The 113,636-nt window shown below is 45.0% G+C and carries 125 protein-coding genes and 3 pseudogenes (2 of these 128 running past the window's edge); 36 read left to right on the top strand and 92 right to left on the bottom strand.

The annotated features are described in order from the left end of the window. The 18 genes and pseudogenes from PUN35_RS12195 to acpS all read right to left on the bottom strand — a co-directional run. Positions 1–1,595, bottom strand: partial view of a Tex family protein gene (locus tag PUN35_RS12195; RefSeq protein ID WP_014478904.1) — the 5' portion only. The gene continues 565 nt to the left of window position 1, outside the view; the window shows 1,595 of its 2,160 coding nt (coding positions 1–1,595); its start codon is at positions 1,593–1,595; the stop codon falls past the left edge of the window. Positions 1,596–1,688: 93 nt separating this feature from the next. Further along, positions 1,689–2,132, bottom strand: a complete 444-nt coding sequence (locus PUN35_RS12200; RefSeq protein WP_014475883.1) for a MarR family winged helix-turn-helix transcriptional regulator — start codon at positions 2,130–2,132, stop codon at positions 1,689–1,691. Then, positions 2,116–2,556, bottom strand: a complete 441-nt coding sequence (locus tag PUN35_RS12205) for an EVE domain-containing protein (protein WP_014478903.1) — start codon at positions 2,554–2,556, stop codon at positions 2,116–2,118. Before PUN35_RS12205 ends, PUN35_RS12200 begins: the two co-directional genes overlap by 17 nt. After that, positions 2,553–2,788, bottom strand: a pseudogene (locus PUN35_RS12210) (hypothetical protein). Before PUN35_RS12210 ends, PUN35_RS12205 begins: the two are co-directional and overlap by 4 nt. Positions 2,789–2,795: 7 nt before the next feature. Continuing rightward, positions 2,796–2,978, bottom strand: coding sequence for an SRPBCC family protein (locus PUN35_RS12215; RefSeq protein ID WP_014478901.1), 183 nt, complete (start codon positions 2,976–2,978; stop codon positions 2,796–2,798). A gap of 109 nt (positions 2,979–3,087) precedes the next feature. Then, a complete protein-coding gene (rsbX, locus tag PUN35_RS12220) occupies positions 3,088–3,687 on the bottom strand; it encodes a phosphoserine phosphatase RsbX (RefSeq protein WP_003246608.1) in 600 nt (199 codons plus the stop codon). Next, a complete protein-coding gene (sigB, locus tag PUN35_RS12225) occupies positions 3,687–4,475 on the bottom strand; it encodes an RNA polymerase sigma factor SigB (RefSeq protein ID WP_003246715.1) in 789 nt (262 codons plus the stop codon). Before sigB ends, rsbX begins: the two co-directional genes overlap by 1 nt. Beyond that, positions 4,441–4,923, bottom strand: a complete 483-nt coding sequence (gene rsbW / locus PUN35_RS12230; RefSeq protein WP_003234299.1) for an anti-sigma B factor RsbW — start codon at positions 4,921–4,923, stop codon at positions 4,441–4,443. Before rsbW ends, sigB begins: the two co-directional genes overlap by 35 nt. Next, positions 4,920–5,249 carry an anti-sigma factor antagonist RsbV gene (gene rsbV / locus PUN35_RS12235; protein ID WP_003234298.1) on the bottom strand — a complete coding sequence of 110 codons (330 nt, stop codon included), beginning with the start codon at positions 5,247–5,249 and terminating at the stop codon, positions 4,920–4,922. Before rsbV ends, rsbW begins: the two co-directional genes overlap by 4 nt. A 68-nt stretch (positions 5,250–5,317) precedes the next feature. Further along, positions 5,318–6,325, bottom strand: coding sequence for a phosphoserine phosphatase RsbU (rsbU, locus tag PUN35_RS12240; protein ID WP_014478900.1), 1,008 nt, complete (start codon positions 6,323–6,325; stop codon positions 5,318–5,320). A gap of 11 nt (positions 6,326–6,336) precedes the next feature. Then, the gene (gene rsbT, locus PUN35_RS12245) at positions 6,337–6,738 is read right to left on the bottom strand and encodes a serine/threonine-protein kinase RsbT (protein WP_014478899.1); all 402 of its coding nucleotides are present in this window, start codon (positions 6,736–6,738) and stop codon (positions 6,337–6,339) included. A gap of 3 nt (positions 6,739–6,741) precedes the next feature. Beyond that, on the bottom strand, positions 6,742–7,107 hold the full coding sequence (rsbS, locus tag PUN35_RS12250) for an RsbT antagonist protein RsbS (protein ID WP_003225190.1): 366 nt from the start codon (positions 7,105–7,107) through the stop codon (positions 6,742–6,744). Between the two features lie 4 nt (positions 7,108–7,111). Beyond that, positions 7,112–7,936, bottom strand: coding sequence for an RsbT co-antagonist protein RsbRA (gene rsbRA / locus PUN35_RS12255; RefSeq protein WP_009966610.1), 825 nt, complete (start codon positions 7,934–7,936; stop codon positions 7,112–7,114). Positions 7,937–8,051: 115 nt separating this feature from the next. Continuing rightward, positions 8,052–8,402, bottom strand: a complete 351-nt coding sequence (gene ndoA, locus PUN35_RS12260) for a type II toxin-antitoxin system endoribonuclease NdoA (RefSeq protein ID WP_003156187.1) — start codon at positions 8,400–8,402, stop codon at positions 8,052–8,054. 4 nt (positions 8,403–8,406) lie between these two features. Continuing rightward, positions 8,407–8,688, bottom strand: a complete 282-nt coding sequence (endB, locus tag PUN35_RS12265) for a type II toxin-antitoxin system antitoxin EndoAI (RefSeq protein WP_003225183.1) — start codon at positions 8,686–8,688, stop codon at positions 8,407–8,409. 115 nt (positions 8,689–8,803) lie between these two features. Continuing rightward, positions 8,804–9,973, bottom strand: coding sequence for an alanine racemase (gene alr / locus PUN35_RS12270; RefSeq protein ID WP_014478898.1), 1,170 nt, complete (start codon positions 9,971–9,973; stop codon positions 8,804–8,806). Between the two features lie 114 nt (positions 9,974–10,087). Then, positions 10,088–11,104 (bottom strand): LolA family protein, encoded by a 1,017-nt coding sequence (locus PUN35_RS12275; RefSeq protein WP_003234282.1) that lies wholly within the window; start codon positions 11,102–11,104, stop codon positions 10,088–10,090. A gap of 165 nt (positions 11,105–11,269) precedes the next feature. Further along, on the bottom strand, positions 11,270–11,635 hold the full coding sequence (gene acpS, locus PUN35_RS12280; protein ID WP_014478897.1) for a holo-ACP synthase: 366 nt from the start codon (positions 11,633–11,635) through the stop codon (positions 11,270–11,272). A 94-nt stretch (positions 11,636–11,729) separates the two neighbouring features. On the opposite strand from acpS, the gene PUN35_RS12285 reads away from it, so the two are divergent. Next, positions 11,730–12,329 carry a rhomboid family intramembrane serine protease gene (locus PUN35_RS12285; RefSeq protein ID WP_014478896.1) on the top strand — a complete coding sequence of 200 codons (600 nt, stop codon included), beginning with the start codon at positions 11,730–11,732 and terminating at the stop codon, positions 12,327–12,329. Positions 12,330–12,510: 181 nt separating this feature from the next. Here PUN35_RS12285 and PUN35_RS12290 read toward each other — a convergent pair whose 3' ends face one another. The 5 genes from PUN35_RS12290 to PUN35_RS12310 all read right to left on the bottom strand — a co-directional run bounded on the left by PUN35_RS12290 (position 12,511) and on the right by PUN35_RS12310 (position 19,048). Beyond that, positions 12,511–13,992, bottom strand: coding sequence for a PH domain-containing protein (locus PUN35_RS12290; protein ID WP_033882204.1), 1,482 nt, complete (start codon positions 13,990–13,992; stop codon positions 12,511–12,513). Beyond that, a complete protein-coding gene (locus PUN35_RS12295; protein ID WP_003234318.1) occupies positions 13,982–14,461 on the bottom strand; it encodes a PH domain-containing protein in 480 nt (159 codons plus the stop codon). The genes PUN35_RS12290 and PUN35_RS12295 overlap by 11 nt, the downstream gene beginning before the upstream one ends. Before the next feature lie 172 nt (positions 14,462–14,633). Further along, complete coding sequence (gene cshA, locus PUN35_RS12300) at positions 14,634–16,118, bottom strand: degradosome RNA helicase CshA (protein WP_003246685.1); 1,485 nt, start codon at positions 16,116–16,118, stop codon at positions 14,634–14,636. Between the two features lie 399 nt (positions 16,119–16,517). Beyond that, positions 16,518–17,891, bottom strand: coding sequence for a UDP-N-acetylmuramoyl-tripeptide--D-alanyl-D-alanine ligase (locus PUN35_RS12305; RefSeq protein WP_033882214.1), 1,374 nt, complete (start codon positions 17,889–17,891; stop codon positions 16,518–16,520). Positions 17,892–17,962: 71 nt separating this feature from the next. Beyond that, a complete protein-coding gene (locus tag PUN35_RS12310; protein ID WP_014475870.1) occupies positions 17,963–19,048 on the bottom strand; it encodes a D-alanine--D-alanine ligase in 1,086 nt (361 codons plus the stop codon). A gap of 153 nt (positions 19,049–19,201) precedes the next feature. Between PUN35_RS12310 and PUN35_RS12315 the strand changes: the two genes are divergently transcribed. Continuing rightward, positions 19,202–19,522 carry a thioredoxin family protein gene (locus tag PUN35_RS12315; RefSeq protein WP_003234326.1) on the top strand — a complete coding sequence of 107 codons (321 nt, stop codon included), beginning with the start codon at positions 19,202–19,204 and terminating at the stop codon, positions 19,520–19,522. 14 nt (positions 19,523–19,536) lie between these two features. On the opposite strand, the gene PUN35_RS12320 is transcribed toward PUN35_RS12315, so the two are convergent. After that, positions 19,537–20,409, bottom strand: coding sequence for a cation diffusion facilitator family transporter (locus PUN35_RS12320; protein ID WP_014475869.1), 873 nt, complete (start codon positions 20,407–20,409; stop codon positions 19,537–19,539). Between the two features lie 247 nt (positions 20,410–20,656). On the opposite strand from PUN35_RS12320, the gene PUN35_RS12325 reads away from it, so the two are divergent. Together PUN35_RS12325 and fbpB are read left to right on the top strand one after the other, a co-directional pair. Beyond that, on the top strand, positions 20,657–20,821 hold the full coding sequence (locus PUN35_RS12325; RefSeq protein ID WP_014478893.1) for a Fur-regulated basic protein FbpA: 165 nt from the start codon (positions 20,657–20,659) through the stop codon (positions 20,819–20,821). Next, positions 20,775–20,954: a Fur-regulated basic protein FbpB gene (gene fbpB / locus PUN35_RS12330; RefSeq protein WP_072592579.1), complete on the top strand. Its 180-nt coding sequence runs from the start codon at positions 20,775–20,777 to the stop codon at positions 20,952–20,954. Before PUN35_RS12325 ends, fbpB begins: the two co-directional genes overlap by 47 nt. A gap of 23 nt (positions 20,955–20,977) precedes the next feature. Here the strand turns inward: fbpB and PUN35_RS12335 are convergent, their stop codons facing one another. From PUN35_RS12335 to dctS, 9 genes are all read right to left on the bottom strand, one after another. Continuing rightward, the gene (locus PUN35_RS12335; protein WP_014478892.1) at positions 20,978–22,123 is read right to left on the bottom strand and encodes an acyl-CoA dehydrogenase family protein; all 1,146 of its coding nucleotides are present in this window, start codon (positions 22,121–22,123) and stop codon (positions 20,978–20,980) included. Between the two features lie 127 nt (positions 22,124–22,250). Continuing rightward, positions 22,251–22,586 (bottom strand): hypothetical protein, encoded by a 336-nt coding sequence (locus tag PUN35_RS12340; RefSeq protein WP_003225151.1) that lies wholly within the window; start codon positions 22,584–22,586, stop codon positions 22,251–22,253. Positions 22,587–22,680: 94 nt separating this feature from the next. Continuing rightward, entirely contained in the window at positions 22,681–23,421 is a 741-nt protein-coding gene (locus PUN35_RS12345) for an ABC transporter permease (protein ID WP_031600177.1), read from the bottom strand. A 19-nt stretch (positions 23,422–23,440) separates the two neighbouring features. Continuing rightward, positions 23,441–24,367: an ABC transporter ATP-binding protein gene (locus PUN35_RS12350; protein WP_014478890.1), complete on the bottom strand. Its 927-nt coding sequence runs from the start codon at positions 24,365–24,367 to the stop codon at positions 23,441–23,443. Beyond that, the gene (locus tag PUN35_RS12355) at positions 24,360–24,524 is read right to left on the bottom strand and encodes a hypothetical protein (protein ID WP_014475863.1); all 165 of its coding nucleotides are present in this window, start codon (positions 24,522–24,524) and stop codon (positions 24,360–24,362) included. The genes PUN35_RS12350 and PUN35_RS12355 overlap by 8 nt, the downstream gene beginning before the upstream one ends. 122 nt (positions 24,525–24,646) lie before the next feature. Continuing rightward, on the bottom strand, positions 24,647–25,699 hold the full coding sequence (locus PUN35_RS12360; RefSeq protein WP_014478889.1) for an AI-2E family transporter: 1,053 nt from the start codon (positions 25,697–25,699) through the stop codon (positions 24,647–24,649). Positions 25,700–25,845: 146 nt separating this feature from the next. Continuing rightward, complete coding sequence (dctP, locus tag PUN35_RS12365; RefSeq protein WP_014475862.1) at positions 25,846–27,111, bottom strand: C4-dicarboxylate transporter DctP; 1,266 nt, start codon at positions 27,109–27,111, stop codon at positions 25,846–25,848. A gap of 120 nt (positions 27,112–27,231) precedes the next feature. Then, positions 27,232–27,912, bottom strand: a complete 681-nt coding sequence (dctR, locus tag PUN35_RS12370) for a two-component system response regulator DctR (protein ID WP_014478888.1) — start codon at positions 27,910–27,912, stop codon at positions 27,232–27,234. Further along, the gene (gene dctS / locus PUN35_RS12375) at positions 27,902–29,509 is read right to left on the bottom strand and encodes a two-component system sensor histidine kinase DctS (protein WP_014478887.1); all 1,608 of its coding nucleotides are present in this window, start codon (positions 29,507–29,509) and stop codon (positions 27,902–27,904) included. The genes dctR and dctS overlap by 11 nt, the downstream gene beginning before the upstream one ends. Before the next feature lie 69 nt (positions 29,510–29,578). Here dctS and dctB point away from each other — a divergent pair, with 69 nt between their 5' ends. After that, positions 29,579–30,631 carry a C4-dicarboxylate TRAP transporter substrate-binding protein DctB gene (gene dctB, locus PUN35_RS12380; RefSeq protein WP_014478886.1) on the top strand — a complete coding sequence of 351 codons (1,053 nt, stop codon included), beginning with the start codon at positions 29,579–29,581 and terminating at the stop codon, positions 30,629–30,631. 85 nt (positions 30,632–30,716) lie between these two features. Further along, positions 30,717–31,538, top strand: coding sequence for a manganese catalase (locus PUN35_RS12385; protein ID WP_014478885.1), 822 nt, complete (start codon positions 30,717–30,719; stop codon positions 31,536–31,538). 36 nt (positions 31,539–31,574) lie between these two features. Here the strand turns inward: PUN35_RS12385 and PUN35_RS12390 are convergent, their stop codons facing one another. From PUN35_RS12390 to PUN35_RS12405, 4 genes are all read right to left on the bottom strand, one after another. Next, positions 31,575–31,934, bottom strand: coding sequence for a YdbC family protein (locus PUN35_RS12390; protein WP_014478884.1), 360 nt, complete (start codon positions 31,932–31,934; stop codon positions 31,575–31,577). After that, positions 31,928–32,269, bottom strand: coding sequence for a cupin domain-containing protein (locus tag PUN35_RS12395; RefSeq protein WP_014478883.1), 342 nt, complete (start codon positions 32,267–32,269; stop codon positions 31,928–31,930). Before PUN35_RS12395 ends, PUN35_RS12390 begins: the two co-directional genes overlap by 7 nt. Before the next feature lie 130 nt (positions 32,270–32,399). Beyond that, entirely contained in the window at positions 32,400–32,771 is a 372-nt protein-coding gene (gene gsiB, locus PUN35_RS12400; RefSeq protein ID WP_003246542.1) for a glucose starvation-inducible protein GsiB, read from the bottom strand. Between the two features lie 128 nt (positions 32,772–32,899). Then, positions 32,900–33,718 carry an EcsC family protein gene (locus tag PUN35_RS12405; RefSeq protein WP_014478880.1) on the bottom strand — a complete coding sequence of 273 codons (819 nt, stop codon included), beginning with the start codon at positions 33,716–33,718 and terminating at the stop codon, positions 32,900–32,902. Between the two features lie 117 nt (positions 33,719–33,835). Between PUN35_RS12405 and PUN35_RS12410 the strand changes: the two genes are divergently transcribed. The 4 genes from PUN35_RS12410 (at position 33,836) to PUN35_RS12425 (ending at position 36,499) form a co-directional block, all read left to right on the top strand. After that, entirely contained in the window at positions 33,836–34,288 is a 453-nt protein-coding gene (locus tag PUN35_RS12410; protein ID WP_033882208.1) for a DUF2188 domain-containing protein, read from the top strand. 77 nt (positions 34,289–34,365) lie between these two features. Next, positions 34,366–34,623 carry a GlsB/YeaQ/YmgE family stress response membrane protein gene (locus PUN35_RS12415; RefSeq protein WP_003246519.1) on the top strand — a complete coding sequence of 86 codons (258 nt, stop codon included), beginning with the start codon at positions 34,366–34,368 and terminating at the stop codon, positions 34,621–34,623. Positions 34,624–34,852: 229 nt separating this feature from the next. Next, positions 34,853–36,130: an Nramp family divalent metal transporter gene (locus PUN35_RS12420; RefSeq protein ID WP_031600174.1), complete on the top strand. Its 1,278-nt coding sequence runs from the start codon at positions 34,853–34,855 to the stop codon at positions 36,128–36,130. A 102-nt stretch (positions 36,131–36,232) separates the two neighbouring features. Then, positions 36,233–36,499, top strand: coding sequence for a hypothetical protein (locus PUN35_RS12425; protein WP_021481716.1), 267 nt, complete (start codon positions 36,233–36,235; stop codon positions 36,497–36,499). Positions 36,500–36,914: 415 nt separating this feature from the next. On the opposite strand, the gene PUN35_RS12430 is transcribed toward PUN35_RS12425, so the two are convergent. The 7 genes from PUN35_RS12430 to lrpC all read right to left on the bottom strand — a co-directional run bounded on the left by PUN35_RS12430 (position 36,915) and on the right by lrpC (position 44,159). After that, entirely contained in the window at positions 36,915–37,877 is a 963-nt protein-coding gene (locus tag PUN35_RS12430) for a hypothetical protein (protein WP_014478875.1), read from the bottom strand. 8 nt (positions 37,878–37,885) lie between these two features. Then, the gene (locus PUN35_RS12435; RefSeq protein ID WP_014478874.1) at positions 37,886–38,479 is read right to left on the bottom strand and encodes a DUF5819 family protein; all 594 of its coding nucleotides are present in this window, start codon (positions 38,477–38,479) and stop codon (positions 37,886–37,888) included. 44 nt (positions 38,480–38,523) lie between these two features. After that, a complete protein-coding gene (locus PUN35_RS12440; protein WP_014478873.1) occupies positions 38,524–38,889 on the bottom strand; it encodes a hypothetical protein in 366 nt (121 codons plus the stop codon). A 234-nt stretch (positions 38,890–39,123) separates the two neighbouring features. Further along, a complete protein-coding gene (locus PUN35_RS12445; RefSeq protein ID WP_014478872.1) occupies positions 39,124–40,848 on the bottom strand; it encodes a pyruvate oxidase in 1,725 nt (574 codons plus the stop codon). 66 nt (positions 40,849–40,914) lie between these two features. Next, positions 40,915–41,364 carry an NUDIX hydrolase gene (mutT, locus tag PUN35_RS12450; protein ID WP_014478871.1) on the bottom strand — a complete coding sequence of 150 codons (450 nt, stop codon included), beginning with the start codon at positions 41,362–41,364 and terminating at the stop codon, positions 40,915–40,917. Between the two features lie 112 nt (positions 41,365–41,476). Then, a complete protein-coding gene (locus PUN35_RS12455) occupies positions 41,477–43,660 on the bottom strand; it encodes a DNA topoisomerase III (RefSeq protein WP_014478870.1) in 2,184 nt (727 codons plus the stop codon). 64 nt (positions 43,661–43,724) lie between these two features. After that, positions 43,725–44,159 (bottom strand): transcriptional regulator LrpC, encoded by a 435-nt coding sequence (gene lrpC / locus PUN35_RS12460; RefSeq protein WP_003246585.1) that lies wholly within the window; start codon positions 44,157–44,159, stop codon positions 43,725–43,727. Positions 44,160–44,343: 184 nt separating this feature from the next. Here lrpC and PUN35_RS12465 point away from each other — a divergent pair, with 184 nt between their 5' ends. Continuing rightward, positions 44,344–44,634: a DUF3817 domain-containing protein gene (locus PUN35_RS12465; protein WP_014478869.1), complete on the top strand. Its 291-nt coding sequence runs from the start codon at positions 44,344–44,346 to the stop codon at positions 44,632–44,634. Between the two features lie 44 nt (positions 44,635–44,678). Here PUN35_RS12465 and amj read toward each other — a convergent pair whose 3' ends face one another. The 5 genes from amj to PUN35_RS12490 form a co-directional block, all read right to left on the bottom strand. Beyond that, entirely contained in the window at positions 44,679–45,488 is an 810-nt protein-coding gene (gene amj / locus PUN35_RS12470) for a lipid II flippase Amj (RefSeq protein WP_014478868.1), read from the bottom strand. A 505-nt stretch (positions 45,489–45,993) separates the two neighbouring features. Beyond that, positions 45,994–46,416, bottom strand: coding sequence for a pyridoxamine 5'-phosphate oxidase family protein (locus tag PUN35_RS12475; RefSeq protein ID WP_014478867.1), 423 nt, complete (start codon positions 46,414–46,416; stop codon positions 45,994–45,996). Positions 46,417–46,493: 77 nt separating this feature from the next. Beyond that, the gene (locus PUN35_RS12480; RefSeq protein ID WP_014478866.1) at positions 46,494–47,045 is read right to left on the bottom strand and encodes a GNAT family N-acetyltransferase; all 552 of its coding nucleotides are present in this window, start codon (positions 47,043–47,045) and stop codon (positions 46,494–46,496) included. Positions 47,046–47,132: 87 nt separating this feature from the next. Beyond that, on the bottom strand, positions 47,133–47,636 hold the full coding sequence (gene lyxE / locus PUN35_RS12485; protein ID WP_003234400.1) for a D-lyxose ketol-isomerase: 504 nt from the start codon (positions 47,634–47,636) through the stop codon (positions 47,133–47,135). A 15-nt stretch (positions 47,637–47,651) separates the two neighbouring features. After that, positions 47,652–48,512, bottom strand: a complete 861-nt coding sequence (locus PUN35_RS12490; protein ID WP_014478865.1) for an SDR family oxidoreductase — start codon at positions 48,510–48,512, stop codon at positions 47,652–47,654. 154 nt (positions 48,513–48,666) lie between these two features. Between PUN35_RS12490 and PUN35_RS12495 the strand changes: the two genes are divergently transcribed. Beyond that, the gene (locus PUN35_RS12495; RefSeq protein ID WP_014478864.1) at positions 48,667–49,263 is read left to right on the top strand and encodes a class I SAM-dependent methyltransferase; all 597 of its coding nucleotides are present in this window, start codon (positions 48,667–48,669) and stop codon (positions 49,261–49,263) included. Positions 49,264–49,282: 19 nt separating this feature from the next. On the opposite strand, the gene PUN35_RS12500 is transcribed toward PUN35_RS12495, so the two are convergent. The 4 genes from PUN35_RS12500 to pbpC form a co-directional block, all read right to left on the bottom strand. Continuing rightward, positions 49,283–50,794, bottom strand: coding sequence for a class I adenylate-forming enzyme family protein (locus PUN35_RS12500; protein ID WP_014478863.1), 1,512 nt, complete (start codon positions 50,792–50,794; stop codon positions 49,283–49,285). Positions 50,795–51,005: 211 nt separating this feature from the next. Next, positions 51,006–53,090: a mannitol operon transcriptional activator MtlR gene (gene mtlR, locus PUN35_RS12505; protein WP_014478862.1), complete on the bottom strand. Its 2,085-nt coding sequence runs from the start codon at positions 53,088–53,090 to the stop codon at positions 51,006–51,008. 185 nt (positions 53,091–53,275) lie between these two features. Beyond that, positions 53,276–54,178, bottom strand: a complete 903-nt coding sequence (locus PUN35_RS12510) for an aldo/keto reductase (protein ID WP_014478861.1) — start codon at positions 54,176–54,178, stop codon at positions 53,276–53,278. A gap of 100 nt (positions 54,179–54,278) precedes the next feature. Continuing rightward, positions 54,279–56,285: a penicillin-binding protein 3 gene (gene pbpC / locus PUN35_RS12515; protein WP_014478860.1), complete on the bottom strand. Its 2,007-nt coding sequence runs from the start codon at positions 56,283–56,285 to the stop codon at positions 54,279–54,281. A gap of 150 nt (positions 56,286–56,435) precedes the next feature. On the opposite strand from pbpC, the gene PUN35_RS12520 reads away from it, so the two are divergent. After that, the gene (locus tag PUN35_RS12520) at positions 56,436–56,723 is read left to right on the top strand and encodes an antibiotic biosynthesis monooxygenase family protein (RefSeq protein ID WP_014478859.1); all 288 of its coding nucleotides are present in this window, start codon (positions 56,436–56,438) and stop codon (positions 56,721–56,723) included. A 5-nt stretch (positions 56,724–56,728) separates the two neighbouring features. Here the strand turns inward: PUN35_RS12520 and PUN35_RS12525 are convergent, their stop codons facing one another. The 9 genes from PUN35_RS12525 to PUN35_RS12565 all read right to left on the bottom strand — a co-directional run bounded on the left by PUN35_RS12525 (position 56,729) and on the right by PUN35_RS12565 (position 64,150). Continuing rightward, complete coding sequence (locus tag PUN35_RS12525) at positions 56,729–56,974, bottom strand: YczI family protein (protein ID WP_003240256.1); 246 nt, start codon at positions 56,972–56,974, stop codon at positions 56,729–56,731. A gap of 171 nt (positions 56,975–57,145) precedes the next feature. Beyond that, on the bottom strand, positions 57,146–57,787 hold the full coding sequence (gene lipC, locus PUN35_RS12530) for a spore germination lipase LipC (RefSeq protein ID WP_014478858.1): 642 nt from the start codon (positions 57,785–57,787) through the stop codon (positions 57,146–57,148). 63 nt (positions 57,788–57,850) lie between these two features. Then, a complete protein-coding gene (locus PUN35_RS12535; RefSeq protein ID WP_014478857.1) occupies positions 57,851–58,603 on the bottom strand; it encodes an IclR family transcriptional regulator in 753 nt (250 codons plus the stop codon). A gap of 15 nt (positions 58,604–58,618) precedes the next feature. Beyond that, complete coding sequence (gene pxpC, locus PUN35_RS12540; protein ID WP_031600167.1) at positions 58,619–59,626, bottom strand: 5-oxoprolinase subunit PxpC; 1,008 nt, start codon at positions 59,624–59,626, stop codon at positions 58,619–58,621. Between the two features lie 2 nt (positions 59,627–59,628). After that, positions 59,629–60,351, bottom strand: coding sequence for a 5-oxoprolinase subunit PxpB (gene pxpB, locus PUN35_RS12545; RefSeq protein WP_014478855.1), 723 nt, complete (start codon positions 60,349–60,351; stop codon positions 59,629–59,631). A 44-nt stretch (positions 60,352–60,395) separates the two neighbouring features. Beyond that, positions 60,396–61,169, bottom strand: coding sequence for a putative hydro-lyase (locus PUN35_RS12550; RefSeq protein WP_010886407.1), 774 nt, complete (start codon positions 61,167–61,169; stop codon positions 60,396–60,398). A 23-nt stretch (positions 61,170–61,192) separates the two neighbouring features. Then, positions 61,193–62,407: an NRAMP family divalent metal transporter gene (locus tag PUN35_RS12555; protein WP_014478854.1), complete on the bottom strand. Its 1,215-nt coding sequence runs from the start codon at positions 62,405–62,407 to the stop codon at positions 61,193–61,195. A gap of 14 nt (positions 62,408–62,421) precedes the next feature. Then, entirely contained in the window at positions 62,422–63,195 is a 774-nt protein-coding gene (pxpA, locus tag PUN35_RS12560; protein WP_014478853.1) for a 5-oxoprolinase subunit PpxA, read from the bottom strand. A 205-nt stretch (positions 63,196–63,400) separates the two neighbouring features. After that, positions 63,401–64,150: a phosphoglycolate phosphatase gene (locus PUN35_RS12565; protein WP_014478852.1), complete on the bottom strand. Its 750-nt coding sequence runs from the start codon at positions 64,148–64,150 to the stop codon at positions 63,401–63,403. Positions 64,151–64,282: 132 nt separating this feature from the next. On the opposite strand from PUN35_RS12565, the gene PUN35_RS12570 reads away from it, so the two are divergent. Next, a complete protein-coding gene (locus PUN35_RS12570; RefSeq protein WP_014478851.1) occupies positions 64,283–64,447 on the top strand; it encodes a hypothetical protein in 165 nt (54 codons plus the stop codon). Between the two features lie 32 nt (positions 64,448–64,479). Here PUN35_RS12570 and PUN35_RS12575 read toward each other — a convergent pair whose 3' ends face one another. After that, positions 64,480–64,872, bottom strand: a complete 393-nt coding sequence (locus tag PUN35_RS12575; RefSeq protein WP_014478850.1) for a 3-hydroxyacyl-ACP dehydratase FabZ family protein — start codon at positions 64,870–64,872, stop codon at positions 64,480–64,482. A gap of 84 nt (positions 64,873–64,956) precedes the next feature. On the opposite strand from PUN35_RS12575, the pseudogene PUN35_RS12580 reads away from it, so the two are divergent. Beyond that, positions 64,957–65,565: pseudogene (locus PUN35_RS12580) on the top strand (dienelactone hydrolase family protein). A gap of 68 nt (positions 65,566–65,633) precedes the next feature. Here PUN35_RS12580 and sipU read toward each other — a convergent pair. From sipU to PUN35_RS12610, 6 genes are all read right to left on the bottom strand, one after another. Continuing rightward, on the bottom strand, positions 65,634–66,197 hold the full coding sequence (gene sipU, locus PUN35_RS12585) for a signal peptidase I sipU (RefSeq protein WP_021481743.1): 564 nt from the start codon (positions 66,195–66,197) through the stop codon (positions 65,634–65,636). A 133-nt stretch (positions 66,198–66,330) separates the two neighbouring features. Next, on the bottom strand, positions 66,331–67,395 hold the full coding sequence (locus PUN35_RS12590) for a tartrate dehydrogenase (RefSeq protein ID WP_031600163.1): 1,065 nt from the start codon (positions 67,393–67,395) through the stop codon (positions 66,331–66,333). Between the two features lie 90 nt (positions 67,396–67,485). Continuing rightward, positions 67,486–68,607 (bottom strand): mannitol-1-phosphate 5-dehydrogenase, encoded by a 1,122-nt coding sequence (locus PUN35_RS12595; RefSeq protein ID WP_014478846.1) that lies wholly within the window; start codon positions 68,605–68,607, stop codon positions 67,486–67,488. 1 nt (position 68,608) lies between these two features. Further along, positions 68,609–69,040, bottom strand: a complete 432-nt coding sequence (locus tag PUN35_RS12600; RefSeq protein ID WP_003246714.1) for a PTS mannitol transporter subunit IIA — start codon at positions 69,038–69,040, stop codon at positions 68,609–68,611. Positions 69,041–69,064: 24 nt separating this feature from the next. Continuing rightward, entirely contained in the window at positions 69,065–70,501 is a 1,437-nt protein-coding gene (locus tag PUN35_RS12605; RefSeq protein ID WP_010886406.1) for a PTS mannitol transporter subunit IIBC, read from the bottom strand. A 172-nt stretch (positions 70,502–70,673) separates the two neighbouring features. Continuing rightward, a complete protein-coding gene (locus tag PUN35_RS12610; RefSeq protein ID WP_003246726.1) occupies positions 70,674–71,027 on the bottom strand; it encodes a hypothetical protein in 354 nt (117 codons plus the stop codon). Between the two features lie 164 nt (positions 71,028–71,191). On the opposite strand from PUN35_RS12610, the gene ycnK reads away from it, so the two are divergent. From ycnK to PUN35_RS12625, 3 genes are read left to right on the top strand one after another with little or no spacing between them, the layout of a single operon-like run. Then, positions 71,192–71,764 carry a copper uptake transcriptional regulator CutR gene (gene ycnK, locus PUN35_RS12615; protein ID WP_014478845.1) on the top strand — a complete coding sequence of 191 codons (573 nt, stop codon included), beginning with the start codon at positions 71,192–71,194 and terminating at the stop codon, positions 71,762–71,764. A gap of 34 nt (positions 71,765–71,798) precedes the next feature. Further along, positions 71,799–73,424, top strand: a complete 1,626-nt coding sequence (gene ycnJ, locus PUN35_RS12620) for a copper transporter YcnJ (RefSeq protein WP_014478844.1) — start codon at positions 71,799–71,801, stop codon at positions 73,422–73,424. Positions 73,425–73,436: 12 nt separating this feature from the next. Then, positions 73,437–74,051 carry a YcnI family copper-binding membrane protein gene (locus PUN35_RS12625; RefSeq protein ID WP_014478843.1) on the top strand — a complete coding sequence of 205 codons (615 nt, stop codon included), beginning with the start codon at positions 73,437–73,439 and terminating at the stop codon, positions 74,049–74,051. Positions 74,052–74,094: 43 nt separating this feature from the next. Here the strand turns inward: PUN35_RS12625 and gdh are convergent, their stop codons facing one another. From gdh to gabT, 4 genes are all read right to left on the bottom strand, one after another. Beyond that, positions 74,095–74,880: a glucose 1-dehydrogenase gene (gene gdh / locus PUN35_RS12630; RefSeq protein ID WP_014478842.1), complete on the bottom strand. Its 786-nt coding sequence runs from the start codon at positions 74,878–74,880 to the stop codon at positions 74,095–74,097. Positions 74,881–74,899: 19 nt separating this feature from the next. Then, positions 74,900–75,763, bottom strand: a complete 864-nt coding sequence (gene glcU, locus PUN35_RS12635) for a glucose uptake protein GlcU (protein WP_003234455.1) — start codon at positions 75,761–75,763, stop codon at positions 74,900–74,902. A 122-nt stretch (positions 75,764–75,885) separates the two neighbouring features. Further along, a complete protein-coding gene (gene gabD / locus PUN35_RS12640) occupies positions 75,886–77,274 on the bottom strand; it encodes a succinate-semialdehyde dehydrogenase (protein WP_014478841.1) in 1,389 nt (462 codons plus the stop codon). Positions 77,275–77,342: 68 nt separating this feature from the next. Then, the gene (gabT, locus tag PUN35_RS12645) at positions 77,343–78,653 is read right to left on the bottom strand and encodes a 4-aminobutyrate--2-oxoglutarate transaminase (RefSeq protein WP_014478840.1); all 1,311 of its coding nucleotides are present in this window, start codon (positions 78,651–78,653) and stop codon (positions 77,343–77,345) included. 106 nt (positions 78,654–78,759) lie between these two features. Between gabT and gabR the strand changes: the two genes are divergently transcribed. Further along, the gene (gabR, locus tag PUN35_RS12650; protein ID WP_014478839.1) at positions 78,760–80,199 is read left to right on the top strand and encodes a MocR-like transcriptional regulator GabR; all 1,440 of its coding nucleotides are present in this window, start codon (positions 78,760–78,762) and stop codon (positions 80,197–80,199) included. 1 nt (position 80,200) lies between these two features. Here gabR and PUN35_RS12655 read toward each other — a convergent pair whose 3' ends face one another. Then, positions 80,201–80,515, bottom strand: a complete 315-nt coding sequence (locus PUN35_RS12655) for an ArsR/SmtB family transcription factor (protein ID WP_003234476.1) — start codon at positions 80,513–80,515, stop codon at positions 80,201–80,203. Between the two features lie 139 nt (positions 80,516–80,654). Here PUN35_RS12655 and PUN35_RS12660 point away from each other — a divergent pair, with 139 nt between their 5' ends. From PUN35_RS12660 to PUN35_RS12675, 4 genes are all read left to right on the top strand, one after another. Further along, positions 80,655–80,942 carry a putative quinol monooxygenase gene (locus PUN35_RS12660; protein WP_003234477.1) on the top strand — a complete coding sequence of 96 codons (288 nt, stop codon included), beginning with the start codon at positions 80,655–80,657 and terminating at the stop codon, positions 80,940–80,942. 16 nt (positions 80,943–80,958) lie between these two features. After that, a complete protein-coding gene (locus PUN35_RS12665) occupies positions 80,959–81,708 on the top strand; it encodes an NADPH-dependent oxidoreductase (RefSeq protein ID WP_014478838.1) in 750 nt (249 codons plus the stop codon). Positions 81,709–81,871: 163 nt separating this feature from the next. Continuing rightward, the gene (locus PUN35_RS12670; protein ID WP_014478837.1) at positions 81,872–82,750 is read left to right on the top strand and encodes a TetR/AcrR family transcriptional regulator; all 879 of its coding nucleotides are present in this window, start codon (positions 81,872–81,874) and stop codon (positions 82,748–82,750) included. Positions 82,751–82,769: 19 nt separating this feature from the next. Further along, entirely contained in the window at positions 82,770–84,188 is a 1,419-nt protein-coding gene (locus PUN35_RS12675) for an MDR family MFS transporter (RefSeq protein WP_014478836.1), read from the top strand. A gap of 46 nt (positions 84,189–84,234) precedes the next feature. Here the strand turns inward: PUN35_RS12675 and PUN35_RS12680 are convergent, their stop codons facing one another. The 5 genes from PUN35_RS12680 to yclN all read right to left on the bottom strand — a co-directional run bounded on the left by PUN35_RS12680 (position 84,235) and on the right by yclN (position 89,014). Next, on the bottom strand, positions 84,235–85,167 hold the full coding sequence (locus PUN35_RS12680) for a restriction endonuclease (RefSeq protein WP_014478835.1): 933 nt from the start codon (positions 85,165–85,167) through the stop codon (positions 84,235–84,237). Between the two features lie 229 nt (positions 85,168–85,396). Next, a complete protein-coding gene (yclQ, locus tag PUN35_RS12685; protein ID WP_014478834.1) occupies positions 85,397–86,350 on the bottom strand; it encodes a petrobactin ABC transporter substrate-binding protein YclQ in 954 nt (317 codons plus the stop codon). 21 nt (positions 86,351–86,371) lie between these two features. Next, positions 86,372–87,130 carry a petrobactin ABC transporter ATP-binding protein YclP gene (gene yclP / locus PUN35_RS12690; RefSeq protein ID WP_014475806.1) on the bottom strand — a complete coding sequence of 253 codons (759 nt, stop codon included), beginning with the start codon at positions 87,128–87,130 and terminating at the stop codon, positions 86,372–86,374. After that, positions 87,124–88,071, bottom strand: a complete 948-nt coding sequence (gene yclO, locus PUN35_RS12695; protein WP_014475805.1) for a petrobactin ABC transporter permease YclO — start codon at positions 88,069–88,071, stop codon at positions 87,124–87,126. The genes yclP and yclO overlap by 7 nt, the downstream gene beginning before the upstream one ends. After that, positions 88,064–89,014, bottom strand: a complete 951-nt coding sequence (yclN, locus tag PUN35_RS12700; RefSeq protein ID WP_014475804.1) for a petrobactin ABC transporter permease YclN — start codon at positions 89,012–89,014, stop codon at positions 88,064–88,066. The genes yclO and yclN overlap by 8 nt, the downstream gene beginning before the upstream one ends. A 390-nt stretch (positions 89,015–89,404) precedes the next feature. Between yclN and PUN35_RS12705 the strand changes: the two genes are divergently transcribed. The 3 genes from PUN35_RS12705 (at position 89,405) to PUN35_RS12715 (ending at position 91,206) form a co-directional block, all read left to right on the top strand. Continuing rightward, positions 89,405–90,769, top strand: coding sequence for an aspartate kinase (locus PUN35_RS12705; protein ID WP_014478832.1), 1,365 nt, complete (start codon positions 89,405–89,407; stop codon positions 90,767–90,769). 152 nt (positions 90,770–90,921) lie between these two features. Further along, positions 90,922–91,035, top strand: coding sequence for a YjcZ family sporulation protein (locus PUN35_RS12710; RefSeq protein ID WP_014478831.1), 114 nt, complete (start codon positions 90,922–90,924; stop codon positions 91,033–91,035). 81 nt (positions 91,036–91,116) lie between these two features. Beyond that, entirely contained in the window at positions 91,117–91,206 is a 90-nt protein-coding gene (locus PUN35_RS12715; protein WP_015482794.1) for a YjcZ family sporulation protein, read from the top strand. A gap of 98 nt (positions 91,207–91,304) precedes the next feature. On the opposite strand, the gene phrC is transcribed toward PUN35_RS12715, so the two are convergent. The 4 genes from phrC to yclJ form a co-directional block, all read right to left on the bottom strand. Further along, positions 91,305–91,427 carry a phosphatase RapC inhibitor PhrC gene (gene phrC / locus PUN35_RS12720; protein WP_003224994.1) on the bottom strand — a complete coding sequence of 41 codons (123 nt, stop codon included), beginning with the start codon at positions 91,425–91,427 and terminating at the stop codon, positions 91,305–91,307. Beyond that, the gene (rapC, locus tag PUN35_RS12725) at positions 91,411–92,559 is read right to left on the bottom strand and encodes a response regulator aspartate phosphatase RapC (RefSeq protein WP_014475800.1); all 1,149 of its coding nucleotides are present in this window, start codon (positions 92,557–92,559) and stop codon (positions 91,411–91,413) included. The genes phrC and rapC overlap by 17 nt, the downstream gene beginning before the upstream one ends. A gap of 162 nt (positions 92,560–92,721) precedes the next feature. Then, a complete protein-coding gene (gene yclK / locus PUN35_RS12730) occupies positions 92,722–94,143 on the bottom strand; it encodes a two-component system sensor histidine kinase YclK (protein WP_072173981.1) in 1,422 nt (473 codons plus the stop codon). After that, the gene (yclJ, locus tag PUN35_RS12735; RefSeq protein WP_003246532.1) at positions 94,130–94,813 is read right to left on the bottom strand and encodes a two-component system response regulator YclJ; all 684 of its coding nucleotides are present in this window, start codon (positions 94,811–94,813) and stop codon (positions 94,130–94,132) included. Before yclJ ends, yclK begins: the two co-directional genes overlap by 14 nt. 212 nt (positions 94,814–95,025) lie before the next feature. Between yclJ and PUN35_RS12740 the strand changes: the two genes are divergently transcribed. Next, the gene (locus PUN35_RS12740) at positions 95,026–96,486 is read left to right on the top strand and encodes an ABC transporter permease (RefSeq protein ID WP_014478827.1); all 1,461 of its coding nucleotides are present in this window, start codon (positions 95,026–95,028) and stop codon (positions 96,484–96,486) included. Positions 96,487–96,501: 15 nt separating this feature from the next. Next, positions 96,502–97,182: an ABC transporter ATP-binding protein gene (locus tag PUN35_RS12745; protein ID WP_014478826.1), complete on the top strand. Its 681-nt coding sequence runs from the start codon at positions 96,502–96,504 to the stop codon at positions 97,180–97,182. A gap of 104 nt (positions 97,183–97,286) precedes the next feature. On the opposite strand, the gene gerKB is transcribed toward PUN35_RS12745, so the two are convergent. From gerKB to gerKA, 3 genes are read right to left on the bottom strand one after another with little or no spacing between them, the layout of a single operon-like run. Continuing rightward, positions 97,287–98,408 (bottom strand): endospore germination permease GerKB, encoded by a 1,122-nt coding sequence (gene gerKB, locus PUN35_RS12750; RefSeq protein ID WP_014478825.1) that lies wholly within the window; start codon positions 98,406–98,408, stop codon positions 97,287–97,289. Positions 98,409–98,432: 24 nt separating this feature from the next. After that, the gene (gerKC, locus tag PUN35_RS12755; RefSeq protein WP_014478824.1) at positions 98,433–99,656 is read right to left on the bottom strand and encodes a spore germination protein GerKC; all 1,224 of its coding nucleotides are present in this window, start codon (positions 99,654–99,656) and stop codon (positions 98,433–98,435) included. Beyond that, entirely contained in the window at positions 99,646–101,280 is a 1,635-nt protein-coding gene (gene gerKA, locus PUN35_RS12760) for a spore germination protein GerKA (RefSeq protein WP_014478823.1), read from the bottom strand. Before gerKA ends, gerKC begins: the two co-directional genes overlap by 11 nt. 125 nt (positions 101,281–101,405) lie before the next feature. On the opposite strand from gerKA, the gene PUN35_RS12765 reads away from it, so the two are divergent. Continuing rightward, the gene (locus PUN35_RS12765; RefSeq protein ID WP_014478822.1) at positions 101,406–101,627 is read left to right on the top strand and encodes a YczF family membrane protein; all 222 of its coding nucleotides are present in this window, start codon (positions 101,406–101,408) and stop codon (positions 101,625–101,627) included. A 14-nt stretch (positions 101,628–101,641) separates the two neighbouring features. Here PUN35_RS12765 and PUN35_RS12770 read toward each other — a convergent pair whose 3' ends face one another. After that, a complete protein-coding gene (locus PUN35_RS12770; protein ID WP_014478821.1) occupies positions 101,642–103,396 on the bottom strand; it encodes a right-handed parallel beta-helix repeat-containing protein in 1,755 nt (584 codons plus the stop codon). A gap of 269 nt (positions 103,397–103,665) precedes the next feature. Here PUN35_RS12770 and PUN35_RS12775 point away from each other — a divergent pair, with 269 nt between their 5' ends. Next, complete coding sequence (locus PUN35_RS12775; protein WP_014478820.1) at positions 103,666–105,144, top strand: peptide MFS transporter; 1,479 nt, start codon at positions 103,666–103,668, stop codon at positions 105,142–105,144. Positions 105,145–105,184: 40 nt separating this feature from the next. On the opposite strand, the gene PUN35_RS12780 is transcribed toward PUN35_RS12775, so the two are convergent. From PUN35_RS12780 to PUN35_RS12800, 5 genes and pseudogenes are all read right to left on the bottom strand, one after another. Further along, complete coding sequence (locus PUN35_RS12780; RefSeq protein WP_014478819.1) at positions 105,185–106,030, bottom strand: alpha/beta fold hydrolase; 846 nt, start codon at positions 106,028–106,030, stop codon at positions 105,185–105,187. Positions 106,031–106,095: 65 nt separating this feature from the next. Then, positions 106,096–106,559, bottom strand: a pseudogene (locus PUN35_RS12785) (pyridoxamine 5'-phosphate oxidase family protein). Beyond that, positions 106,556–106,783, bottom strand: a complete 228-nt coding sequence (bsdD, locus tag PUN35_RS12790) for a phenolic acid decarboxylase subunit BsdD (protein WP_024571634.1) — start codon at positions 106,781–106,783, stop codon at positions 106,556–106,558. Before bsdD ends, PUN35_RS12785 begins: the two are co-directional and overlap by 4 nt. A gap of 16 nt (positions 106,784–106,799) precedes the next feature. Then, positions 106,800–108,221 (bottom strand): phenolic acid decarboxylase BsdC, encoded by a 1,422-nt coding sequence (gene bsdC / locus PUN35_RS12795; protein ID WP_003240157.1) that lies wholly within the window; start codon positions 108,219–108,221, stop codon positions 106,800–106,802. A 2-nt stretch (positions 108,222–108,223) separates the two neighbouring features. Continuing rightward, entirely contained in the window at positions 108,224–108,838 is a 615-nt protein-coding gene (locus PUN35_RS12800; RefSeq protein WP_014478815.1) for a non-oxidative hydroxyarylic acid decarboxylases subunit B, read from the bottom strand. A gap of 89 nt (positions 108,839–108,927) precedes the next feature. On the opposite strand from PUN35_RS12800, the gene bsdA reads away from it, so the two are divergent. From bsdA to PUN35_RS12830, 6 genes are all read left to right on the top strand, one after another. Then, a complete protein-coding gene (gene bsdA, locus PUN35_RS12805; protein WP_014478814.1) occupies positions 108,928–109,800 on the top strand; it encodes a transcriptional regulator BsdA in 873 nt (290 codons plus the stop codon). Between the two features lie 115 nt (positions 109,801–109,915). Further along, positions 109,916–110,722, top strand: coding sequence for a cystine ABC transporter substrate-binding lipoprotein TcyA (gene tcyA / locus PUN35_RS12810; protein WP_014478813.1), 807 nt, complete (start codon positions 109,916–109,918; stop codon positions 110,720–110,722). Further along, a complete protein-coding gene (gene tcyB, locus PUN35_RS12815; protein ID WP_003234541.1) occupies positions 110,709–111,413 on the top strand; it encodes a cystine ABC transporter permease TcyB in 705 nt (234 codons plus the stop codon). Before tcyA ends, tcyB begins: the two co-directional genes overlap by 14 nt. 13 nt (positions 111,414–111,426) lie before the next feature. Further along, positions 111,427–112,170 carry a cystine ABC transporter ATP-binding protein TcyC gene (gene tcyC / locus PUN35_RS12820; protein ID WP_003246629.1) on the top strand — a complete coding sequence of 248 codons (744 nt, stop codon included), beginning with the start codon at positions 111,427–111,429 and terminating at the stop codon, positions 112,168–112,170. 320 nt (positions 112,171–112,490) lie between these two features. Continuing rightward, positions 112,491–113,138 carry a YczE/YyaS/YitT family protein gene (locus PUN35_RS12825; RefSeq protein WP_003234545.1) on the top strand — a complete coding sequence of 216 codons (648 nt, stop codon included), beginning with the start codon at positions 112,491–112,493 and terminating at the stop codon, positions 113,136–113,138. Positions 113,139–113,242: 104 nt separating this feature from the next. Next, positions 113,243–113,636 carry the 5' portion of a 4'-phosphopantetheinyl transferase gene (locus PUN35_RS12830; protein WP_014478811.1) on the top strand. The gene runs 281 nt beyond the window's last position, so the window shows 394 of its 675 coding nt (coding positions 1–394); its start codon is at positions 113,243–113,245; its stop codon lies beyond the right edge, outside the window.

A 113,636-nucleotide genomic window follows, 5' to 3' on the forward strand; every position in this document is an offset into this window, starting at 1 on the left:
TTCAGTTCTTTTCGATTTGAAAACTTTCCGATTTCCTCACGTTTTTTGACAACGTTGCCTGCTACAGACTTCGATAATCCCGCTACATACTGAAGCAGCGCGGCGGAGGCTGTGTTGACGTTTACTCCCACCTGGTTTACGACCGTTTCGACGACAAACCGCAGAGATTCATTTAAGCGTTTTTGGCTGACGTCATGCTGATACTGTCCGACACCAACAGACTTCGGATCGATTTTAACGAGCTCCGCAAGCGGGTCTTGAAGTCTTCGCGCAATAGACACGGCACTGCGCTCTTCAACCTTAAGGTCAGGGAATTCTTCTCGGGCCAGCTCTGAAGCCGAATAGACGCTTGCACCCGCTTCATTGACGATCACATAATAAATTTTGCGCGGCATGTCTTTCAGTACATTGACGATGAATTGTTCTGTTTCTCTGGATGCTGTGCCGTTTCCGATCGCCACCATCTCGACTTGATACTGCTCAAGAATCTTTTTCACTTTTTCATGGGCTTCTTTTGTTTTGTTGACTGGCGCATGCGGATAGATCACATCAATTTTCAAGACTTTTCCAGTCTCATCTGACACAGCGAGCTTACAGCCGGTTCGAAAGGCTGGGTCAACACCGAGAACGGTTTTGCCTTTCATCGGCGGCTGCAAAAGAAGCTTTCTCAAGTTCTCTGAGAAAATATGAATCGCCTGTTCATCAGCTTTTTCTGAGAGCTCTTTCCTGATTTCACGCTCGATTGCCGGCTGGATCAGCCTTTTATAGCTGTCTTCAATTGTCTCCTGCAAAATCTCTCTTACGGATGTTGAGCGATTTTTGATGATTTGTTTTTCTAAATACGCCTTAATGTGATCCGCAGGCGGTTCGATCGCTACCTTTAAAATATCTTCTTTTTCGCCGCGGTTCATTGCCAGCACCCTATGCGGAACAACTTTTGCAATTGGCTCTTCATACTCGTAATACATTTCATACACATTTTTCTCATCGGTGTCTGCCGACTTTCCGGCTGCGGACTTAATGGTTCCTCTTTTGAAGGTTTCCTGGCGAATCCACTTTCTGAAGGTCGGCTCGTCTGAGATTTGTTCCGCAATAATGTGCTTGGCGCCTTCAATCGCTTCTTCTCGTGTGAACACTTCTTTTTCTTCGCTGATGTATTGGTCTGCAGTTGCTGCCAGACGATCATCTTGGGGAAGTGTCAGGATATAGTCGGCAAGCGGCTCAAGGCCTTTGCTTTTGGCGACTGTCGCCTTTGTTTTGCGTTTTTGTTTATAAGGGCGGTAAAGGTCTTCCACTTCCTGAAGCTTCACCGATTGCTCGATTTTACCTTTTAGATCATCTGTCAGTTTATCCTGCTCTGCAATCAGCCTGATGACTTCTTCTTTTCGCTGGTTCAGGTTTTGTATGTATTGCCAGCGTTCAGAAATCGTCTGAATCTGAACCTCATCCATTGAACCCGTCTGCTCTTTTCGATACCGGGCAATAAACGGTACTGTATTGCCGTCTTCTAGCAGGCGGATGACACTTTCAACGTGTTTTTGTGATAAACCTATTTCTTTCGCAATTTGCTGTTTTAAAAGGGCTGACGTTTCCATGTAACCAAAGCCTCCAATTTTGTCGTTCTGTCTCTAGTGTATCAAAAACCGAAAAAAACACATAAAAAAAGACAGCTGACGCTGCCCGTCTCTTTACTCATGTTTCAATAGTTCCTGTAATCCGCTCAGAAAATTCTCTTTTTTCATCGCAGCTGCAAAGAAGGCTTGATCAATCTTCTCAACAATTGGCAAAGCCGCTGTTACTTTTTCTCCTCCTGTTTCTGTAAGAGACAGGAGAACCTCTCTTTTATCTTGGGGATTTTTGCTTCTTTCGATAAATCCTTTTTTCTCAAGCGTCCGCACAACCTCCGAAACCATCATGATATTGGTCTGGCTGAAGCTTGCAAGTTTTTTTTGCGTGACGGTTTCTCCGTGAGCAATCATATACTTGCACGAGGTCAGCAGAACAAATTGAACGTGGGTCAGGTCAAACTCAGCCAATGCTTTTCCCACTTTCCGCTGCCAGCTTTGCGTGGCCTGCCATAATAAAAAGCCCGGGCTTGTGTTCGGACCGCTAAATTTAGAGTGCCATTCCACTTATGTTAACTCCCATCGCTTGTGCTATTGTCAAAAAATCTTTTTTGCTTACTTCAAAGTGTCCACTGCGAAATAAAAAGCCAAGATGCTTGGTTTCCTGAACAAATTCAAGCTTTGATTTAATGTCGTAAAAACCGATTTTATGGCATGGATAATAGTCTATATCTAATCGGTATGGAATAAAATTCGGAGCCATTTGATACGGATAGATGTTTCCGCTTTTTACTTTGCCGATCGCAGTAAAGCTTCGCAGCAGTTTGCCGTCTGGATATGCGTCTCTCGGAGAATAATAAATCAGCCAATCTCCCTCTTTCATTTTGGCGAGCGGGGCTTTTTTTCCATGGCACAGCTGTGCAAAACCGCCGGCAGCGCCTTTTAATACATGCTGCTCTGACACAACGCCGATCCAGTAATTTGTGTTCATTTTATCACTCCTCCGTAAAGATGGACAAGCCTGCTGACAGCCGTCGGCATGTCTTTAGACAGTTCAGTCCCAATGATTTCTCCCCACTTTTTTGCTTCAGCGCCTTCTAATACAATTCCATATGTGATACGCAAATCTTCTTTTTGCTTTTGAAGCACGTGAGAAAACTCCATTTTTACATTGTTATGCGGCATGTTGGCCATGACAGAAAATGACCGATGTTTCTCCACATGCTCAAGTCAAAAAGGAACTGTATGTCCTTGCAGAAGCAATGTTCCTTCCGTTCCCTTTTGAAACGGTCCCTTCAAAGATGCTGATGCAATACCCGCATCCCATTGATCCCATGTTTCTGTTTCCTGATAACGGCTCCAGATTTTTTCTATATTCGCATCAGCTACCGCAGTGTATTCATAATTCCACATCCCATAAGCCCCCTAAATGATAAGTTCACTTATTAATTATAATAAGTGAACTTACTAATAGTCAACCGCAAAAAAAGAAGCCGGATGTCCAGCTTCTTTTTCAGGTTTCCTAGGACAGCTGTCCGAGAATATAGGTCAGGTCATCTTTTCTCGATGTCGTATACATCTTCAGCGAATTCGATATTTCTTCTACCGATTGGCCTTTTTTTAAATGGGAGCGGATATCAGGTACGTTGAGTCCATCTGTATGTATAATGAACTTTGAACCCTTTTCATAGGTGGCGGTGTGCGTTTTGTATTTTTGCGGCTTGCCTGATAAATAGCCCGAAATCGGCAGAGGATAAAAGCTTTCACCAGACGGGGAATGCAGAATAAACCGTACATTTCCGACAGAGCAGTACGTAAACTGCCTTTGCTCAAAATTGATTTTCAGGATAGATGCTGTAGCGCCTCTTTTGTTTTTCATCGCCTGATTACAGCGTTCGATAATGCTTTCTACGTCTTCACTCGCATAGTTTTCCACTAAGTCTTTGATGGCTGCAGAGGATTCGTTAGCAAGTGATCCACTTCCCAGTCCGTCAGCAACCGCGCAAATTAACTCCTTATCATCAGCTTTCATAAAAAAGCTGTCACCGCAAATCGATTTCCCTTCTTTATTCAGTTGATATACTAGAGTTTGAATATGCTCGTTTTCTTCAACCTGGATCATTACATTAACTCCATCGAGGGATCTTCAATCAAGGCCTCTCTGAGCTTCTTCACAGCTTTGCGTTGCAAGCGCGAGACGTGCATTTGAGATATACCGAGAATGTCCCCAGTTTCTTTTTGGCTTTTGTTTTGTATATACGTAAGGTCTATGATTTGTTTTTCACGGTCTGAAAGGACATGAAGCACGCTTTGCAGCATCAATTGCTGGTTAACCCGCTCATATCCGTCCTCCTGTGATCCGACGATATCAAGAATCGTGACGGTGCTTCCGTCCGAATCCGCTTCAATGCTGTGGTCAACGGATAAGGCTTGATAGCTTTTGCCCATTTCCATCGTTTCAAGAACCTCTTCTTCAGAAACATCGAGGAATTCGGCAATCTCTTCGACTTTCGGCGATCTTTGTGTTTCAGTGGTCAGCTGATCAACCGCCATTTTGATTCTTGGACCCAGTTCTTTAATTCGTCTCGGCACATGAACGCTCCATGTTTTATCTCTGAGGAAACGTTTAATTTCACCGATGATTGTCGGGATTGCAAAAGCTTCAAACGATTTGCCGACAACAGGATCGTATCGCTTAATCGCGCCTAGCAGCCCGATCATGCCGACCTGGCGGAGATCCTCGTGGAAGCTTTTGCCTTTTGAGTATTTTTTCGCAAGCATGTCAACCAGATTTGTGTACACCCGCACAAGCGTTTCCTGCGCTTGTTCATCTTGCTTTGTTTGGTAATCGCTTATGAGCCGATCGACTTCATCTTTAGTTAGTTTCGTAGTTTTTGATGGTTGTGTCATGATCAACTCGCTCCCCATTTAAATACTTTGTCATCGCTACGGTGACGCCGGAGTGGTTTTGCACTCTGACTTCATCCATGAGCGTTTCCATTAAATATAGACCGAGCCCTCCTTCTGATAATTGATCAACTGTGTGCGAAGGTGTGTACGGCCCTAGATCCTGCTGCTTTTGATCAAAGTCAAAGCTGTCTCCTTCATCCGCCACAATAACCTCTAAACGGTCTTCAAACACACCGAATCGTATTGACACTTCCCCATTTTTATCTTCTTTGTAAGCGTGCTGAACCGCATTTGTGCACGCCTCACTGACTGCGATTTTCAAGTCTTCAATTTCATCGTACGTATAGCCCATTCTGCTTGCGACCCCTGACAGCGTCAGTCTTATAATTCCCACATATTCAGGTTGGGCCGGCACTTTCATTTCGATGTAATCAGCATTATTCTTCATTGCACTCCACCTTCTGACTTTGCAGAAATATCAATGATGTCCTTCAAGCCTGTAATGTCAAACAGTCGGATCAGCCGTTCAGAAAGATTTTCAAGTTTCAGCGAACCACCTTGTTTTTTCACCATTTTAAAGGTCCCTACAAAAACGCCCAATCCGGTACTGTCCATGTAGCTGACATCTTTCAGGCAAATTCTTAAGTCAGCTCCTTGTTCTGCCAGAGGAACGAGCTTCTCTCTAAGCACCGGGGCTGAGTATACATCAATTTCTCCTGCAATGTTTACTTGTATATCATTCTCGTTTTGCTTCACATCAACATTTATATTCATTCGTATCACCTCAAATTTTCCTTCAAATCACTAATCACTAGTTGCTTTATACCCTCGTCTGGCAGACGTTAAACCTTTCTCCGCAAAACAATTAACGTAAAATCATCGTGAAGCTGAAAATCCTGCAATTTGAGGAGGCTGTCATAAATGTTTTTGACCATTTCCTGCGCGGAGGAACACATATGTTCCTCAATGAGCTTCTGCAGATCAGGACGCTCCAAGAAACCGTTTTCCGTTCTGCATTCTGTGACGCCATCAGAAAATAAAACAATCATATCGCCCTTTTCCAGATGCTGATCGAATTGTTTGTAGTCATAGTCCTGCGAGATGCCGAGAACGAGTCCTTTGGCCTCTAAATCGTAAAACGTGTTGTCCTTTTGAGAATAATAGAATCCCGGTTCATGTCCCGCTGAAGCATATGTAAATTGATGATTGTCCATATTGTAATTCGCATAAAACATCGTAATAAACATACTGGCATCAACGTTTTGTTCAACAACACGATTCAAATTTTTCAGCACTTGAGAAGGGTGTATGCCCGTTTCTGGCAAAGAGTCCATCGCGTATTTAATCATGGACATGCATAAAGCCGCTGGAATGCCTTTTCCGATCACGTCCGCGATTGCAATATTGATGGATTCCTTGTCTTTGACAAAGTGGTAGTAATCACCGCTCATCTGTTTAGCGGGAACACTGATGGCGCCGATATCCAGCGCTTCCTCCTGAGGAACTTTAGTTCCGAGCAGCGTCTGCTGGACATTTGCCGCGATTTCAATTTCTGATTTGATTTCCTGCTGTATCCCTCTAAGGGTTTGATGCTCCTGATAAGCCATTCCATAACCAATCATGACTTCTATTAAAAAATCCAGCGAATGAAACACATCTTCCGGGAGACTTGGATACAGCTCCTTCAGCACTTTTCTGTGAATGCTGATGATTTCTTCCGGAGGAATTTGGTGCTCGATTGTTTTTCGGCTGAATTTTTGGGCTTGATATAAAGATGTTTCTGTTAATTCGGCTATATATCGGCTAAGCAGCTGATGATACCGCTGCTCAATAACCTCCCTAAAATCCACGTTCTTACCTCCTACCGAAGCCATTTGATGGCTTGTATCTCTGTTCCTTCCCCCGTTACGGAATTTAAGCTGAATTCATCCATCAGCCTTTTGACCCCGGGAAGTCCCGCACCAAGTCCTCCAGACGTTGAAAACCCGTCTTCCATGACTTTTCGGATATCAGGAATTCCCGGCCCTTGGTCTTCCGCTATGATTTTCAGGCCTTTTTTTCCTCTGTCTGCGACCTGTTCAATTCCAATCTGCCCTTTGCCGGCATATAAATAAATATTCCTGGCTAATTCTGAAATAGCCGTTGTAATTCTAGCCTGGTCTACCGTGCCGAAACCCAGTTCTTTCGCAACGTTTCGTCCCAGCTGTCTGGCGGCCACAATATCCCATTCTGTCATGATTTTTACACAGGATTGGTCGTTCATTCGCTATTCCCCCAATTCCCGCTTCAATGTCTCAAGCCCCTGCTCTAAGTCGAGCGCAGTTTCGATTTCCTCAAGCGCGATTCCAAGTTCAATCAGCGTCACTGCCACAGCGGGCTGAATGCCGGTCAAGACGACTTTAGCCCCCATTAACTTAGACATTGTAATGACGTCGCCCAGCACTTTCGCGATAAATGAATCAATCATATCCACAGATGTCAGGTCAATGACGACTCCGTTAGCACCTGTTTCGTATATTTTATTTAATAAGTCTTCTTGAAAAGTTAATGCTGTCTGGTCATCAAGTTCCCATTGAATGGATACTAATAAGCAATTATACAGTTTCAAGATCGGGATTTTCGGATGTCTCAAAATGTTATTCCCCCAATGAAACGATTTTTCGATCCGTCATTTCCAATGCTGTTTGAATTCCTTTTTGCAGGGTATTCTTAGTTATAACTTGGGATAAATCAATCCCCAGGTTGACGATTGTTTGAGCAATTTCCGGACGGATTCCGGCCAGCAGGCATTTTGCTCCGACAAGCCTTACAGCTTCTGATGCCTGAATAATATGATGGGCAACCATCGTATCGACGACAGGGACACCTGTAATGTCAATCAGCACGACTTGGGAACGGTGTTTGACGACGCCATTAAGAAGGTTTTCCATAATTCGTTTCGCGCGTTCGGTATCAATTGTTCCGACAAGAGGCATCACAGTGATATTTTCAAACACCGGGATAAGCGGGGCAGACAGCTCTTGCAGTGCGATTTTTTGCAGAGATACTGTTTTTTCCCATGAGATTGAGTATTGATTAAAAATTTCTGTGTTAATCGGGCTGAAAAAGCGGTCAATCTGCCAGATTAATTCCGTGCTCTCTTGATCTGGCAATCTCTTATCATTCATTTTCGTGTAGAGACGCTTCCAGAATTCAGCAAGCGCAGTAGCCAAAAACTTCATAGACAGTCCGATTTGGACTGCTCGAAGCGCCAGTTCGCTGATTTGGCTTTCAGCAGCGTTTTCGTCCTTAACAGACAGCAGCAGAATGTCGATATATTCTTTAGATATATTTTCATACACTTGGTCAGTCAGCTGATAGGATTCTTGCTCGCTTAATTCTTTTAGTGTGTCAGTCCACAATTGGAGCAGTTCATTTTGATTTTCGGCAATGAACTGGTATACAGTCTGATTCGACATCAAATTCGCTTACCTCCCAATAAAAAACAACATATTTTTTTCGTTATTTCACTATTATATCGTTTATGTTTTTTGAAAACAAAAAAAGTTGCTCTATTTGAGCAACCTGCAAATATGTCTAAAAATCAATGAGTGCCAAACTGATTTGTAAGGCTTCATCAACCTTATCCATCATTTCATCATCCAGATGAGTAATCTTATCCGTTAACCTTTGCTTGTCAATCGTCCGAATTTGCTCCAGCAAAATAACGGAATCTCTTTCAAAACCGTAGCGTTTTGCATCGATTTCGACGTGGGTTGGTAATTTCGCTTTCTGTATTTGTGCTGTTATGGCTGCAACAATAGCAGTTGGGCTGAAGCGATTTCCGATGTCATTTTGGATCACTAAGACCGGGCGCACCCCGCCTTGCTCTGAGCCAACAACAGGAGATAAATCAGCAAAATAAACATCGCCGCGTTTCACAATCAAATGATTATCCTCCGCTGACTAAGCGCTCAACTGTCGTTTCAGCCTCGCACTCCGCAAAGTGAGCCTCAGAAGAAATATTCAGGTTGATTTTCGCCATTTCCATATAGCCGCGTCTCATCAAATCACGGTTGTGACGAGTTGTTCGTTCGCTGACATATGCTCTCACTGCTTGTGATATCAGTTCGTTTCTGCTTCGTTTCTCCCGCATCGCTACACCATCCAATTCAGCTACTAGGTTTTCGGGCAAGCTGATTTTCATTTCGGTTCTTGCGCTGGATTCAGACAAAAAACATACACCTCCACCAAACTTACGGATACGACTCTTTTATCCATCCAGTGATAATGATACCATTATTCACTCTTCAAGCAAAGCTGTTTTATGAATTCTCCATTTAGGTAAGTTAATTGCTTGTATTTACCTGCAATAAAGGATTTCTTACTTCCATTATACTCCCATTTTCCAAAAACATACGGGGAACACGGGAACTTATTGTACAGGCCACCTCATAGTTAATGGTTTCGAGCCTTCCTGCAATCTCATCCATGGAAATATATTCATCCCCCTGCCGGCCAATTAATGTGACTTTTGTGCCCGGCGGATATTCCTGATCCAGCTCCACCATAAATTGGTCCATGCAAATTCGGCCGGCAATTTTCAAGCGTTTTCCCTTCACAAGGATGTCAGTCCCTTTCAATTTTCGGAGCCAGCCGTCCGCATAGCCTACAGGCACCGTCCCGATCCATGTGTCTTTTTCTGCTGTGTACTCGGCTCCGTAGCTGACGCTCTCGCCTTTTCTGATCAGTTTGACATGCGACAGCGTCGAATGCAGGGTAAATGCCGGACGCAGCTGAAACGGTATCTCGTCCGAAATGTCAGCAGACGGGCGAAGGCCATACATGCCGATGCCGAATCTGACTGCATTAAAAAAGCCTTTTTTCAGCCGGAGTCCGGCGGCGCTGTTCGCGCAGTGGACCATCAGATTCTTTAACGGCAGCGGAGCAATCAGCTCTTTAAAGCGCTCAAACTGCATTAAGAAATAGCCTCTTTCTTTTTCATCCGCTGTCGCAAAATGGGTAAATACCCCTTTGCACTTTAAACGAGGGTTGCGGTCAAGAATGGCCATCACGTTCTGAACTTCTTCCTCTGTTTTTACACCAAGCCTGTTCATCCCCGTATCGACCTTCAGATGAAAATGAAGATAACCTTTTTTCGTGTGGCGGGCAGCCTCCTGAAGCCATTCAACAGAATAACCCGTTAAGGTCACGTCATACTCAGCAGCGATTGCCACATACTCCGGGGGAACCGCGCCGAGCACCAATATAGGCGCCTTCAATCCCTTTTTACGCAGTGAAATCGCTTCATCCAAAATGGCCACCGCCAAGCATGAAGCACCTGCGTCAAGAGCAGCCTTTGCTGTTTCTGCATCACCATGCCCGTAGGCGTTTGCTTTCACAACTGCCATCAGGTGGACATGTTCACCGATATGTTTTTTCATATTGCTGACATTTTCCTTTATCGCGGACAAGTCAATTTCCGCCCACGTATCTCTGTAAAAAGGTTTTGTGCTCATTACGACACTTCCTAGCTTTTATTCAATATCATTTACATATCATACTAAAATTAAAGGCTAAAGGGAAACGATGTCTAACGAAAAAAAGGCCAAATCATGTTTGGCCTTTGGCGGTTATTTCGATGATTGTCCCTGCATGCTTTTCGCTACTGTCACCATTTCCTCTTTAGAAAGATCTTTAGAAGAGAGAAGGTAATCTACGCCGTCATATGTCCATGATAATGATGCATCCGACAGGGCGCCGATGGTGTAGCCGAGATTTACCGGTTCGCCGTTCAGCGTAACGGAGGAGGAAGCCTTGGCAATCTGGGCTTTTTCCTGAATTAACGTAAATGATTTTTCTCCTCCGTACGTCATGATGATGCGCTTCCCGTCTTCAGTAGATATATCTTTTTCTTCAAGCAGCTTGACGCCAAGCGGCAGTTCCAGCGGCGTTTTGACCGCAAATGTATCGGAAGGCTTCGCGCTTGTGGCGACATCCATTTGAGAAAGGGTCATATTTTTCTTTTCATCAAATGATTCTTTATCAAATTGTTTATTAAATTCAAAGCTGCTGAATTCTACTTTGACCATCACTTTGCGGTCAGTATCCATCACTTTGACAGATGACGGGCTCATATCTTTTTTGTTAAATGTGATTTCTTGCGTGGGCAGCATTTTGTTATGCTGATAGTTTGTTTTTGTTTCGAATACGTATTTCTTTTCTTTCGCTGTGAAAACTGCATCCGAATCGTTTTGAACATCCTTTACGAGCGATTCAAACAGATAAACCTGGCTGCTGTTGTTCGGCCAATCGCTTTGAAATCTGAAGCTCTTATTTAAAGACGGCGTGAGAACGAATACTCCGTTTTCATTTCGTAAAATGACTTGGTTTTGGTCCTTTTTCGGATTTTCTAAATAAACCCTGTACAGAGACGGCTTTTTGTGCCAGATTTCCACATTGTATACTTGAGGCTCACTCCCTGTCTCGATGGTCATTTTCGCTTTTGCTTTGTACGAGGTGTATTCTTTCGCCTTTTCATCTAACCCGGCCACAATATCTTGCTGTGTTTTTTGCCCGCAGGCAGAAAGAATAAGAACAGCAAGCAGTCCCGTTAAAAGCAAAACAAAGCTTTTTCTCACCTTTTTCAACCCCTTTTTCTCAATTGATGTAAAAGGAAGAAATCGCTTGTTTGACTTTAACGGTACGCTCGGTACACGTTTAGGCAGAACAGATGCGTACCATAAAAGCCTCAAACAACTTGTCTCCCTTAATGCACTATCAAATATATGAGTGGGGTTTCCCTAATATGCAGACTAGCTTGACAACCTTTCAATCACAACCTGCGCGGCAGCGTATTCTTTTGTATGAGTGATCGATACGTGAACGGCGGCCTGGCTCAGTTTCGTGCAAATGATATAGGGCTTGCTATTTTGGTCTTTCCTAATTTCAATGTCCTGAAAGCTGAGCTGCCTCCCAATGCCGGTGCCAAACGCTTTCGAGAAAGCTTCTTTTGCCGCGAATCTGCCCGCGAGAAATTCGATTTTTCTTTTCTCTGAAAGCTCATAGTATTGGTCAAGCTCGCTTCGCGTCAAAATCCGCTCGGCAAACCTTTTCTGGCGCCCAGCCATAGAGGCGATGCGTTTAAGCTCGGTAATGTCCAGCCCAATGCCGTAAATCATGTATGATAACCTCCTTTGCGTACGTACTATTTAAATGGTTTGTCTCATAAACGTGTTACTATAGATATACCAAAATGAAGAAAAGGGGCTCGGAATGTTTATACGGACTGAAAATTTTCAAACATTTATCAGGCTTTACCCCGTTGTCACCTTTATATTGGCTTTGCAAGCTGTTCTCTGGCTGTTTTTTTCACTTCCTGCCCATTCAGTCGTGTTATGGAGGGATACCGTCACAGGCTATAATCTAGGTGTCGCAAACGGTGAATGGTGGCGGCTGATCACACCGATTTTGCTGCACGCCGGTTTCACACATCTGCTGTTTAATTCCATGTCCATCTTTTTATTTGCCCCAGCTTTGGAACGCATGCTGGGAAAAGCGCATTTTCTTCTTGTATACGCCGGCTCCGGCATCATCGGCAATATTGGCACTTATGTTACAGAGCCGCTTGATTACGTGCATGTCGGTGCTTCAGGCGCAATTTTCGGGCTATTCGGCGTGTACCTGTTTATGGTTCTTTTTCGCAATGAGCTAATAGGGCAGGAGCATTCCAAAATGATCATCACACTGCTCGCATTTGCCGTTCTCATGTCATTTATCAACTCCAATATTAACATGATGGCTCATCTGTTTGGACTATGCGGCGGGTTTCTTCTTTCGTTTTTGTGTGTGCAAAAAAAAGAGCGGCGGTATTAACCGTCCGCTTCAGATTGTTGACAAAATCCTAAAATGGTTTTCATTTTAGGGTTTTGTCATCTTTTCAGCGTGATTGAAAACCTTGAAGTCTAGGAGCGGAGCGAATGTTCTAATTCGTGAGCACCGAAGCGCAGTCCTGACAACGAATGCGAGGGTTTGTCGACACGCTGGAGCGGCGGTATTAACCGTCCGCTTTTTCATATGAGTACCAGTTTAAAATGAAGGCTGCATCCTCTTCACCTACATCCCTCACCGTTAATTCTTCCATATGGCTCGATGATTTCACTGAAGTAGAAATGGTATACAAGCGGCCTTTCTTTTGGAAATAGGATTGGCTGAACTTGCAGACCTGCATTCGTTTTTTCAGTACAATGGCGGTTGTTCTGCCTATAAATCTAGACGTCAGCTGAAGACGGTCCCCGTTGATCGTCCATGCAGCCTCTTTATACGCGAGATAGCCGAAGAGCAACTCTATCGGCAGCAGGATGACTGACAGATAGCCCCATGGCTGAAAGAAGATACATAACGGAATGATCAAAAAGAGTGAAAAAATGACAGAACGGAACAAATAGCGTTTCAACGCGCGCCGCGGCAGGCGTCGGCAGTTTTCTTCCAGCGTATATTCCGGCGTAAATGTTCGGAGCATGTACGGAAGCTTTTTTTTATGAATCATTGGAAAGAGAATGGTCAAAGCGCCTTCTTCTTTTTCCCGGTCGCCGCCTCCTGCGCTGACGATAGACACCGTTACAAATCCGAAAAGCTGGCGAATGATATTTTCTTTGATTTTAATGGCTTGTATTTTTCGCAACGGAATCGTGACTTGATGTTTTTCAATAATTCCCCTTGAAATCACCAGTTCCTGCTCTTTTTTTATGATTTGAAAGTTCGCGTATCTAAACATCATGCCCGCGATGCTGAAAATCCAGGCGATAAATAAACCGATAAAAACGAGTACCGCGTAAATACCAATACTGGCGTGCTGAAGGAAGGAAAATTTATCAAATAACCAATCCATTGGCAGCACTTCATCAAGCTGGGAAATAAGTGCAAATACAGCGGAGATAATGACTCCGATTCCGCCGGAGGTAGAAGCGGCCAAGAGCAATTCTTTCGCGTTCATGCGATAGTGCTCTTGCACCTCAACGGCCGGAACCAACTCCTCTTCAGGTTCAAGCCGTTCTTCATCAAGTTCATTTTCTCGTCTTTGCGCTTTTTTCTTAAAGACAGCTTCTTTGATGCGTTCCGCTTCTTCAACAGAAATAGCAGAAAGAACGGCTTCTGCCTCCTTGCCTCCGCCTGCTGTTTCAATTTGCAGCTTCACAAGCTTAAAGATTTGCTGGACAAGGCCCGCGCTCGTATTCATTGTTTGAATCCGATCAATCGATATGTATCGCTTTTTCGTAACAAATAAGCCTTCTTCAATTCTAAATTCATCATCTTCAATTCGATAGGTAAACCTTCTCCATTTGATAATGCTTGCCGCTACAAGCCAGATGAACAGCACACCGAGCGCAATGGCTCCGTAAAAACGGACAGTATGGTTTGAATTGACAATATACACAAAAAAGAATGGCAGAATGATATTTTTTATCGTTTGAATAATGGTATGGCATAAATTCAAAATGACTGCCGCCGGGTGCAGGCGTTTCGGTTCAGACATCATCGTCAGTCACCCTCGCCAGACGGGAAATGGAGTCTCTCAGCCGATCCGCTTCCTCCATCTCTAAAGCGGGGATCGAATGAACGGTCGCGGCCGTGGAAATTTTCACCGTTGCCAGGTTGTATTTTTTTAATAATGGCCCTTGTGACGTATCGACGTGCTGAACTCTGACCATCGGAACAATCACACGTGTCACCACAAAAATACCTGACTGAATATCTATTTCATGTTCATGGACTTCATATCGCCACACCTTATGACGGACCTTCGGAATGATAAAGACCGTCACAATCGATCCCAGCAGCCAAACTGCGCCGAGCACGCCGCTGATCCAGTACGGCCAATGAAAATAATAGCTTAACACTGCAACTGCAATGACAATAAGCAAGCAAACAGCGGATATGATGATCTCTTGAAGTCGCCAAACCTTTAATCCGTCTGGACTGATTTGGTTTTTTGGCTGCTCTCTCAAAAATACCTACCTCCCTTTTTTTCGTCGTTATTTATACGTCTCTTTTACAGAAAGGTTTCATTCTTAAGCATACAGAGAAAAATGGCTTCCGTCAGCTGAAAGTTTGCTGAATAACAAATCGCGAACATAAAAAAGCCCAAAACATCATGTTTTGGGCTCTCGATCGATCAAATTAGTAAGATTTTTTCTGGCGTCTGTCACCTGAAGAACGGCGATCGTTTGAACGCTTTTTGTCATAGGAAGAACGGTTGTTGCTTTTCCCTTTTCCGCCGCGGTAGCCGCCGCCTTGACCGTCTCTGCGTTTAGAAGAGCGCTGGTTCTTGTAGCGTTTGCTGACCATCGGCGCTTCGTCTGTTAAGCGAACCGGTGTGTCGTCTGGCTCTTTAGTAGCCATTTTGATAGCCGCCGCAACCACTGTTACTGCATCATGATCTTCAAGCAGCTCAGCTGCCGCTGTCATGTAGAAGTTCAGGTTGTTTTCACTGATTGTTGTGCGAAGACGTTCAACAGTAACCTGTTGCTGGCCTTCTAACGCTTCATCAAGTGTAGGCTCCTTCATGCGGTCCATTTTGCGTTTTGTTGTTTGTTCAATTGCGCGAAGCATGCTTTTCTCACGCGGTGTAATGAACGTCATCGCCATACCTGTTTTTCCTGCACGGCCCGTTCTTCCGATACGGTGAACGTAGCTTTCAGGATCTTGAGGCACGTCGAAGTTGTATACGTGTGTAACACCTGAGATATCAAGTCCGCGAGCGGCAACATCAGTTGCGACAAGAACTTCGATTGCGCCTTCTTTAAATTTACGAAGCGCAACCATACGTTTCGCCTGCGTTAAGTCACCGTGAATTCCTTCAGCTGCATATCCGCGAAGGTTCAGGGCTTCAGCCAGTTCATCGACACGGCGTTTTGTACGTCCGAATACGATCGCAAGCTCAGGAGACTGAATGTCAAGAAGACGAGTCAGTGTATCGAATTTTTTGCGTTCTTGCACTTCCAAATAGAACTGCTGAATGTTAGAAACCGTCATTTCTTTCGCTTTTACTTTTACGTGTTCCGGCTCAGTCATAAAGCGCTCTGCAATGCGTTTGATCGGCGCAGGCATTGTGGCAGAGAACAGAAGTGTCTGATGCTCGCTTGGCACGTTTGAAAGGATAGATTCAATATCATCAATGAATCCCATGTTCAGCATTTCATCCGCTTCATCCATTACAACAGTATTTACATTGTTTAAACGAATGGTGCGGCGATTGATGTGGTCAAGAAGACGTCCAGGTGTTCCGACAATAATATTCGGATTCTTCTTTAACGCCCGGATTTGCCGTCCAATATCCTGTCCGCCGTAAATAGGAAGAACCTTCGCACGTTTATCTTGTCCGATTTTATACAATTCTTCAGATACTTGAATGGCTAATTCACGGGTTGGCGCGATTACGATTGCTTGAATATTAGGAGACTCGGGGTTAATTTTTTCAACAAGGGGTATACCAAACGCAGCTGTTTTACCTGTACCTGTTTGCGCTTGTCCAATGACGTCTTTATTTGAAAGTCCGAGCGGTATCGTTTGTGCCTGAATCGGTGTTGCTTCTTCAAATCCCATACGATTAATTGCTTTCATGAGATCAGAACTTAAATTAAAATCTTGAAACGTTATAGTCAAATTATTCAAACTCCTTCTAATTGCTGTTTCAGTAATGTCGTGATTTACCACTTATAAAACTGCCCTTTAGACAAGAAGGACAGGATCCATCCGTATACAAAGCCCGAATTACTTTAAGTTTTATCTTACCATTACACTATTTGTTTTTCAATAAGATGAGAAGCAGATCGGCATCTCGAATATGCCGGCTGCTGCTCCATCCGCTCCCAAGAATCCAGCGGAGAACTTCGGGTCACGATGAAAAGTCCGGACGAATATGTTCGTATCGCGAAATAACCTATATATATTGTATCATAGCCGCAGCCGGCCAGATATACATAATTTTCGGCCGGCATACATTAGTGTTTGCATATCATGTTATTTTATGATGCAATATGCGTTTTTTCGCAAAATATTTTCTTATGAAAGCGGGCTCTCTATTAAATCTTTAACGATTTCTTCAAGCTTCATACCTCTGGACGCTTTGAATAAAATCAAATCGCCTTTTGATGCGTTTTCCTTCACAGCTTGGAGGAGATCTTTTTTCTCAGTGTAATGGCTGACGCGGTCTTTCTCAAATTGTTTCAGGGCGCCTTCCGCGATAAAAGCTCCCAGTTTTCCGTACGTAAAGACGCGGTCAATTTTATCAGGGCTGATCACAGCGCCGCACTCTTTATGGAACGTTTCTTCAAGATCGCCGAGTTCAAGCATATCACCGAGCACGAGCATTTTTTTGCCGTAGCCTTCGAGGCTTTCTGTCAATTGAATTGCAGCTTTCATGGAAGTCGGGCTCGCATTATAAGCGTCATTGATTATCGAAAGGCCGCTGTCTGTTTTGATGAGTTCAAGTCTCATCCCGGTTACCTTTAGGCCGCTCAGTCCTTTTGCCGCACCCTCAGGCGTGATGCCAAAATAAGCCCCTGCAGCAATCGCTGCCATGGCGTTCATCACATTGTGCTTGCCGAGTATCGGAATAAAAAACGTGTTTTCTATCCCTTTGATTGTAAAATGGGTTCCTTCCTCACTCTGGCTGACATCCTGAAGCTGATAATCATTATGCGCTCCCGTCCCGTACGTTTTCGTCTGGCAGCTGTATGCATTTTGAAGAAGCGGTTCGTCCCCGATATAAATCAACACTCCGTCTTCTTTAAGCCCGTTAATGATTTCAAGCTTCGCCTCCGCGATGCCCTCTCTAGAGCCAAGGTCTTGCATATGCGATTCGCCGATATTCGTAATCACTGCCGCATCCGGGTTTGCCAGGCGGCTCAAGAGGTCAATTTCTCCTTTGGCGCTCATTCCCATCTCCAATACGGCGATCTCCGTATTTTCAGGCATCGCTAAAACTGTCAGCGGCAAACCGATATGATTATTGAAGTTTCCTCCAGTTTTGTGGACGCGGTACTGGGTCCCCAGTACGGCGTGAATCATATCTTTTGTTGTCGTTTTGCCATTGCTTCCGGTTACTCCGATGACACGCGTGCCAAGCTCCTGCAAATAGGCTTTTGCAAGCTGCTGAAGTGCAGTAAGGGTATCATCCACTAAAATGACGGCGTGATTCTCGGGCGGATTTGGTACTGACCGATCCCAAAGAACAGCCGCTACACCAGCTTCAAAAGCCTGCTCCACAAAAGTGTGGCCGTCAAAACGTTCCCCTTTCAACGGAATGAAGAGCTGATGTTGTTCCAGTTTTCTTGTATCGGTTGCCACTCCATGAATGACTGTTTGTTCATATTGCGGATTTGTTAGTGTGCCTTTAACCATTTCGGCAATGTTTTTTACTGTTCGCTTAATCAAGTAAGGTCCCTCTCTTTCTTTTGTATATACGGGAAAAAACACTGCCCTTTTACCGGCAGTGTCCTTCTTCATTAGAATGTATGCTTAATCAATTGTTTTTCAGCGTGGCGTTCTTTTGCAAGCTCCACAAGCTGTTCAATCAGGTCAGCATATTCCACTCCGGCTTCTTTCCAGAGCAGCGGGAACATGCTGAAAGGTGTAAAGCCAGGCATTGTGTTGACTTCATTGATCAGAACTTCGCCGTCAGCTGTCAGGAAAAAGTCCGCTCTGACGAGTCCTGAACCATCGATCGCTTTAAACGCCTTGATCGCCATATCACTGATTGTAGCGTATTCCTCATCGGTCACAATTGCCGGAATCATCAGATCAGTATCTCCATCCTCATATTTCGCTTTGTAATCGTAGAAATCTGTCTTCGGTGCGATTTCTCCCACAACAGAGCATTTAGGATCGTCATTTCCAAGAACGCCGATCTCAATCTCGCGGCCGTTAATTCCTTCTTCAACGACGACTTTGCGGTCATATTGGAAAGCAAGCTCAAACGCTTTTTGCAGTTCTTCACGGTTTCGGCATTTGCTGATTCCAACACTTGAGCCGAGGTTCGCCGGTTTTACGAAGCAAGGGTAGCCTAATTCCTGTTCAACCTGCTCACAGCTTTCTTTCGGAGAACGAGTCCAGTCTTTCTTAAGGAAAGCTGCGTATTTAGCCTGAGCAAGGCCAGCCTGCGCAAATAAATGTTTCATGACAACTTTATCCATCCCAGCTGAGGAAGCAAGCACTCCGTTGCCGACATAAGGAATGTTCAACAGCTCAAGCATTCCCTGGATCGTACCGTCTTCTCCATTCGGTCCGTGGAGGAGCGGGAATACGACGTCGATGGCTTCATTTTGCTGTGACGCTTCCTGCGGAAACATCTCCTGGTTCAGGGCAGCTGGAGAAAAAGCACTGCCTCCTTGCTCAAATTGAAGCATTTTCACATTTGAAACAGGCTCAGTTAAACGGGCGCCTCTTACCCATTCGCCTTTTTCTGTTATATAAATCGGATGTATATCAAACTTCTCAGTATTTAGCGCTTTGATTACAGCCAGAGCCGTCTGCAGGGAAACATTATGTTCTGCCGACTTTCCTCCGTACACTAATCCTAGACTTGTTTTCAATGGATACTCCCCCCACTACAATTCATCTTTACTATCTTATCATTTTCACCGGAAAATGATCTAATTATTTTTGTGCATGCTGATGTTGAATGCATTTGTATGTAATTCCTTTTTATTTTATATTAAAATGGCATTGAAAAGGAGATGTGACATATGAAAAAAATCACAACAAACGAACAATTTAATGAACTGATTCAATCTGATAAAGAAATCATTGTAAAGTTTTATGCTGATTGGTGCCCAGACTGCACACGCATGAATATGTTCATCGGCGATATTTTGGAAGAGTACAACCAAAACGATTGGTATGAGCTGAATAAGGACGAGCTTCCTGACCTGGCTGAAAAATACCAAGTAATGGGCATTCCCAGCCTGCTTATTTTCAAGAACGGTGAAAAAACAGCTCACCTTCACAGCGCCAATGCCAAAACGCCTGAAGAAGTGACTGAATTTTTATCTGAACATATAAGCTAATTCGTTAAACAGCCTTATTTTATGTCGTCGGGCTCTACATGAACATGAACATGAGTGACATCGTGTTCATGTTTTATTTTGTCTTCTACTTCATCCGCCACTCCATGGCCTTCTTCTACTGTAAGCTTCGGATCAACCGTAATCACCATCTCGATATGAACTGTACTGCCTAAATACCTCGCTTTCACATCCTTTAGGCGATGCACATTTTCAATCCTGCCGACGGTCTGTTTGTAAGGCTCAAGATCTTTTAAATGGAAGCCGTCTGTTAAGGAATGTGAAGCGTCTTTAAAGATATCCCACGCAGTTTTGCAAATGATGATGCCGATGATAAAAGCCGTTACCGGATCAATCCACGGCAGCTTCAGCTGGGACGAAAAAACACCGATAAACGCGCCGGCACTTACAAAAGCGTCTGACCTGCTGTCCTTTGCCGCTGCCATCAGGGCAGAGCTTTTAATGGACGCTGCCAGCCTTTTGTTATATAAATAGATGCCATACATAAACACAGCACTGCCTAACGCCGTCCATGCCGCGATAAGATTTGGCGTTTCCGTTGTGCCGCCCGCAATCGCTTTTCCTCCGCCGATTAACACTTCAATGCCGACTGCCATCATAATAAAAGACGCAACAAGAGACGAAATTGTTTCAGCCCGATAATGGCCGTATGGATGATCGCTGTCAGCCGGTCTTTGAGAAATCCGCAATCCTATCAGCACTGCTACTGACGCAACAATATCTGTTCCATTATTTAACCCGTCTGCTCTCAGCGCTTCAGAATGATATAGAATCCCGATGACTAGCTTTACAACAGCAAGAATGACATATGCAAAAATATTGAGGAGCGCCCCTTTTTCTCCCTTTTTCAGATTTTCTGTCCGCTCCATTGAATACCAGCCTCCATTCTATTACATAGTATGGTTCAAAACATGAAAAATAGCAGGGTGCGTTCAATGAAGCGGAATATTTCGACAGCAAATTATTGCCCGGGAAACTTTTTGTCGATTTGTTGAATGTTTGTAAATTGGTGAAAGAATAGGACTGTTTTCACCTTTACAGGCGATCGGTGACATTGTATACTGAAGTTAATTGATAATGATTATCAATATCGTTTGATTGGAGGTTGGTGACACAATGACACCTCAGTCTGCAGAAATCAGAAAAAAACAGCTCATTCATCTGTTAATACAGAATGGTATATACAAAAAGTCAAAGCGTCATCTGTATGAATTGTCGCTGACGGAGTTAGAAAGTGAATACAACCATGTCAGGAGGGCGCCGGAGCATGCCGAAGCGTAAAGTGAAAACTTACCAACAGCTGATTCAGGAAAACAAAGAGGCGATTATGGGCAATCCAAAGCTGATGAACGTTATTTATGACAGGATCGACCGCAAGCATCAAAAAAATCTGCAAGAGCAAAACAATACATAAAAAGAGCCGGTAAGGCTCTTTTTTTATGACTCAAACGCTTCAGCCGCCAGCTTGTGTATCACGGCGTCATCCATCGGCGGGTTGTGAAGACCGGCGCGCACATCACGGTAATAGCGCTGAAGCGGGTTGGTTCGTTCCAGGCTTTTGGCCCCGACAATTCTCATCGCTTTATCAACAACAGACAGCGCAGCGTTTGTGACGATATGCTTAGCCGCACCGAGCTCGCTTGTCAAGTGTGGACGCCGCTCCGGATCGTCATACAATTGAGCGATATGGAAAAGAAAGTGTCTGGCATTGAGCAGTTCAAGCTCCATTTCGCCTGTTCTTTGCTGTACGGCCGGGACATTCTTGATCGGTCCATTCAAGCTGTTTGGAGAATACTCAGATGCAAATTGCACTGCATAGTCACGAGCAGCTTGAGCCACACCAAGATAAATCGCCGGAATGTGAAGCAGCCAGCCATTCGGCTTAGCTCCGCGAGGCCCTTGAAGCAGTTCCACCAGCTTATTCTCATCAAGCATGACTTCGTTCAGTACAAGGTCATGGCTCCCAGACGCCCGCATCGCCATCATATCCCACGTTTCTTCAATCGACAAGCCGGGATCATCTTTATGAATGAGAAACACGCCTGTTGTTTGTTTGTCCTCAATCCATGCGGTTACTAAAAAATAATCCAGAGCCTGTGACATCGTCGTAAAGGTTTTTCTCCCGTTCACTGCCCATTTGCCATCCTTTTTGACGGCGTGTGTACCGGGACGCCCTCCTCTTGTCGGGCTTCCGGTTTTCGCTTCAGTCGCCGCCCTGTTAATGACGGCTCCGTTTTGGACTTCCTTGGCAACAAATGCAAATACGTCTTCATCCCAGCTGTTGCCTTCTCCAAGCTCCCCGATCACGCTCAAATGCCAGCCGATGCTAAGAGCCGTCGGAGCATCTCCCCGTGCAAGCCGCTCTTGAAACAGGAGCATATCGTAAACAGAAATGCCCCCTCCGCCATGAGATGCCGGCAATGTTAATGCTGTATACCCAGCATCACGCAGTTTTTGTATTTTCTCTGCAGGAAAACGTCCCTGTTCGTCATCTTCAGCAGCAGTTTGCTGAAATTCATCCGCAATCCGTCCGATTTTCTCCATCCATTGCCGCTGTTGATCGTTTTGTATAAATAATGACATCCGGCAGCCCCCCAGTTTTAATTCCGATAAATTTAATATGTATTATAGATTTCCTGCCATTTTTCCGCAACTGTTAACCTTTTGCCCAGTATAGAAAAACACACCGTTCCCCAAGGGAACAGCGCGATTACACAGGATTTGCATCCCGGTCTTGTTTCATGCCGAGATAAATCAGCATATATGTCAGGTAACCCATCGTCATCACCAGGCCGCCAAAGAAAAAGCTTGAGAAAATCGGCTCTTCAAAAGCGGTCACTGCGGCCAACACAATCCAGCTGGCATACAGATAGATGATAAAATAGCGGATGCCCGTCTTCATTTTATATATCATGTACAGTCCCACGAGAGAAAACAACCCAAGCGCGAGCCTGAAATAAACAAGATGTTCAAACTGAAACATGAATGACACAAATGAGAATCCAAGCAGCAATACAATCGGTAAAGCGGTAATAAAGTTCCTCAATCGAGACACCTCCGTCAGTACCTTTAGTATAAACCAAAATATCAAATGATATTGATTTACGTGAGCTTTTTCACAAAAATGTCATTCCTTGCCTTTAGACCCGAACATCCCGTTTACAGAAGCACCACCAGCCAACAACGATGAAGAATATGGCATGTATGATGAGAATTCCAATTGAGAACAATGGCGTCATGCCTGAAAACAACGCTGTCTCTCCGCTTCCGTATTGCGTAAAGTCTGTGTTCGCAAAAAGCAAAAAGCTGCCCCACTTGTTTTCAAACAACTTCATGAGCTGAACAAGTGTACTCGCTCCGTATAAAACGACAAAAGAAACAACAACTGCTACCGCGCTGTTGCGGAACAGCGAAGAACAAAGCAGCCCGAATAATCCCATCATTACAGCTTCAAGCCAGTTTGACCCGATCAGCGCCAAAGTGTTGACCAGCAATGTCTTTGATTCCGCAGTCACCGATGTGCCAAAAAACACGAGACCGAATAATAATGCCAGAATGTAGTATGCCAAATACAAATAGAAGCTGACCATCACGACTGTGATTAATTTTGACCAAAAGACCTTTTGGCGTTTAACCGGACGAATGAGCAAAAATTTGATCGTCTTTTTATCAAATTCCATCGAAACAATTGTTGCTGCAATTACGATCGTTAAAGCCTGCAGCAAAATGTTCAGGCTCGGTGTATACGATAAATAGCCGATGAAGTTTTCATCTGTTCCGGCACTGATGACAATCCGTTTAATGATCAATGCCATGAAGAATTGAAAGACAGCCATCAGGATAAGGGAAACCAAAGTGACCTTCCGATTAAAAAGTTTCATATGTTCATTCCAAATTAATTTAGACAAGCTCTTCTCCCTCCTCTTGATGAGCTGTTGTCGCTTTTATAAATTCGTCTTCCAGTGACTGCGTGTAAGGCGTAATGGAAAATACATTCAGATCTTGTCCGACAAGTGATCGGTTCAGCTCCGGTATGTTTTCTTTTGCCACCTCAACTACAATCGTCCCGTCTTGGCTCTCAGCTTGATATTGATTGCCTGTCAGCCAATTGAGCGCTTTTTCTTGCGGCTGCACTTCTATAATCGCTTTTTCTGTGGTTTGGCCAGTTCCTTGTAAGCTGACTTCCGCTTTGATCTCACCTTTTTGAATGATAATGACACGGTCGCACAAGTCTTCAACCTCGCGCAATAAATGAGTGGCGAACAGGACAGCTGTTCCTTCCATTTCTGCGAGCTCTTTAATATGATCGCGAAAATCCTTCATCCCCGCAGGGTCTAGGCCGTTTGTCGGTTCATCTAGAATGAGGAGCTTCGGCCGGTGAAGAATTGCCTGGGCGATCCCCAGACGCTGGCGCATCCCAAGGGAATAGGTTTTTACCTTATCATGAATCGCTGACGTCAGCCCGACACGTTCCACCACTTCATCAAGCCGTTCATCCGCTATTTTTTTGTGCATATTCGCAAAGTGCTTGAGGTTTTCCCAGCCTGTCAGGTACGGATAGAACTCAGGGTTCTCAACAATCGCTCCAACCGCTTCCATCGCTTTTTCAAACTCTGTATCATGCTGGAATCCGCTGATTGTCACGCTTCCGCTGTTTTGTTTCAGCAGCCCGACGATGATACGGATGAGTGTTGTTTTTCCGGAACCATTCGGACCGAGTAGGCCGATGATTTCACCCTCCATGACATCCATGCTGATCTGTTTTAAAATCTGTTTAGACCCAATCTTTTTATCGAGGCCTTCAATATGTAAAATCGGCTCAGCCATAAAGCCTTCCTCCTTTTTCGACAAAAAATAAACAGTGCCCAACATTAGGCACTGTTTGTATTATAGCATTTGTTGCTTCCAAATGTTTGGTTAAACCGATGATGAGCGTTTGCTCCGACTGTTTGTTCTTTTCAGTTTCTGTAATGATGACAGGCATTGTCACCTGTTGTGTACACCACTGTGCGAAGCAATATCAAGCGCCGCCGATTCCGAATCTTAATCTCATGTCCTGAACAGGCACCGGCAGATTGAGGCACACTCATTATTCGATTTTACAAACTACTTTTTATCGCTATTCTCTCGGGGTCCTTTAGACCTATCTTCCTTGTTGGTGACATCCAGAATATCAAGGAGAAACACAAAGATCGGAATCCCGATAATTAAACCCCAAATGCCGAAAAAGTGTTCAGAGAAAATGAGTACAGTGAAGGTGAAAAAGATTGGCAGCTCTGTTTTCGCCGACATCAGCTTCGGATTTAAGAAATATGTTTCGATCGCATGAATGGCGAATATGACAAGGACAATGTAGAGCACATACATTCCGCCGCCAGTGCTGTAGGCGATAATGCTGAGCGGAATCAGGGAAATGACGACGCCTGCTACAGGGATCAACCCAAGGAAGAACACCATAATCGAAAGCCCAAACAGCTGCGGAAAATGCATAATCCAAAGCGCGATAAACGTCAGAATACAGTTGACGAGCGCAATGATAAATTGAGCCTCGAGCACCTTGCCGAACGTTCTTGCAAATTTGCTTCCAAAAAAAGCAATTTCCTCATAAAAGACCCTCAGTTTGCTCGTTTTAAATTTCGCCATGAATTCAGAAAGCCGTTTTTTCTCAAATAAGAAAAACATGCTGAGAATGAGCGCCATCACGACCTGCAAGCCGAATGTGCTGATATCGGCCAGATACGTATACACTACATTGAAGCCTTCTTTGACATATGAACTGATGTTAATATCTCCGAAGACACTGGTGATCTCATCAAAGAAAGGGATGCTGTCAGGGTGATACGCAATATGTTTAATCTGCTTAACCAGCTGCTGGATCTGCGCCGCGACGACCGGATAAAACACAAAGCCCCCGACTGTAAGCAGCACAGCCAGCAAAATGTAAAGAAACGTAATGACAACCCGCTGGCTCACGCGGAAGAACCGGCTTACAAACTGCCGCACGACAAGCTCCAAACGATCCATTAGAAATGTGAAAATAAAGGTAAGCAATATTAAGTTGATCATGCTCTTAAATAGATATAACACACCAGTTAACACGACAAAGATGGAGAAACGCCTTACTCCCGGGTGCTGAAAAAATTTAACTAAAGCGGCCATTTATACACTCCTGTTAGGACAAACGTCCTTCATTCAATATAGTATCCATTTGTAAATTATATAACAAAAAAATGCTGAGGTCTCTGTCCTTACCTTAATAATTCTTAAACAATTAAAAAACGGCCCCATGGATGGGCCGTTTTTTTTCAGACTGCTGTTTTCATTTTTTTCATGCCTTCAACAGCCTCTACGCTTTTTGCTTCATCAAATTCATTTTCGCTTTTGGCAACAATGATCGTGGCGATTCCGTTTCCGATTAGGTTCACAATGGCTCTTCCTTCACTCATGAAACGGTCGACCCCGAGCAGGAGTGCAAGACCCTCCAGCGGAATGACCTGCAGCGCTGACAGCGTTGAGGCAAGGACGATAAATCCGCTTCCTGTCACACCTGCCGCTCCCTTCGATGTCAGCATCAGAACGAGGATAATCGTAATTTGCTGGCCGATGCTGAGGTCTACTCCAAACACCTGTGCCAGAAAGACAGTCGCCATTGATAAATAAATGGATGTGCCGTCGAGGTTAAACGAATAGCCCGTCGGAATAACTAGCCCGACAACGGATTTGGAACAGCCGTAGCGCTCCATTTTATCCATCATACGCGGAAGCACCGATTCGGAAGAGCTTGTGCCAAGCACGATCAGAAGCTCATCCTTAATGAAGCGAAGGTAATTCCACAGGCTGAATCCGTAAAGCTTGCAGATGATATTTAAAGCAACAAATACGAACAGGAACATCGTAATATAAACAGACATCATTAAGCTTGCCAGCGGTTTGATGGAATCGAGCCCGAAGTGTCCGATTGTATACGCCATCGCCCCGAATGCCCCGATTGGCGCGGCACGCATAATGTAGCCGATAATTTTGAAAAAAACGTGAGAAACCTTGTCGAAGAAATCAATGACGCTTTTCCCTTTTTCGCCTAATGCCGCAAGACCCACTCCGAAAAGAATAGAAAAGAATAAGACCTGCAAAATGTCCCCTTTTGCGAAGGCATCAACCATATTGGATGGAACAATGTGTGTAACAAATTCAATCCAGTCGATTCCCTGACCGCCATTTTGCGTGTATTGTGATACATCTCCCTTTTCAAGCTTGCTGTAATCAAGACCCGCACCCGGCTTCATAATATTGACGACAAATAAACCGATAATGAGTGCGAGGGTGGTGACAACCTCGAAATAGATAAACGCTTTTCCCCCTACTTTTCCAACCTTCTTCATATCGCCCATTTTTGCAATCCCGAGAACGATTGTGAAGAAAATAATTGGTGCGATCACCATTTTAACAGCGTTGATAAATGTATCGCCAAGCGGTTTCATTTCTTTGCCGACATCCGGCCAGACCAGCCCGACAATGACCCCGATGATGACCGCGGTTATGACCTGAACTGTTAAATTTTTAAACAGTTTCATATCCTTCATCCCCCTGTCCTATTCGCCTTTTGTGTCTTTCTTACTATAATGATAGCGTTTTCATAACGTCTGGGGAAGTTTATGATCATAACGGACATTTTGGTCTTTTTGGTCTCAGGTTTATCCTTTTAACACGTAGCGGTTGACCGGCCGGCCGACTCCGCCGTATTGAACGTCCAATTTGATGATCCCGGTTTTTTCTAAGTAATCAAGATATCGTCTGGCTGTCACTCTGGCGATGCCGAGAGCCTTGGCGACCTCTTCAGCAGAAAGGGATGCGGTTTGCTGTTTCAAAAAAGCAGTGACTTCATTCATCGTGAAGTGATTCAACCCTTTCGGCAGATCCTGTACGGCCTGCTGCGGAATATTCAGGATCGCATCGAGCTGTTCCTGGGACAGCGTATCATTCGCTTCGATTTTTTGTTTATATTGCTTGTACTTTTCGAGCGCCTGTCTCATTCGCTCAAGCTTAAACGGCTTTAAGATATAGTCAATCGCTCCGTTTTGCAGCATGAGTGAGATCGTTTCCTTGTCTTTTGCAGCGGAGACGACAATGACATCCACTTCAAGCTTTTGCTTTCTGATCTCCTGCAAGGTCTTGATGCCGTCTTTTTTCGGCATGTACACATCGAGAATGACGAGATCCGGCTGTTCTTCTTTAATCAGCTTCATGCCTTCCTCTCCGTTTCCTGCCGTTGCACAGACAGTAACGCCTTTAACAGTTGTAATGAAATCCTTATTGACCTCTTGAACCATCGGATCGTCTTCAATGAGCAGAACCTTCCATTCTTTACGAGCCATGCTGTGCTTCCTCCCCCTTCATTGGAAAAACGATAGAAAAAGATGTCCCCTGCTCCGCATGTGAATCAACTTCTATCGCGCCCGATCCTTTGTCTATGATTTGTTTCACTAGATACAGGCCATAGCCTGTGCCGCCAGTTTTATTGACCGTAAAACCTTTGTCGTAAAGGCGAGGCATATGTGCCGGATCAATTCCGCAGCCGTTATCTTCTATTAAAATAGCAAGGATATCATCTGTTTGTTCGATACTAATGTCAATTCGTTTGTCTTCAGATTGAACGGTTTCAAATGAGCCGAAGGCATTTTCAATCAGATTCCCCAAAAGCACGACAATATCATGCTGATCAATATGCTCGGGAAATTGCTGAAGACTGCTGTTTTCATCTATATGAACAGCAATGCCGAGCTCTCTTCCCCTTCTGATTTTACTTAATAGAAGGCCTGCCGCTGCGTCATTTTGAATCGAGCGGTGCAGAAATTCAGTCACATTTTCCTGCTCAGTTGACGCCTGGAATGCAAGCTGCAAGGCTTTTTCAGATTTCCCCAGCTGGATGAGACCGGCTATCGTGTGCAGCTTATTCATATGCTCATGGTTTTGGACACGGAGCGCCTCCACAAAGTTTCTGACACCAGTCAATTCCTCTGCCATCTTGGCCGCTTCCGTTCTGTCCTGAAAAATCGCGACGGCGCCGATCACTTTTTTCTTCATGACGATCGGAATTCTGCTGCTCATGATGACTTTTCCGCTGACACGGATTTCTTCATTATAAACTGCTTTGTTCCGCTCCACGATTTCGGGCAGGCGCGAATCCTTGAGAACCTCCCAAATCACCTTGCCGATCAGATCCCCCTGCACTTCAAAGATCTGTTTCGCTTTTTCATTGAAAATCGTAATGATGAGACGATTGTCAATGGCAATCACCCCTTCATTCATCGAGTGAAACGTCGCTGTCCGTTCTTCATACATTCGGACAATCTCATGGGGTTCAAGCTGAAACATTTGTTTTTTGATATGGCGGGCCAGCAAAAAGGAACCAGCAAGGCCGAAGCCGAGTGTCAGCACAACGATGAAGGCGATATCACGCTTTAAATGAAGCAGGATGTCAGCGATCCCCGGCAGCGTTTTTCCGACAAGCACCACGCCTATTTGGTTCAAGTCTTGATCCTTAACCGGATAAAAAGCGCGAACCGCCGTGCCGATCTCGCCCTTTGCTTCAGAGAAATAAATGTGCTCCGCAAACGCTGCCTCCTCGTCTGCACCTTCTGATTTTTTGCCGATGCTTGTGCTGACAGGATGCGTATATCGGATGTGATTCATATCCATGACGACAATATAGTCTGCTTCATTAATCATCCTGATTTCTTCAACCGCATGGCGAACAGCTTCTGTTTGTTTTTTTCGCGCCAAGGCTTCTTTCACTTCTGTCATCTCTGACACCGTCCGGGCCGTATTCATCAGCCGCTTTTTCAGCTCCCGCTCCTCTGTATGCTGAATGTTGCCGATGAGCACAATGCCGCCGATCAAAAAGGAGAAAATGACGAGTATATAGGATAAGATCGTGATTTTCCAACGGATTGAGAGCTTCTTTTTGTTCATCAGCTTCTCCTTTCAGGTCTTTACGAATGTCATTGCCCCCATTATCCTTAACATAGGGGAGGGCTTTTCATGAAGAGTTTGCTTGCATGTCTCGCACTGATGATCGCTGGAATTGCAACCGCTTTATTTATTGGATTCCATGATCATACAGGCAATAAAAAGATTGTTTATGATGACGAACAGGAAGGCCTGCAGGATCAAATCGTGTTTAAATTCAGCCACGTGGTTGCTGAAAATACGCCAAAAGGGCTGGCCGCCAATAAATTCGCTGATTTGGTGAACGAAAAATCAGGCGGGAAAATAAAAATAGAAGTATTTCCGAATGGAAGCCTGTACTCGGACATTGAAGAAATTGAAGCATTGCAAAACGGCGATGTTCAATTTATCGCCCCCTCCACATCGAAGCTCGGCATGCTCTCGCCTGAATGGGGAGTGCTGGATCTGCCGTATGCATTTACAGATTACAACGCCGTCAAAAAAGGGCTGAACGGAAGCATCGGCACACAGCTGTTTGATTCTCTAAAGAAAAACCAATTAAAAGGACTGGCCTATTGGACGAACGGCTTTAAGCAAATCACAACAAATCAAGGGCCGGTCAAAACACCGGATGATTTAAAAGGGCAGGATCTGCGCATTATGCAAAGCGATGTGATTGAGGATCAGTTCAAGCTGCTTGGCGCAACACCTCATCAGGAATCCTTCAATTCTACCTTTCAGCTGTTAGAAAACAATGTAGTCGATGGCGAAGAAAATACAATTTCAAACATCTATTCTAAAAAATTTTATAATGTTCAGGACTATTTGACAATAAGCAGCCACGGTTACCTCGGCTACGCTGTCATGACTGATGAACACTTCTGGAAGGCGCAAACACCAGAAACAAGACGCATTTTGACTGAAGCGATGAAGGAGACGACGGAGTGGAATGAAACGTATGCCGAACAAATGAACAAGGAGCAGCTGGAAGAAATCAAAAAGAATTCTGCTATACATATTTATGAGCTGTCAGATAAAGAGAAACAAGAATGGATGAAGCGTCTTGACCCTGTTTACCGGCAGTATGAGCCCATCTTCGGGCGGGAGCTGATCCGGAAACTGTTGGAGCTGCGAAAAGATTCATAGTTCCCATCTCGATACGCTGTTTTTCGTTTATCTTTCTATCGATCGGAAATATAAAAAGAGATAAACGAAAAAAGGAGATGGGTACATGTTTAAGCACACAAAAATGCTGCAGCATCCTGCTAAACCAGATCGTCCAGATCCATTATTCGCTAAAAAAATGCAAGAAATTTTAGGCGGGCAATTCGGAGAAATTTCAGTTGCCATGCAGTACTTATTTCAAGGCTGGAACACAAGAGGAAATGAAAAATACAAGGACTTGCTGATGGATACGGCAACCGAGGAGCTCGGGCATGTTGAAATGATTGCAACAATGATTGCCAGACTTCTTGAGGATGCACCTCTTGATCAGCAGGAAAAAGCTGCTGAAGATCCGGTCATCGGCTCCATCCTAGGCGGCATGAACCCTCACCATGCGATTGTATCAGGACTTGGCGCCATGCCTGAAAGCAGTACAGGCGTACCTTGGAGCGGCGGTTATATCGTAGCAAGCGGAAACCTGCTGGCAGACTTCCGCGCCAACCTGAATGCGGAATCTCAGGGCCGTCTGCAGGTCGCACGCCTGTTTGAAATGACGGATGACAAAGGCGTCAAAGATATGCTCAGCTTCCTGCTGGCGCGTGACACGATGCACCAAAATCAATGGCTTGCCGCCATTAAAGAATTAGAAGCACAGGAAGGTCCGGTTGTGCCGGGTACATTCCCGAAAGCGCTCGAAAAACAAGAGTTCTCACATCAGCTTATCAATTTCTCTGAAGGCGAAGAAAGCGCCCAGCAAAACTGGCTGAATGAAAAAGCGCCGGACGGAGAAGCCTTTGAATATGTGAAAGAAGCAAAAACGTTTGGAGAAAAACCGGAGTTAAAACCAACACCGCCTTTTGTTCATAATACACTTCCGGGACGCGAATAAAGAGACAAGCCCAAAACATGATGTTTTGGGCTTTGATTATGCCTTCAGAACCGTCCAGTTTGGTTCGTACCGGATATCGGGGTTATGTAACAGATCGTGAACGAACGGTTTATCCTCTTCGTACACCGTCACCTCTATCGAAAGAATTACTGCCTTCTGATCGTTTTCCTCGTATATGCTGTCATGTTCGTTCTCCATAAAATGATCATAGGCTTCTCTGTTTTCCCATACACTGATGATTTCTGCGGTGAGCGGCTCGTCTATCGTTTTTCGCCAGCCGCCGGCCTGTTTGATAAAGCCGCTTATATGCGATAATGCTCCCCACTGTGACTGCGCTTTTGCAAATGCTTCAGCGTTTGCAGCGTCTACTTCACATATCACCTTTTTGATTAGCATGGCTGCTCCTCTATGATGACGGTTTCGGCTTGTTTATGCTCCACACAGAGATTTACCGTTCTGACGTAAGAGCGTGTGCGGTGAACCGTGCCTTTCGGGATCAGCAGGCTGTCATTTGTTTTGAGCACCGCGGTTTCTTTGTCCTTAAAATCGATCAGCAGCTCCCCTTCAAGAACAATAAACAATTCGTCTGAGTCAGGGTGATGGTGCCAGTCATATTCTCCCGTAAACACCGCAAGGCGCACGCAGTGGTCGTTGACCTCTGAGATTGAAAAATTGGCGTGCTTTTCTTTGACTTCATTTGCGATGGCGAGCAAGTTTTGCATCTTGGACATTAGCGAAAACCCCTTTTTCACTTATTGTATCGCAATAGCGGCATAAATTGAGAAGATTCCAAAAAAAGCGATCCAGCTGATGTGCCGGATCGCTTTTTTATTTACAGGTTGTCTTCCTTTATGCTTTTGATTAGTCGTTGTTGCGGGCGTTTCCGCCTTTTGAGCCAATTTCTTGGTAGAATTCTTTATCATGATTTTTGCTTGTTGCCTCTCCGCCTTTTCGGCCGATTTCTTGATAGAATTCTTTGTCATGGTTTTCGCTAGTGGCTTCTCCGCCTTTTTCACCGATTTCTTGATAGAACTCTTTGTCATGATTCTTGCTAGTGGCTTCTCCGCCTTTTTCGCCGATTTCCTGATAGAATTCTTTGTCATGGTTTTTGCTAGTGGCTTCTCCGCCTTTTTGACCAATCTCTTGATAGAATTCTTTGTCATGGTTCTTGCTTGTTGTTTCTCCGCCTTTTCTACCTGCTTCTTCTCTGCTCATTTTGTTATTATCTGCCATTTTGAATTCCTCCTTTAATTGGTGTTGGTTGTTGTATTCCCGCTCACAATTCTTTTAAACAAACAAAAGACATTGGGTATGTTTCCACTAAAAAAAGCAGGCGGATCGCGGTGTCCGTCTGCTTTCTGCTATTCCATCTCTCGTTCTGTTTCTTTCAGTCGTTCAAGAATGCGCCTCTTTTTGTACAGCATCATGCCTGTCTCGGTAATGTCGTTTAATGTTGAGCGATTGGCAGCGGCGCCAAAAACCATTCCGGCAACCGGCACCATCTGGAAAAGTTTTTTCCAGCCAAACGTGTCTCGATAGCCCAAAACGACTTCTCGCCAGCCTTGGATTTGAGAAGCGACATTCTTATATGTACGGTCTTGATCGTAGTGTTTTAATTCCTGCAAAATCGATCTTTTGCCGACAACATCAGCCGACGTCAGCTGCAGGCATTTCACAATGAAGACGCGTTCTTTTTTCTCCTTTGGGTCATAGCCGTATGCGACTGCGATATCCTGTAATGTTTTTAGTGATAAGCCAAGCACTGCCGGAATGTCTGCCGCCAGCGTAAACACGCCGCCCACACCGGTTGTCGCGCCTTGAACGGTTGCTGCGTTGGTTCTGTTTTTGCCCATTCCTTCCGCAATTTCATCCATGACAGGAAGAGGCGCTTTCCGGATGTCCTCCAGCGATTCAAAGATCTCCTCCGGCAGTTTCTTTTGAAACATCCTGATAATCTGTTTTTCAGATGTCAGGTACTGTCCGCCTGTTTGAACAAAGCTGCCGACCTCATCCAAGAGCTTGCCGATCTTTTTCTGGATGAATTCCGGTGTCAGCTTGTCCAGCAGCTGAAACGGGAGACGGCTGAGCTTTTCCCAAAACCAGACTTTTTGCTGATCTTTTTCCCATTTCTCTATCTCTTTTAATTGCTGATGTAAGTCTTCTTTTCGTTCTGTTGGCACCCAACCCGCACTTCCCTTCCGTTTTTTCTACTATATAGTATACCTTCATTTTTTCGGATGCGTTTTTATTTTTCACCTGCGGGTACCATTTTTATAAAAGGAAAAGGAGTGATAGACATGCCTTGGTCGATGAAGGATTATCCTGCTTCATTAAAAAATCTTGAGAAGCCGGTGAGAAAAAAGGCGATAGACATTGCGAATGCGATGATTGATGAAGGCTATGAGGAAGAGCGCGCGATTCCAATTGCGACAAGCAAAGCGAAGGAATGGGCGGAAAACGCCTCTACAGATGAAATTGATGATTTCCTGACGCATGATGATGAGACAGAACGCGATGCTGATCCAAGCAGCGGCAGCGGCCCCGAGCTCATGAATAAAGCAGAGCATGTTATTAAGCATAAAAAAGGCTGGGCAGTCAAAGCCGAGGGCGCCAAACGCGTGTCTGAAATCAAGGATACAAAGAAAGAAGCGATTGAACGGGCAAAGGAAATCGCGGCGCATAAAGGCACTGAGGTCATTGTTCATTTAGCTGACGGCAGTGTGCAGAGAAAGATTAAAACAGGATCATAAAGGAATATGCTTTTAAGTGTTTCGAAATGATCAGGAGCGGTTATTGATTGGTAAATCATTTATGAGAGGTGATCATGATGCTTAGCTTTTTGGTTTCATTAGTTGTTGCTATTGTTATCGGATTAATTGGGAGCGCCATTGTAGGAAACCGGCTGCCGGGAGGAATTTTCGGCTCTATGATTGCCGGGCTGATCGGCGCTTGGATCGGGCACGGACTTCTTGGCACATGGGGACCGAGCCTCGCCGGCTTTGCTATTTTCCCGGCCATCATCGGGGCAGCCATCTTCGTATTCTTGCTGGGCCTTATATTCCGCGGGCTGCGGAAGGAAGCCTAGACTCATTAGATACAGAAGGCATCGTTTCGAACTGAAACGATGTCTTTTTATATGGGACCTTATTCCGAATCCCTACATATCATGTTACATAACAGGGAAAAATTCAGAAGTGTATTTTGAACATTTTCGGTTGACAAGAAACCGGGATGGTCATATGATGTAGATAAAATAATTTGCCATAAGGAAACTCTTTGTTGTACGGCAAAAACAAACAGAATTCAGGTGAGACATGATGAACAAGGACATCACAGCACAATCTCCCCGTTCCAAAGCCGTCCAAGATGCGCTTGACGGGAAAATCAGAGGATTCAGAGGGCTGCTCCCTTTTCTCGGCCCTGCATTTATAGCAGCCATTGCCTATATTGATCCCGGCAACTTCGCAACGAATATTTCGGCGGGTTCTAAATACGGATATATGCTCTTATGGGTGATCTTATTTTCTAATATCATGGCCCTTTTAATTCAATCCCTATCCGCCAAACTCGGTATTGCGACAGGCAAAAATCTGCCTGAGGTTGCCCGTGAAGAATTCCCGAAGCCTGTCTCGATCGGATTATGGATTCAGGGCGAGCTTGTCATTATCGCAACTGACCTGGCGGAATTTATCGGAGCGGCTCTGGGACTGTATTTGCTGTTCGGCATGCCGATGCTTGAAGCGTCTATTATTGCGGCGATCGGTTCTTTCGCGATATTGGAGCTTCAGCGCCGCGGTTATCGCTCACTTGAAGCCGGTATTGCCGGTATGCTGTTTGTGGTCGTGATCGCCTTTGCGCTGCAGACCTTTTTCGCAAAGCCTGATGCCGTGTCAGTGATGAAGGGCCTTTTTGTCCCGGCGTTTCATGGCACCGACAGTGTGCTTCTTGCAGCGGGTATTCTTGGCGCAACTGTTATGCCGCACGCCATTTATTTACACTCTGCCCTTACACAGCGGCGGGTGGTTGGCAAAACTGATGCAGAACGGAAAAAAATCTTTAGGTTTGAATTTATTGATATTTTAATAGCGATGCTGATTGCAGGGGCTATTAATGCAAGTATGCTGATTGTGGCTGCCGCATTATTCTTCAAAAACGGCCTGTTTGTTGAGGATCTCGACGTCGCATTTCAGCAATTCGGACATCTTGTCAGTCCTATGTCTGCGGCTTTATTCGGGATCGGGCTGCTCGTTGCCGGTCTATCCAGTTCGTCTGTCGGTACACTTTCAGGCGACGTGATTATGCAAGGATTTATCAACTACCGCATTCCGCTGTATGTACGGCGTTTTATCACGATCATTCCGCCGATCTTGATCATCGCGTCAGGTGTTAATCCGACGACCGCTCTCGTACTGAGCCAGGTCGTGCTGTCCTTCGGGATCGCCTTTGCCCTCATTCCGCTTATTATGTTTACAAGCAATAAACGGATCATGGGATCTCTGATCAACGCCAAATGGGTCACAGTGGTGTCTTGGCTGATTGCTGTATTGATCGTTGCTTTGAATGTGTTTTTAATTGTAGATACGTTTCGATAAAAAACCGGCTTCTAAAGCCGGTTTTTATTTTTTCGCAAAAGCTCATTGATACCCTTTTTGACAGAAATTTGTTATGATAGAAGAAAAATCGGAGTTTTGATGATGTCAGTATTTATTCTGTTTTATTTGTGGATTGTTCCTATCGTTATCGGCATTTTATGTTCTGTTGCTGCCCATAGATCCAAGGGAAAAATGAGAGTCGCGCCCGGCATTGCCATGATCGTGCTCAGTATTATTTCCCTAATCACGGCGTTTACGGCCGGACACACAAATTTCCACGTGTTTATCGGCGGCATGTTTTTATTCGGCACCTTCTTGGTCGGTTCTGCTTTTCCTTTCTTCTTCGGGCTGAAGAAAAAAGAGAAATAAGCTTATAATGAGAAGAGTTCTGTAAGATTTGATAAGAATAAACATACAAGGACAAAAATAATTGACTAGGTAAAATTAAGACTGCCGACTCACATCGACAGTCTTTTAACTATACAATTGTATTTATTTCGTGTTAATTAACAAAAACAAGAAGTCCTTAAGATTAGCTAAAAATAAAAACAAATAACAAAATAGCACTACTCCACTTAATCGTTTATTTTTGAAAAATATGCACTTGTCATTTTGTCCTTTTTTTGCATAGTTATAATCGTGATAACAAGCGTAGATCATTCCAATTGATCCGATTAAATAAATAATAATCTTAATGTAATCAAACATAAAACCCCTTCCCCCTAAATTGGATTGAAAAGACATAATAATTATAACAGTCTGACATTAACATTTAAACGATATTTTAAATGGTGGGATTTCTTAACTTTTGGTTGAAAATATTCCTAAACTTCAGTTTAAACTTATCATAAATTCGTGATAAAAACTTGTACAATTTCCTATACTCCGTATCCGTTATAAACAATAAATCAAGGGCTATCATTATAACACCAAATTGAAGAAGACCCATAAATATAATTATAGATAAATGAAAAAGAATTGAACCTATAAGCAGGGGAATTTTAAAATACCTATTCCAAACTAATATTGGAAACATTAGCTGGAGAAACAATGCTGAGTATGTTCCTAATACTAGAAGATAAGGGTTATCAATAACGAGATTTGTAAACCCTTTGTTTATACTATATTCATCAACCTGTAGTATATAGTAAAGTGCGGTCCCATGGGTCCACATTTTTCCTTGCGCTTTGTTAAAGCCCGCAAAAAAATAAAGTAAAGACACTTGAATCATTGAAATCATCACTGAGAAATTGTGAATAATAATAGTAACTTTAGACTTTTCTTTCGAACGGGATTCAGTATGAATAGTAAAAAACTCACCTAAGGATGCAAAAATAAGATACAACATAATAAGAATAAGAATATTATTACCACCGTCATGTATGTAAGGATTCCTTTGATATAAAGACCAAACCCAAATAAAATTTATGATGCTGACTACTCTCATTTTATACCCTAATATATACAGAGTATTAATGACTATTCCACTTATAAAAATAAACTCAAAATATAACTGTGAGTCACTAAAAAGATATAGAGAAGTAAAACCATAAGCTTCAAAGCATTTTTCAAATGAATAAAAAGCATTAGGTCCCCATATTTCATTCCTTTGAGCAAAGTGAATTAAATAAGTAAACATAATATGTAATCCAATAAATATCCTTAAGATGCTTGAACCTATTAAATAATGCATTTTATTTGACATTAAATGATTAAAATTTCTGAACTTATTTAAAATAATTTTCAAATTAAATCTCATTCCTTTGTTAGTAAATTGATATGGGGGAACTGCTGTACATTAAATTTTGACTTCCCCTTCTTTCCATACTCAGGAAACGATTCTATAGACAACTTAACATCTAATGATTCTAATTTTACTTTCTTACTTCTCTCTATTTTTTTCACAGCTATACTAGATATAATTTGGATGTACTCGTTCTCAATTAATTGTTTATTCTTCTTTTTATCATTCAGCTTTAGATACGGTTGAACCTCAAAGACAGCACCAGAAAGCGCAGTTTTCATTAATCTGTTTGGTGAAAATAAATTGTTTTTAATGTCTGCATTATAACTTTCTGTAATATCTATCCACTCAGTATATTCTTTTTGTCCTTTATTATTTGTAAAGACCCCCCTGCAGATAATATTGTTATTTGTGCTTACCGGATCTGGGGCAAATAATTGCCAGTTTTGAGTGAATAATGGATTCATATACGTTGAAATTAATTTCTCATGCTTAAAGTTAACAGGATTTAACGGCAAGTTATACATTATCATTATTATTGTATGGAATACTACTAATAAAGAAAGGAACAAAACAAGTAAATTATATTTCCTCTTTGTCTTCAAATTATACAACCTCCATTTGAAAAGGAAGGGAGGCCCCTTCCTTTTTACCTACCAAATTCCGCAACTTCTGAAATATCAATATCCTTGTGATCTTGAGGATTCACTATATAACATGCATATTTTCTAGCAGGAGCTGCACTATATATAGATTGTGCATTAGCTTTGTTTGCTTGTTTTCCCAACCAATTTCCAGCGGCTTTAATGCCATCATAAACTGCTGCACTAACAATACCGGCAGCAACTCCAGCAGCAAATGCATTTTTTGTTGTGTATTCATCTTCACCAGTATTTAATTCAATATGTTTTACCTGTTTAATATGCTCTGGTGCAGCTTGCGTTGTATAAGAATTCGCAAAAAATGTTACTCCTAATACCCCTATTGAAATTGTACTAAATAACTTTTTTTTCATAATCTAATTCCCCTTATACTTATTTTTATCGACCGAAACACTTAGCCTTATAGTTCCTCCTTTTTAAAAAAATGGAAATACAAGGACATAATAACATATCATTTTTTTATATGTAAACACTTTCTTACAATACATCTATGATCCTATGAGTCGACATCTAAATCTAAAAATAGGTTTTTCAATTTAATTAAAAGGGTTATTGGGAGTTATCCCAATAACCCTTAGTTATATTCACTAAAATAACCGTTTCAAACTTTTCTTCAGTGACGGCATTTCAATTTTTTGGTTTTCGAAGAAGTTTTTCAGCATGTATTTGCTAAAACCTTTCGCCTGCCCGTATGTGATTTTGCCAGGAAGCGGCGGTTCGTTTCCAATCATGACATCCACAACGACCGGTTGGTCAGAGTGCAGCGCCTCATGGAATGCCGGCGCAAGCTCTTCCGCTTTAGTCACTTTGATGCCCTTTGCTCCGCAGCTTTCTGCAAATGCGGCATAGTCGACATTTTGAAGTTTTGTGACATAGTCGATATTGCCTTTGACCTGCTGCTCGTACTCAATCATACCAAGATTTTCGTTGTTTAAAATGACGACTGTGATCGGGAGCTTATATTTGACAGCGGTCGGAAGATCCTGCATGACCATGGAAAATCCCCCGTCACCACAGACAGCGATCGCCTGGCGTTCCGGTTCGGACAAGCTTGCGGCGATCGCTCCCGGCAGGCCGCAGCCCATTGTCGCAAGCCAGCTGGAGACGATGAAATCCTGGTTCGCGTTCATTTTGAAATGACGCGCCATCCAGACTGTCACAGTGCCGACATCGACAGAGAGCACCGCATCATCGGCTGCCGCTTCCTGAAGACGGGCCACGACCTGCTGAGGTTTAAGCGGTGTTGTTGCCTCTGTCTCATCTTTTTCAATTTCGTTCCACCAATGCTGCATATGTTCTGTGCAGGCATTCAGGAATCTTCTGTCTTCCTTGCGTTCAATATACTCTGTCAATTCGCGCAGACCGAGAGCCGAATCGCAGACAAGGCCCGCTGTCACCGGATACCGTTTTCCGATTTTTGCCGGGTCTGAATCGAGCTGGATTGCCGGCGTGTCATCAGGCAAATAATCACGGTACGGGAATGATGTTCCGAGCATGATTAATAAATCACATTCCTCCATTGCCTCGTAAGCCGGCTTTGTTCCGATCTGCCCGAGGTTGCCGAGAAAATGCGGGTGCTTATCGGGAACGACACCTTTTGCCGGGAGTGTAACAACGATCGGAGCGGCGGCTTTGTCCGCAAATTCTAAGAGCTCCCGTTTCGCCTTTTTCATTCCCTGCCCTGCCAGGATAATCGGTTTCTTAGCGTTATTAATATATTGGGCGCAGGTGACGAGCTGTTCTTTTTTCGGTTCAAGGTTCCCTTCAATATACACCGGTGAAGTATACACGGGCTCCCGTTTGATTTTCTCCGCAAACAAATCATCTGACACGCTCAATACCGCAACGCCTTTTTTGCTGTAGGCGGTCCTGATCGCCTGATTTAAGAGATCCGGAAGTGATTCCGCGCTATGTACCTCTCTGTTGAACACGGCCACGTCCTCAAACATTTGCTCCAGCTTAATCTCCTGGAAATAGTCCCGTCCGACTTCGCCAGAAGAAACCTGTCCTGCAATCGCCAGCACAGGGGCGCCGTCGGCTTTAGCATCATATAAACCATTTAATAAGTGCACCGCTCCCGGCCCTGCGATTGACAGACAGACTCCGATCTTGCCGGTGAGTTTTGCTTCAGCCGCGGCTGCCAGTGCCGCTACCTCTTCGTGGCGGGTTTGAATGAACTTCAGTTGATTTCTTTCGTGTCTTAATTCTTCGATAAACTCATTTATACTGTCTCCGGGGATGCCGTATACATGATCAACTCCCCATTGCTCAAGCAGCTCTGTCATTGCTTGTCCTGCAGTTTTGTGTGCCATAACGTATCCTCCTTTTTCCTTTTTTCAATACCACAGGAGAAAGGCTTTAAAACCCGGAGACCTGAATCACTTGCCCAGTCTTCTTTTCAACAGGTCGATCGCCGCGAGCAACCCTCTATCCTTGACGGTGACATTTACATCTTGAGCGCCATTCTTGAAATCATTGATCTGCCTTTTTCGGTTCGGCACCATAAAAAGCGGCAAACGCTCCAGGGAAACCCACTTTAATCCCGCTGTCTCTATGCCGTCAGCCACTGCTTGTCCGCCTGTTATGCTTCCGAAAAACAGATGCTGTTCATCTTGAAACTTTGGCCTTTGGTAAACACCTATTTTCGCAGAAAGCGCTGCATTGTATCCCGTTTCTTCCAATACCTCCCGCACTGCCGCTTCCTCAGCCGATTCCCCGGGATCAACCCTGCCGCCCGGCAAATCCCATAGAGGGACATCTTTTCGTTTCACCAGCAGAATTTGCTGACTTTCGTTCAGTGCGATCACAAAAGCACCTTGTGTATACACCGCCATACCTCCTTTTCCCGCAAAAAAGGACCAAGGTGATTCCCTTGGTCCTAGAGCTTTACTTTTTAAAATGATACGGGAGTGTGGCAACCATTAGGCACAGGTTTTTTTATTATTTATCCAAACCGAGTTTTTTCAGCTGTTCTGCCAGCGCGTTGTTAATCGGCTCATCTTTATTTTGTTTTTTCATATAAGAGGATACGTCCCGTTTGGTAGCACGCGCTTTGTCTTTGTTTTTTCGTTTTTCAAATACAGAGAGCTTTTCACGGTGACCGCACACACACGCAAAGGTTTGGCCCTCGCCTTGGCCGCGAAGCTCCATTCGTTTATGGCAGTTCGGGCAGCGTGCGTTTGTTTTTCGGGCAATCGTTTTTCTGCTTCCGCATTCACGATCTTGGCACACGAGCATCGTACCGCGTTTGCCGTTTACTTTCAGCATCATTTTGCCGCATTCCGGACATGCCGTTCCCGTAATGTTGTCATGTCGGAAGGTTTGGCTGCTGTTTTTGATTTCTTTTACCGTTTGGTGAGCGTAAGCCTTCATATCTTTAATAAAAACAGCCGATTTCAATTTGCCGGCAGCGATTGCAGACAGCTTTTGCTCCCATTCTGCTGTTAAGGCCGGTGATTTCAGATCCTCCGGAACAAGCTGCAGGAGCTGTTTTCCTTTAGATGTGATAAAAATATCTTGGCCTTTTTTCTCGATTAAAAAGCTGTTGAACAGTTTTTCAATAATGTCGGCACGCGTTGCCACCGTGCCGAGGCCGCCTGTTTCTCCAAGCGTTTTGACGAGGCCTTTTTCTTCTCCCTGCATAAACGCGCTTGGGTTTTCCATCGCTGATAGCAAGGTCCCTTCATTAAAGCGGGCAGGCGGCTTCGTTTGGCCGCTTGTTTCCGTTAACGTGCGGACGGCAAGTGTGTCGCCTTTTTGAAGCGCAGGAAGTGTCTGGTCTCTGTCATCCTCCTGCTCATCATCCTCATCCGCCATATCATAAACGGCTTTCCACCCTTGCGATTGCACGGTTTTGCCTTTCGCCCTAAAGGTTTCTCCGCCGATTTCTGCGATGACCTTTGTTTCCTCATATTCGAATGCAGGCATTAATACAGCAAGGAAACGTTTCGCAATCAGGTCATACAGCTTTCGTTCTTTATCACTCAGACTGCTGAGAACGAGCGGCTCTTCGGTCGGGATAATCGCGTGGTGGTCTGACACCTTCGCGTCATTGACATATCCTTTATGAGATTTAATGCCGCGTTTTTTAATTTGGCTGACATATTGGGCATACGGTTTTACTTCCATGCCTTCCAGACGGTCTTTTAACGTTGGGATGATGTCACTGGATAAAAATCTAGAGTCCGTCCGCGGATATGTGACGAGCTTATGCTGCTCATATAGCTTCTGCAGGACAGAAAGCGTTTCTTTAGCAGAAAAACCGAAGCGCTTGTGGGCGTCACGCTGCAGCTCCGTTAAATCATAAAGCGCAGGCGCAAAGCTTTTTTTCGCTGTTTTTTTCAGCTCAGCTACGACCGCTTGCTTTCCTTGGAGATTTTTTAGCAGACGGCTTGTTACATCTTGATTGAACGTTCTCGTCTGCTTTGATTTCTTATCCTGCCACGTCAGCGTCATGCCGTCGACTACAGCACGGATGCCGTAATACGGAACGGGCGTAAACGCTTGAATGTCTGCCTCGCGCTTTGCAATCATGGCAAGCGTCGGAGTCTGCACACGCCCGCATGAGAGCTGGGCATTGAATTTTGTGGTAAGTGCACGGGTGGCATTGATCCCCACAATCCAATCCGCTTCCGCTCTGGCGACGGCAGAATGGTAAAGGTTTTCATATTCTTTGCCGCTGCGCAGCTTTTGAAAACCTTCCTTGATCGCTTTATCCGTCACAGATGAAATCCACAGCCGCTTGATTGGTTTTCGGACATTCGCTTTCTCAATGATCCAGCGCGCAACAAGCTCACCTTCCCGGCCTGCGTCAGTCGCGATGACAATCTGATTGACGTCTTTACGGGTAAGCTGGGATTTGACTGCATTGAACTGCTTTCCGGTTTTTTTTATCACCACAAGCTTCAAGGGTTCTGGGATAATCGGCAGATCCTCTAGGCGCCATGATTGAAATTCTTTTCCGTAGCCTTCCGGATCAGCAAGCGTCACCAAATGGCCTAAAGCCCAGGTCACAATATATTGATCGCCTTCGAGATAACCGTTTCCTTTTTTATGGCACTTCAGCACCCGGGCTAAATCCCTGCCGACTGAAGGTTTTTCAGCTAATACAACTGTTTTTGACATGCTTGATCACTTCTCTTTCTTTCACGCTCATCCTGTTATTATAACAGACTTCACGCGGCACTCTCTAACCGCGCCCGTTTTTCGTGTCAATTTCTGAGAAAATGACGTGAGTGACGGTTTGCGCGTAGGGCGATGTTTTGTTAATGAAATCTTCTACCGCTTCGAGGCTTTCGGCATTGATTTTCAGCATATAGCAGGCTGCACCCGCAATCCGGTAGCAAAATTCAATATTCGGCAATGTTTGAATATAGCTTTTGAACCGCTCGTAATCCGCGTTTTTAACGGTTGCTTCCACAATGCAGGAAACGGGAAGCCCCAGTTTTTTCTGGTCGACCTCCAGCGTGTATTGCTTAATGATGCCAAACGATTCAAGCTGTCTTACCCGTTCTGTCACAGATGGAGGCGACAGCTTAATTTTTCTGCCTAATTCCCTCATCGACAAACGGCTGTCCTTCTTCAGCTCCTCAATGATATTCAGATCAATCTGGTCAAGTTTCATTTCAACATCCTTCTTTTTTGATTTTGTACACATTATCTCGGGTATTTTTGTAAATGACAAGTACAGTTCCCTAGAAAAGGCATGTAAAAATGAATGTTTTCCGAACATTTTTTGAAAGCTGTCATATGCCCCCCCAGATTGTTTATAGTATAAAATGAAAACGTGTCCACAAGGAGGGCGATTTATGCTGCAAACGCCGATCGGAAGACTTCGCACGATGGGTTTTATTGAAGGAATGTCACTCTTAATCCTGTTGTTCATCGCTATGCCGCTTAAATATTGGGCAGGCCTTCCGCTTGCGGTGACAATTGTCGGTTCGGTTCACGGCGGGTTGTTCATTTTGTATTTACTTGTCTTGGCTTATGCAACCTTCTCTGTCAAATGGCCGCTGAAATGGTCAGCTGCCGGCTTCGTCGCCGCTTTCGTCCCATTCGGAAATTTTTTGTACGACCGCGGATTAAGGAAATATAAATAAGGGAACGCAAAAAAGGCTGGATTTTTATGATCCAGCCTTTTTTATTAAAACCACTTTGTCAGCCACGCGATATAGTAGGCCCCCGGAATAAACATGAGCTGGGCGAGGAGTGTGCCCGCCACCCTTGATGTGACCATTGTGACAGAGGTCCATTTTAAATAGATATAGCTTCGTTTTCCTTTTGCCACATCATCAGCTAGAACGGATACCTTAGGATCAACAAAAATGGCCAGTAGCATCGTCGCAATTCCGTTGATTAAACCCGAAGCCATGACGGCTGTCGTACTGCGCTCCGGAGCCAGAAGGCCTGCGTATAAAGCCGAAAGCACGCCAATCGTATAAATCGATGTGATCAGCATGTTGATGACAAACAAACGCTTCGGAATCAAGCGCATATGAAATCCTTTTACATATGAAATAGACGGCAGACGCAAATAGGAAAGGGCATTTTTGAATCCTTGTTTCGAGAACCCCTTTCGGAAAACTTGAAAAACGGAGCCGCCGCCGCCCGCCAAGTGAATAATCGCCCGTGAAAAAAGAGCGACAAAAGACGGGAGCAGGATAATGCCCAAAATGGTGCCGACTGTCGATCCGAAAATTAAAAAGCGGAACTGGTCCCCTACAATCGCCAGTGCGTTTTTTCCAGCATCATCAATTAAATGCCCGGTAAAGGGCTGCTGCACCATGTTCGACATTCTGGACACGATGACCATGACATTAAACAGGGAAAGCGCGGACGCAATAAATCCAACGCGGGCCCCGGAAAGCCTTGTAGCATAGGCTAAGGTTTCTATCGAGTGAATCAGCAATAAAAAACAAAAAATAAAAAGTACTTGTGTTGTAATGACATGCACGTTATTCTTCCTCCAATTTCATCCTAGAGATAAGACTGGAAAGAAGACAAGGAGGTTTCAGTACGATGTGTTTTTTGCAATAAAAAAACCGTCCGGCGTACGCCGGGCGGTTTGTCTTATTCTTTTCTATACGCAAATAAAGATTATATCATCCGCCAAGTCAGGCGGGTTAGATTCATAAAGCATTGTTCCGAAGAATCATTCTGGAAAGTAAACACCATGGAAATTTCTTGAACACAAGACAACGAAAGCCCTACCTCTCAATCGTCACTGCGGCTCCGAAGCCGCGCCGGTGTGAATTGTAAAACAAAAAAGTCTTTTTTCCATCTCATCGTTAGGGGCGATTTGTTATGAAGGAAAAGAATAAGGGCAGCTGGTTATGCTGCTTGGGAAGCGGTAAGCTTCTCTCTCAAAACAGAAAAAAGAAGTTTACTTTCTTTTTTATTTGCTTATTTTTCTTACTAGCTATTCATAATAACATATCGCCCCTGAAAACACAAATTTTTTATAGTTCGAGTGAGACCGGTGTTTTCTCCCCGGCATTCATTAATCTGATATCCTCCGGTTCAATTTCAAGAATCACCAGATTCGGATCATCCTTGCCGTCAAACCAGCGCTCTAATTTGGAACTCCATATTTTGTCCTTGAGTTCTGCCGAATTGTTGATTTTGGCTTTTCCGGCAACTTCGACATATGCGTCGCCAAAGCCTTCACAATCATAGCCTAATAAAATGTGGACATTGGGGTTGTTCTCAATTTCTTCCGCTTTATGAGTTTCCTTGCTTGTCGGTGTGTAAATCGTCAGCCCGTCATGGAAAAAAGTCATGTAGCGGGAATTCGGTTTGCCCTTTTGAACTGTTGCGAGCGAACCTACTTTATGGTGATCTAGAACATCAAGCACTTTTTGTTTAATGTCTTGCTGATTCATCTCGAATCACTCCTTTTTAACGTCTCCGCTGTTACTTTTCCACATCCGGGGAAGATTTAAACAAGAAAGTGTGCTCTTTATTTTTCGCCTTCCCATTCACGCTTTAACAGACTGTAGTAGACGAGGTCGTGATGCCTGCCGTTTACGTATAAGCCATCCCGTGCCCTTCCTTCCTCTAGAAACCCGATCCGCTCCGGAACCGCTCTGCTTTTTTCGTTTCCGACAGCCGCACAGATCGCCACACGATTCAGCTCAAGCTCTTCAAAAGCATACGTAATGAGTTTTCGGCAGGCAGCTGTAATAATGCCTTTCCCTTCAAAGTCTTTAGCAATCCAATATCCGATTTCAGCCTTTCGATTCACTTGATCAAGGTTATGCAGGCTGATCATGCCGCATAGGCTGCCGTCATAAAGGAGCCCCGCCTCAATGCCGTTCAGGTCTGCATACTGATGCCGCCATTCTGGAATGATGGTTTCTCTGTACGTGTCAGCGCTGCTTGGATTTTCCGCCCAAAACAGCCACTGGCTGAGCCGCTGCTGATTTTGGATAATGAGTTCGGCCAGCCGCTCCGCATCATTCGGCTCCAATAATCGGATGGTGATGTGCTCATTTACCTTGCAAGTGAACATCGCTTCGCCCTCTTTCCTTTTTCACCCATTATATCGATGATTCTGTTTTTTTCAATACAAAAAAGGATGGGCTGCTAAGCCTCATCCTTATATTCTTGGATCGGTAAAGATATCATGTTTATCCGTGCTCGTCGATGACATTTCCGTCACGACGGCACCTTCTTCCCCGGCCTGGAACCAATGCTTTGTATTCGGGGGGATTGTATATTGCCCGCCCGGTTCTAGCTCAATTTCGTGCCAGACCGTATAGTGTTCTCTGTCTTCCTGAGGAGGGAGAACTTTTGGAAGCGGCGTTTTTTCTCCTTCTACGTAAAGATACACTTTTCCGTAGCGGCAGCGGAAGGTCTCCTGCTTGCCTTCCTGGCCGTCGACCGGCGGATGGCGGTGTTCCGGGCAAGTCTGTCCCGGAAACAGCACCAATTCCTTTGAACAATAACGGTCTGTATTGACGTAGACGAAGAGCTGGAGCCCGACTTTTCTTTCTTTTCCTAAGCCGTAATCCATCAGCTGGATTTGGTCTACTTCCTCGTCCGTTAATACAATCCCTGCTTTTTGATAGTAGCTGTTCACTTCTTCTTTCGTGATGCCCATATGTCTCACTCCCTCTTATGTCGTCACAAAGTTTCCGCCGTTGACATGCAGGGTCTGACCTGTCATGTAAGAGGACTCATCTGATGCCAGAAGCACATAACAGCCGACGTGCTCAACAGGCTGTCCAGGACGGCCCATCGGCGTATCTTGCCCAAATTGAGCAACTGTTTCTTCAGGGAACGTAGCTGGGATTAGTGGCGTCCAAATTGGACCCGGCGCGACTGCATTTACACGGATGCCGTCTTTGACAAGCGCCTGCGCCATTGTTCTTGTAAAGGCATTGATCGCCCCTTTTGTCGCTGTATAATCAATCAGTGTCGGGTTCCCTACGTACGGGTTGATGGATGTCGTATTGATGATGGCGCTGCCCGGTTTCAGGTAATCAATTGCTTTTTTAGTCAAATAAAATTGAGAATAAAAATTTGTTTTGAATGTGCGGTGAAGCTGTTCGCTCGTAATATCTTTGATGCTTTCCTTCGGATGCTGTTCACCTGCATTGTTGACAAGGATGTCAAGGCCGCCTAGTTCCTTGACCGTTTTTCCAACCGCTTCATTGCAGAATTCCTCTTCACCTACGTCACCAGCAATCAGCAGGCATTTTACGCCTTCTTGTTCAACACGTTTCTTCGTCTCCTCAGCGTCTTCATGCTCATCCTTATACACAATGGCGATGTCCGCGCCTTCCTTTGCGTAAGCGACGGAAACCGCGCGTCCGATCCCGCTGTCGCCGCCTGTAATAAGAGCTACTTTTCCTTTTAATTTGTCTGCTCCTTTATAATCCTCGTACTCATACACCGGACTTGGATTCATTTCGCTTTCAATTCCCGGCTGGCGACTTTGAGTTTGTGCCGGCAGTTCTTTTGGATAATTTGCCATGATGATTCTCCTCCTTTGTTTTCATGTCTATTTGTTGTGTACCTCACACACTCTTTGGATAAACATGGCTTGGCACCTTCGCATTGCTTTATCAGAAAAATGTTTCACATGGAACGCTTGGAGGAAATAACTCAAAAAGGAGGTTGGTTGCTGAATGATTAACATGCTTTCTAGAAGATTCAGCAGGCCAAAGGGCGTCATCGGCATGATTGCCGGGTACATCATGGCTGCTGAAAATCAAACACTGAATCAGTGGACAATCAATCAGCTGGGTATCACGCGCGGGGACAGCATTTTAGAAGTCGGGTTTGGCCCGGGATACTGCATGCAGCAGATGCTGAAACGCGAGAAGGATGTTCATCTTCATGGGATTGATGTGTCAGAGGCCATGCTGAAGCTGGCCGCCCGCAGAGTGAAACCAAAGGGCGTACGCCTGATACAAGGAAGCATCGAGACATTTCCTCTCCCCGCCTCGTTTTATGATAAAGTGATTTCCGTTAACAACTACACCATTTGGAATGACCAAACAAAAGGCATGAAACAGATTTATCGGGCATTAAAGCCAGGCGGCAAAGCAGCCATTACGATGCAGCCGCGGGAAGCGGATGCCAGTCCTGAAAAAACCAAATCATTTGGAAGACAGATGATTGCTGACTTTAAAGCAGCCGGCTTCGAAGACATTGATATACAATTTAAGAACATTAAGCCTGAGCTTTCCGTCTGTGCAAGTGCAAAGAAGCCCGCCACATAAAGTGGACGGGCTTCTTCTTTTATGAATGTACAGCCTGATTGCGCAGGACGTCTTTTTTCACCTTGCCAAGGTTGTTTTTCGGCAGTTCGTTAACAAATTCAACTTCAGGTATTTTGTAAGCGGACAGGCGTTCTTTACAAAATGCGATGACATCCTCTTCCGTGATGCGCTGGCCGCCATTTTTCACGATAAAAGCTTTCGGTTTTTCACCGTAAAGCGGGTCTGGAATACCGACCACAGCCGTTTCAAGGATTCCCGGGATCTGCTGGATAACTTCTTCAACCTGATCAGGATAGACGTTATCGCCTCCGTAAATAATGACATCCTTGTAGCGTCCCGTGATGAAAATAAAGCCATCTTCATCTACATATCCTGAATCTCCGGTTCTAAACCATCCATTTTGCAGCACTTTCGCTGTTGCTTCAGGATTGTCTTCATAGCCTTTAAATAAGAATGGAGTATGAACAACGATTTCGCCGATTTCTCCTTGAGGAAGTTCTTCTCCGGTCAGAGGATCTTCCACTTTGACTTTAACACCTGCCACAGGTTTTCCTGCAGATGCCGCTTTATCCATTCCCATATCAGGCGTCCATGTGCTGATGCCCCAAGCCTCAGTGCTTCCATAGCCATGCGCGAGCGGAATGCCAATATCAAGATAGCGGCGGATTAGGCTGCTCGGCACTTTTGTTCCGCCTGTCATTAAAATAACAAGTGAAGATAAGTCAGTTTGGTGCGTTTCCCACGCCTCAAGCAAATACGTGTAAAACACAGGAAGAGCCATCACGGTCTGAATTTTCTCTTCTTCAATGACCTTCAGCATGTGAACAGGATCTTGATCCTTTGTAAACACAAAGGTTGTTTCTGCAAACGTTCCAAGCATGATGCAAATGAGCGCACTCGTATGATAAATCGGATGGCACGCGAGAAAACGAAGGCCCTTCATACGTGCTATTGAGCTGTTGGATTTTTTAACGTATCTGTATATGCCGCCATGTGTAATCATGCATCTTTTCGGGTTTCCCGTTGTTCCAGATGTAAACATCAGAAGTGCTGTATCATCAGGTGAAACCATTTCCGTCTCTGGCAAATGATCAGGACCTGCAAACAGCGCTTCAAATTCAGCAGATGTTTCGTAAGCTGTTCCTGTTTCCATTGTTACACACAGTGAGGACAATTCAGGTAGAACTTCATCCAGTATCTCTTTAAACTCCGCTCCGTAAAACATCGCTTTCGGTTCACTTGCTTTTAAAATGCCTGTCATTTCATATGGTTTCAGCTGCCAGCTGACAGGTACGACAACAGCACCTATTTCAAGCGCGGCGAACATAACAGTTGATGCGGGATGGCCGTTTTTGCAAAGCAATGCAACACGGTCGCCCTTTTGAATTCCTTTTTGAAGCATGGCATTCGCCAGCTGATTAATCCGTTTACGGTAACCTTTATATGTCAGTGTATGGTCTCCGCTTTTTACAGCCTCTATTTCTTCGCTATTCGGCATGTCATGCAGAATCAGATGCTGTAATGTTTCCATATCGTCATCTCCTATATTCTCTTGAATCTTCAATAATTTGTTAGATTTTCTTCCTTGCCTCACCCATTTTAACCCAAAAAAGATAACTTGTAAAACTATTTCATTTTGGAATTATTCCAATACTGAATGATAAAATAGTCCCACATTTTCTTATTTTGTTCCCCATCCACAGAAAAACACACGCCAAATTTTTGACGTGTGCCATGCAGGTTTACAGTATGTTTTTTTCTTTCATCCATGTGAAAAATATGCGGTTTAACCGCTGATACAATTCTTGTTCTCCTTCTTCCTGAAACCCCGCCATGCTTTCTCCGCTCTCGATAATTGCCGAGCTGATCGCGCTTAAAATCTCCGAGCCTTCAGCAGATAATGAGCCAGGCGCCATCATGACGAGGATGCGTGTCATCCTGAGGGTAATTCCGTCCATGCCATCCACTTCATAGGAGGTGCTGAGATCAAACATTTTGAAAAAAGGCAGGACGATTTCATCATTTTTGAGATGATAAAGCGCCATGTTTGTTCCGGGGATTCCCAATCCCCCTTGTTTCTCCCGCTCAGCCAGGCAAACCTCGGCTTTTTCCGGATCACGGATCAGGCCATCCTTCTTCAGCTGTTGAAAAAGCTCTAGCAGAAGCATGCTATGGTCCGGGTTTGTTTTGAGTTGAGCTAGCGTAAAATGGCGCAGAACATTTTGAATAACCTCCATATACCGCCCTATGCTTTCCGCCGCCTCTAGCATGTCAGGTACATCAGCTTGCTGCGCCTCTTCCTTCGTGCTTCTTTTTTTGTTAAGAATAAGGGGAATCTTCCGCTTGATATACTGCTTGACCTGGTTTGCGTCTTCCTCATTTAATAGCGGGCTGACCATGATGTAATCAATGTTTTCATAAGGAATCGGTACAGTGGACACAATCATATCATAGGCTTGAACATCCTTCCCCTTTAGCTCGATCAGGGATGACATATCAAACGATTCAATTTCCGGCATTTCTTTTTTCAGTCTGGAGGCAAGCATTTTCGAGGAGCCGATCCCGCTTGAGCAGACGACAAGCGCTTTCACTTTTGCTTCTTCTTTTTTGATTTCAAGAGCCGAGCCAAAGTGAAGAACGATAAAAGCGATTTCATCATCAGTAAAGGACATGCCCGGAAAATACTTTTCGACGCCTTCTTCGATCGCCATATAAAGCAGAAAATAATCGCGCTTGATTTGTTCCTTCATCGGATTGTATATCTCAATATTTTCTTTTATGCGGCTGACGGCCGGCTCCAAATGGGCAATCAAGCCTTCATATAAAGAGTAGTTTTTCGTCAGATCCATTCTGATTTTGTCTGAAATAAAAGCAATGAGCCGCTTTGTTTGCAGGGCTGTTTCCAGCTCAATTTCCTGCGCTTTGTATTCTGTTTTGTATTTTCGATTGGCGCTTCGAAGATGGATTGTAATATAGCCGACCTCCGCCTCTGGAATCGTCACGCCGAAGGCACGTTCAAGCTCGCCCGCGATTTCAAGAGCCGAGCTGGATTCCTTCGCATTCTTCAGTTCCTCAAGCTCATTTTGCTCCATGGTGATGGTTTCCCCAAGCTTAATTCGTTCGATCGCATACGTCAGATGGACGACGAGCGCTATATAGGAGCTGTCGGACAATGAAAAAGCGATTTTTTCTTTGAGCTGAAATAAGATGCGCTCCATTTTTAGCAGCTCACCTTTGCTGACAACCCCGAACATTTTCTCTGAAGAATCGGTTTTTCCTTTGATGTTTAATTCAACCGCTTCCAAAAACATTTGGATGTCGAGACGGTTCACAATCAAGTTGCCGACAATTTTCCGTTTCGCATTCTCCGGCCCTATGAGCTGGATGCCAAAACCTCTTTTGCGGATCAGTGTCAGTCCGAAGGGAGAAATCCACTTCTCGAGCTCATCTAAGTCATAGCTGACCGTGGCATTCGTCACCTGGAGATCATGAGCAAGCGTGTACAGTTTGACGGGCTCCTGAGACTCTAATAACGAACAAAGAATGAGCAGTTTCCGTTCGTCGGCGCTGTATTCATGCTGTTCATATGATAAATCAGTAAGCAGCTTTTGTTTATCCTCGGGACTTCCCACTGCTTTCAACCCTTTACCGGGCTGTTTATCTAACGTAAGCCCCACGGTTTCCATCAGCGGTTTAATTGATTTGAGTTCCCTGTGAATGGTTCTCGTGCTGACTTGCATCAGCTCAGCAAGCTCAGTTACGGTTATATATCTGTTTTGTAATAATAAGTGCTTTAACAGCTTTTGTTCTCTGGCAGTCATATACATAAAAAAGACCTCCTAGACAATCTTGATGTGCGGATGAAGTCGCAAGGAGATGCAGTAGAGGATATAGAGAGGTTTCCTTTTAATATAAAACGCTTTCAAGAAAGAATCAATCACTTATAAATGGTAATTTGGCACTATGCGGTGTGACAATATTGAAAAAGCATCAGCTGGTAAGCTGATGCTTTTTATGGAATATCGTAACCCTGTACGGCTGTAAAAATGCGGAACCATTGATCCTGGTCAAGCTTGTATGACAACGCATTTATCGCGGCGGAAATCCGCTCGCGCTTTCCGCTTCCGACAATCGGCATGATGTCGGCCGGATGCGTATACAGCCATGCGTACATCACCTCGTCCAATGAAGCGGCGCCAATCTCTGCTTGAACGGATTCAAGCGCCGTGCGGACACGCCGGTCTTTTTCCGTGTCACCAGTGAAAACTTTGCCGCCTGCCAGAGGCGACCAAGCCATCGGCGGTATCCGTTTTTCCTGACAGAGGTTCAAAGTGCCGTCGAGCATATTTTCTAATTCGTATGCGGAAAGCTCAATCTGGTTGGTTACGAGCTTCTCAGGCAAATATGATTCCAGCATCCGATACTGGTGATCTTTAAAATTTGAAACGCCAAAGTACCTGACCTTGCCAGAGCATTTCAAGGCCTGAAACGCCTCTGCTACCCCCTCCGGATCCATGAGCGGGTCCGGTCTGTGAATCAACAGCACATCGATATAATCCGTCCTAAGGTTCATAAGCGATTGCTCAACGGATGCCAAAATATGCGATTTGCTTGTGTTATAATGATGCGATCTGTGAGCGGGCCGTTCAGGCGATTCAAGAACGATACCGCATTTTGTGACCAGCTCTATGTTTTCTCTTAATCCAGGCGAAAGGGCAAGGGCGTTTCCAAACAGCTTTTCGCACGTATAGCCTCCATAAATATCCGCATGATCAAAGGTCGTGATGCCGTGATCGATACACCATTCAATGAGGCTCAGAAGTTCAGCATCTGAATAGTTCCATTCATTCAGCCGCCAAAGCCCGTGTATGACTCTTGAAAATTGAAGATCCTCCGCCAATTGAATACGCTGCATGCAAAATCCCTCTTTTCTTTGTATAAACCGGGTTTTGCCCCTTACTAGTTCATTCGGCCTCAGATCCTCTTTTTCCTTTCGCTCCTTTTAAAAAGACATTTTAATTCGATTGAAATTGCTTTTTCGCTTTCTCAACGACATAGTGGCTGCCGCCGCGGTCCTGCACATTTTGGATCATCATGGCGACAAGCAGGTCTTTGTTTTTGTAATCGTAGCCGACAAACCAGCCATTTTCCGTGCCGTCTTTATCATCTTTTGATGTTTTCAGCTCGGCTGTTCCTGTTTTCCCGGCCACTGTGATTCCTTTTACGACAGGCTGATACGCTGATCCGCGCTCATCTTCCACAACGCCTTTCAGACCTTTTGTAATGTCTGCCGCCCCTTCCTTCGTGACCACTTGCTTGTGCCAAACATCAGCTGTTTGTGAATCTTTTTTGATCAGCGTCGGTTTGACAAGGTCTCCATTGTCAACAAATGGCGTGTAAGCAGTTGCCAAGTGAAGCGGAGACATTTGCATTTGCCCTTGTCCGTAGCCTGTATCCGCAAGCAAAATGTCTGAATCAAGCTTGTCATTTGCAATAGACGATTTCTGGATCGGGAATTCGTACGGAACGTCCTCTGAAAAACCGAATGTCTTCAAGCCTTTTGTGAAGGTGTCCGCTCCCATATCAAGCGCATTCTGGGCAAAATAAATATTGTCTGACGTAATAAGGGCGTTTTCCAAATCGACTTGTTGAAGTCTCTCAGACACACGTGTCACTGAATAGCCGCCCCAGCTCGAATCTTTTTGCCACTCCTTGCCTTTGATTGTTTTCTTCTCATCGGCTTTAAGGGTGCCGTTTTTGATTCCAATAGCAGCCGCAATCGGTTTAATGGTAGAACCTGGCGCGTATGTCTTATTGAATTTCGCTGAAAACGGATTGTTTTTATCTTTGTTTAGCTTTTTCCATTCCTTATCGCTCCAGCCGAAAATAAATCCGTTTGGATCGTAGGAAGGCGCGCTGACAAGGGCGAGTGTTTCGCCTGTCTTCGGCTGCAGCGCGACTGCCGCCCCGCTGTCATCCTTCAGTTCATCATACAGCTTCGTTTGCGTTTTGATATCAATTGTGAGGTGAAGATCCTCGCCGTCCTTTGCTTTCTTTTCAGCGATGACTTCCCCGGTTTGCGGCACGTAGATTTTCCAGCCAGTTGTGCCTCTTAGCTTGTCTTCATACACATTTTCAAGTCCGGCGATACCGATGTTAGACGTATCGCTGTACGTTCCTTCTTTCTTTTTCTTCAGTTCTTCCGCTGTAATGGCGCGGACATAGCCTGTCAAATGGGCTGTCTTTTCGCCATACGGATAGTAGCGGGAGCTGACATTCGTTCTTGTTACGCCTTGTAATGACGTCGCTTCAGAAACTAATTTCTCCTGGTCAGGCTTGACCTTTTTGAGCGGCACAAACGAATCGTCTTTTACCCAGCCTTGATCCAGCTTTTTCTTGATGTCGTCTTCAGTCAAATCAAGTTTTTTGGCGAGTTCTTTTATGACTTTCTCTTTTTTATCGCCAAGCTCTCCGGGAACAATTCCAATTTCCGGAACATCTGTATTGACGGCTAAGCCTTTTCCATTTTTATCGTAAATTTGGCCTCGTTTCGGTTCAATGCTCATAATTTGCACGGTTTTGTCGTCAGCCAGCTGCTTGAAAATAAACGATGGGTCCCAATCTATATTCCATGACTCCTCGTCATCTGTTTTTTCTAATTTCAGCACAGCAGTATTCTTGAAGCTGACTTTGCCGGCATTTGTGTTCATGCTGACTTTATACGGGATATGTTTCATCGTCTTGTTGTCTTGATCGTCCTTATCTACTTCTCCCGCAGTGACTTTCAAATTTTTTACGCCGGCCTGCTCATAGATGGCTTTATACCTGTTGACGAAATCTTTTTTGGAGATTTCTTTTTTGACATCTTTAGTCAGGCTTTGATACATGTCATCGAATTGCTGATCGTTCCACTGTTTCACGAATGCTTCCATGCGATCCTCTGGTGAATCTGTTTTGGAGCATCCGATTAACCCAATCAATCCGACGCATAGAAATACTAGTAGAATACACTTTTTTAACATGACTTTCCCCTGCCTTCCACTTGTTATTTTCTCTTAATTGAATTGGTGCGTGCAAGATTTTTTTGAAAATGAAGGAAAAGTTCACCGATTTTGCAGAAATCTCCTATCGTTTGCTGTAGACTATTTGAAAAGACAGAAAGAAGGGATAGCATGGTCAGAGAGGCAGCAATGCTTCACATTAAAGAAGGCCTTGAACAAGAGTTTGAGGATGCATTCCGGCAAGCGGCGCCGATTATTTCCGGCATGAAGGGCTATATCACTCACTCGTTATCAAAATGCATGGAGGAAACTCATAAATATCTGCTTCTTGTGGAGTGGGAAACACTTGAGAACCATACGGAAGGCTTTCGCGGTTCTTCAGAGTATCAAGAGTGGAAAGCCTTGCTTCATCGATTCTATACCCCGTTCCCGACGGTCGAGCATTTTCAGGATGTGTAATAGATTTATATAATATGAAGTGTAAAACCGATAAGGGAGACAGACCATACAAAAACGGCGGTATAAATATTAAAAGCGCCTGAGCCGTCATTTTCTTTTTTGCGTTCTTCAAGCCCTTGCATAAACATGACCGCACCAAGAAAGACGAGCATGACCGATTGGATAACAGAGGTGTGTTCCGTATAGTTAAAAGCAATAAGCGCCAGTATAATAATGATAACCGCAAAAGACATTTTAAAAATCCGAAACAAAAGGACCATCCTTCCTTATATACGAAATATTGAACGTTATGGCTATATTTGCCTACGTCCTCCATTATTCTAGCGCACTTTGTTTGTCTGTAGAACAGAAGACAGAGAATTTTAAGTTTCTTTTAATATTTCGATCACACATAAAAACGCGCCTGTCATGAGGCGCGTTTTCTATGAAACTGATAATTCTTTATAGCCTAGCTTGTGAACGGCTTCAGCCATCGCTTGATAGCCTTTGCTGTTCGGATGGACACCGTCAAAGGACAGATATTCCTGTTCTTTGCCTTTGAAGATGCTATAGGCATCCGCGATTTTGACATGGGGTGCTGATGCAAGTGTTTCTAAATGTGAATTAAACGAAGTGATCCATTTGCCGGCGATATCAATTTCGGGAAACGGATTGTATAAGTTGAACACACGAATGGCGTACGGGGAAGGATTTTCTCCTTTAATCTCGGCGACTTTGGCAATCATCTTTTCAAAATTCTCATGGCAATGGGCGGATACACGGCTGAAAATCGTTTCATCCTTAGAGGTTTGGTAGGCTAAGACCGAATCGATGAGATCGTTTCCGCACCCTGTGATCGTTATCATATCAGCATCTCGAATACATTTTTGCACATAGGGATATGACAGGAGTCCCAAAATCTCTTCTGTATTCAGACCTGATCTGGCAAATATGTTTATTGCCGTTCTTGTTTTCAAGTCAGCTTCCATCATGTCCCCAAAACGCTGGACGAAGCCGGGTGAAAACAGCCCGGAGCCTCTCCCTGTCGTCAAGGAATCGCCCAGAGCTGTATATCGAAGCATCATGTTCTTTCCTCCACTCTTGAACGTCGATACGTTAATGTACGCAGCAGAGAAAAGATTGGCTACTTATGTATATCCTATTTTTCTTGAAATCTGTAAAGCGGCGTCCTTCACCTTTTCTGTTAAATAGGGCAGCCTGTCTTCTGTAAATCTCGCTTCAAAGCCTGCAATGCTAATGCCGGCTGCCACTTGGCGCTTATGATTAAAGATCGGGGCGCCGATCGCCGCCGTATAGTTTTCGAGCTCTGAATAGCTGACAGTATAGCCATTTTGCACAGAGGCATCAATCTCCTGAAGCAGTTTTTCGGGATCGGTAATCGTTCCGGAGCCAATCGAAATGAGCTCGGTTTGTTTGATGTATGCTTCGATTTCTTCACGGGGAAGAAAGGACAGAATGCTTCTGGCGCACGCTCCCGCGTATAGGGGGGAACGCCTGCCGATCGCCGTATACAGCCGCACAGTCTGTGTCCCTTCTATTTTCTCAACGTATATCGCTTCATTGCCGTCCCTCATGATCAACTGCACGGCCTCATCCACTTCCCGGCACAGCTCTTCCATCACCGGTTTCGCTATTTTTCTGATATCCAGCCTGTCAGCGACAAGCTGTCCGAATTCCAAAAACACCAATCCCAGCGAATAAGCGCCGGACGCATCCCGACTGAGGAACCCCATTTCCTCCAAGGAGCTGACCATCCGGTGAACAGAGGTCTTCGGCATTCCCGTCAGCGACACCAGTTCACTTAAGGTTAGGCTTGGTTTATGCAAAAACAAATTAAGCAGCGCCATAGATTTGACTACGGTTTTATTTTTATTCTGCATCATTCATCCCCTTTGCTATGTCAGCCATTCCATCTTCATTCTCGTTTTCAGTTCTTTTATATGCTGTTCCCGTTCTACCGCAAGCGCTTCTGCCTCCTGGAGGGACACAGGCTCAAACTGAACGTGCTCGCCCGGCATGATTTGGGAAACAATCGGAAGATCAGCGGATATGATGTGCGCGATCCTCGGATAGCCGCCAGTCGTCTGCCGGTCTGCAAGCAGGATAATCGGGTTGCCGTCAGGCGGCACCTGAACTGTTCCGAATGAAACCGCTTCCGACACCATCTCAAGCGGGGCCTTCAGTTCGAGCGGTTCTCCTTTGAGCCTGTAGCCCATACGGTCGGACTGCGGCGTGACACGAAATGCTTCTTCATAAAAACGCGTTTTTGATTCTTCTGTGAAAAAGGCAAATTGCTTTCCTTCCAGCACCCGAATAACGGGATTCTTCTTCAATGGCAGAAATCTGCCGCGGCTGACTGACCACTTCGGTGCTGCAAATCCCTGTTTTCCAAGCAGCGAACTTAAGCGGGAAAGGATGGTTTGCGAAAGAGCTGACATCTCTCCAATGTTCAGTTCATCTTCTTTTTGAAGCGCTCTGCCATGAAGTCCGCCGATGCTTCCTCTGACGTATGTGCTTTTACTATCCATGACGGCAGGCACCTCGATGCCGCCGGCTGCCGCCAAATAAGCACGGCTGCCGAGTTTGCAGGGGCCAAAGCTGACTGTGCTGTTTTCCTTAATGAGCACAGGCTTCCATAAAGGCGCTTCCTCGTCATTAATACGCAGCGTGAAGTCCGCCCCTGTCACAGCAATCAGTGTCTGTTTTGAAAAATGAAACGACGGACCGGGCCCCATCATCGTTATTTCGAGACCTGCTTCATTTTCACCGTTTCCTATCAACAAATTGGCAATGCGCAGTGATACCGTGTCCATAGCGCCGCTGGCCAGAACGCCGTATTTTTGGTAACCCGTTCTGCCTATATCCTGAACCGTTGTGAGCAGTCCGGGCTTTAATACTTTCATGCTCAATTGGACTCCTCCTTATAGGCGTGATAGTCTTTTTCTGAGATGCGAACGAATTTCACAGTATCTCCCGCCCGCAGCAATGTCGGCGGGTTTTCCTGCGGCCGGAAAAGAGCCAGCGGCGTTTTGCCGATCAGCTGCCAGCCGCCCGGCGTTGAAATCGGGTAAACGCCTGTCTGCAATCCCGCAATACCGACCGAACCTGCGGGAATCGACGGTCTTGGCGATGATTTTCTCGGAGCTGCAATGCGTTTTGACATCCCGCCTAGAAAAGGAAAACCGGGCGCGAAGCCAAGCATATACACCACATATTCACCGTTTGTATGAATGTCGATTACTTCCTCCGGTGACAGCTGATTGATCTTCGCCACCTCTTCTAAATCCGGACCAAATTCACCGCCATAGCAGACAGGAATTTCTACAATACGGCGGTTGACCTCATAGTCTTCGGCTATTTCTGCCAGGCGCTCTTCGACATCGCACTTGACCTTCTCAAAAGGTGAGCTTATGCCTTGAGGCAAATGCTTGTACACTTCATACATATCATAAAATACAGTTAGACTTGTAAAAGCCGGGATACATTCAATGAATCCCGGAAATGGCTGTTCTTCTATATAAGCGGCCGCGGCGTGGACAATGCCGTTGACCTGTTCATTGATTTCTTCTCCGAATCGGATCATCATTGCAGAATCACCGAGCTGTTCGATTTGATATCGTACAGTCATCTTTCTCACCTCTTTTAATTCTCGTTCATCAGGATGACGAGAGGTTACAGCACCGCAAGCGACTCGTCTCGAATATCTGTGATGAGCATATGCCCCGGCGCATGTGTGATGACCATTTCAGGCTTTACATTCATAGCCACGGCTTGCGGGGTCACCCCGCATGCCCAAAAAACAGGAACCTCGCCGTCACGAATGGAAACGGCATCTCCGAAATCCGGTTTCCCGAGATCGCGAATCCCGATTGCTCCCGGATTGCCGATATGGATCGGCCCTCCGTGCACAGCCGGAAAACGCGAGGTCACTTGTGCGGCACGTACAGCCAGCCGTTCAGGAACCGGCCTCATGCTGACAACCATCTGTCCGTGAAACGCCCCCGCCGGCACACAATCGATATTCGTTTTATACATTGAGACGTTTGTCCCCTCATCAATATGCCGGACAGCTATCCCATTATTGATCAGTGCCTGTTCAAAGGAGAAACTGCATCCGATCAGAAAGCCGACAAAATCGTCCTCCCAGTATGGCGTAATATCAGATACTTCTTCCGTTAGGATACCGTGCCTGTAAATACGGTATTTCGGAAAGTCCGTTCTGATATCAGCATCAGGCGCAGCCAGAGACGGCACAGGCGAACCTGCTTCAGTCACATCCAGCACGGGGCAGGGCTTTTGATTTCGCTGGCAAAACAGCAGAAAATCAAACGCAAGGTCCTTTTTCAAAACCACAAGATTCGCTTGGGCGTAGCCGCCGGACATGCCTGCGGTCGGCCCGTTTATTTTCCCCTCTCGTATCAGGGCGCGTACATCCTTTGGCGCCATTTTGTTTAATTGCTCCACTTATATCAGCTCCACAATTGAGGAAGTTGTGTAATTAACGTGTAGATTCCCATAACTGCCATTACAATCACTACAAGCGCGCCTGTGCTTGTCAGCCAAAGCGGATGCTTATAATCACCGACAATGTTTTTCTTGTAGGCGGCAACAAGCAGCGTTCCGAGCGCAATCGGCAGAATTAAGCCGTTCAGTGAACCGACAAGGACGAGGATCTTCGCAGGCTGGCCGATTGTGACAAAAGCTAACGTAGAAACCACAATAAATCCGATAATAATACCGCGTGAATTCTTTTCAATTTTTGGAGAAAAGGTCTTGAAAAATGAAACAGATGTATAGGCTGCTCCAATAACAGACGTAATCGCCGCAGACCACATGATCAATCCGAAAATTTTATAACCGACATTTCCAGCAGCCAGCTTGAAGACAGAAGCCGCCGGGTTGCTTTCATCGATGTGCAGGCCTTTCGATACAACGCCTAGAACCGCAAGAAAAAGAGCGATACGCATGACAGATGTAATTAAAATGCCGACAACCGAGCTTTTTGTCACCTGCGGAATGGATTCCTTCCCTTTAATTCCGGCATCAAGCAAACGGTGTCCTCCGGCAAATGTGATATAACCGCCGACGGTTCCGCCCACTAGGGTGACAATGGCAAATATGCTGATGTGTTCCGGGACGAATGTATTTGCGACTGCCTGTCCGACCGGAGGAGCTGTCGTCGCCGCAACGTAGACCGTTAAAATAATCATCACGAACCCCGCGATTTGCGTAAAACGGTCCATCGCTTTTCCTGCTTCCTTGATGACAAAAATCAAAATGGCGATAACGGCACTGATTAAAGCGCCTGTTTCAGGTGTAATGCCGAACAGCACCTGAAGTCCCAGCCCGGCCCCTCCGATATTCCCAATATTAAAAGCTAGTCCGCCAAGCACGACGAGAATGGCGATGAAATATCCCAGTCCGGGAAGCACCATATTCGCAATTTCCTGACCTCGTTTTCCAGAAACTGCGATGATGCGCCACACATTGGTTTGGGCGAAAATATCTAAAATAATAGAGATTAAGATGACAAAACCGAAGCTTGCTGCGAGTGTGTTTGTGAATGTTGCGGTTTGGGTGAGGAAACCCGGTCCGATTGCTGATGTCGCCATTAAAAAGGCGGCGCCCATCAGCAATGACCAGCTTCCCGCTTTTTTTCCTGCTGTCTTTTTCTGCTGCTCCATCTATTGTTCCTCCTTTATGTTGACCTCTGTTCTGAAATAGCTGTCACTTCAATTCCAGCCGCTTTGAGCTGTTTTCTGATTTTTTGCGCAAATGTCAGCGCATGGGCTCCATCTCCATGAATGCAGACTGTATCTGCTTTTAATGACACATCATGTCCTTGCTGAGATTTGACCGCCCCTTCTTTCACCATTTTGATGACCTGGGTGACGGCGGCATCATCACTTTCAATGAGTGCGTCCGGCTGGGAGCGCGGTGTCAGCGTGCCGTCCGATTGGTATGTTCTGTCGGCGAACACTTCATTTGCGGTCTGAAGTCCGATCCGTTCTCCCGCTTTTACAAGCTCACTCTCAGCAAGACCGAAAAGAATCAGGCCTGGATCAATCTTATAGACAGCTTTCGCGATAGCATCCGACAGTTTTTGATCGACTGCCGCCATATTGTATAAAGCGCCATGCGGCTTGACGTGCTGCATGTGAAGTCCCTCTGCTTTTAGAAAGCCAGAGAGCGCGCCAATTTGATAAACGACAAGATCATACGCTTCCTCAGGAGAAATCGCCATATTGCGGCGCCCAAAACCGAGTAAATCCGGCAAGCCCGGATGCGCACCGATTTTTACGCCTTTTTCCGCTGCAAGCGCGACGGTTTTTCGCATAACACTAGGATCTCCTGCATGAAATCCGCATGCGATATTCGCTGATGTCACATACTCTAAAATATCTTGGTCAAGACCTATCTTGTAGGATCCGAAGCTTTCTCCTAAATCACAGTTTAAATCAATCTGAAACACAGAATCCCTCCTGCCAAAGCAAACGATATGCTTTATGTCATTTATTGTCCCGAAATTCGGAACGACTATTCCGAATTTTTGAACTTTATTTCATTATAAGTGAATCATATCAGTTTGTGAAATACTTTTGTCAGAAAACCTACCATGGTCCCAGAAGAAAACCTGCCAAACTAAAAAAGAGAGTCCATCTTAGGACTCTCTTTTTTTATAGTACCCAATGGCGAATCGCTTTAGCGACACCATCCTCAATATTTGTATCCGTGATATAATCAGCCGTTTCTTTTACGATGTCTTGCGCATTGCCCATTGCGACGCCAAGACCCGCTTCTTTGATCATCGCAATGTCATTAAGGCTGTCGCCCATCGCCATCACATTCTCCATTGTAATGCCGAGTTTTTCCGTAACCTTGGCAAGGGCTGCAGCTTTGTTGATGCCAAGCGCGTTGACTTCAATGTTTGTCGGACTTGAATTTGTGATTTCGAGCTCTTTGTTTTTTCTCAGCTCCTGAAGCACTTCGTTTCGGATATCGTCATCCTCAATGTCAAAGCCGAATTTGAGCCATTCATGATCCGTAATGTTTTCCGGAAACTCGCCTCTCCATACTTTATTCACCGTAGAAGCCCAGAAATTAGTGTTGTGCTTATTCCGCAAATCCCACATCATTTGAATATGGTCCGTATGAAGCAGCTTCCGTTCCACCAAATTAAAATTCGAATCCCAAATTTCACTGCCGTTTGCCGTGATTAGAAAGGATGACAGCTTTAGCGATTCCGCCAGCTCCCGGCACGTCATCAGCGTCCGGCCCGTGCTGATCACCACATACACACCTTTATCCTCCGCTTCACGAATGGCTTTGCGGTTTTCATCCGAGATCAGCTGCTCGTCGTTCAGCAGTGTACCATCCATATCAATTGCGATCAGCTTGATATCTACATCTTCTCTTTGAACAGACATATATGTACCTCTCTTTATCTTTTTGTTGTGCTTCTCTCTATTCTAATACATTATACCCAGCGGGACAAAAAAGCGATTTCCTATGTTTGAGGAGAATGGATAAGAGGAAAACAAACGGTGAGGTGATCAAACATGACAGAAAAAAAACAGCAAAACAAACCAAATGAAAACCCCCAGCACAACGACTTAACCGATCCGATTCCTAATGAAGAGCTGAAGGAAAATATGAATGATGAAAAACACAAACGCCAGCAAAGAGATAACTCTCAAAGCGAACGGGATTACGACACAAAATAGAACCCCTCACAAAATGTTGTGAAGGGTTTTTTTCATTTTTCAATATAGATGCCGATTTCAGCTTCAGCAACAGGCTGCTCTCCAACTGATGCCTTGGCATGTCCGAACACAAACCCGCGCCGATTGCGCGTGACTTCAAACGTAAGATCAAGCCGGTCACCAGGCACAGCTTCTCCCAGCTTTTCCGCTTTCTTCACCGAAGACAATAATCCCAAGCTGTTCTCATCTGTAATTCCTGTAAAAGCCGCGGTTTGCGCAAGCGCTTCAATCACAAGTGAAAACGGCATTTCTGTTTGCGTATCAGTAATAAACCAATCGTTCTCACTAATCAGCTTATAAGCTGCCGCATGTTTGCCGGGCTCGCTATCCGTCACGCCATCAATAAACATAAATGGATAGCGGTGAGGCAAAGGTAATGAGTTCATTTTATATCTCCTTTTTTGACCATTATATCTCAGCCTAAAGTGAAACGATAGGATATAATGGGAAAAACACAAAAGGAGGCCGTTATGTCCCCAAAACCGCTTGTCATTCTCGTACACGAAATATACGGTGTAAACAGCCATATGAAAAAGATGGGCCGGCTGATCAAAATGGCTGGATATGATGTGTTGACGCCCAACCTGCTCGGCGAGGATGAAGTCTACACACTGTAAGAAGAAAAAACGGCATACGAACAATTTACAAAACACGAACGGCTGAAAACGGGAGAAACCATCATCCAGAATGTGATCAGACAAAACGCCGGACGGCACATCTTTGTGATTGGATTCAGCGTGGGGGCTACTATCGCATGGAAATGCAGCAGTATGCCTGAGGTGAGCGGATCGGTTTGTTATTACGGTTCCCGGATACGCGACTCTCTTCATCACGTGCCAGCCTGCCCGGTCCTATTGTTTTTCCCTAATTATGAGCCGTCGTTTGACGTAGCGCTTCTTATCAAAAAACTGCGGGAAAAACAGCATACCCATCTTGAGATTTATCAATTCGATGCGCTTCACGGCTTCGCCAATCCTGATTCTGTTTATTTCAACAGGGCCCTTTTCTTCAAAACGCTCTCTATCATAAAAAACGGGGCGGAAAAACGGCTCCGCCCTGTTTCATCAGAAATTTTTTAATCGCTTACAGCGCTTTATTATCGCGTGTTTTGGTTCCGTACGTTCCATGTTCTTTGTTGCACTGAGTTTTATTTTGCCTGTCTCATCTCACCGAATGGATAAAAGACGAGAGATTCAGTACCGATGATATCGTCCTCAGAAGGCATGCCCATTCCGTTTCTGCTATCCAGTGAATTGAGACGGTTATCTCCCATCACAAAATATTTACCGGTAGGAACCTCAACCTCGAAGTCACCCGTTAAGGTTACACCCGACTCTTTGACCTCCTGTTTATATTCCTTTAAGTATGGTTCTTCCACCTTTTTATCATTTATGTATAGCTGATCATTTTTCATTTTAATGCTGTCACCAGGCAAACCGATTAAACGTTTGACAAATGAGCGGCCGCTCTTTTTGTCATGAATGACTATGATGTCGCCTCTGTGAAACCCGCCAGTCCATTTGACTGCTTTATCAACCAGTATTCTTTCTGAGTCTTTAAGCGTTGGGGCCATTGATGATCCTTCAATAAGAAAAGGCTTGTAAAACACCAATCTGATCGTAAAAATGAGAGCTGCGATCATAATGATACTGAGTATAACGATCGTTGTGATTTTTCTTTTTTTCTTTAACGTGATTGTTTTTGCATTCAACTTCCTTCACCCGATGCTTTCCTAAGAATTCCAAATTATTATACAGCATTTGGATCTGCTTGGTTAGACTTTCGTGGAAATTTTCGTAAGGAAATGGACAGGCCCGGGCAGCCATCTGCCCCGGCCTGATTCATCAGAGCTTTCTTAAGCGCGAACAGATTTCATCAGTGACCTCAGCCGTTGTGCTTTGTCCCCCAATGTCGCGTGTTTTGATGCCGTCGGCAGTCACTTGCTCCATTACATCCAGAATTTTCGCCCCCAGCTCTTCCTCTCCGAAGTGGTCGAGCATCAGCTTCGCTGTCCAAATCTGGCCAATCGGATTGGCAAGGCCCTGTCCGGCAATGTCAGGAGCTGAGCCGTGAACCGGTTCAAACATGGACGGATATTTGCCGGATGGATTGATGTTCGCAGAAGGCGCAATGCCGATGCTTCCCATCAGGCTTGAGCTGATGTCGGTTAAAATATCACCGAACAAGTTGCTCGCCACAATGACATCAAACGTTTCCGGACGCGTCACAAAAAAAGCGGCCAGCGCATCAATATGCTGAGATGATGTTTCGATTCCGCTATAATCAGCGGCTGTCTGCTGAAAGACTTCATCCCAAAACGGCATCGCATGATAAATGCCGTTAGACTTTGTGGCGCTTGTCACATGGCTGCGCCGTTTTTTCGCCAATTCGAAGGCAAAGCGCATGACACGTTCTGTCGCTTTTCTCGTAAACACGGCATTCTGGATGGCGATTTCATCATCGCCTCTGTGAATGCGCCCGCCGACTTCACTGTATTCACCTTCACTGTTCTCGCGAATCACCACGAAGTCAAAATCATTTGGATGCAGAAGCGGCGACGTAATGCCTGCCATTTGTTTGGCGGGTCTCATATTAATGGAAAGCTCAAGCTCCCTCCGGATTTTCAGCAGCAGTCCCCATAACGATATATGATCGGGAACCAGCTTCGGATTTCCGACGGCTCCCAAAAAAACCGCTTCAAATTGAGTAAGCGTATGTATTCCATCTTCGGGCATCATTTTGCCGTGCTCCAAGTAATAATCACAGCTCCATGGAAAAGCCGTGAATGAGAATGACAAACCTCCGTGTACCTCAGCGGCTGTATGAAGCACTTTCTCAGCAGCCGCTACAACCTCTTTTCCTACACCGTATCCCGGTATTGCCGCAATCTCGAATTGTTTCATTGTCATTCTCCTTCCCCTGTTTTCGTAAGCGCTTTCTATTATACTAGATTGCGAGATAGTAAAAAAAGCCCGTGACATTGTGTCACGGGTGATCGGTTATTGATTAAGTTTCTTTAAAATGATGGCGTGCAACGGTTCATGGGACTGAATGCCGCACTCCTCTTGAAGTACGCCGCTGTATCCTTTTTCTTCGATCAGCGCTTGCAGTTCAACCGCTTCAGGGTCACCGGTGAAATCGAAGCGCAGTGCTGCGGCAATTCCTTCCGCCAGTGCATTCGGTTCTTTTATTTTCTTTGCCGGGCCTACAAGCCTATCATTTTCTCCCAGTTTTCTGAGAGGTGACCTCGCTACGCGGGTCACATCGTCCGAAATGAAAGGATTTTCAAAGCGACCGATGATTTTTTTGATATATTGTTCGTGTTCAGTTTGCTTAAAGCCATACGATTTGACGAGATAGTCACCAGTTTCAAGCAGCGCCGAATGAACGACACGGCGGATTTCCGGATGATCGATTGCTTCTTTGACCGTCTTGAGTCCGCGCTGATAGCCGACATACGCTGTCACCGCGTGTCCGGTATTGACCGTAAACAGCTTCCGTTCGATGTACGGCGTTAAATCATCAACAAACAGTGCGCCGTTTATGACTGGTGTTTTCCCTTTAAAGCCTGATTCATCAATGACCCATTCGAAAAATGGTTCAACCGATACTTTCAGCGGGTCTTCATGATGCTGAATCGGGACGATCCGGTCAACGGCAGAATTCGGAAAACCTACCGTTTCACTGACGGATTTCTGCTCTGCTTCCGTTAAATGGCTGTATATCTCTTTCTTTAAGAAGCTGCTTCCGCCAATCATATTTTCGCAGGCAATGATATTCAGTGTGTTTGCAGTATTTCTTCGTCTTAAACCTTCTGCGATAGACGGGGCAATCAGCTTCAGCACATTCGGGCCGACAGCTGTTGTGATGAGCGCCGCCTCATTCATCAGCCGGTACAGCTCCTCGGTCTGACTGCCGCTGTTAATAGCGCTCACCGGGCCAATGATCTCCGATGAACGTCCCTCTTCCGCCAGTTCCACTGTGTATTCTTTTTTTTCATTGAGGAGGCTGACCATCGTTTCGTTCACATCCGCAAACACCACATCATAGCCGGAGTGGTGAAGCAGCGCGCCGATAAATCCTCTCCCGATATTTCCCGCACCGAAATGTAAGGCGATCATGTCAGTTCACCTCGTTGAAAATGGCGATCAAATCTTCTTCGCTTTTAGCGGAGATCAGGCGTTCAATGTTTTCTTCTTCTGAACAGATAATGGCGATGTTAGACAAAATGTCTAAATGCTCATTATTTTTACCCGCAATGCCGAATACCACTTTTGCCGTGTTGCCTTCTCCGTACTCAACGCCCTCTGGAATCTGTATGATTGAAATTCCTGAGTGAAGCACCTCGCTTTTCGCTTCTTCTGTGCCGTGTGGAATGGCAATGAAATTCCCCATAAACGTAGAAGACGTTTCTTCACGTTCAAACATTTTGCTAATGTAATCCTCTGTCACGTAGCCGTTGTCAATCAGCGTCTGGCCTGCCAATTTGATAGCCTCTTCTTTTGATGATACCGTTTGATTGAGTTTAATGTTTTCCTTTGCGAGTACTTGCATGACAATCACTCTCTTTCTATAAGATTACTTTTTCAGCTTTTCAATCAGCTCGTCGTATTTCGGGCTGTTTAAGAAGTTATCCACTGATATGTGCGTCGCGTTCGGCAGCTTTGCTTTCGCGCGGTCTGTTAAATCTTTGTGGGTGATGACAATATCCGCATCGCTTGGCAGATTGTTAATGGCCGTGTTGGTCACACTGATGTCAAGCTCCGCTTTTTTCACTTTGTTTCTTAAGATGGATGCCCCCATGGCACTTGATCCCATTCCCGCATCACACGCAAAGATAATTTTGTTCACGCTTTCAGGAGACAGCTCAGACGCTTCTTCTGCTTTGGCTTGTTCCGCCTCTAAAGCAGCTGCTGCTTGGCTTTTCTTCCCCTTCATGGACTGCATTTTTTCTGTTGCGGCAGCCAGGTCTTCTTCACTAGCTTTAGAGGATTTCAGGATCACTGCTGAAACGATGAACGATACAGCTGCAGCGACCAATACACCCGCCAATACGCCGAAATAGCCTCCTCTTGGCGTCATTGCCATCAATGCGATAATGCTTCCCGGTGACGCTGCCGCGACAAGTCCGGCATTAAAGATCGTAAACGTTAAGAGTCCGCTTGCTCCGCCGGCAATGGCTGCAAGAATCAGGGCCGGTTTCATCAGAATGTACGGGAAGTAAATCTCGTGAATCCCGCCGAAGAAATGGATGATCGCCGCACCGGGAGCCGTTGATTTTGAAGATCCTTTGCCAAAGAACATGTACGCCAGCAAAATGCCGAGCCCCGGTCCAGGGTTTGCTTCTACTAAAAACAGAATTGATTTTCCTGTTTGGGATGCTTGCTCGATTCCGATCGGGCTTAAGATTCCGTGGTTTATGGCGTTGTTAAGGAACAACACTTTCGCCGGCTCTACAAAAACACTGGCTACCGGCAGTAAATTAGCGTGTACAATGACTTCCACACCAGCCGCCAGCAATTTATTTAGCGTCAGGACAACCGGGCCGATAGCGTAAAACGCGAGAATCGTTAAAGCCGCGCCGACAATCCCTGCCGTAAAGTTGTTGATCAGCATTTCAAAGCCTTGCTTGACTTTATCCTTGAATAATTTATCAGTCTGTTTAATGAGGTATCCGCCAAGCGGACCCATAATCATTGCGCCTAAAAACATTGGAATATCCGATCCGACAATCACCCCAATTGCCGCTGTCGCTCCGACAACTCCGCCGCGGTGGTCGTAGATCATTTTTCCGCCTGTATACGCTATCAAAAGCGGCAATAAATACGTAATCATCGGGCTGACCAGCGTGTTCAGCTGTTCATTCGGAAACCATCCTGCCGGAATAAACAGCGCGGTAATGATACCCCACGCGATAAACGCGCCGATATTCGGCATGATCATTCCGCTCAAATAACTCCCAAAGCGCTGCACTTTCACTTTCATGCCGCCTTGCTGCTGTTCTTGCTGCTGCATATATAAACCCTCCCTGTTTTGTTTGTCGCTGTAAGATACAAAAATATGTTCAGAGAATGATGCTTCCCTTTGACTCTATGTTAAAACGCTTACAGTCCCTATACAATTGAAAGTAAAGAGGACTTTGGCACATGACTGTGACAATTTTTTAAAAATAAAAAGGCTCCTGGTTTCAGGAGCCTTTTCTCTTTCCTCTATAAATGATGTTGCCATTTTGAATCACGTACTTTGCAATCATCCGCTCACTCACAATAAAAACGGGATACGCGCACACAAGCGCAAATACAGCCATCGGCACGTGCTGTACAGCTGGCAGCACTGAGCCTGCCGCATTGCGGAGGAGCATCAAAAGATAAATAAGCAGCACGATGGCCGCTAATGATACCAGCATAATCGGAGCTGAAACTTTATATTCATAAAGCCGTTCCCGGCAGTGGCCGCAGCGAAATTGACAAGGCACATTTGATGATCTGACCATATCGCCTGTCAAAGGTTTGCCGCAGTTCGGGCATGGTGTTTCTTTCATAGGGTATTCCTCACTTTCTATTCCATCTGTCTATTATACCAGAGTCCCTTCTGTTTCGTTTTGTTGCTGTTCAACACATTTTCACATTTTTTATCATCCACTTACTTGTCTCCGTCTCTAAAATCCTCTACGCTTAAATAGATCTTAATGAAGAGGGTGTATGAATGCTTCCGATTAATAGACAGCAACACATACTGAAGTGGCTGAAAGAAGAAGGCTCGCTTAGAATTTCTGACATCAGCGCAAGGTTCGGCGTTTCGGAAATGACGGTATATAGAGATGTCAATCAGCTGGTTCAGTCAAATCAGGTCATAAAAACCGCCGGCGGCATCACGCTCCCCGTCCGAACACCTCAAACAGATCATATGTGCAGCTATTGCTTGAAGCCAGTCAATCAAGCTCATTCGGTTCAGCTGATTACGGTAAACCAAGACATTGAACAGCTATGCTGCGCACATTGCGCGTTTTTGCGTTACGCGGATAAAACGGAAGAGGTTTCACACTTGATTTGCAGAGATTTTCTGTTACAGACAACCGTCAGTGCCGGTTCGGCTTATTTCGTCGTAAATGCTGAATTGAACCTGCACTGCTGCCAGCCGCAGGCCATTCCGTTTGCGACGCTCGATCATGCCGAACGATTTCAAAAAGGATTCGGCGGCGCCGTCCGCACTTTCGACCAAGCGCTGGAAGACATGCTCAAAGACAGAAAGAAACGCTGCACCTGCACCAAGAAATAACACAACACATACAGCGGAAGGTGGTGTCTGAGTGATGAAGCGAAACAGATGGTGGATCATTCTTCTGCTTTTTCTTGTTTTCCTGCCGAAAACAAGCTTTGCTCACGCCTATATTGTCAAATCTTCACCTGGGGAAAACAGCGAATTAAAAAGCGCCCCTGCGCAGGTGGAAATCGAATTTAATGAACCGGTTGAAGAAGGGTTTCATTACATTAAAGTCTTTAATTCAAACGGCGACCGTGTGGATACGGACAAGACTGAAATCAAAAAAGATAATCATCACATCATGACAGTGAAGCTGAAGAAGAATCTGCCTCATGATGTGTACAGAGCGGAATGGAATGCCGTATCCGCGGACGGGCATCCTGTTTCTGGCGTCATTCCGTTTAGTATTGGGAAAGCGGATGGCGGATTCAGCAGCCAAAAAGCAGCCGACTCAGCTCTGAATCCGGGAACAGCAGCAGATCGCGCGATTCTGTATACAGCCTTATCTCTGTTTATCGGAACGGTTTTCTTCCATCTTTTCTGGTATAAAGGGAAATCAGAACAGTTCGTCAAACGGACGAGACGTATCCTGACCGGCTCGATCGCAGCATTGGGGCTGGCGCTTTTGCTTCAGCTTCCGATTCAGACAAAAGCGAACGCAGGCGACGGCTGGGGCAGCGCATTCCAGCCGGGCTACATCAGAGAAACACTGTTTGAGACAGCAGGCGGCTCCATTTGGATCATACAGGCCGCTCTGTTCGTGCTCCTCGCACTGTCTGTCATTCCTGCGATACGGAAAAACCGCTTTTCATCCTTTGGCTATTGGATAGCGCCGCTCATTTTCTTTTTCGGTCTCCTGCTTGCCAAGGCGTTTACCGGGCATGCCGCTGTCGTTGAAGAAAAAACGGTCGGCATTTTGATGGATTTCCTTCATTTAACTTCCGCTTCCATCTGGGTTGGCGGAATAGCGGCACTCGTTTTGCTGCTCTCAAAAGAATGGAGGCAGCCTGACAAAACGCTCGCGTGGGAGACGGTCAGACGGTTCTCCCCATGGGCGCTCACTGCAGTCGGCGTCATTTTGTTTTCAGGCTTGCTCAATGGATTTTTCATCATTCGTTCAATGGATTCACTGTTCCATACAGCGTATGGCCAAGCTCTTTTAGTGAAAAGCGGGCTGTTTGTTTTCATGCTGGTCTTAGGCGCGATTCATTTTCTGCTTACCAGAAAGCAGCGCCGCACAGGAATCAGCCGAACGTTGAAAGCGGAGTGGGCAATCGGCATCGCTGTATTGATCACAGCGGCCGTGTTTACAAGCCTGCCAAGCCCGCCTGAGCCAGCGCCGGAACCGTTCTACCAAACCAAAGCGATTGAGAACGGACAAAGCGTTTCTCTCAGCATCAGCCCAAACCAGCCCGGAAAAAATGTTTTTGAGCTGCGTGTCACCGACCATAACGGAGATCCCGTGAAAAACATCCAGCAAATCACGTTAACCGTTTATAAAACAGGTCTGTCAGGCAGCGAAAACAAAAGCACCTTTACATTAAAAGAAAAAACAAAAGGCGTCTTCCAGGATCAAAACCTGTCGATTAATGAAAAAGGAAACTGGAAGATCAAAGTCCACGGCCTGACCGGCGACTTTAACGAAATCAATATCATGTTTACAAAGACCAATTAAGGAGTGTTTACGTTGTTGAAAAAAATCGCATTGACACTATGTCCGGCTATTGTCGGCTCCCTCTTATTCTTTACGGCCCCTGCCAGCGCGCATGTTTCTGTAAAACCGGCTGAGTCTGCTGCAGGCTCTTGGGAAACGTATACAATAAAGGTTCCTTCAGAGAAAAATCTGCCGACAACGAAGGTTGTCCTCAAAATGCCGAAGGATGTTGAATTCCAGCAATATGAGCCAATTCCGGGCTGGAAGGTTTCCACTCAAAAACATGATGACAAATCAGTGTCCGTGACATGGGAGGCGACTGACGGAGGCATTCAGGAAGGACAGTTCCAGCAGTTTACCTTTGTTGCCAAAAACCCTGACAAAGCGGAGGAAGCTGCTTGGGACGCATACCAATATTACAAAGACGGCAGCATTGTTGAGTGGACAGGTGACGAGGATGCCGATACACCTCATTCCATTACAAACATCACGTCTGCAAAACAAGTGACAGATGAGCACGGGGCCACGAAAACAGAAGACGATTCCGAAAACTCAGGTTCTTCAGCTCTAAACATTACAGCGATTGTGCTGTCTGCAGCTGCCATTATTTTATCTGTAGCAGCACTTGTTAAGAAAAAGCGTGCGTAATAAAAAAGCGATCCAGATGTCATGTCTGGGTCGCTTTTTATGTTTAACCGCGGCCTGCCTGGAAAGAAGGATATTTCGTCATTCCGCCGTCCGCAAACAATGTGATGCCTGTAACATAGCTGGATTCCTTCGAAGCAAGCCACACTGCCACTGCGGCGATCTCCTCCGGTTCGCCGATATACCCCATCGGAATCATGCTTTCTACATCTGCTTTCTGTTTAGGGTCAGCAAATTTTTCAGCATTGATTGGCGTATTGATCGCACCTGGCCCGATATTGTTCACGCGAATGCCCTTCGGCGCGTATTCCAACGCCAATGTTTCTGTCATCAGCTTTATCCCGCCTTTACTTGCCGCGTAGTGAACAAATAACGGCCAAGGAATCACTTCGTGCACACTGGACATGTTGATGACATTTCCCTTGATATCGTTTTCTACGAAATATTTAATCGCTTCACGGCTTCCTAAAAAGGCACCTGTTAAGTTTGTGCCGATGACTTTATCCCAATCCTTAAGCGGCATTTCGTGAGATGGCACAGGATTTTCAAGACCGGCATTATTAATCATAATATCGAGTGTGCCGAACTCTTTAATTGCCGTTTGCACGATATTTTTTACATCTTCCTCTTTCGTGACATCTCCTTGGACGACAACAGCTTCACCGCCCGCCTTGATGACCTCTTCTTTTACCTCGTTCGGATCTTGTTTATTACTATAATAGTTGATAACCACTTTTGCCTGCTCCTTGCCGAAGCGAATGGCCATTGCCTTTCCGAGCCCTGAAGCAGCTCCTGTAATAGCGACGACTTTTCCTTTTAAGTCCGGATACATATACATCTTCCTCCATTTGTTATGAATTTGTTTTGGCGATTCCTAAGAATACGGCGGCAGCAATAATCAGGATAATCCCGATCGCAATTGCTATTAGCTGACGTTTCGTTTTCTTTTCACGCAGGATGAAAATACCGCCGAGCGTAGAAATGACAATTCCCATTTGTGAAAGGGAAAAGCTCGTTGCAACGCCGACTCGCGGCTGAGAAATAAACAAAAACATATTTCCGCCTGCCCAGATTAACCCTGGGAGAATATTTCTGATCGCATACTTGTTAAAGGGTTTGTGTCTATAGGTTAAAACTAACCCCCCGACCACCATGCCAATTGCCTGTGGCAGCAGCGCGGACCAGCCGGACACATTGAATAATCTAGCCACGACTACATAAACCAAATAACCAAGAGTCGAAACAAGGAGAATCAAAATGCCCTTTTTCAAATTGCTTGGCTCGCCCTCTTTTTTATCATTCTTATCTTCCAAGGACGTGAGAATGATTCCCACAATGATAAAGATCAAAGCGAGAACGCCAAGCGTAATCGCAATCGGTGTTGACCATTCGCGGAACACGATCACACCGAACAATGAGGTGGAAACGAGCTGCATTCCTGTGGAAATCGGCATTGTTTTCGACACGCCCATCAATTGAATGCTTTTCAGCTGGTTGGCCTGTCCAAGTGACCAAAATAAGCCGGATACGATTCCAACAATAAAAATGCGAAGTGACAGAACGGGCTGAACAAAAAAGTAAATAACGATAGAAACAATGAGTGCCCCGATCGTCGTTCCCAGTGTCTGGCTGTACGGCCCGCCGCCTAATTTCACATTGAAGAGAACAATGCTCCCCCAAAACAAAGCCGGGAGAAGAGCCAATAATAAATCCATTGTTGGGGAACCTTCTTTCAAAATGTATTTGCTGTTATTTTGGCTGGAATTGTTGTGATTATTCGCCGGAACACAAAAAGAGCTGCCGGAAAAATCCGGCAGCTCTCAGGAGCGTGCATTCTTTATAAACCGATGGACAAATATTTTGTTTCAAGGTACGGCTCGATACCTTCTGAACCGCCTTCACGGCCAATGCCGCTTTCTTTCATTCCGCCGAATGGCGCTTGAACCGCTGACGGTCCGCCGTCATTCCAGCCGATAATGCCATACTCTAGATTCTCGGAAATATAGATGCCGCGGCGGTAGTTTTCTGTGAAGAAGTAAGCAGCCAAGCCATACGGTGTATCGTTGGCAAGCTGAATCGCTTCATCAATATCAGAAAACGTGACGATCGGGGCGACCGGGCCGAATGTTTCCTCATGCATGATGTTCATGGACGTATCGACATCGGTGAGCACTGTCGGATTCACAAAGTAGCACCCTTTGTCATCGTTTCGGTCATATGTGCCCCCAGCAATCACTTTCGCGCCTTTTTCAACCGCATCATCTATTTGGCTGACGATTTTTTCAAAGCCTCGTTTATTGATGATCGGTCCGACATTGACGCCTTCCTCAAGTCCATTTCCGACTCTCAGCTTAGACACTTGCTCGCTCAGTTTCGCAGCAAATTCATCCTTGATGGATTCATGAACGATCAGGCGGTTGGCACATACGCAGGTTTGGCCGGCGTTTCGGTATTTGGACGCCATCGCCTGTTCAACGGCAAGGTCAATGTCTGCATCTTCATCTACGATCAGCGGGGCGTGTCCGCCGAGCTCCATTGAGACGTGCTTCACGGTGTCCGCGCTGTTTTTCATAAGGATTTTCCCTACAGGTGTTGAGCCTGTGAACGTGATTTTGCGGATTTTCGGACTGCTTGTGAACACATTTCCGATTTCTTCTCCATCGCCGATTACAACCTGAAGAACATCCTTCGGAATGCCCGCTTCATATGCGAGGCGTGCTAGTTCATAAGCAGACAGCGGTGTGTCCGGCGCCGGCTTGATGATAAATGTACAGCCAGCGGCAAGAGCAGGCGCCGCTTTGCGTGTAATCATCGCATTCGGGAAATTCCAGGGCGTGATAGCTGCAACGGGGCCGACCGGCTGGCGTGTGACAACAATTCGTTTACCCGTTGTCGGGGCCGGGACCGTTCTTCCGTACACACGCTTCGCTTCTTCTGCGAACCATTCAATATAGCCTGCACCGTAAAGTACCTCGCCGACTGCTTCCTGGTAAGGTTTTCCGTTTTCCTTTGTAATTAAATCTGCAAGTTCTTCTTTATGTTCAACAATCAGCTCATACCATTTTTTCAAAAGAGACGCTCTTTCGTTCGCTGATGTTTTAGACCACGTTTTAAACGCTTGATGTGAACGTTCAATGGCTTCTTCTACTTCTTTGGCTGATTGCTGAGGAATCGTTTTGATCTCCTCGCCCGTAGCCGGGTTGTAGACCGTTAATTGATCTGGCATATTGAACATTCCTTTCTTTTCATGATTACTTAAAATGATAGCAGACCCAGCCGTTTTCTTTCCAATGATTAAGCTCGCAGGCCCGCCTCCAAGATGCTGAGCCCTTCATTTAATAGGCTGTCTGAGATGACGAGCGGTGTCAAAAAGCGGATGATATTACCGTTAATTCCCGCTGTCAGCAAAAGTAATCCGTTTTGATTCGCATAGGCCGCGATCGCTGCTGCTTTTGCCTTATCAGGCTCACGCGTGTCAGGATCCTTGACGATTTCGATTGCGGCCATCGCCCCGAGTCTGCGGATGTCACCGATGAACGGGAATTCTTGTTTCCACTCATACGCCTTGTCTTCAATGATTTTGCCAATTTCTTCAGATCGCTCATTCAGTCCTTCTTCTTCAATAATATCCAAGACTGCCAAAGCCGCCGCGCAGCCGAGCGGGCTGCCGGCATACGTGCCGCCCAGCTCCCCTGGCGCTGCCGCATCAAGCATTTCCGCACGCCCAATCACACCGCTTAATGGCAGGCCTGCCGCAAGCGATTTAGAAACCGTGATCAGATCGGGCACTACATCAAAGTGCTCAATTGCGAAATAAGTGCCAGTTCTGGCAAAGCCGGTTTGGATTTCATCAGCAACAAAAACAATGCCGTGTTCTTTGCAGAATGAAGCGACGTGCTGTACGAACCGTTTCGAAGGAATAATAAATCCGCCTTCTCCCTGCACTGGCTCCATCACGACACACGCCACCGTTTCAGGCGCCACTGAAGCGATAAAGAAATCATTGAATGCTTGAATGACCATATCGTCATAGCTTTCATCACTCATGCCGGCCGGCTTCTGATAATAATAAGGGAACGGCGCTTGATAAACCTCTGGCGCAAAAGGTCCGAAACCGAATTTATAAGGTTTTACCTTGCTTGTCATGCTCATCGTCATATTCGTGCGCCCGTGAAACCCGCGTGTAAACGAGACAACGCCTTGGCGCTTTGTATACCTTCTGGCGATTTTCACAGCGTTTTCGACTGCTTCCGCCCCTGAGTTAAGAAAAATCGCTTTTTTCTCATGGCTGCCCGGTGCAATGCCACACAGTTTTTCGGCTAACTCGATATAAGTCGGGTACATCATGACATTAAAACCAGGATGAATCAGCTCCTCCGCCTGCCGCTTCACAGCCTCAACCACCTTCGGATGCGAGTGTCCGACATTTAACGTGCCGATGGCGCCTGCAAAATCAATAAATCTCCGGCCATCCAGATCGTACAGCTCGGCCCCTTCTCCTTTGACCGCCAGACTGCGGTTGCCGTTGCTCACACCTTTTGACACAAATTGATCCCGTTTTTGCTGCCATTGTGCAGTTGTTATGCTTACTGTTGTTTGACTCATGTGAATATCCCCCTGTCGGTATTTTCTTATCATTCTGACTTCTCTTTGGTATGATGAAAAGTACCAATTATAACTTTTTGATGGTATCAGAAGGAGAAACTACAAAATGGATATCACAATTACACTCGATCGTTCAGAGCGAGCCGATTATATCTATCAGCAAATTTATCAAAAGCTGAAAAAAGAAATCCTCAGCCGCAATCTGCTGCCGCACTCGAAGGTTCCCTCCAAGCGGGAGCTGGCTGAAAATCTCAAGGTCAGCGTAAATTCAGTGAATTCAGCCTATCAGCAGCTGCTGGCTGAAGGGTATTTGTACGCCATTGAACGAAAGGGTTTCTTCGTGGAGGAACTAGACATGTTTTCCGCCGAGGAGCACCCTCCATTTGCACTGCCGGATGATCTAAAAGAGATTCACATCGACCAGAGCGATTGGATATCGTTTTCACACATGAGTTCCGATACAGACCATTTTCCGATCAAAAGCTGGTTCCGCTGCGAGCAAAAAGCGGCCTCCCGCTCATACCGCAGGCTCGGCGATATGTCACATCCGCAAGGGATATATGAAGTGAGAGCGGCCATTACGAGGCTCATTTCCCTGACGAGGGGTGTAAAATGCAGGCCGGAACAAATGATCATAGGGGCAGGCACACAGGTGCTCATGCAGCTGTTGACTGAGCTTTTACCCAAGGAAGCCGTGTATGCGATGGAGGAGCCTGGCTACAGGCGCATGTATCAGCTTTTGAAGAATGCCGGAAAACAAGTAAAGACGATCATGCTGGATGAAAAAGGCATGTCGATTGCTGAAATCACCAGACAGCAGCCAGATGTGCTGGTGACCACCCCGTCGCATCAGTTTCCGTCCGGAACGATTATGCCTGTATCCAGAAGAATTCAGCTGCTGAACTGGGCAGCCGAGGAGCCGCGCCGATATATCATTGAGGACGATTATGATAGTGAATTCACATATGATGTAGACAGTATTCCGGCGCTGCAAAGCCTCGACCGTTTTCAAAATGTCATCTATATGGGAACCTTTTCAAAGTCCCTTCTCCCCGGCTTGCGGATCAGCTATATGGTGTTGCCGCCTGAGCTGTTGAGGGCATACAAACAGCGGGGCTATGATCTGCAGACTTGCTCATCACTCACACAGCTCACCCTGCAGGAATTTATCGAGTCTGGTGAATATCAGAAGCATATAAAAAAAATGAAGCAGCATTATAAAGAAAAGAGAGAACGCCTGATCACCGCTTTAGAAGCAGAGTTCAGCGGAGAGGTTACCGTAAAAGGGGCAAATGCGGGGCTGCATTTTGTTACCGAATTTGATACCAGGCGCACCGAACAAGACATCCTGTCACATGCTGCCGGGCTGCAGCTTGAAATATTCGGAATGAGCCGATTTAACTTGAAGGAAAACAAGCGGCAAACGGGCAGGCCTGCTCTCATTATCGGCTTTGCACGGCTGAAGGAAGAAGATGTTCAGGCGGGTGTGCAGCGGCTTTTCAAAGCGGTTTACGGACATAAAAAAATCCCCGTTACAGGGGATTGATTCACCAGCGGTCCTGGTCTACATTCAGCACGGCTTCAAGCAGGCCCGGAAATGCCTTTTCAAGGTCTTCAGCGCGAAGCGAATAATACCGGCGCTTTCCTTCTATCCGAACTTGAGCGATGCCCGATTCTCTCAAAACTTTAAAATGATGCGACAAAGTCGATTTGGCAACCTGCACATCTGCACAGGTGCTGCACGTTTTTTCTTTTGCTTCAGCTAATTGCTTGACGAGCTCTAAACGAAGCGGATCACTAAGTGCATGAAGAACCTTTGTCAGCTGCAATGTTTCTGTTTCTGGATGGTTTGGAATGTTCATGACACAAATGTATCACACAACAATTAGAATGACAATTTTACTATATAAGGGTTTTTCCTTTACCTCATTTAGAATACATGTTACATTTAGTTCGATGAAATTCGAACAATAAATTCGCATAACAACGGAGGAGATTTCAATGATCGTATTACAAGCTTACATCAAAGTAAAACCAGAAAAACGCGAGGAATTTTTGAGCGAGGCTCAATCGCTTGTTCAGCATTCAAGAGCTGAGGAAGGCAACGCGCAATACGACCTATTCGAAAAAGTAGGCGAAGAAAATACATTTGTCATGCTTGAAAAATGGAAAGATGAAGCGGCAATGAAATTCCATAACGAAACTGCGCATTTCCAAGGGTTTGTCGCAAAAGGAAAAGAACTGCTGAGCGCCCCTCTTGATGTTGTCCGCACAGAGCTTAGTGAGTAAAGAAAGGGTGTCCCATATGAATGAAGTGATTAAATCTTTAACAGACCACCGCTCGATTCGCAGCTACATAGATGAGCCTGTAGCTCAGGAGCAATTGGACCAAATCATTGAAGCGGTGCAATCAGCCCCTTCTTCTATCAACGGACAGCAAGTGACTGTGATCACAGTCCAGGATAAAGAGCGTAAAAAGAAAATCTCCGAGCTGGCAGGCGGCCAGCCATGGATCGATCAAGCTCCTGTTTTCCTGCTGTTCTGCGCAGATTTCAACCGGGCCAAAATTGCGCTTGAAGATCTGCATGATTTCAAAATGGAAATCACAAATGGATTGGAATCTGTTCTTGTCGGCGCAGTAGACGCTGGTATTGCCCTCGGCACAGCAACAGCAGCGGCTGAGTCACTCGGACTTGGCACAGTTCCGATCGGTGCGGTTCGCGGAAACCCTCAAGAGCTGATCGAACTGCTTGAGCTTCCAAAATACGTGTTCCCTTTATCCGGCCTTGTCATTGGGCATCCTGCCGACCGTTCAGCGAAAAAACCGCGCTTGCCGCAGGAAGCTGTCAATCATCAGGAAACTTATTTGAATCAGGATGAGCTGACGTCTCACATTCAGGCATACGACGAACAGATGTCTGAATACATGAATAAACGGACAAACGGAAAAGAAACAAGAAATTGGTCACAGAGCATCGCTTCCTACTATGAGCGCCTGTACTATCCGCACATCCGTGAAATGCTTGAAAAACAAGGATTTAAAGTTGAAAAATAAGCTCTTATTCGGCCTGTCGGATTTTCCGGCAGGCCTTTCATTTACCCGGTTAAAATCCATTGACTTTTATTTTGTTTATTTGGTAAAATTTTTTCATAGTTACTCATTGGTTTTCTGTGAACCAATGGGTTTTCTAATGTTCAAGAAAGAAGGAAGCCATGAGATGCTTGATAAAAAAACAGATATCTTGTTAGCCGCGCGAAAGCTTTTTTCGGAAAAGGATTTTACGTCGGTTTCCATGCAGGCGATCGCAGAAGAATGTAAGATGTCAAAAGCTTCGATATATAAGCTGTTTCAATCTAAAGAAGATCTGCTTTTGGAGCTGCTGTCATTTAACCAGAAGCAAATGGTGGCCGCGGCCTCAAGACTTCAGGAAAATACCGCACTTACACCGGAGGAGCGTTTGACGCAAAAGGTCAAAATGGAACTGGAGGGCTTCAGGCGGAATCAGCAGTTTTTCAATATGCTGACCTACGGAAACCCCAAGCTGCATAATGACCGGGTCAAACAGCATATCCATCAGACCAGATCGACGATTATCTGCTGGCACCGCGATTCGCTGATCCAGGCGTATGGAGAAACCATTCTCCCGTTTGTGTGGGATTTGGTTATCATTCTTCACGGCATGATGCGTGAGTTTTTAATGCTGATCAAAATCGAGGAAAAACCGCTTGAGCTTGACCCGATCGCAGAGTTTATCATCAGCACCCTCAATCAGATTATCAAAAACAGGGAAACCCGCCAGTCTCTTCTTCCGCCCGAAGCCATCGAGCTTTATATTCATTCAGCATCCTCCTACAAGCCAAAGGATAAATCAGTCCTATTATCGGAAAGCCTGAAGGAATTACATAAAGGCATCTCTTCCCTGTCCGCCGCGGACTATGACGTAGATGAACTGACATCCGCAGCCGCCATGCTGGAGGAAGAAGCGAAGAAGGAAGAACCCCGCGCTTTTTTACTCAAATCACTGATTGGCTATCTGGAACAAACCAGTGTTTTAACACAGCCCGTTTCCATGTTAAAAACACTGTTAATTACTTAGAGAAAAGAAGGGATATGTATTGAACACAAGTATTGAACAAAAACCTTTTAACCGTTCTGTCATTGTCGGCATTTTGTTAGCCGGAGCGTTTGTGGCGATTTTGAACCAGACATTGTTGATTACCGCACTTCCCCATATCATGAGGGATTTCAATGTCGATGCCAACCAAGCACAATGGCTGACCACATCATTTATGTTAACCAATGGGATTTTAATTCCGATTACCGCGTTTTTAATTGAGAAATTCACAAGCCGGGCGCTGCTCATCACAGCAATGAGCATTTTCACTGCCGGAACAGTCGTCGGAGCGTTCGCGCCGAACTTCCCGGTTCTGCTGACAGCGCGTATCATTCAAGCGGCTGGAGCCGGCATTATGATGCCGCTCATGCAGACTGTATTCCTGACAATCTTTCCGATTGAAAAGCGCGGCCAGGCTATGGGTATGGTCGGATTGGTCATCTCATTCGCGCCTGCGATCGGACCGACTCTTTCCGGATGGGCTGTCGAAGCTTTCTCTTGGAGATCATTGTTTTATATTATTCTACCGTTTGCTGTGATTGATTTGATTCTTGCCAGCATCCTGATGAAAAACGTGACGACTTTAAGAAAAACACAGATTGATATTTTATCAGTCATCCTTTCAACATTTGGGTTCGGCGGCCTTCTGTACGGCTTCTCAAGCGTCGGCTCTTACGGCTGGTCCAGTTCAACCGTCTTGATTTCACTGCTGGTGGGTGTCATCGCGCTGCTCTTGTTTATCACAAGACAAATGAAGCTTGAAAAACCGATGCTGGAATTCCGCGTCTTCACGTTTGGCGTTTTCAGCTTAACAACACTGCTGGGAACCCTCGTCTTTGCATTATTGATCGGTACGGAAACCATCCTGCCGCTTTATACACAAAATGTCAGAGACGTCACAGCTTTTGATACAGGGCTTATGCTCCTTCCGGGAGCCGTTGTGATGGGCTTTATGTCGCCGATTATCGGCAGAATTTTTGACCGTGTCGGCGGAAGAGGGCTGGCGATTGCCGGTTTCTGCATCATCTTCCTGACATCTCTGCCGTTTATGCAGCTGACTGACCATACGTCACTCGCTTGGATTGTCGTTTTATACACCGTTCGTCTCTTAGGCACCGCCATGATCATGATGCCGGTGACAACAGCCGGAATCAACGCGCTGCCGCGCCACTTGATTCCGCACGGAACTGCGATGAACAACACGATTCGCCAAGTCGGCGGCTCGATCGGAACCGCACTATTGGTTTCCGTGATGAGCAACCAGGCCGCACATGCAGGCACGACAAATGTGAAGCACGCTGCCCTGCACGGCATGAACGCCGCTTTTATTGTGGCTGCCGTCATTGCACTTGTCGGCTTCCTTCTCTCATTCACATTAAAGAAACCTCAGCGCCCTGCCGAACAGCAGCCGGCACGCTAAAAACAGCCCTGTTCAGGGCTGTTTTTATATAATTATTTAAAAATCCTTATAATACCTTAGATTCTTGCATAAGAGCATCAAAATAAATATAACCTGCAGTTTGAGCAGCTTTAATTTTGTTATCTAATAAATCACAAAAAGTTATTCTACCTTCTGTAACATACATAAGATCTGTTCCATCAATCAGTATAGTTTTAATTGATTTACCCGAAACAAGGCTCTTTACGGAATCTATCGAGAATCCATTCACTGATATAAATAGGCCCCTTCCATACATTTTTCCTTCAACCTTATGGGCAAAGTGGTACATGTCAATAGAGGCTGTGGCAGCATCATTCCACTTCCCTTCTAATAAATAATGTTCTCCATCATACTTGATAGCTCCGTCAATTTGTTCACCTTTTATCTTAAATGGCTCAGTAACATCAAACTCTTCTCGTTGGGCTATCTTCATTATTAAATTCTCAAAATGATACCCTCTTTTTTGACTACTAATTATACGCCCGTTACTATCTTTACTTATTAATAAGCTCATATATTCATTATGTATTTCTTCTAACAATATAGTTTTTTTTGAAATAGAGCTTTGTTCTATTTTATTCTTTTTTTGCTGCTTTAACTTATGAGTATAATCTTTATAAATAATGTTAAGCTTATTTATATAAGACTCTGCTTTACTTCTATCCAATTTATTTAGTTCTTCAAAATAATATGGATCAAAATAGTCCCATTGACTTAATGTCTCAAGCATATTACGTAGATGTATTATTCCCTTATCTGGTGTTGCAAATAAATTACGAAAAACACTATCCACTATTTGGTATCTCTTCATATCAACTAGTTCATTTTTTAGAGGCATATGACGACGAGGGCAACCACTATTTCTAAAAAAATCATAAAGATCTGATTTACTCCAAAATAATTCTAAAATACAATCTTTCATATGTGAAATAACTGAAGGAGAAAATTCTAGACTCATAAGGAACACTCCTTGAAACTAATAAATTAATGAATATGATTAACCTTAATTATCCATCTATATAAAAACAAAGTAAAGTTTATTTCTACACTTAACAGTAAAATATCTATAGTACCAGTTAAAAACACACTTCATTACTATCAAAATAAGTCTTAGATATTTTTTAGAAAAACATAACAAAACCCGATCTTAGACTGAATTAACAGATTCTATAGATCGGGTTCTTATTTTACTTCTCTAAACCGTCTTTCACTTCTTTGATCATTTGTGCCATAGACTCAAGACCGCCTCCTGATAAGTACCAAGTAGCAGAATCAAGGTAGACGACATGATCATTTTTCACTGCGTTTACATTTTTCACATAATCATTTTCAACGACTTGTTTAGTAGATGATGTTTCACCGATCGCTGTACCGCGGTCAATGACAAACAGGTAATCCGGGTTTGTTTTTGAAATGTACTCGTAAGAAACGCTTTGTCCGTGAGTAGACGCTTTGATGTTTTTATCAGCCGGTGTCACGCCGAACACGTCATGGATCAGGCCGTATCTTGATTTAGGACCGAATGCGCTGATCTTCCCGTCGTTCGCCATGATGACGAGACCGTTTTTGTTAAGCTTTTCAGCCGTTTTCTTTACATCTGCGATTGAATGATCGATTTTTGCGAGTTCATCCTTCACTTCATCTTCTTTATCGAAGATCTTACCGATTGTTTCTGCGTCAGACTTAAATGATTCCATATACTTCGCTGTGTCTACGCCAAGGTAAATTGTCGGCGCAATTTCAGAGAATTCTTTGTAAGACTCAGATTGTCTTCCTGAGATAATGATCAAGTCAGGGTCTAAATCTGCCACTTTCTCGAAGTCTGGCTCTTTTAAGCTTCCGACGTCAGCATATTTGTCATCCTTGAATTTGGACAGATATTTAGGAAGGGCTTGTTTCGGCAGTCCCGCTACTTTATCATCAAGACCAAGTTTATCTAGTGTATCTAAGCTTCCAAAGTCAAATACGACAACTTTTTTAGGGCTCTTCGGTACTTTTGTTCCGTTTTTGTCCAGCTGGTGTTTCACCGTGATTTGTTCTTCCTTAGAATCAGAACCTTTGCTGCTTGTGCTTTGGTTTCCGCATGCAGAAATCACAACTGCCGTCACCAAAGCGATGAATAGTAATGCGAACTTTTTCATGCTCTTCACCTCTTCTATATATTAAGAAAAATAGACACCTATTCTTTGATTATCAATCGTCTGAATCGGGATGGTCATATCGTAGATTTCCTCAAGCACTGATGTTTCTATCATTTCTTCAGGTGGTCCTTCTTTTACGATTCGGCCGTTTTTCAAAGCGACGATATGGTCAGAATAGACTGAAGCAAAATTGATATCGTGAATAACGATGACGATCGTTTTTCCAAGCTCCTCTACCAGCCGTTTCAGCAGTTTCATAATTTCAACTGAGTGTTTCATATCCAGATTGTTCAGCGGCTCATCCAGAAAAATATAATCTGTGTCCTGGGCAATGACCATGGCGATAAATGCCCTTTGGCACTGTCCGCCGCTCAGCTGATCCAAGTATTTGTCTTGAATGTCTTCCAGCTTCATATAGCTGAGCGCCTGGTTGATATGAACCCAGTCTTCCTCTGTCAGCCGGCCCTGTGAGTACGGAAACCTGCCAAAACTGACGAGGTCTTTGATCGTGAGCCTGATATTGATTTGGTTCGCCTGCTTCAAAATGCTCATTTTCTTGGCAAGCTCTTTACTGTCACATGCTCCAATCTCTTGTCCGTCTATGTAAATCTCGCCGGAATCCTTTTTGATCAGGCGGCTCATGATAGACAGCAGCGTACTTTTGCCGGCGCCGTTAGGACCGATAAACGAGGTGATTTTGCCCTTTTGAATCGTGACTGACGTCTCTTCAAGAACAACTTTCCCGCCATATTGTTTGCTTACATTTCTGACCTCTACCATGATTTATTCTCCTTTAACAGCAAGTAGATAAAATAAATCCCGCCGGCAAAATTAATAATGACGCTCAGCGTCGTTGAGAAGGTAAACACTTTCTCAACCACAAACTGCCCTCCGACCAGCGCAATGATGCTGATGAAAACGGAGCCTGCGATTAAGTATGAATGCTTATATGTTTTCAGGAATTCTCTCGCCAGGTTGACGACCAGAAGGCCTAAAAACATAATCGGCCCGACTAGCGCTGTTGAAACAGAAACCAAAATCGCAACCACGATCAGCATCTGCTTCACCACTTTGTCGTAGTCAATGCCCAAATTCACGGCGTGCTCGCGTCCGAGCGACAGCACATCGAAAAACTTTGTAAAACGCCAGACATAAACGCCTGTCAGCAGGAAGATGATGAACGCGAGCCATAACAAATCTGTATTGATGTTGTTAAAGCTGGCAAACATCTTGTCCTGCACCACTTGGAACTCATTCGGATCAATCAGCATCTGCATAAAGGAAGACAGGCTGCTGAACAGCGTGCCAAACACGATTCCGATAAGCAGAAGGAAAAAGATATTTCTCCCCTCACCCTTGAACATGATCTGATACAAAACAAGAGAAAACAGGATCATCAGCAGAACAGAGATGATAAAGTTGATGTTTTTATTCATGATGACCATATTCGCAGAACCGAACAAAAAGATAATGCCAGTCTGAATCAGCATGTAGAGAGAATCAAGGCCCAAAATGCTCGGCGTCAGGATGCGGTTGTTCGTAATCGTTTGAAAGATCATGGTCGAAAACGCAATCGCTCCCCCCGTCAGCACAATGGCAGCGACTTTTTTGATTCGTCTCGGCAGGGTGTAATCCCAATTGCCTAAGTCATAAAACAAAAACAAGCCGATACATACAATGGCTAAAACAACGAGCAAAGCTATTTTCATCTGGTTACGCATAGGCTTTTCTCCTTAACAGCATAAACAGGAAAATGCCGCTGCCGATGATTCCGACCATCAGGCCAATCGAGATTTCATAAGGGAAGATAATGATTCTGCCCAGTATATCGCAAAACAGCACAAACACCGCTCCCAACAGCGCAGTATGCGGCAGGCTGCTCTTCAGATTGTCTCCTCTGTAAATCGATACAATATTCGGGATGATTAAACCGAGAAACGGCAGCATACCGACAGTCAAAATGACAAGGGACGTGATCAGGGACACGATAATGAGCCCGATGTTCACAACCCGTTTGTACTTCAGGCCGAGGTTGACAGAAAAGCTTTCACCCATACCGGCCAATGTGAATTTATCCGCATACACATAGGCAATGATGACGAGCGGAATACTCAGATAAAGAAGCTCGTATCTTCCTTTCACGACTAAAGAGAAGTCTCCCTGCAGCCATGATGACACATTCTGGATCAAGTCATATTTATATGCGATAAATGTCGCGATTGAACTGACGATATTCCCGAGCATTAAACCGACAAGCGGAATAAAGATGGTGTCGTTAAACTTGATTCTTTCAAGGATTTTCATAAACAGAAAATTTCCTGCAAGGGCAAAGACAAACGCGACCAGCATTTTGATTAAAGGACTGGCGGATGTAAACAGCAGCAAGGAAATTAAAATGCCGAGCCTCGCCCAATCCATCGTGCCCGCCGTCGTCGGTGACACGAATTTGTTTCTGCTGATCTGCTGCATAATCAAACCGCAGATGCTCATGCTTAATCCCGCGATGACAATGCTGATCAATCGCGGCAAACGGCTTGCAAACAACGTTGACGCCTCTTGTTTGCTTAAATCGAAGAGATCAAGCGGCGACAGATCTTCTACACCGATAAATACAGATGTGACTGCTAATATGATAAGTAGAATAAATAAGTAACGTAGCTTCATGCTGCCTCCTTACATCCTTACAGCAAAAAGAACGTATCTCCTACTCCGCAAGGACTCAAAACAATATGGCCATATAGTAATTGATTATCATTATCATTATCATTTACATATTACCATTTTTCTAGGGTTAGTCAATATTCTTTAAAAATATTAACCTAGTCATTTATCCATTTTACTAATCATTCTAACCATTTTCCATCCCAAAACGTTAGGCTGTTTACCATATTTATCTTTATAACGCAGGTATACGGTCAGCAAACCTGACATTATTCCTCGTGGAAAATACAAATGTTCTCTCCATATAGAAATTCCCCCTTGATTTACAGTACTGAAAGAGAGATAATAAATACTAAATTTGTGTGAAAATTTTAAACATTAGGAGATGTAAACATGAAGGTCGTTAAATTCGGAGGCAGCTCACTTGCTTCAGGCGCCCAGCTTGACAAGGTGTTTCACATCGTTACCTCAGATCCGGCACGGAAAGCTGTAGTCGTTTCAGCTCCGGGAAAACGCTATGCCGAGGATACGAAAGTGACTGATCTCTTAATCGCATGTGCAGAACAATATTTGGCAACAGGCAGTGCACCTGAACTGGCGGAAGCAGTTGTGGAACGGTACGCTCTCATCGCCAATGAGCTTCAGCTGGGGCAAAGCATTATCGAAAAAATCAGAAATGATCTGTTTACGCTTTTAGAAGGAGATAAAAGCAATCCCGAGCAATACCTTGACGCAGTCAAGGCCAGCGGAGAGGATAACAATGCCAAGCTGATCGCCGCTTACTTCCGTTATAAAGGCGTCAAAGCGGAATATGTAAACCCGAAGGATGCCGGCCTCTTTGTGACAAATGAACCCGGCAACGCGCAAGTTCTTCCTGAATCCTATCAAAACCTCTATCGTCTTCGGGAACGTGACGGACTCATCATTTTTCCCGGTTTTTTCGGATTCAGCAAGGATGGCGATGTGATCACATTCTCACGGAGCGGTTCTGATATTACCGGTTCGATTCTTGCCAACGGACTACAAGCCGATTTGTACGAAAACTTTACAGACGTGGACGCTGTGTATTCTGTCAATCCGTCCTTCGTTGAGAATCCAAAGGAAATCAGCGAGCTGACATATAGAGAGATGCGGGAGCTGTCCTACGCGGGTTTTTCAGTGTTTCATGATGAAGCGCTCATTCCGGCATTCAGAGCGGGGATTCCTGTTCAGATCAAAAATACGAACAACCCCTCAGCCGAAGGCACCCGCGTCGTCAGCAAGCGGGATAACACAAACGGGCCTGTCGTCGGCATTGCCAGCGACACCGGTTTTTGCAGCATTTATATCAGCAAGTATCTCATGAACAGAGAAATCGGTTTTGGCCGCAGAGCCCTTCACATCCTGGAGGAGCATGGTTTGACGTATGAGCATGTTCCATCGGGAATCGATGACATGACAATCATTTTATGGCAGGGGCAAATGGATGCCGCCACTGAACGCAGCGTCATCAAACGGATCGAAGAGGATTTGCATGCCGATGAAGTCATCGTCGAGCATCATCTCGCCCTGATTATGGTTGTAGGGGAAGCGATGCGCCACAATGTCGGTACAACGGCAAGAGCCGCCAAAGCATTATCAGAGGCACAGGTGAATATCGAAATGATCAATCAGGGATCTTCTGAAGTGAGCATGATGTTTGGCGTAAAAGAAGCCGAAGAAAGAAAAGCCGTCCAAGCGTTATACCGGGAATTTTTCGCGGGCGTGCTGATCTCTTAATCGTACATAAATAGCGGGCGGCAGCGCCCGCTATTTTTTATATCACCTTTATATAGCCGAATTCTTCATTTTTTCTCTTGTCCACTATTATCCCTGCCAAATGGATCGGTTCAGCATATCTTATAGTATCCTTCATAGGGAGGTGAAACCTTATGTCAGGATACTCTAACGGCGGCGGTTACGGCGGCATCAGTTCTTTCGCTTTAATCGTTGTATTGTTTATTCTTTTAATTATCGTAGGGACTGCGTTTGTTGGCGGCTACTAAGCTGCTGACCGTCTCTGCGGAACCCTGTCCGCCACAGTTTTGCAGTATATGCTGAAGCCATCTCGCAAGGAGGTGCACAAAATGTCAGGTTACGGAACTTCTTTCGCTTTGATTGTTGTGTTATTTATCCTCTTGATCATTGTGGGAACTGCATTTGTAGGAGGCTACTAAATAAACGTAATCTCCATGAAGGCGGCACCGCAAGACTATGTCCTGCGGTGTTTTTTGAAAAGAAAAACCCCTTCTCGCTAATGAGAAGGGGCTTGCTCTTACGTCATTCCTCTTTCTGTCACATGAAAGTCGAGTGCTTCCGCATTAGCAGAAACGCCAGCCGCTGTAAAAATCGCGGCTGCGGCCAAACAAATAACAAACAACTTAGATTTCAATTTCATACAAACCTTCACTCCTTTGTATTTGTTTTCTTGCCTCTTCAACTTGTAGAAAGTAGGAAGCAGACAGTTTAAACCATTTCTGTTCATAGTAATATTTTGCTACTTCTAGGGCTAAATCCTCTATATCAGCGTACATATTTTTATTTTTTAAGTATTGGAAACATCGTTCGATTCCTTCTTCATTGGGCTGATCCTGATATAGGGATTGCAAAAACTCGAATTTTACGGCATAGTCTGCATCGTCTGTTTCTTTAGCATATTCATAGCCCCGCTTGTGATATTCCGAAGCTTTATCATGTTTTCCCTGTTTATAATAAATCAGGGTGATTAAAAAATAGGCTTGCGGGAGAGAATTGACGATCCTGCTGCTTTCAAATGTGGAGACCGCTTTTTCAAAGTAATCAATGGCAGGGTCTAGAAGGTCTTGATTGTAATAGCATAATCCGAGATTGTAGTATGCTCTTCCAACCAGCTGGGCTTTTTGTTCCGCTTGGGCCATGTTGAGCGCCAATTTGAAATGGCGTGCGGCTTGTTCGAAATTTCTTTCATCCATCAGGTTGACCCCGAACACGAAATGGCACTGAATGATTCTCACATTATAGGTTTCCTGCTCCACGTAAATTTCATAGGCGTTTTTTATATTAATCAATGAAAAATACGTTTGCTTCATATAATAATAAGCTTCCGCGATTTTAAAATAAAATTCAGCCCGTTCAATATGGTCTGCGACAAAGGAGAGCTTTTTCTCCGCCTGTTTATAGTATGTAATGGCAGAAATAAATTCCCGCTTATCAAATTCATACATCCCGCGAAAAAAATTCACGTAATAGTCGAGCAGCCCTTTGAGATCTGCCTGGTTGCTGTCAATGTTTCTTGATAATTCAGACAGGCTTGGCTGGTCTTCGATATTTAATTTCTCTAACGGCTCAAGATAATCCAGCATAAGCTGGTGCCGGAATTCCATTAGTGAATAATAAAGCAGCAAGTTGGAATCATGCTGCATGTGTTTCAGTTCCTGCTGGATTTCAGCTTTTAACACTTCGGCATCCGGCACGCTGAATGTCCGGATATATCTGTACCACTCGTTAATTTTTTGACCGACCGCTGAAGAAGGAATTACCCCGCTCTTCATTCCTTCACCCTCTCCCATCAAAAACTGTTTATGTCATATTTTATCATGTTTATAGACCGTCCCAACCCGAAAAACACGCAATCTTTGTTTTCGGGAGCACGCAATAAACCGAAGCGGTGTGCAAAAAAGGCGGATGCATCAGTTGATGCGCCGCCCTGTATGCTATTGCTGTTTTGCCGTTAAAGGAAGGCGGATGATGAACTTTGTGCCTTTCCCTTCTTCACTCTTGATTTCTACTGTGCCCTGGTGCATTTCAACGAGCTGCCTGACGATCGAGAGACCGAGTCCGTATTCACCGTATGCTGTGTTCGTTCTTGAAATATCTGCTTTATAGAATCGCTCCCAAATATGCTCAATATCCTCTTTTGGAATGCCGATACCCGTGTCTTCAATTTCAATAATCGTCTCTTTATAACCTTCCATTCCGCGCAGCCAAATGTCACCGTTTTGCGTAAATTGGATGCTGTTTTTCGTAATGTTGACGAGAATTTGAATGAACCGGTCATAATCGGCATGTACGATGACGTGATCCTCTACTTGTATCATCAGCTTGTTTTGTTTTTCTTCCGCCTGCTGCTGCAAGTGCTCTTTCACGATTTCAAACACCTCGATCAGAGGAACGTCTAGCTTGTTCAAGGTAATTTGCTGGGATCTGATTTTTTCATAATCCAGATTTTCTTTTACGAGCCGCAGCATGCGCTTCGTTTCCTCACTGATCAGCGAGAAGCATTTATCCTTTTTATCCTCAGGAATCGTATGGCTGTTCAACCCTTCAACCAAACCGTTGATCGTCGTCAGCGGTGTTTTTAATTCATGTGACACATCAGCAATAAACTGCCTTCTCCGCTTCTCAAGGCGCTCGATTTCATCCCTTGACTGCTTTAGTTTTTTCGCCATGATATTAAAGTCAGACGCCAGAACGCCGATTTCGTCTCCGTAGCTGTTTTCCAAATGGATGTCATAATCGCCGGAAGCCACTTTATCTGTCGCTTCTCTCAGCTTTTGAATCCGCTTGACATGGAATTTGGACAGAAGCCAGCTCACGAGAATCGTAATCACAAGCGTGCTGATCACAGCGTAAAACATATAGAGGTTGACCTGATTGACCATCTGTTCAACACCGCTGATCGGAGAAATCAGCAGAACGGCGCCTTTAAATTCGTTCTGAACAAATATAGGCTGCGCCACAAGTGACACTTCATCATCAAAACGGCCATCTGCCCTGATCATGACAGTCTGCCCTTTTTTTAGCTTATTCCATTCTGATTTCTTCAGCTGTTCCCTTGGTGGGTGATGAAAGCCTTCAGGAAGAAAATAAGGCTGCTGCTCTTCATTAAAGATGATAAACTGCGTCTTTCTTGTGCTTAACATGTCCTGATAAGGATAAAGCCTGCGCATGTCCACCTGGCCGGCTTGGAATTCATTTGCGATCTGCACCGCATATGACGTCAATTCCTCTACTTTGTTTTGATAGGCAAATTCTTTCACAAAGTGGGAAAACAGAGAAATGATAATGACAAACGCTAAAATCAAAATGCTGATATGGCTAAGCAGCAGCTGATATAAATATTTAATCTTCATCAAATTTATACCCTACTCCCCACACAGTATACAGGAAAGGCTTGTCCTCGCTGGCAAGCTTTTTCCGCAGCCGTTTGATATGAACGTCAACCGTTCGCTCATCTCCGTAAAATTGATAGCCCCATACCTGCTCAAGCAGCTGTTCTCTGGAGAACACCTGCCGCGGATTTTGGACAAGGTAATAAAGCAGATCGAATTCCTTCGGCGTGAGATTTTCTACAGGCTCTCCGTTTAATAATACTTCTCTCGTCTTCTTATTGATGGTAAAGCATTCCGTTTCGATCATATCTTCATCAATAACCGCTTTGCCTGTCGCCTTGTATCTTCTGATGACGGCTTTGATGCGGGCAACCAATGTCAGCGGACTGAACGGCTTTGTGACATAATCGTCCGCCCCCATCTCAAAGCCGATGACCTGATCTGATTCAGTGTCTTTGGCAGTCAGCATGATAATCGGCACCGTGCTTGTCTCTCTTATTTTTCTGCAGATGGTCACGCCGTCCATAGATGGAAGCATGATATCCAAAATGATCAGATCCCAATTTTCTTCCGTAAAACGCTGGTACCCTTCTAACCCGTCATGAACGAATTCCGCTTCAAAACCTTCTTTAAAAAAGAACATCTCCGTCATCGTACATACACTAACATTATCTTCTATCATTAATATTTTCATTATATCCTCCGGTTGTTTTGATGCTTTTTTATATAATAGCACCATTTTAAACAGAAGGTTTTGCGTTTCACAATTGTTAGTTTTTATTTCATCAACTAGAAATAGATTATTCATATTTTTTTCATACCTTTGGACTACAATTAATTTATCAGCAAGGGGACGCGCCCCAGAGGCGGTCTTATCCATAAAAAAACCTATACGGAGGAACATAAATGAACTTTATCAAACGGGCCTTTTGGAATATGAAGGCTAAAAAGGGAAAAACGTTATTGCAATTATTTGTGTTTACAGTCATATGTGTCTTTGTTCTATCAGGCCTCACCATCCAGTCGGCAGCACAAAAGTCAAGCGAACTGGCCAGACAGGAACTCGGCGGAAGCGTGACACTTCAGGTTGACCGCCAAAAGCAAATGGAAAAACAGCAGGACAGCGGTGAAAAACGCAGCTTCAAATCAACACCGATCAAAGTGTCTGATGCGAATAAGCTTGCAGCGCTTGACCATGTGAAGAGCTACAATTACACCACATCAGCTTCAGCCAACGCGGGAAACTTTGATGCGATTGAAAGCTCTAGTTCAAGTGATTCCAGCTCCAGCAGTTCAAGCTCAAACGCTAAAAACAGCCAAGGCGGCGGACAAGGCGGACCGCAAATGGTTCAAGCCGATCTTTCGATTGAAGGTGTCATCAGCACAGCGTTAGTCGATGATTTCTCTGACGGAGATTCAAAAATCACAGACGGACGCGCGATTACAAAATCAGATGTCGGCAAAAAAGTAACAGTGATCAACGAAACTTTAGCGGAAGAAAATGATTTGAGCGTTGGCGATTCGATCACAATTGAATCAGCAACAGATGAAGATACGACGGTAAAGCTGAAGATCGTCGGTATTTATAAAACAACATCTTCAGGCGATGACCAAGCCCAAAATTTCTCTTTCTTAAACCCTTATAACAAGCTTTATACGCCTTACACAGCAACAGCGGCGCTGAAAGGCGACGACTATAAAAATACGATTGACTCAGCTGTTTACTATATGGACGACGCGAAAAATATGGATGCTTTCGTAAAAGCAGCGAAGAAAACATCAATAGACTTCGATACGTACACACTGAATACAAACGATCAGCTTTACCAGCAAATGGTCGGACCGATTGAAAATGTGGCTTCTTTCTCTAAAAACGTGGTGTATCTTGTATCAGTGGCAGGCGCCGTCATTCTTGGCCTGATTGTCATGATGTCAATCAGGGAGCGCAAATACGAAATGGGCGTGTTAATGGCCATCGGTGAAAAACGATGGAAATTGATTGGACAGTTCTTGACTGAGATTCTGATTGTGGCCGTTATCGCTATCGGCCTTGCATCTGTGACGGGAAATCTCGTCGCAAATCAGCTTGGAAATCAGCTTTTATCCCAGCAAATCAGTTCATCAACCGATTCAACGCAAACCGCAAGCGGACAAATGCCCGGCGGCGGTGGCGGCATGGGCGGCAAAATGTTCGGCCACAGTTCATCAAACGTGGACGTTATCGATTCACTGAACGTCGCGGTTTCTATGAACGACATGCTTATTCTGGGCGGGATCGGCATCCTAATCGCAATCATTGCAACATTGCTGCCGTCAATTTCAGTACTGCGGCTTCATCCGAAAACGATATTGACAAAACAGGAATAGAAAGAGGCGGAACCTATGAGCTTATTAGAATTTCAACAAGTCGGATACTGGTATAAAGACAAAAGCCAGCCATTGTTTCAGGATATTAACATCAGCTTTCAAAAAGGCAAATTCTACACAATCGTCGGCACATCAGGGACGGGGAAAACCACTTTCCTGTCTCTGGCAAGCGGACTTGACGCACCAAAAGAAGGAAACATCCTTTACGACGGAAAAGCGGTGTCTAAAATCGGCTTAACCAATTTCAGAAATCAATATGTATCAATCGTCTTTCAGGCGTACAATCTGCTCCCGTATATGACGGCTTTGCAGAACGTCACAACCGCTATGGAAATCACGGGTTCTAAAGAAAAGAACAAAGAATCATATGCGCTTGACATGCTGCAAAAGGTTGGCATCAACGAAAAACAAGCCCGGCAAAAAGTGCTCACACTGAGCGGCGGACAGCAGCAGCGGGTATCAATTACAAGGGCTTTCTGCTGTGACACGGATCTTATCGTAGCCGATGAACCGACCGGAAACCTTGATGAGGACACATCAAAAGAAATTGTACGCCTCTTTCAAGATCTGGCGCACAAGGAAAATAAATGCGTCATTATGGTGACGCACGATGAACAAATTGCAAAAGTGTCAGACATCAATATCAGACTTTCAAGAGGAAGCTTTACTGTGAAGGAAAACGTCGCAGTGGTATAACAAAACGCGCCTCTGCCAGTGCAGACAGGGGCGCACCCTATATCCCCCTTTTATATAGAAGTGAACATAAAAAGAGCGGCGGCTGCATCCCCCCGCTCTTTTTATCATTCCTTTATTCCTGTCCCTTTTGACTTCTCTCTTCGTTTCTTTTTCCAAACAGCCACAATAAACAGAAAGAGCGGAAACAATAATTGAAAAGGCAAATGAATATACAGCGGCACCACGTTCAAGCCTTCGTTCAAGTGCTCTGAAAAGTTAGTTGCGATCGTTAAAGAAAGGATTAAGATGCCCAATCCCATCGGATAAGCCAATTGAGAGAGATTCTTTTCCTTAAAGAGCGTAGATGTCCCAACCACAGTGGCATATAAGTAGAGGCTAACCTTAAAGAAGCCGCCGATGATCAGCGCCAGCATAAAAAAGACATCGAGCCGGTCTAAAAATTCTTCGACCTTGATTGTCTGGATCGTACTTAAAAGCGGGAACTGGGATCTGAGTGTAAGATCAACATCAAGCACGCTGATATTAATCGCCACGGTGAGCGCCACAACCAATCCGCTAATAGCCATGGCAATCATCCCCATTTTTTTTACATCTTTTCTGTTATTCAGGATAGGGAAAATCATCACAAATAAAACGACTTCACCAAATGGGACGTACATGGTCTGCGTGAAAACAGAGTGAAGGATAGGAGAAATACCGTTTGCCAAAACCGGCTTTAAATTGTGCGGGTCTATAGTGCCTGAGACAATAATCAGCACGAGCCCGATCGCGCCCAGTAAATACATGACCCCGAAAAGAAGTTCGGCAGCGCGTGCGAGTACTTCAATTCCTTTTCTTACGGCATATATGCTTACTACCATTAATAAAGCATTTACAATAATGATAGGTGTATCATGATAAGCAAACGTCAGCAGCATTTCTCCAAAGTCACGCAGCACCCTTGCGGCATTATAGGCAAAGTACAATATATAGAGAAATGAAAACAGCCAGCTCAGCTTGGTTCCCAGCATATCATCCATATATTCTTTCGGAGAAGAATTCGGATAACATTGATAAATGCCTTGATACAAACAGAAAAGAAACAGTCCGATCGCACAGCCTAATAAAACTGCTATCCAAGCATCCCTGCCCGCCATTGATCCCGGTGTAATCAATAAGGAGCTGCCCAGTTCAAAAATGATAATCATGACAAACAGCTGCCTTATGCTTATTCTGGCTTTTTCCATCTGTCACTTCCCCTTTCTTCAGACCTAATCATCTTTAAACTGGTGTTTGATCGGATCGTTTCGCAATCCCGTCCTTCTGATATACGTCTCGGCCTTCACATCGATGGGCAGTTCGGGCAAATATTCTTTGTCCCATGTGTCCTTCATTTTCTCCCACTGCTCCGGATACTTTCTATATATCGTGTCACCAAAACCGATAAAATCTATTTTATTCTTCTTAATCTTTTTCACAGTATGGCTAATTTCCTTTTCAAGCTCTTTGTTGAGCGCTTTTTCAATAGCGGCCAGCACCTTGGGATCAGACAATTGGAAAGGGTATTTGACAGCATCAATAATACCTTCAACCGACACTTTCACATGGATGTACGGACGTCCGTTCCGCATTTTCGGTACCAGCTTTGTATCTTGATGGGTAACCTGCAAGCTGACCGCATCCTTCGTCTTGCCCCAGTCAGCATTAATCAACGTATGCTGGATCTTATTCATAAGCCAGACTGCCCCCACGCTTTCATCATCTTCCAGCCAATACTTTAAATATCCTGCCTTATCAAAAACCGCCAGACCATCTGCCTGAAGAATGGCTTTCGGGTCAGTCGCCTGCGTGTTTTCCATGCTGACTCCTTTTTTATCGTCACCAATCATCATAAATCCGGGGATGACCGGTGCCATAGTGTTGGCGGCAAGTGTTTTCAAAACGTCCTGAATATTGGTATTGACCACCTGCCCGTATTGCGCCTCCGTGAAATCCAAGGTTTTATTGACTTTATTTGATGGAATTTTATCAATTGGCGTCAAGATTTTCACAATATTTTCTGCTTTTGTTTTATGGGCAACGACGAATGTTGCTGTTGACCTAAATTCTGTGTCCCGGTCAAGATTATCTAATACAAAATCCAAACCTTCTTCTTTTGCCAGCTTTTCATTGATCACGACTAGATTGGTATGGGCAAAATAAAGCCGCCGTGATACCTTTATGGAGGCTTTTCTGAGTGCTTCCGTTAAATTGTTACCTTCAATCGAATAGACAGATACAGGCGGCCTGTCTCCACCACCTCCTCCCTGAAGGTAGCCGGCAACATTCCCTGGATTGATAATTTGAAGATGCAGCACGTAGTTGCTGTCGTTTGTCCGATCGATGCCAATCGCCGAGATAATCGCAAGATCCGTCAGCTCCCTCTTATCCCAGCAGCCGGGCAGCACAATGGCGCTCAAAAGCATGAGAACGACTAATAGACATTTACGTACCATTCTTATCCCCTTCTTCCAAATCTTTGTTCACCATTCCTCGTGAAGCGGCCGGCTCTGGGCGTTGATCTTGCCCCTGCCGCACCTTATCTTCCTTGCTGACCGATTCCGGCCTTTTTTCATCGGCCCACCACGGAACCCGGAAAAGCGTGTCCTTTACGCCTTGTGAAGAAAAGGGTGCAAGCGGCGACATATATGGAACGCCGTATGAACGAAGACTGCATAAGTGGACAAACATCATAATGATCCCTAAAATCAGCCCGTAAAAACCCATAACAGCTGAGGCAATAAGAAAAATAAACCGAATAAGCCGGGCTGAAATCGCCATTGCAAACGCCGGGGTTGCGAAGCTCGCAATCGCGGTGAGTGCCACGATAATCACCATTGCCGGAGAGACGATACCAGCCTGTACGGCAGCCTGGCCGATTACGAGCGCGCCTACGATTGACACTGCCGAGCCAACAACCCGGGGCAGCCTGAATCCCGCTTCCCTCAGAATCTCAAAAGCAACCTCCATCGTCAGCGCCTCCACAACAGCCGGAAACGGGACACTTTCCCGCTGGGCCGCAATGACCACTAACAGCTCAGTCGGTATCATTTCTTGATGAAACGTCGTGGCTGCCACGTATACAGCCGGAGCCACAAGCGAAATGAAAAAGACTAAAACACGAAGAATTCTTATACTTGTCGCAATGTCAAAACGCGAATAATAATCCTCAACAGACTGAAAAAACTGGACAAATAAGGCCGGGGCAATAAGCACAAACGGTGTTCCGTCCACAATAATCGCGAATCTTCCTTCTAACAGATTACCCGCTACTACATCAGGGCGTTCTGTATGATACATAGTCGGAAACGTCGTAAAGGTTTCATCTTCAATCAGCTGCTCAATATATCCAGATTCCAAAATACTGTCAATATCTATTTTTTCCAGGCGCAGCTTCACTTCCTTCAGCACCTTTTTATCGCATATTCCTTGAATGTACATGAGAGCGATATCCGTATTCGTAACAGAACCTTTTTTCATTTTTTCAACCCATAAATTCGGATTTTTAATGTATCGCCGGATCATGGAAATATTGGTTTGCAGAGACTCTGTAAACCCTTGGCGCGGACCGCGGAATGACGCCTGGGTGCTCGGCTCTTGGATGGAGCGCTGCTCTCCCCCTTGAGTGCTGCAAATCAAAGCTTCATCATGGCCATCAGCAAAAATGAGCGCATTGCCGAGCATTAACTCGGAAAAAAGCTTGTCCCAGCTCTTTTCCGCTTTCACCCCGCCCAGCGGGAGCGTTTTTTCAAGAATTTGCTGGATCGCATGAGTATTCTGGATAGACTCATCCTGTACCAATGGGTCAATTAACGACTCATGGATCGTGTTATTATCGACCAGCCCAGCAATATAGATAACAGCTAGGTGGACATGATCCTGCTCCCCGATTTTAATCTCGCGAATGATGACGTCAGAGCTGCTTCCGACTTCCTTTTTCGTTTCCGCTATATTCTTTGCCAAACTTGGAGAAATGAGAACCGGCCTTTCTTTTTCTTGCTGCTGTTCCTGGTTCCTTTCGTCAGTATTCTGCTTGTCTTTTGAACCGGTATTGTTCTTTCGCTTAGAAAATAAAGGCATACACAAATACCTTCCCTTGTCGTTTTCTCATATTCTTCCTTTTAAAATTGAGATTATGCATTAGGGTTAGATGCGGTATAACTTCTCCGCCAACGATAGACACTAAAAGCGGAGGATGATGAAGCATGAAGATATTGGGCGTGACCGGAGTCATATTAATTTGTTTATTAGCTATTTCTGTGTTGATGGACATGCTTCAAGGGTTCAGTTTAACAAAAGCCGTTTATAACAATATGTCCAGCTTTAAGATGACAACATTTGCGGAATGGGTCGTGCTTTTATTTTTTGTTTTAGTACTTGTGAGAGAAATCTACATGATCTATAAATCGAAAAAAAAGAACCCCTAGAGGGGGCGCTTTTTTCAGACAATCATATTGCCGTCTATTGTATCACTGCTATGTTTGTTGATGGTCCCTTTAAAAATGCGGTTGCCGATGATTTTGGAATTGGTTGATGTGGTTGTTTGAATAGCTGTCGCAGTGTCCGCGGAGAGGTTATTGATGGTGTTTCCTGAGACGATAGAGCCTGCAGAGCCATTGATATAAATCACAATCGGATTCCCGGCTGTTCTGTTGACTGAAATGGTATTATCAAAAATCTCATGCACACCGGCGCTGATATAGATGGTGACCAAAAGCGGAGATCTCTCTAAGTGGTTGCCGATAATTGAGGTTTTCGCACTTGTGGAGCAATAAATGGGGTAATTTTTGAACTCTTTAAATGTATTGTTTTTGATGATGGCGCCGGCATTGTTTGTGACGGAAACAGAATATGATTCCGGCACTGCTTCAAACGCGTCAGGATTCAGTATATTCCCTTCAATCACCGCGTTCCCTTGAGCAATCCAAATGCCCCGGCTGAATTTTCTCAGGAGATTATCTTTAATGATCATATTTCCGCCGGAAACGTTCACACCGTCAACGACTTGAATGAGACAGTTATTCAGAAAAGCGATGTCATCTGACAGCACTGCGCGAAGACCGATGCTGCGCCTTGTTTCAGACAGTCCGTTTTGAATTTGGTTTCCGTCTACCTTTACGTCGGAAGACTGATAAACCAATATCCCTGTGTTTTCAAAGTTGCTGATTTTGTTGTTCGTCACAAGAACGCTCTTTCCCCTGACATCAATTCCAGTTGAAAATCCGGTAATGAGGTTGCCAGCGATCACTGCATCACTGGTCTCTTTTCCTTGTGATACACCGAGTCCGGTTATCCCGACTCTTGGCGCAGCCGCCGCGTCTTCAGGGCGCCTCAGTATATTTCCCTTGATCACTGTTTGCGTCCCATATCCGTAGCTGATTGTATTGTCAGAGTGATTTCCTTCTATTAAAATGCCATACCCGTTAAAATTGGTCACAGAACTTGAAACGTTTCCAACAAAGTGGTTATTGCGAATTGATACATTAATCGGTTCCTCATAATCAACGTCACCTTCGCCATATCCTTCAATGTCAATTCCGAATTTCGGGGCTGTTCCATTCCCCGTTCCGGCATCTTCAATCAAGCACTCCTCCACCGTGACCATGTCACATCCGGTAATGGAAATGTTATTTCTCCTCGACCGCCGAACCTCACAGCGGCGGATGATAATTTGCTCTGACGTTCGATAATCTTGATTGGTCTTTAATCCCCTTGGGCTGACTATGATCCCATCGCCGGTAAAATCGGAAATTTTCACATCATCAATGAGAACATTCGAGCATCCTTCAATACATATGCCAAAGCCCCATTCATGGGTTGACCTTATCCCCGCCGAGACATACGTATGCTCATCCCGTTCGCCGATAATTTGTCCTCCGGAAATAGTTATATTCTCTTGCTTGCCTACATAAAATGCGGAATAACCCCACGAACTATTCGGTATCACTTTCATGATACATTCGGGGTCCATCATAATCTCAAGGTTGCCGGGAACAATGATCCCCGCGTTTCGAAACCTCTGATTAAGATCTCCGCCAAGCGTTGCGTCTATTAAATATGTTCCCTTTGGAAACCAGACAGTATGATAGCCTTTCGAAACAGCTGTACTGAGGCACTGATTAATCCGTTCTGTCGAATCCGTTTTACCATCTCCAGGAACACCGAAATCCGCTGCATTTAATATGAATTCAGCCATTTGCGAGCCTCCTTCTCTATGATTACTATTATGTTACTCACAAAGGCCCGATCTGCTTGTACATTTCTCTAAAATTTTATTAAAGGAATAGTTATGTAAGAAAATCTCACGATAAAGAGTATAAAAATTAGGAGAAAATCACTATTTTTAGGTATTTATAATTTTTCCATTATGGAACTATTTGAAATGAGTATAAATTATATTGACACAAGTATTATATAAGAATATGATTTTTATAATACACTTTTTTTAGAAAGGGTTTGGCTGACATGGCTTCGATTGATAACGAAAGTATCATTAAAAGCGTCCCGCAAAAAGGGTTCTTTGGTCACCCGCGAGGACTATTTACACTATTTTTCACCGAATTTTGGGAGCGTTTCTCTTACTATGGAATGAGAGCAATCTTACTTTACTATTTGTATACAGAGACGGTAAACGGAGGGCTCGGCTTTGACAAGGGCACTGCGGTTGCCATTATGTCGATCTACGGATCACTCGTATACATGTCCACTATTATTGGCGGATGGCTCGCTGACCGGGTATTCGGTACCGCAAACACCGTGTTTTACGGCGGCATATTCATTATGTTCGGCCACATTGCACTCGCCTATCCGGGCAGCGCGATCGCATTCTATATCAGCATGGCGCTTATTATTGTCGGAACAGGCTTATTAAAACCAAACGTTTCAAGCGTGGTTGGGGATCTTTACACGAAAGAAGACCCGCGCCGCGACTCAGGTTTCAGTATTTTCTACATGGGGATTAACCTCGGTGGTTTACTTGCGCCGTTAATTATCGGAACACTCGGACAGAAGTACAACTATCATCTCGGCTTCGGAGCTGCCGCGGTCGGAATGCTTCTCGGACTTATCGTATTTGCTTTGACAAGAAAGAAAAACCTCGGGCTTGCAGGTTCCAATGTGCCGAATCCGCTGTCTAAAAAATCTGCGATTGGCACCGGAATCGGTGTTATCATTGTGGCGATCGCAGTGATGATCTCTGTACAAACAGGCGTGCTGACGATCAATCGTTTTATCGACCTTGTAAGTATTCTCGGTATTTTGATTCCTGTCATTTATTTCATCATCATGTTTACAAGCAAAAAAGCGGACAAAACAGAAAAATCCCGTCTTGCCGCTTACGTTCCTTTGTTTATCAGTGCTGTCATGTTCTGGGCCATTCAGGAACAGGGAGCGACCATTCTTGCGGTATACGCTGATGAACGCATAAAACTTTCATTGGGCGGATTCGAACTTCAGTCATCTTGGTTCCAATCATTAAATCCATTGTTTGTCGTCATTTTTGCGCCAATATTCGCATGGCTCTGGATGAAGCTTGGCAAACGCCAGCCGTCTACACCAGTTAAATTCTCAATCGGAATTATTTTAGCCGGATTGTCATTTATCATTATGGTATTCCCTGCTATGCAAGGAAAAGAAGCACTCGTAAGCCCGCTTTGGCTTGTTCTCAGCTTCCTGCTTGTCGTGCTTGGAGAGCTGTGCCTGTCTCCAGTCGGTTTATCCGTGACAACGAAACTGGCACCAGCTGCCTTCTCTGCACAGACAATGAGTATGTGGTTTCTGACGAACGCAGCAGCCCAAGCGATCAATGCCCAAGTAGCCGGATTGTTTGATAAAATTCCTGAAACAATGTACTTCGGCACCATCGGTTTGATTTCTATCGTTCTTGGCGGCATTCTCCTGCTGCTCTCGCCGATGATCAAACGCGCGATGAAAGGGGTCTTATAATCAGAAACAGCCCGCGGATTTTGATCTGCGGGCTGTTTTTTTATTGATCCAGCCATTTGCTGAAGCTTTGATCAAAGGCTTCCGGTTCTTCCAGCATCGGCTGATGGCCGCTCCTTTCAAAAATAACCTTATCCATATGGGGATATAAACCGTCAACAGCATCCCATAGCGAAACGGGCGCAACCAAATAATCATATCTCCCTAATCCGATATACACCGGCATACGAACATCAGCTAACCGCTGAATAAGATCAATCTGGGCAAATGTATTGCCCCATAATTCATCAATGATCGGCATATTCGTGAATACGCCATCCCATAAGGCAGCTGCATGCGGCCGCTCTTGATAAAAGCTTTTTGCTTCAGCGCGAATACACATGTGCACAAAGCGCCTTTCAGGATCTTTGTCGATGTCCTGCGGCAAATTGGCGATGTCTTTTTCAAAGCGTTTCTTTCTCTCAAGGCTGGCTGTTTCCATGAAAAATGATTCGCTTTTTCGCGGTCTTTCTTCACTGTTATCAAGCGCAGTATTGAAGAGCGCCACCTTCCGAACTTGTTTGGGATATGTCCTGGCATACTCTAAAGCCATAAAAGCGTGTCCGGAATGTCCCAGGATAGTAACATCCTCAAGCTGAAGAAATGTTCTCATCCTTTCGATATCAGCCAAGACGGCATCAAGCCTCGAATCCTCCTCACGAAGCTCCCGCTTAGGCTTAGCAAATCCCCTATGGTCGATAAAGACCCATTGATATTTCTGTTTGATATCTGAGGAAAAAAGGCGCGGATAGTAAACCGCACTCCCGATCACAAGGATGGGTGCGCCCTCGCCCTCAATTCGATAAGCTAAATCAAAGCCGTCCGAGTGACAGATCCCCGTACGTTCCATTTCTCACGCCCCCTTTGTTTTCATTATATAAAAAAAGCCTGACGCATGGCGTCAGGCTATCGATATTACCGTTTTAAATCTTCCAGGGTCTTTTCCCATCTGCCCAGCACCTCTTCAGCGCTGTGAAGCTGTATACGGACACCTGAAGTCAAATCAGCGTATTTCGCAACGTCCTCCTTCACTGAAACAATGCGGCAGGAAAAACGGTCTCTTTCATATTCGGCATCTTTCAAAGGCGGTAAAGGCGCGCATTCAAGCTTTACATAATAGCTGCTCCCTTCCACCATGCCGTGAACTGTGCTGTTCCTGTGCGAAGGATGTTGGCCGAAGTCATTGTGTTTTTCCACAGAGCGATTCGGATATCAGTTCGGCTCAGCGCGATAATTTCACCTGCACTGATCATAGCGGCATGCGGCCAGCCATCCTCTGATACTGTTTGCAGAACGAAGGCCTCATGCTGCTTCTCATTCAGGCAGCTCCCGTCAAGCAGCTCAAAGAGACGGTCTGACATACTGTTCACGCGGATCAAGCCTTTCGTTCCGGCACCGCCGGAACTTCAATTGCTGTTTCTGTTTCCTTTGGATCAATTTTAAACGCTGGATTGTATTTTTTGGGATTTGTAATGCTTTCCGGTTCACAGGATCTCCATGTAAAAAAGCATGTTTGGCACTGATAAACTTCCCATGCGCCTTCTACAGGCGATTTGCTCATGACTTCTCCCTTTTTTGAGTCGCATCGAGGACATGTATGCATTTCGAACATCCTTTCCTTATTTATTCATTAAATCCATTAGTTTTTGTTCCCATTCTTTCGTTGTTAGCGGAGAATCAAGCGGCTGTGAATAATGGCCTCTTGTTTCCGGCGCAACCGGTGTAGTGGCGTCGAGAATCATTTTGTGAGTGATTCCTGATGGATTGGATCCCGGATCAAGCGGCAGGACAGATAAGTCCGGAATGATGACCGCATCGTGTTTCGGATGCATTTTGGTCGAAAGCGCCCACATGACCTGCGGAAGGTTGAATGGATCGACATCCTCATCAACGACAATGACCATTTTGCAGTAGCCGAGTCCGTGCGGCGTTGTGAGTGCGCGCATGCCGACCGCTTTCGCAAATCCGCCATAGCGGGTTTTTGTGGAAACAATCGCGATTAAACCGTGTGTGTACATGGCGTTCACTGCCACAATTTCGTTCGGGTACGCTTCTTTTAACTGCTGATAAAGCGGCACGCATGTGTTAATGCCAATCATGTAATCGCATTCTGTCCAAGGCATGCCTAAGTATAAATGTTCAAAGATCGGATTGTTTCTGTGATAGACGCGTTTAATTTTGATAATCGGCATGCTGCGTCCGCCGGAATAATGGCCTGTGAATTCACCGAACGGCCCTTCATATTCGCGCTCTCCGGCAATAATCTCACCTTCAAGCACCACTTCAGCACCCCAAGGAACATCAAGATCAGACAGCTTTGATTTGACGATGCGATATGGTTCGCCTTGAATCGCGCCTGCCATTTCGTATTCTGATTGATCATAGAGAAGCGGAGTCGATGCCGCCGTTGTAATGACCGGCTCACAGCCGAGCGCAATGGTGACCGGAAGATTGATGCCGCGTTCTTCAGCTTGGCGCAGATGGATTGCAATATCGTGCTGCGGGACAGGCTGAATGCCGAGGCGGTCTTTTCCTTTGACCTGCATTCTGTAAATGCCGACATTTTGTTTGCCGAAGTTGTCAGGGTCTTCAAGATCACGGGAGATGACACACGCTTTGTCTAAATAGTAGCCTCCATCACCTTGGTTAATTCTGAAAAGAGGCAGTATATCGAACAAATTGATATCTTCTGTGATTTCATTTTCATGAAATGGTGCTGTTTCCTCACGTTTGACCGGCATCGGAAACTGGTCATAACGCTTTGCGAATTCAAAAAACTGTTCTTTTACCGGTGTGTCTTTCGGCATGCCCAGCATCATGGCATGGTTTGGCCAAGAGCCGATGACATTCATCGCAATTTGGGCGTTATGATAGCCGTAAATGTTGTTAAATAAGAGCGCGGGGCTTTTATCGCCAAGATTGCTGGCTGCCCGTGCGGCGGCCCCTAAATCCGGTTCCGGCTTTACCTCTTCATTCACTGTAAGCAGCTGTCCTTCTTTTTCAAGGGCAGCGAGAAATTCTCTGAAATCTTGATAAGCCATGATCAAGCTCCTCCTTTTTGTTTTTCAATCCCATTCCAGCGCTTCGCTTCAGGAAGCCGAATGCCGAATTGGTCCAACGTTCTAAAAACAATATGGTCAACCATTTCCTCTAAGCTGCTCGGCTGATTATAAAATGCCGGCATCGGAGGAAGAATGATTGTACCCATTTTCGTAAGCGCTAGCATATTTTCGAGATGAATTTGGTTCAAAGGCGTCTCTCTCGTTAAGAGGACGAGTTTTTTTCTCTCCTTGAGCATGACATCCGCCGCACGTGTCAGCAGATTATCCGCCATGCCGGTGCGAATGCTTGCGAGAGATTTCATGCTGCACGGCGCAACAATCATTCCATCGGTATCAAACGACCCGCTTGAAATGGCTGCCGCCTGATCCTTATGTGAGTAAGTGTATGTGGCCAGTTGTTCTACTTCTTGTAAGGTATAGCCTGTTTCGTGTTTGATCGTGACGTTTGCCCAAGGAGACACAACGAGATGGGTTTCCACTCCGGCGGCCTTCAGCCACTGCAGCAGCCTGACCCCAAAAATGGCCCCTGTTGCCCCTGTCATTCCGACAACGAGTTTCACTTTGCCCCCTCCTTTACGCTTGAATTCTGCTTTCATTCCAATCATACTCCTGATATATCCATATGAAAAATATCTATTAAATCTATATTTAATACCTAAAAGGTATGATAAGGAGGCGCTTTCTTTTGGATATTCGCCAGCCTCGATACTTCATTACCATTGCCCAAGAACAGAAAATTACGTCCGCAGCCAAAAAGCTTCACATGGCGCAGCCGCCTTTAAGCAGGCAGCTCAAACAGCTGGAGGACGAGCTTGGTGTTGTTCTGTTTGACCGGAACAAGAAAAAACAAATGACTCTTACATATGAAGGAGCTGTTTTTCTAAAAAGAGCAAAAGAGATTCTGCATAGGTTTGAAGATGCAGTCATTGAGGTACAGGAGCTGAAGGAGGAAGTAGCCGGTACACTTGCCGTGGGATCAACGATTTATTGCGCGGCTCTGATGCTTGAAAAAGTAACACAGATCAAAGAGAGATACCCCCATCTCACCTTTAATATTTGGGAAAATGAGCCCGCGACACTGTTAGAGCTGCTGGAAAGCCGGCAAATCGATGCGGCGGTCACGACAACACTGATCAAAAGTGACACAGTACAATTCAAGCAGCTTGATGACATTCCATGTGTGCTCGTGCTTTCAGATGAAGCCGGATATCCGTGCGGAGACACCATTAAGATGGAGGACATTCCTTCATTTCCGCTGATCCTGCTGCGGCCTGTCAACGGAAAAGGCGTCTATAATCAGGTCATGAATGAATTTCATCGTTTGAACCTGGAGCCGCGCATTGTTTGTGAATGCCACGACTCTGCAACTTTGCTCAGCCTCGTGTCATCCGGATTCGGCGCGTCTATTTTGCCTGTCACAATGATTCCCGTTCATATGAGAAATCACGTTCACACCGTCCATATCGAAAATAATCCCTTCATTATGACACCGGCTGTCATGTGGAGAACGGACAGTTATTTGCCTAAACCGGCACAGCAATTTTTGGATTTATTTTAAAAGATTTTGCCTTATGAAAACCAATTACTTGACTCATACTAAAAAAAAGTTATCCTTTAGATTTGTAAGCTATTTTTTTATTTCAATAAAATCAACCAGAAAAGTGGGGAATAAGATGAAAAAAGCATTATTGGCTTTATTCATGGTCGTAAGTATTGCAGCTCTTGCAGCTTGCGGAGCAGGAAATGACAATCAGTCAAAAGATAATGCCAAAGATGGCGATCTTTGGGCTTCAATTAAGAAAAAAGGTGTGCTCACAGTCGGAACGGAAGGAACATATGAGCCGTTCACTTACCACGACAAAGACACTGATAAACTGACTGGCTATGATGTCGAAGTTATCACAGAAGTCGCAAAACGCCTCGGGCTTAAAGTCGACTTTAAGGAAACACAATGGGACAGCATGTTTGCCGGCCTGAATTCCAAACGGTTTGACGTCATTGCCAACCAAGTCGGAAAAACAGATCGTGAAGACAAATATGATTTCTCAGATAAATACACAACATCAAGAGCCGTTGTCGTTACGAAAAAAGACAACAACGATATTAAGTCAGAAGCAGATGTAAAAGGAAAAACATCAGCTCAATCACTGACAAGCAACTACAACAAATTAGCTACAAATGCCGGCGCTAAAGTAGAAGGCGTTGAAGGTATGGCGCAGGCCCTTCAAATGATCCAGCAAGGCCGCGTCGATATGACATACAACGATAAACTTGCCGTATTGAACTACTTAAAAACATCTGGCAATAAAAACGTGAAAATCGCGTTTGAAACAGGTGATCCTCAGTCAACATATTTCACGTTCCGTAAAGGAAGCGGCGAGGTTGTTGATCAAGTCAACAAAGCATTAAAAGAAATGAAAGAGGACGGGACTCTTTCTAAAATTTCTAAAAAATGGTTCGGCGAAGATGTTTCTAAATAATCTGCCGGCATTGACGCTTGGCACGGCGATCCCGTGGGATCTGGTGCAGCAGTCATTCTGGCCGATACTTTCAGGGGGAATCTACTATACGATTCCCCTTACGATTCTTTCCTTTATATTCGGAATGATCCTGGCGCTGATTACGGCGCTTGCCAGAATGTCGAAAGTGAGACCTTTGAGATGGGTGTTCAGCGTATACGTATCCGCAATACGCGGCACTCCTCTTCTCGTTCAATTGTTCATCATTTTCTATCTGTTCCCGGCCTTTAACGTCACATTAGATCCATTTCCAAGCGCAGTTATCGCCTTTTCATTAAACGTCGGCGCCTATGCATCTGAAATCATTCGGGCATCTATTTTATCCGTGCCGAAAGGGCAATGGGAAGCCGGCTACACAATTGGCATGACACATCAAAAAACGCTGTTCCGCGTCATTTTGCCGCAGGCGTTTCGTGTGTCGATCCCGCCATTATCCAATACCTTTATCAGCCTGATTAAAGATACATCCCTCGCCTCTCAAATTCTGGTCGCTGAGCTGTTCAGAAAAGCCCAGGAAATCGGCGCGCGGAATCTTGATCAAATTTTAGTGATCTATATTGAAGCAGCCTTTATTTATTGGATTATCTGCTTCCTGCTTTCACTCGTCCAGCATGTCATCGAACGGCGTCTTGACCGCTACGTGGCCAAATAAGGAGGTTCTGAGTATGCTTACCGTTAAAGGATTAAACAAATCATTCGGTGAAAATGAAATTTTAAAAAAGATAGATATGAAGATTGAAAAAGGAAAAGTCATCGCCATACTTGGGCCTTCAGGTTCAGGGAAAACGACGCTGCTCCGCTGCCTGAACGCTCTGGAGATCCCAAATCGCGGAGAGCTTGCATTTGATGATTTCTCCATCGATTTCTCCAAAAAGGTGAAACAGGCGGATATCCTAAAGCTTCGCCGAAAATCCGGAATGGTGTTTCAGGCGTATCACCTGTTCCCGCACCGCACAGCCCTCGAAAACGTGATGGAGGGCCCTGTTCAGGTGCAAAAACGGAACAAAGAGGAAGTCAGAAAAGAAGCGATTCAGCTTCTTGATAAAGTCGGATTGAAGGACAAAATGGATTTATATCCATTCCAGCTTTCCGGCGGACAGCAGCAGCGCGTCGGCATCGCCCGCGCACTGGCGATTCAGCCTGAGCTCATGCTGTTTGACGAACCGACCTCAGCGCTTGATCCCGAGCTTGTCGGAGAGGTGCTGAAGGTTATCAAGGACTTGGCCAATGAAGGCTGGACCATGGTCGTCGTGACCCACGAAATCAAGTTCGCGCAGGAAGTTGCGGATGAAGTCATCTTCATCGACGGCGGCGTTATCGTGGAGCAGGGACCGCCGGAGCAAATTTTCTCCGCACCAAAAGAAGAGCGGACACAGCGGTTCTTGAACCGGATTTTGAACCCGCTGTAATAAGAAAAACAGGGCGTCAGCGCCCTGTTTCAGATTATTGACAAAATCCTAAAACGATTTTCGTTTTAGGATTTTGTCATTTTCAGCGTGATTGAAAACCTTTGAAGTCTAGGAAGGGCGAGCATTGGAGCACATCGAATGTTAAATTCGTGAGCACCGAAGCGCAGGCCTGACAACGAATGCAAGGGTTTGCCAACACGCTGAAACAGGGCGCCGGCGGCGGCCCTGTTTTTTTGTTGAGCCCCTTTCGCCTATTCCGCCCTTCTGTCAGATGTGCTACAATGACAATCGACTGATTTTTACGAAAGAAGGGACCTCACGTGAAGCAAGAACTTGTTCTGCGCTGGACATTTTATTTTGCCGGTTTGATCATTTTGGCTTTTGGTGTATCCCTGACGATAGAAGGAAAAGCACTCGGCATTAGTCCGTGGGATGCATTTCATTACAGCCTGTTTCAGCACTTCGGGCTTACCGTCGGCCAGTGGTCCATCATTATTGGAGCGCTCATCGTCGGATTCACGTCATTGTTTACGAGAGCTTGGCCGAAAATTGGGGCCCTCCTGAATATGGTGCTCATTGGTGTATTTATAGATTTTTTCAATTTCATTCTGCCTGCCCCCTCGACCTACACAGGCTCGATCATCGTCTTCTCTCTAGGCGTGGTGCTGATTGGTTACGGCGTCGGTGTTTATGTATCAGCAGGCCTTGGCGCGGGGCCGCGTGATTCACTGATGATGCTGATTACAGAAAAAACCGGCTGGAATGTGCAATGGGTGCGGAACGGCATGGAATTAACCATTTTGTTTGCGGCATGGGGCATGGGCGGACCGATCGGTTTTGGCACCATTTTGACCGCCATCCTCACCGGACTCATTCTGCGTTTTTCATTGCCGCAGTCAATCCAGTTGCTGAATTATGCTGTGGCAAGGCGGACAGCCGCTGTGAAAGCATCTCCGCCTGTACACTAAAACAAAGCCGCCTTGGCTTTGTTTTTTTATTTTCTCCTCTATATGAGTCTTGTGGAAGTATGATAGGATGGTTTTGACAATCTTTTGCAGACGGAGGATCTAGAATGAAGATTTACGGAATTTATATGGACCGCCCGCTTTCACAGGAAGAAAATGAACGGTTCATGTCTTTCATATCACCTGAAAAACGGGAGAAATGCCGGAGATTTTATCATAAAGAAGATGCTCACCGCACCCTGCTGGGAGATGTGCTCGTTCGCTCAGTCATAAGCAGGCAGTATCAGTTGGACAAATCCGATATCCGCTTCAGCACGCAGGAATACGGGAAGCCGTGCATCCCTGATCTTCCCGACGCTCATTTCAACATTTCTCACTCCGGCCGCTGGGTCATTGGTGCGTTTGATTCACAGCCGATCGGCATAGATATCGAAAAAACGAAACCGATCAGCCTTGAGATCGCCAAGCGCTTCTTTTCAAAAACAGAGTACAGCGACCTTT

The sequence above is a fragment of the Bacillus sp. N3378-2at genome, from assembly GCF_033412715.1.
GTDB classification, from domain to species: Bacteria; Bacillota; Bacilli; order Bacillales; family Bacillaceae; genus Bacillus; species Bacillus subtilis.

Coding starts and splice junctions, on each gene's coding strand:
- PUN35_RS12385 (WP_014478885.1), top strand. CDS start 30,717: ATGTTTAAGCACACAAAAATGCTGCAGCATCCTGCTAAACCAGATCGT.
- gabD (WP_014478841.1), bottom strand. CDS start 77,274: ATGCCAGATCAATTAACGGTCTACAACCCGGCTACGGGCGAGGAGATC.
- PUN35_RS12740 (WP_014478827.1), top strand. CDS start 95,026: ATGAACTTTATCAAACGGGCCTTTTGGAATATGAAGGCTAAAAAGGGA.
- PUN35_RS12410 (WP_033882208.1), top strand. CDS start 33,836: ATGCCTTGGTCGATGAAGGATTATCCTGCTTCATTAAAAAATCTTGAG.
- gabT (WP_014478840.1), bottom strand. CDS start 78,653: ATGAGTCAAACAACAGTAAGCATAACAACTGCACAATGGCAGCAAAAA.
- pbpC (WP_014478860.1), bottom strand. CDS start 56,285: ATGTTAAAAAAGTGTATTCTACTAGTATTTCTATGCGTCGGATTGATT.
- PUN35_RS12445 (WP_014478872.1), bottom strand. CDS start 40,848: ATGGCACACAAAACTGCAGGACAAGCAATGACAGAGCTGCTTGAGCAA.
- lrpC (WP_003246585.1), bottom strand. CDS start 44,159: ATGAAACTTGACCAGATTGATCTGAATATCATTGAGGAGCTGAAGAAG.
- PUN35_RS12425 (WP_021481716.1), top strand. CDS start 36,233: ATGTCAGTATTTATTCTGTTTTATTTGTGGATTGTTCCTATCGTTATC.
- gdh (WP_014478842.1), bottom strand. CDS start 74,880: ATGTATCCGGACTTAAAAGGAAAAGTCGTCGCTATTACAGGAGCTGCT.
- PUN35_RS12565 (WP_014478852.1), bottom strand. CDS start 64,150: ATGTCTGTTCAAAGAGAAGATGTAGATATCAAGCTGATCGCAATTGAT.
- gerKC (WP_014478824.1), bottom strand. CDS start 99,656: ATGGTACGTAAATGTCTATTAGTCGTTCTCATGCTTTTGAGCGCCATT.
- dctP (WP_014475862.1), bottom strand. CDS start 27,111: ATGAAACTGTTTAAAAATTTAACAGTTCAGGTCATAACCGCGGTCATC.
- PUN35_RS12550 (WP_010886407.1), bottom strand. CDS start 61,169: ATGGCGCCAAAGGATGTACGCGCCCTGATACGAGAGGGGAAAATAAAC.
- PUN35_RS12535 (WP_014478857.1), bottom strand. CDS start 58,603: ATGCAGAATAAAAATAAAACCGTAGTCAAATCTATGGCGCTGCTTAAT.
- PUN35_RS12660 (WP_003234477.1), top strand. CDS start 80,655: ATGATCGTATTACAAGCTTACATCAAAGTAAAACCAGAAAAACGCGAG.
- PUN35_RS12665 (WP_014478838.1), top strand. CDS start 80,959: ATGAATGAAGTGATTAAATCTTTAACAGACCACCGCTCGATTCGCAGC.
- PUN35_RS12775 (WP_014478820.1), top strand. CDS start 103,666: ATGGCTTCGATTGATAACGAAAGTATCATTAAAAGCGTCCCGCAAAAA.
- PUN35_RS12495 (WP_014478864.1), top strand. CDS start 48,667: ATGATTAACATGCTTTCTAGAAGATTCAGCAGGCCAAAGGGCGTCATC.
- PUN35_RS12600 (WP_003246714.1), bottom strand. CDS start 69,040: ATGCAAGTACTCGCAAAGGAAAACATTAAACTCAATCAAACGGTATCA.
- PUN35_RS12350 (WP_014478890.1), bottom strand. CDS start 24,367: ATGGCTGAGCCGATTTTACATATTGAAGGCCTCGATAAAAAGATTGGG.
- rsbW (WP_003234299.1), bottom strand. CDS start 4,923: ATGAAGAATAATGCTGATTACATCGAAATGAAAGTGCCGGCCCAACCT.
- rsbV (WP_003234298.1), bottom strand. CDS start 5,249: ATGAATATAAATGTTGATGTGAAGCAAAACGAGAATGATATACAAGTA.
- tcyB (WP_003234541.1), top strand. CDS start 110,709: ATGTTTCTAAATAATCTGCCGGCATTGACGCTTGGCACGGCGATCCCG.
- PUN35_RS12705 (WP_014478832.1), top strand. CDS start 89,405: ATGAAGGTCGTTAAATTCGGAGGCAGCTCACTTGCTTCAGGCGCCCAG.
- PUN35_RS12555 (WP_014478854.1), bottom strand. CDS start 62,407: ATGGAGCAGCAGAAAAAGACAGCAGGAAAAAAAGCGGGAAGCTGGTCA.
- PUN35_RS12520 (WP_014478859.1), top strand. CDS start 56,436: ATGGTCAGAGAGGCAGCAATGCTTCACATTAAAGAAGGCCTTGAACAA.
- rsbX (WP_003246608.1), bottom strand. CDS start 3,687: ATGATCCAGGTTGAAGAAAACGAGCATATTCAAACTCTAGTATATCAA.
- PUN35_RS12490 (WP_014478865.1), bottom strand. CDS start 48,512: ATGGCAAATTATCCAAAAGAACTGCCGGCACAAACTCAAAGTCGCCAG.
- PUN35_RS12360 (WP_014478889.1), bottom strand. CDS start 25,699: ATGGCCGCTTTAGTTAAATTTTTTCAGCACCCGGGAGTAAGGCGTTTC.
- rapC (WP_014475800.1), bottom strand. CDS start 92,559: ATGAAGAGCGGGGTAATTCCTTCTTCAGCGGTCGGTCAAAAAATTAAC.
- PUN35_RS12420 (WP_031600174.1), top strand. CDS start 34,853: ATGATGAACAAGGACATCACAGCACAATCTCCCCGTTCCAAAGCCGTC.
- PUN35_RS12670 (WP_014478837.1), top strand. CDS start 81,872: ATGCTTGATAAAAAAACAGATATCTTGTTAGCCGCGCGAAAGCTTTTT.
- PUN35_RS12770 (WP_014478821.1), bottom strand. CDS start 103,396: ATGGCTGAATTCATATTAAATGCAGCGGATTTCGGTGTTCCTGGAGAT.
- PUN35_RS12345 (WP_031600177.1), bottom strand. CDS start 23,421: ATGAAACTTTTTAATCGGAAGGTCACTTTGGTTTCCCTTATCCTGATG.
- yclP (WP_014475806.1), bottom strand. CDS start 87,130: ATGGTAGAGGTCAGAAATGTAAGCAAACAATATGGCGGGAAAGTTGTT.
- yclJ (WP_003246532.1), bottom strand. CDS start 94,813: ATGAAAATATTAATGATAGAAGATAATGTTAGTGTATGTACGATGACG.
- PUN35_RS12290 (WP_033882204.1), bottom strand. CDS start 13,992: ATGATGTCTGAACCGAAACGCCTGCACCCGGCGGCAGTCATTTTGAAT.
- PUN35_RS12390 (WP_014478884.1), bottom strand. CDS start 31,934: ATGCTAATCAAAAAGGTGATATGTGAAGTAGACGCTGCAAACGCTGAA.
- PUN35_RS12325 (WP_014478893.1), top strand. CDS start 20,657: ATGACACCTCAGTCTGCAGAAATCAGAAAAAAACAGCTCATTCATCTG.
- PUN35_RS12395 (WP_014478883.1), bottom strand. CDS start 32,269: ATGTCCAAGATGCAAAACTTGCTCGCCATCGCAAATGAAGTCAAAGAA.
- yclN (WP_014475804.1), bottom strand. CDS start 89,014: ATGAAGCTACGTTACTTATTTATTCTACTTATCATATTAGCAGTCACA.
- pxpC (WP_031600167.1), bottom strand. CDS start 59,626: ATGAAAGTATTAAAGCCCGGACTGCTCACAACGGTTCAGGATATAGGC.
- PUN35_RS12475 (WP_014478867.1), bottom strand. CDS start 46,416: ATGAATCAGCAAGACATTAAACAAAAAGTGCTTGATGTTCTAGATCAC.
- tcyC (WP_003246629.1), top strand. CDS start 111,427: ATGCTTACCGTTAAAGGATTAAACAAATCATTCGGTGAAAATGAAATT.
- PUN35_RS12655 (WP_003234476.1), bottom strand. CDS start 80,515: ATGAACATTCCAAACCATCCAGAAACAGAAACATTGCAGCTGACAAAG.
- PUN35_RS12570 (WP_014478851.1), top strand. CDS start 64,283: ATGACAGAAAAAAAACAGCAAAACAAACCAAATGAAAACCCCCAGCAC.
- gsiB (WP_003246542.1), bottom strand. CDS start 32,771: ATGGCAGATAATAACAAAATGAGCAGAGAAGAAGCAGGTAGAAAAGGC.
- yclQ (WP_014478834.1), bottom strand. CDS start 86,350: ATGAAAAAGTTCGCATTACTATTCATCGCTTTGGTGACGGCAGTTGTG.
- ycnK (WP_014478845.1), top strand. CDS start 71,192: ATGCTTCCGATTAATAGACAGCAACACATACTGAAGTGGCTGAAAGAA.
- gerKB (WP_014478825.1), bottom strand. CDS start 98,408: ATGGAAAAAGCCAGAATAAGCATAAGGCAGCTGTTTGTCATGATTATC.
- lipC (WP_014478858.1), bottom strand. CDS start 57,787: ATGATGCTTCGATATACAGCTCTGGGCGATTCCTTGACGACAGGGAGA.
- gerKA (WP_014478823.1), bottom strand. CDS start 101,280: ATGCCTTTATTTTCTAAGCGAAAGAACAATACCGGTTCAAAAGACAAG.
- glcU (WP_003234455.1), bottom strand. CDS start 75,763: ATGGATTTATTATTGGCTCTTCTCCCGGCTTTGTTTTGGGGGAGCATT.
- lyxE (WP_003234400.1), bottom strand. CDS start 47,636: ATGGGCATCACGAAAGAAGAAGTGAACAGCTACTATCAAAAAGCAGGG.
- ycnJ (WP_014478844.1), top strand. CDS start 71,799: ATGAAGCGAAACAGATGGTGGATCATTCTTCTGCTTTTTCTTGTTTTC.
- PUN35_RS12415 (WP_003246519.1), top strand. CDS start 34,366: ATGCTTAGCTTTTTGGTTTCATTAGTTGTTGCTATTGTTATCGGATTA.
- PUN35_RS12715 (WP_015482794.1), top strand. CDS start 91,117: ATGTCAGGTTACGGAACTTCTTTCGCTTTGATTGTTGTGTTATTTATC.
- bsdD (WP_024571634.1), bottom strand. CDS start 106,783: ATGCATACATGTCCTCGATGCGACTCAAAAAAGGGAGAAGTCATGAGC.
- PUN35_RS12605 (WP_010886406.1), bottom strand. CDS start 70,501: ATGCAGCAGCAAGAACAGCAGCAAGGCGGCATGAAAGTGAAAGTGCAG.
- PUN35_RS12590 (WP_031600163.1), bottom strand. CDS start 67,395: ATGACAATGAAACAATTCGAGATTGCGGCAATACCGGGATACGGTGTA.
- mtlR (WP_014478862.1), bottom strand. CDS start 53,090: ATGTATATGACTGCCAGAGAACAAAAGCTGTTAAAGCACTTATTATTA.
- PUN35_RS12205 (WP_014478903.1), bottom strand. CDS start 2,556: ATGAACACAAATTACTGGATCGGCGTTGTGTCAGAGCAGCATGTATTA.
- PUN35_RS12500 (WP_014478863.1), bottom strand. CDS start 50,794: ATGGAAACATTACAGCATCTGATTCTGCATGACATGCCGAATAGCGAA.
- PUN35_RS12610 (WP_003246726.1), bottom strand. CDS start 71,027: ATGAAAGAAACACCATGCCCGAACTGCGGCAAACCTTTGACAGGCGAT.
- PUN35_RS12745 (WP_014478826.1), top strand. CDS start 96,502: ATGAGCTTATTAGAATTTCAACAAGTCGGATACTGGTATAAAGACAAA.
- PUN35_RS12780 (WP_014478819.1), bottom strand. CDS start 106,030: ATGGAACGTACGGGGATCTGTCACTCGGACGGCTTTGATTTAGCTTAT.
- sigB (WP_003246715.1), bottom strand. CDS start 4,475: ATGACACAACCATCAAAAACTACGAAACTAACTAAAGATGAAGTCGAT.
- tcyA (WP_014478813.1), top strand. CDS start 109,916: ATGAAAAAAGCATTATTGGCTTTATTCATGGTCGTAAGTATTGCAGCT.
- PUN35_RS12710 (WP_014478831.1), top strand. CDS start 90,922: ATGTCAGGATACTCTAACGGCGGCGGTTACGGCGGCATCAGTTCTTTC.
- pxpB (WP_014478855.1), bottom strand. CDS start 60,351: ATGACTGTACGATATCAAATCGAACAGCTCGGTGATTCTGCAATGATG.
- PUN35_RS12335 (WP_014478892.1), bottom strand. CDS start 22,123: ATGTCATTATTTATACAAAACGATCAACAGCGGCAATGGATGGAGAAA.
- dctR (WP_014478888.1), bottom strand. CDS start 27,912: ATGGCTCGTAAAGAATGGAAGGTTCTGCTCATTGAAGACGATCCGATG.
- PUN35_RS12455 (WP_014478870.1), bottom strand. CDS start 43,660: ATGTCAAAAACAGTTGTATTAGCTGAAAAACCTTCAGTCGGCAGGGAT.
- PUN35_RS12765 (WP_014478822.1), top strand. CDS start 101,406: ATGAAGATATTGGGCGTGACCGGAGTCATATTAATTTGTTTATTAGCT.
- PUN35_RS12575 (WP_014478850.1), bottom strand. CDS start 64,872: ATGAACTCATTACCTTTGCCTCACCGCTATCCATTTATGTTTATTGAT.
- acpS (WP_014478897.1), bottom strand. CDS start 11,635: ATGATTTACGGCATTGGGCTGGACATTACCGAGCTTAAACGCATCGCC.
- PUN35_RS12320 (WP_014475869.1), bottom strand. CDS start 20,409: ATGGAGCGGACAGAAAATCTGAAAAAGGGAGAAAAAGGGGCGCTCCTC.
- PUN35_RS12480 (WP_014478866.1), bottom strand. CDS start 47,045: ATGTTCACTTGCAAGGTAAATGAGCACATCACCATCCGATTATTGGAG.
- PUN35_RS12215 (WP_014478901.1), bottom strand. CDS start 2,978: ATGTGGAATTATGAATACACTGCGGTAGCTGATGCGAATATAGAAAAA.
- PUN35_RS12800 (WP_014478815.1), bottom strand. CDS start 108,838: ATGAAAGCAGAATTCAAGCGTAAAGGAGGGGGCAAAGTGAAACTCGTT.
- dctB (WP_014478886.1), top strand. CDS start 29,579: ATGAAGAGTTTGCTTGCATGTCTCGCACTGATGATCGCTGGAATTGCA.
- bsdC (WP_003240157.1), bottom strand. CDS start 108,221: ATGGCTTATCAAGATTTCAGAGAATTTCTCGCTGCCCTTGAAAAAGAA.
- PUN35_RS12465 (WP_014478869.1), top strand. CDS start 44,344: ATGCTGCAAACGCCGATCGGAAGACTTCGCACGATGGGTTTTATTGAA.
- PUN35_RS12285 (WP_014478896.1), top strand. CDS start 11,730: ATGTTTATACGGACTGAAAATTTTCAAACATTTATCAGGCTTTACCCC.
- PUN35_RS12440 (WP_014478873.1), bottom strand. CDS start 38,889: ATGAAAAAAAAGTTATTTAGTACAATTTCAATAGGGGTATTAGGAGTA.
- PUN35_RS12595 (WP_014478846.1), bottom strand. CDS start 68,607: ATGATCGCCTTACATTTCGGTGCGGGAAATATCGGGAGAGGATTTATC.
- gabR (WP_014478839.1), top strand. CDS start 78,760: ATGGATATCACAATTACACTCGATCGTTCAGAGCGAGCCGATTATATC.
- PUN35_RS12355 (WP_014475863.1), bottom strand. CDS start 24,524: ATGCCTGTCATCATTACAGAAACTGAAAAGAACAAACAGTCGGAGCAA.
- dctS (WP_014478887.1), bottom strand. CDS start 29,509: ATGAACAAAAAGAAGCTCTCAATCCGTTGGAAAATCACGATCTTATCC.
- phrC (WP_003224994.1), bottom strand. CDS start 91,427: ATGAAATTGAAATCTAAGTTGTTTGTTATTTGTTTGGCCGCAGCCGCG.
- alr (WP_014478898.1), bottom strand. CDS start 9,973: ATGAGCACAAAACCTTTTTACAGAGATACGTGGGCGGAAATTGACTTG.
- rsbT (WP_014478899.1), bottom strand. CDS start 6,738: ATGAACGACCAATCCTGTGTAAAAATCATGACAGAATGGGATATTGTG.
- yclO (WP_014475805.1), bottom strand. CDS start 88,071: ATGCGTAACCAGATGAAAATAGCTTTGCTCGTTGTTTTAGCCATTGTA.
- PUN35_RS12680 (WP_014478835.1), bottom strand. CDS start 85,167: ATGAGTCTAGAATTTTCTCCTTCAGTTATTTCACATATGAAAGATTGT.
- PUN35_RS12315 (WP_003234326.1), top strand. CDS start 19,202: ATGAAAAAAATCACAACAAACGAACAATTTAATGAACTGATTCAATCT.
- PUN35_RS12510 (WP_014478861.1), bottom strand. CDS start 54,178: ATGCAGCGTATTCAATTGGCGGAGGATCTTCAATTTTCAAGAGTCATA.